We start from the raw sequence: 108,546 nt of genomic DNA, 5'->3' as shown, positions 1-108,546 counted from the left end.
GCCCGGCGCCACCAGCTTCAGCTCGGCGGCGCGCGGCGCCGGGCCGGACGGCGATGCGGCGGGGGCCAGGTCCCTGGCCGGAGCGGACCCCGGCAGCGCGGTGCCGCTCACCCCACCTTGCGGAATTCGGTCAGCGGAACCAGGCCCTGGTCGCCGTCTTCGTAGACGAGGTGGGCCATGTTGCCTTCGACGGTCCAGCAGGCCGTGAACGACTGGCCCGAGATCGTCGCGACGGCGGCCCGCAGCTTTTCGCGAACCGGAGGCGTGGCCTGCTCAAGCACCTTTTCGCTGGTGCACCGGGTGTCGGACAGGCGGACGGAGTCGGGGCCGTTGCTGGCGATGACCTCGTCGGCCAGGACGGGAGCGGCCACCAGGGCCGCGGCGCAAAGAAGAGCAAACCTCATTTGAATCCTCCGGAAGGAGCGGGGGCTGGGTGCACCAACGCGGTAGCACGAAGCCATCGTGCGGCGCCCGCCACCCGTCGCCTGTAGGACGGCCGCGCCAGGGGAAGTCGTCGACCACTGTTGGTGACCGCAGGCGCGACCGCTGCGCGGCGCCGGAGAACAGCCCGGGGGGCGCCCGGCCGCCGCGGTCAGCCCGCCCGGCCGCGGCGGCGGCGCAGCGGATTGAATCCGGTGATCAGCGCCGTGGCCGCCAGCACCAGCAGCGCACCGGGCAACATGCCCAGGGTCACGGGCTCGCGCAGGAACAGGCCGCCCCAGGTGACGCCGAACAACGGAATCATCAACGCCGACGAGGTGGCGGCGGTGGCAGGGATCTCGCGCAGCAGCCGCATGCTGACCCAGTACATCAGGCCCGACGTGACAGTGCCCAGCACGGCCACGGCCAGCACGGCCTCGGCCGTGGGGCGCATGGCCGGGACGCTCAGGCCCAGGGGGACCAGCAGGATGGCGGTGGCGGCCACGTGCGCCGCGGCGGATGCGGCCAGCGGCTGGTGCGTCAGCATGGCGCGCTTCATCAGGATCGCGCCCACGCCGTAGCAGGCCGATGCGGCCGTGCAGGCAAGCGCGGCCAGCACGACGCCGGTTCCGGCGTCGACCGGCCCCAGTCGCACCAGCAGCGCCACGCCGATGAAGCCGAGGAGGCAGCCCGCCAGCCGGCGGGCGGTGAGCCGCTCTTCTGACATCGCCGCGGCCCCCAGCATGCTGAACAGCGGCACCGTCGCATTGAGGATGGCCGAGTAGCCGGCCGGCAGCACCAGGCCGGCGGCGTTGAACAGCACGAAGGGGAGGGCGATGGTCAGCAGGCTCAGCAGGGCCAGGCGCGGCCAGGCCGCGCGCGGCGGCCACTGCTCGCCGACGGTCCGCATGATGGCCGCGAGGACTGCGGCGGCGAGGGCGCAGCGCAGCCCGGCCAGGCCCCAGGGACCGAAGGCCGGGCTGGCGATGCGGATGAAGGGGAACGAGGCGCCCCACAGCGCCGACAGAAGGATCAACTGCCCGAAGTGCCTCGCGTGCATGGCGGCAGGGTAGCAGCCTTGCCGGCCTCGCCGCAGTCCGCGCGCGCCGGGCATCGCCATCGCCGGCCACGACGCGCCGAGCGTGCGGCCGGCCCCGCCCCAGTGCCGCCGTGGCACGCGTCCAACGCGACAATAGCCCGGTGCCGCCCCAAGGCGTGGTGGACGACGGCTTTGCTGCAAACTCGTCGGTTTGCCATCACGCCGCAAGCCATGCCCGCCCACCAGGCCGACCAGCGACAGTTCGAACGCATCCTGCGCCGCAACGTGACGGTGCCGCTGGGCACCGGGGTGCTCAGCGCGATTCTCTTCGTCGTGCTGGTCGTCTATCTCCTGGGCAACCTGCGAGCCGTGGAAGACGTGCAGCGCGCCGTGTCGCAGACCTCGGAACTCGGGCGGCTCACCGCCGAGAGCGAGAACGGGATGCGCGGCTACGTGCTGACCGGCGACCGGCGCTTCCTGGACACCTTCGACGTGGCGATGCCGCGCTTCGGCGCGGAACTGGAAGCGCTGCGCAACCTGCTGGAAGACGAGGCGAGCCGCCAGCGCCTGCAGCGCGTGCAGACGCTGCACGCCCAATGGCAGAAGTTCGCGCAGGAGATGCTGGCCTTGCGCCGTGCCGACAACACCCCGGCCGCCACGCAGCGGCTGGCCGCCGGCGAGGGCAAGCGGCTGACCGACGCGATCCGGGCCGAGTTCGACGGCATCATGCAGGCCGAGCGCCAGTTGCTGCAGGAGCGCAACGCGCGCGCCGCCACGACGAGCGTGGTCCTCACGGTGTTGTACGTGGTGGTCCTGCTGGGACTCAAGGGCCTGCTGGCCTTCTTCGGGCGGCGCGACCTGCTGGCCTTGTCGGACCGCTACGGCGCGGCGTTGCGGCAGCAGGGCGAACACACGGCTTACCTGCAGGCGCAGGCCTGGCTGCGCGACGGCCAGAACCAGCTGGGGCAGGTGCTGGCCGGCCGCAACGACCTGCAGGCCGTCGGCCGCAAGTCGCTCGACTTCCTGGCCGGGTACCTCGGCAGCTCGGTGGGCGCCGTGTACGTGGTCGACGAGGACGGCCGGTCGCGGCGCATCGCGAGCTACGGGCTGGCCACGGACCAGGCGGCGCAGAAGGAGCAGCTCGCGCCCGGCGAGAACCTGGTCGCCGAAGTCGCGGCCAGCGGGCGGCCGATGCGCCTGGAGCCGGTGCCGGCGCAGTTCCTGCGGATCAGCACCGCGATCGCCGACGGGCCGCCGGCGGCGGTCCTGATCACGCCCAGTGTCCACGAGGGCCGCGTCAACGGCGTCATCGAAGTGGGCCTGATGCGGCCGCTCACCGATCGGGACCCCGAGCTGATGGAGCGGCTGGCCAACCTGGTCGGGGGCTCGATCGAGGCGGCGCGCTTCCGGCAGCGGCAACAGGACCTGCTGGAGCAGACGCAAGCCCTCAACGAGGAGCTGCAGACCCAGCAGGAGGAGCTGCGCGTCGCCAACGAGGAGCTCGAGGAGCAGTCGCGCGCGCTGAAGGAGTCGCAGGCCAACCTGGAGAGCCAGCAGGCGGAGCTGGAGCAGACCAACGTGCAGCTGTCGTCCTTCGCCGAGCGGGTGGAGGAGCAGCGCGACGCGCTGCAGCAGGCGCAGGCGCAGCTCGAACAGCGCGCCGCCGAGCTGGAGCGCGCCAGCCGCTACAAGTCCGAGTTCCTGGCCAACATGTCGCACGAGCTGCGCACGCCGCTGAACAGCTCGCTGATCCTGGCGAAGCTGCTGGCCGACAACGCGCAGGGCAACCTGAACCCGGAGCAGGTGAAGTTCGCGCAGTCCATCCAGGCGGCCGGCAACGACCTGCTGGCCCTGATCAACGACATCCTCGACATTGCCAAGGTGGAAGCCGGCAAGCTGGAGGTGCGGCCGGAGGCCACGCCCCTGGCGCCGCTGGCCGAAGGCTTGCGGGCCATGTTCGAACCGCTCGCGGCGGGCAAGGGCTTGCGCCTGGAGGTGCTGGTCGCGGCCGATGCGCCCGTGTCCATCGAGACCGACCCGCAGCGGCTGGAGCAGATCCTGAAGAACCTGCTGTCGAACGCGATCAAGTTCACCGACCGCGGCAGCGTGGCGCTGCACGTCGCGCGCCAGGCGCCGTCCTCGCTGGCGTTCGAGGTGCGCGACAGCGGCATCGGCATCGCTCCCGCGCAGCAGGAGGCGATCTTCGAAGCTTTCCGGCAGGCCGACGGTACCACCAGCCGCCGCCATGGCGGCACCGGCCTGGGCCTGTCCATCTCGCGCGACCTGGCGCGGCTGCTGAGCGGCGAGATCAGTGTCTCGAGCCGCCCCGGGCAGGGGAGCACCTTCAGGCTGGTGCTGCCGCTTCAGTTCGCGCCGGGGGCGCAGCGCCCGGCCGCCGATGCGACGCCGGCACCGCAGCAATCGCCGGCGCCCACGCCACTCCCGCGTCCCGAGCGGCCGGGGCCGGTCAGCCACCACCCGGCGCCGCCGCCGTTCCCGGACCAGCGCGCCGAAGACCCGGTGGGCCGCCGCACGGTGCTGGTGGTGGAGGACGACGTGGCCTTCGCGCAGATCCTGTTCGACCTGGCCCGCGAACGCGGCTACCGCTGCCTGGTCGCGCACCAGGCCGGCGAGGGCTGCGAACTGGCGTCGCGCTTCACGCCCGACGCCGTGCTGCTGGACATGAGGCTGCCCGGTGACAGCGGGCTCACGGTGCTGCAGCGGCTGAAGGACGACCCCCGCACCCGGCACATCCCGGTGCACGTGGTGTCGGTGGAGGACCTGGCCGAGACGGCATTGCAGATGGGCGCGATCGGCTACGCCCGCAAGCCGGCCAGCCTGGAGGAACTGCGCCACGTCTTCGAGCACCTCGAGGAAAAGCTGAGCCAGAAGGTCAAGCGGGTGCTGCTGGTGGAGGACGACCGCCGCCTGCAGGAGAGCGTGGCCGAGCTGATCGGCGACGACGACGTCCAGATCACGGCCGTCAGCGAAGGGGCGCAGGCGCTGGACGCGCTGCGCGGCGGGGTGTTCGACTGCATGATCACCGACCTGGCGCTGCCGGACATGACGGGGCAGGAGCTGCTGCGGCGCATGGCGTCGGGCGAGAGCCGCTCGTTCCCGCCGGTGATCGTCTACACCGGGCGCAACCTGACGCGCGAGGAGGAGGCCGAGCTGCTGCGCTATTCGCGATCGATCATCATCAAGGGCGCTCGCTCGCCGGAGCGGCTGCTCGACGAGGTGACGCTGTTCCTGCACCAGGTGGAAGGCAAGCTCTCGAGCGAGCGGCAGCGCATGCTGCGCACGGCGCGCACGCGCGACAAGGCGTTCGAGGGCCGGCGCATCCTGGTGGTGGACGACGACGTGCGCAACATCTTCGCGCTGACCAGCGCCCTGGAGCAGAAGGGCGCAGAGGTGATCGTGGCGCGAAACGGCCAGGAGGCGCTCGACCGGCTGGGCGGCGACGAGGACGTGGACCTAGTGCTGATGGACCTGATGATGCCGGTGATGGACGGCTTCACCGCCATGCGCGAGATCAGGCGGCAGCCGCGCCGGCAGCGGCTGCCGATCATCGCCGTCACCGCCAAGGCGATGAAGGAGGACCAGCAGAAGTGCCTGGCGGCCGGCGCCAACGACTACCTGGCCAAGCCGATCGAGCTGGAGCGCCTGTTCTCGCTGATGCGGGTCTGGATGCCGAAACTCGAGCGCATCTGACATGGCCGCGGACAGCGTCGAGGCGATCGAGATGCGGCTGCTGGTGGAAGCGGTGTACCAGCGCTTCGGCCACGACTTTCGCGACTATTCGCAGGCCTCGCTCAAGCGCCGGCTGCTGCATGCGCGCCAGCAGATGGGCGCGCGCACGCTCTCGGCGCTGCAGGAGCGGGTGCTGCACGAGCCGGGGGCGCTGGACGAGCTGCTGCAGCACCTCACCGTGCCGGTCAGCGAGATGTTCCGCGACCCGCGCTATTTCCTGGCCTTGCGCCGCCACGTGCTGCCGGTGCTGCAGACCTATCCTTCGGTCAAGGTGTGGATCGCCGGTTGCAGCACTGGCGAGGAGGCCTATTCGATCGCGATCCTCCTGCACGAGCAGGGCCTGCTCGAGCGCGCCATCGTCTACGCCACCGACATCAACCATGCTTCGCTGGAGAAGGCGCGGCAAGGCATCTATCCGCTCGAACAGCTGCGCGGCTTCACCCGCAACTACCAGGAGGGCGGCGGGCAGCGCAGCTTCGCCGACTACTACACGGCCGCCTATGGCGGCGCCCTGCTGGACAAGCGCTTGCGCGACAGCATCACCTTTGCCGACCACAGCCTCGCGACCGACAATGTCTTTGCCGAAACCCACTTCGTTTCGTGCCGCAACGTGCTGATCTACTTCAACCGCCAGCTGCAGGACCGGGCCCTCGGGCTCTTCCACGAGTCGCTGGCCAACCGCGGCTTCCTCGGCCTGGGCACCAAGGAGAGCCTGGATTTTTCCGCCTACGCGCAGCGTTTCGAGCCGGTCGCCAGGCCGGAGCGCGTCTACCGCAAGGTGCAGGAGATCGCATGAACGACCGACTGCCCGCCGACTTCGCCTGGGATGCCGACGCCGTGGTGGTCGGGGCGTCGGCCGGCGGCATCGAGGCGCTGTTCGCGCTGCTCGAGGGTCTGCCGGCGGCGTATCCGCTGCCGATCCTGGTGGTGCTGCACCTGCCCGAGCACCACGAGAGCCGCCTCGCCGAAGTGTTCGCGCCGCGCCTGGCGCTGCCCGTGCAGGAGGCCGCTGCGCACGCGCCGGTCCCGCGCGGGGTGTCGTTCGCGCCCGGCGGCTACCACCTGCTGGTCGAGCCGGACCGCAGCTTCTCGCTCAGCTGCGAGCCGCCGGTGCTCTTCTCGCGGCCGTCGATCGACGTCCTGATGGAGTCCTGCGCCGACGCCTGGGGCGCCCGGCTGTGCGGCATCCTGCTCACGGGCGCCAGCGCCGACGGGGCGCGCGGCCTCGCGCGCATCCGCCAGGCCGGCGGGCTGGCGGCCGTGCAGTCGCCGCAGGAGGCGCGGCATCCGGTGATGCCGGATGCGGCGGTGGCGCAGGCCGACCCGCAACTGGTGCTGCCGCTGGCGCAGCTGCACGCATTGCTGCAGCGGCTGGGAGGGCAACGATGAGCGAGGGCCAGGCCGCGGTCAAGCTGCTGCTGGTGGACGACGTGCCGGAGAACCTGGTCGCCCTGGAGGCGCTGGTGCGGGGCGCCGGACGCGAGGTGTTCTGCGCCCGCTCGGGCGAGGAGGCGCTGTCGCTGATGCTGGACCACGAGTTCGGGCTGGCGATCCTGGACGTGCAGATGCCGGGCATGAGCGGGTTCGAGGTGGCCGAGACCATGCGCAGCACCGAGCGCACGCGCCGCATCCCGATCATCCTGGTCAGCGCGGCCGGCCGCGAGCTGAACTACGCCTTCCGCGGCTATGAAACCGGCGCCGTCGACTTCCTGCACAAGCCGCTGGATCCGCACACGGTGCGCAGCAAGGTCACCGTGTTCGTCGAGCTGTGCCGCCAGCGGGTCGCGCTGCAGGAGGCGCACGCGCAACTCGAGCGCGCGGTGCGCATGCGCGACGACTTCATGTCGATGGTGTCGCACGAGCTGCGCACGCCGCTCAACACGCTGTACCTGCAGGCGCAGCTGCGGCGCAAGGCGCTGGAAGCCGGGCGCTTCGACGCGGCGGCGCTGCGCAAGATCGTCGAGCGCGACGAGCGGCAGATCCGCAGCATGATCCGGCTGATCGACGACATGCTGGACGTGTCGCGCCTGCGCACCGGCCGGCTGGCGGTGGTGCCGGCGCCGTGCGATCTGGCCGCCCTCGTGGCCCGCGTCGTCGACGCCTTCGGCGAACAGGCGAGCGCCAGCGGCGCGCCGCTCACGCTCCAGGCGCCGCCGCAGCTGCCGGTGCAATGCGACGAGTTCCGCATCGAACAGGTGCTCTCCAACCTGCTGACCAATGCGTTCCGTTATGGCGGCGGCAAGCCGGTGCAGGTGCGGCTGGCGCAGGACGGCGACCGCGCCGTGCTGGCGGTGACCGACCACGGCATGGGCATCGCCCAGGAGCACCACGCGCGGATCTTCGAGCAGTTCGAGCGCGCCGAAGGGGCGAAGCAGGCGCCCGGGCTCGGCCTGGGCCTGTTCATCGCGCGCCAGATCGTGCGCGCCCACGGCGGGCGCATCGAGCTGCGCAGCGCGCCGGGCGAGGGCTCGACCTTCACCATCGTCCTGCCGCTGATGGCGGCTACGGAGCCGGCGGAGCCCTAGGCCGGCCGGCGCGGCTCACGACATCCGCGCCGCGAAGCGTTCGATGGCACTCGTCGGCCCGGCGACGATCAGGAAGTCACCCGGCTCGACCATCGTGTGCGCCTGCGCGTAGATGAAATCCTGGTGCCGCCGCTTGATCCCGACCACGGTCACGCCGTGCCTGGAACGGACCGCGGACTCCGACAAGGTCTTGCCCTGCGCCTCGCGCGGGGTCCTGGTCTTGGCGATCGCGAAACCGTCCTCGAACTCGATGAAGTCGATCATCTTCCCGGTCACGAGGTGCGCGACCCGCTCGCCCATCTCGAACTCCGGGTAGACGACGTGGTGCGCCCCCACGCGTTCGGCGATGCGTCCGTGCTGCTGGTTGTTCGCCTTCGCCCAGATGTCCTTGATGCCCATCTGGCTCATGTTCAGGATCGTGAGGACGCTCGCCTCCAGGTTCTGCCCGATGCCGACCACGGCGTGCCTGAAATCCCCGGCCCCGAGTTGCTTCAAGCTGTCGATGTCCGTGGCGTCGGCCTGGACCACGTGGGCAAGCTTCCCGCTCTGCGCCTGCACGACTTCGGCGCTGCTGTCGATCGCCAGCACGTCGTGACCCAGTTCGCTGAGGGACGAGGCAACGCCCGACCCGAAGCGTCCCAGTCCCACGACGACCACGCTGTCTGATTTCCTGTCACCCAACAATTGGCTTCTCCTCTGGAAAGCGGTAGGCCCTGCGCGCCGTATTCAGGGCAATCGCTGCTGCCAGCGTGACGACGCCCACCCGGCCGGCGAACATGAGCACGACCAGCACGAGCTGTCCGGCGGGGGGCAGCTCCGCGGTGATGCCGGTGGAAAGGCCGACCGTGGCAAAGGCGGAAATCACCTCGAAGAGCACTTTCTCGTAGGGCAGCCGCGTCATGGGAACGATCAGCAGGGTGCCGACCACGATGGCTCCGGCACTCAACACGAGGATCGTGAGCGCCTGGCGCTGGGCCGGCGCGGAGATCCGGCGGCTCCTGAACTCCACGTCGGGATAGCCGCGCACCTCGCTCCACACGATGAGCAGCAGCACGAAGAACGTGGTCACCTTCACGCCGCCCGCCGTACCGGCGCTGCCACCCCCGATGAACATCAGCAGATAGTGCAGGTTCAGCGACTCGACGGTGAGCTGGCCGATGTCGACGGCGTTGAAACCCGCCGTGCGGGCCGAGACGGACGTGAAGAGCGCCGCCAGCAGGCGCGCCGGCCAGTCGAGGGCGCGCAGGGTGCCCGGATTCGAGTGCTCCATCAGCAGGAGCAGGCCCGCTCCGCCAAGGATGAGCGCCAGGCTGCCCCACAGGGTCAGCGCGGCATGGATCGACAGCGGCCGGGAGCGGTGGCGCCTTTGCCACAGCTCGTGCAGCACGGGGAACCCGACGCCGCCCACGATGATGGCGACCATCAGCGGCCCCAGCACCACCGCATCGGCGACAAACCGCGAGACGCTGTCGCCCCAGGTGGAAAAGCCGGCGTTGTTGAAGGCCGAGACCGCGTGGAAGAAGCCGTGCCAGAGCGCATCGCTCCATTCGAGGTCGTAGCGCCAGGCCAGCCGCGCGGCGAGCACCGCGGTCACCGACAGTTCCACGCCGACCGTCACGGTCAGAACGAGCCTGGCCACCGATTTCACGTCGCCCAGCCCGATGGAATGGGTTTCCGCCTGCAGCAGCAGCCGCGAGCGCAGCCGCAGCTGACGGTTCACCAGCAGTCCCAGCAAGGTGGCGGACGTCATCATTCCGAATCCGCCGAGCTGGAAGAGCGCGAGGATCACGCCCTGGCCGAAGCCGGACCAGTAGGTGCCGGTATCCACCACCGCGAGGCCGGTGACGCACACGGCGGACGTCGCCGTGAACAGGGCCACCATGAAGGGCGCGCCGGCGCCGTCGGCGCGGGCCGCCGGCAGGCAGAGCAGGAGGGTGCCGGCGAAGATGGCAAGCGAAAACGCCAGCACGAGCGAGGCGGCCGGGTGGCGGAAGCGGGATGCCATGGTCGCTGGTGGACGGTCCGGAAGAGGCTGCGAGTGCCGGGCGTGGAAGCGTAACAGCTTCGGGCAGCAACACCCCGGAATCCGCGCGGTTGCCGGTCAGCGCCCCGGCTTGCGCGGATCGCGGGCGCCCATGGCGGTGGCGAGCGGGTCGATCGCCGCTGCCGGCTGGACATGCTGGAAGGTCTCCACCACCTGCCGCACGATGCGCTTCTGCTCGCCGGTCCAGCGGGCCAGCCGCTCCGATCCCAGCACCGCTTCCAGCGCGGAGACCAGGTGCAGCTGGAGCTGCCGCGGGTCCGGATGCGTCGCCACCAGCGACGTGATCGCGACCAACGACGCGGTGTTCATCGCGATCAGGTGCTGCACCTCCTGCCTCAGCGCTTCGATCTCGTCGTCCATGTGGTCATGCCTTCCTTGGGGAAGACCCCATCCTAGCTCGCCCGGTGCGTCCTGGAATCCGTAGCAGTCTTTACAGCGGCGCGACCATATCCTGCGGCACCGCACTCCATGATGGTTGGCCGGTCCTGTGCACGAAGTCGGTGCGGGCAGCAGGCGGGCCGGGCCTGACGACGCTCGAGAAGGGCAACAAGATGGGCGAGATCCACGGCACGGGCGGCGACGACGTTCTGGTGGGCACGAGTGCGGGCGACCTGTTTCGCGGCGGAACCGGGCGTGACACGGCACAGATCGCGGCGCGGGCCAGCGACGCGACGTTCGGCCTGGACGGGCAGAACCGCTGGGTGATCGCCAGCCCGCAGGGGGCCGACACGCTGGACGGCGTCGAGGCGGTTCAGTTCGGCGACGGGACCATCACGCCGGGAGCGGAGTTCCGCGTCAACACGACCACGGCGGGTGAGCAGCACTGGCCGCGGCCGGTCAAGCTGAGCGACGGCTCCTATGTGGTGGCCTGGACCGCCTACACCGCGACCTCGGCCGGCGGGTACACCACATACGGCGGCCACTCCGTCTGGAGCCAGCGCTACGACGGCGTGACCGGCGCACCGATCGGAACGCAGACCCTGCTCAGCACCGGCGAGCCGTCCGCCGTGTTCAGCGTCGCCGTGACGGCGCTGGCGGGCGGCGGGTACGTGGCGACCTGGAGTACCGGCTTCGAGGGCTCGAGCTGGGAAGAGACCAGGGCCAACCTGTCGGACGTCTACGCTCGCCGGGTCGACCCGACGGGAGCCCCCGTCGGCGAACCGATGGTGGTCAACGGCACCGTGTCCGGCGAGCAGACGCACCCGTCGGTTGTCGCCCTGGGCGATGGCGGCTTCCTCGCGGTGTGGCACTCGGTCGCCTATCCGTCGACCCAGGAGCAACCGGGCACCGGCATCTGGGTCCAGAGCGTTCCGTACGGCAACCTCTACACCCAGCGGTTCGACGCTGCGGGCGCCAAGGTGGGTGGGGAGGTGCTGGCGCAGACACAGTGGGAGCATGCCTTCGAGCAGCCGCGGGCGATCGGCCTGGTTGATGGCGGACATCTCCTCAGCTGGACCACCTACGACGCGGCCTCGACGTACATGGTCGTCTATTGCCAGCGCTACGACGCGGCCGGCACGCCCGTCGGCGCCCTGTCGCAGATCGCCACCGGCGCTCAGCCGGGCGGCTATCCGTCGCCGGAAGTCGACCTCGCGGCACATCCCGATGGTGGCTTCGTCGCCGCCGTCGCCCGGGGCGGCGAGGCCTATGTCCAGCGGTTCGGCGATGCCGGCGCGGCCACGGGCAGCGCGGTGCGGGTGAATGCGGCTGGCGACGCGCTCCCGAACACACCGCACGTCGCGGTGTTCGCCGACGGCGGCTTCGTCGTGACGTGGCAATCGGGCTTGTGGAACGGGCTGCAGGAGACGCATGCGCAGCGGTTCGACGCCGCCGGAATGCCCGCGGGCGGTCCGGTGCTGGTCGACACCTCGGTGCCCGCGTCGAGGGGTTCCACGTCGTTGGTGGCGCTGGACGACGGCGGCTTCGTCGTCTCATGGTCCACCGAAGGGCAGGACGGCGACGGGCACGGCGTGTACGCGATGCGCTTCGACGCCAGCGGAACGCCGGTGAGCAGCGGCACGTCCCTGGCGGGCGACGACCAGGACAACACCATCCGGTTCGCGGGCAGCCGGCCGATCGAGCTCGCCGGCGCCGGCGGCGACGACGTGCTGCATGGCGGCAGCGGCGCGGACGTGATCGACGGCGGCGCCGGCATCGACACGGCGGTCACCGATGCAGCCCTCAACTCGCTGGCCTGGGAGCTGACGCCCGATCGCGTTCTCCATGTGACCGGCGCGGATGGCGTCGCCGACACCTTGCATTCGATCGAACAGGTGCGGGCCGCGGACGGCTCGGTGACCGTGCAGACGGGCGGCCTGGGCGATGCCGTGGTGAACACGACGACGGAGTGGGCGCAGGGCTGGTCGCGCATCGCGCCGCTGGCCGACGGCGGCTTCGTCGTCGTCTGGGAGTCCGCGTCGGTCGCTTACGACTCGTATGTCGACCTGTTCGCACAGCGCTTCGATGCCATGGGCACGGCAGTCGGTGGCGAAACCATGGTCAATACGTACACGACGGCGCGCCAGCAGTGGGCCTCCGTCGCGGCCCTGAGCGACGGCGGCTGGGTCGTGGCCTGGCAGTCCAGCGGGCCGTTCGCCAGCTACAAGGGGCAGGTGTACGACGTCGAGGACACCGGACGGGTCGGACAAGACGGCCACGGGAGCGGCATCTATGTCCAGCGGTTCGACGCCGGCGGCGGGCGCGTCGGCGCCGAAACCCGCATCAACACGACCACGGAGCTGGACCAGCGCACGCCGGAGATCCAGGGCCTGGCCGACGGCGGCTACGTGGTCGTGTGGACCAGCCCGGACGGTGGCGGCACCGGCGTTTTCGCGCAGCGGTACGACGCGGCCGGCTCGCCCGTCGGCGGTGAAACGCGCGTCAACACCGCAGCCCCGGCCGTCGGCGGCGGCACCGGATCGGAGCTCGCGCTGGCAGCGCTGCCGGACGGCGGCTATTGGGTGGCCTGGACCGCTGCGCCCGCCGGCGGCAAGCAGGTGTACCTGCAGCGATTCGACGGCGGCGGCGCCCGCTCCGGCGCCGAGACGCTGGTGAGCCCGAATTCGGCGAAACCGGACCTCGTGACGCTGGCCGACGGCAGCGTGGTCGCGGTTTGGGAGGACGGCGACGGCAATGGCGGCCACATCCACGCGCAGCGCTTCGACACCGCGGGCACGGCGGGCGGGCCGGAGCAGATCGTCGACGGACGGTCGGCGGGCGTTTACGTCCCGGCGCTGGCCGCGCTTGCCGACGGCGGCTACGTCGTGACCTGGCATGGCAGCGGCAGCGACCCGTCCTACCTCACGCGGACCGAGGTATTCGCGCAGCGCTACGACGCGGCCGGCGCGCCGGTCGGCGGCGAGACGAGGGTGAACGCCGGCACTGCCGGGCCGCAGTCCCTGCCGGACGTTGCCGGCCTGGCTGACGGCGGTTACGTGACCACGTGGACCGGCGCGAGCGCTGCGTTCTCCGCGAGCGATGTGTACGTCCAGCGTGTCGGCGCCAGCGGCGAACCCGCGACCTGGCTGCTGCTCACGGGCGGAGCCGAAGACAACGTGCTGCGGGCGTCGGCCGCCGAACCCGTCAAGCTCGACGCAGGCGGCGGCAACGACACGCTCGCCGGCGCGCCGGCCACCTGGGACGTGCTGGCCGGGGGCAGCGGCAACGATGTCTTCGAGTTCGCCGCATCCGGCAACGGCGAGGACTTCATCCTCGACTGGGCGCGCGGCGACCGCATCACGGTCGCGGGCGCGAACTTCGGCGGCGCGGTGACCTCGGGCGACGGCGGGTCGTTGGTGGCGAACCAGGTTCAGGTGAACACCACGGGTCCGCTCACCACCTTGTCCATCGGCACCGACGCTACGGCGGGGGCCGACGTCGTGGTCCGGCTCACCGGCGCCTTCGCGGCAAGCGACTTCAGCGCGAGCGGCAACGAGATCCGCTGGAGCGATGCGCAGCCGCCGCCCGTGATCCGCGCCGGCACCGGCGACGCCGACGCGCTGGACGGCACCAGCGGGAACGACGCGCTCTCGGGCGGCGGCGGCGACGACCGCCTCAACGGCAAGGGCGGCGACGACATGCTCGATGGCGGCGCCGGCACCGACACCGCCATCCTTGAGATCCCGCGCGCCGGCGTGCTGTCGCATTCCATGGCCGGTGGCGTGCTCACCACCACCACCACCATCGGCACGATCACGCTGGTGGGCATCGAACGCGTGCAACTCGCCGATGGCCTTTTCGCGTTCGACACGGGCGAGCCGGACGGGCACTGCTGGCAGGCCGCCGCGTTGCTGCACGCCGGCTTCGGCACGATTCCCGGCATTGCCGACCTCAGCCGCTGGACGGCGCAGGCCGATCGCTCGGTGAACATGGCCGACCTGGCGCAGGCGATGCTCGACCATTACGCGCCTGGCGTGTCGTCGACCGAACTGGTGACCTATCTCTACCTGCAGATCGTCGGGACCCCACCGGCGGCGGAGGTCGTGCGGAGCTTCGTCGACCAGGTAGGCGCCGGCCTGGCGTTCGCGACCCACGGCGACCTCTTCGCCTACGCGGCCACGCGCCCGCTGAACACCCAAGGCCTCGCGGGGTTCACCGGAAGCGTCCAGCCGCTCGAGACGGCTGCCTTCTGAGTTCCATCCGCGGCGGCGGCGCGGTCAGACGCCGGCGCGCCGGTCCAGCGCCCCCAGCAGCAGTGCGCCGAGCGCGAAGCCTACGGCCAGCGAGCCGTAGGTCGCCGCCAGCGAACGCGGCGCCATGCGGTGTTCCCAGCCGGGCGTGAGGCGCCGGGGGACGACGTGGTAGTCGACCGCATACGCCACCGCGCTGGTCGCGATGCCGCCCGCCACGGCCTGCATCGGCGTCTTGGCTTCGCCCCGATGCCCATGCAGCAGCGAATACAGCGACGCCCAGAACACGGCGGCCAGGTGATGCGTCGCGAAACCGGTGAGCGTGTGGCGCAGGTCGGCGCGATCGGCGTGGAGCGACTCGTCGCCCCACAGCCAGTGGCTCACGGCGTTGACCGGCGCCACGGCGCTGCCGCTTTCGCGGCGGCCGATCGCGGCGAGCAGCGCCGTCGACGACAAGGTGGCGACGGTGCCGGCGATGGCGCCCTCGCGCAATGCGATCTTCCAGGTGGGCATGGGTATTCCTTCCGCCCCGATGTCAGCACGCCGCCCCGGCACGGCGTGTCGGACGGCGGCTGATTCGCCGCGCAGGAAGCGGCGGTTCAGTCTTTCTGGAAGCGCACCACGCGCCAGAGGTACAGGGCCACCATGGTGCCGACCACGCCGCGCGTGACCCATTCGATCGCGTCCTTGATCTGCTCGTAGCGCGACTGCAGGAAGTAGCCCAGCGCCAGCAGCACGCCGCTCCACACCAGCGTGCCGACCGCGGACCACAGCAGGAAGCGTGGGAGCGGCATCTGGCCGACGCCGGCCGGCATCGAGATCACGCTGCGCACGCCGGGCACCAGCCGGCCGAAACCCACCGACGAGGCGCCGTGGCGGCGGAAGAAGTCCTGCGCGCGGTCGACGTCCTTCGGACACAGCGTCAGCAGCCGTCCGTGGCGCGAAGCGAAGTCGCGCAGCCCGCCGTGGCCCAGGCGGCGGCCGGCCCAGTACCAGGGCAGCACGCCCAGCAGCGAGCCGCCGGCCGCCGCCAGCCACACGCCGATGGGGCTGAGCTTGCCGGTGGCGGCGACGTAGCCGGCGAAGGGCAGTACCAGTTCGGAGGGGATCGGCGGAAACACGTTCTCGAGCGCCATGAGGATGGCGATGGTCGCGTAACCGCCGCGCTGGATGAGGTCGATGATCCATTCGGACATCCGTGAAGCATCGCCGATCGGCGCGCGCTCGTGTGGCTCGGCGGCAGGAGAGCCAAGCCCCACAGCCGGACGCGTCCGGCTGTCCGCTCCCCCTTCCATATTCCTGTTGCACACGAGCCGCCGCGCCCCGCGTATGCTGCTGCCATGACCGTGGATCTCTCGCGCGTGCGGGCCCTGTGCTTCGACGTCGACGGCACCATCGCCGACACCGACGACCACCTGGTCGCGCAGATCGCCGCCGTGCTCGACCGCGTGCCGCTCGTGAGCGGGCGCCGCGCGGAACGGGTGGCGCGGCAGGTCGTGATGGGCGCCGAGACTCCGGTGCAGGCGGCGTACTCGATGCTCGACCGGCTGGGCCTGGACGTGCCGTTCCACCGGCTGCGCTCGCGCGTGCGCCAGGTGCGGCGACGCGGCACGGACCCGGCGCACACCCGCAACGTCGAGGCCATCGACGAGGTGCCGCACGACATGGTGCCCGGCGTGCAGGAGATGATCGCCGAGCTGGCCGCGGACTTTCCGATGTGCACCATCTCGACCGGCACCGTGCCGCGGATCGAGCGCTTCCTGGAGCACTACCAGGTCAGGCACCATTTCGCGGCCGTGGTCGGGTCGCAGACGACGCCGCGCATGAAGCCCTATCCCGACCCGCTGCTCTATGCGGCGAAGGCCATGGGGGTGGCGCCGCACGAGTGCCTGATGATCGGCGACACCACGATGGACATCCGCACCGGCCGCGCCGCCGGCGCCCAGACCATCGGCGTGCTGTGCGGCTTCGGCACCGAGGACGAACTGCGGGAGGCGGGCGCCCAGCTCATCTTGCGCACGACCTCCGACCTGCTGGGGGTGCTGCGGCCGGCCCAGGATCCCTTGCACAACCAGACGGCCAGCCCCGACCCGGACGCCCCCTGACAGCGCCGGCGTCAGCGCGCGTGCTGCAGCAATGGGTTCCACTCCGGCCCGGGTGGCGCATCGATGCGCAGCGGCGGGCCGTCCTGCGGCAACTCCACCCACGACGCATGCAGCCACAGCCGCTGCACGCCCAGCCACCGTGCCACTGCCCGGTTGTGCGCACCCTTGCCATGCGTGGCATCTCCCACCAGCGGATGCGCGATGTGCTTGAAGTGCCGCCGGATCTGGTGGCGCCGGCCCGTGAGCGGCTCGGCCTCGACCAGCGCATAGCGGCTGGTCGGGTGGCGGCCGTCGCCGAACGGCCACTCGAAGCAAGCCAGCCGGCGGTAGCGGGTCACGGCGGCCAGGTGCGGCTGGCCGCTCGAGGGCAGTTCGGGATCGCGCGCCAGCGGCTGGTCGATCTCGCCGGCGTCCGGCGGCCAGCCGCGCACCAGCGCCAGGTAGCGCTTGCGCACCAGCCCCTGCTCGAACGCGCTGCCCCAGCGCCGGGCGGCTTCCACGTTGCGCCCGAACAGCAGCACTCCGCTGGTCCCCTTGTCCAGGCGGTGCAGCGGCCACAGCCGCTCGCCGAGCTGGTCGCGCAGCAGGTGCAGCGCGTTGCGATCCTCGTGGGCGTCGAGCGCGCTGGGATGCACCAGCAGCCCGGCCGGCTTGTCGATCGCGACGAGGTCCGGATCCAGGTGCAGGAGTGGCAGTTCGCGGGAGTTCATTCTCAAAAATTGGGGTCAGATTCCAATTTCGTCCCGGCGCGATGCGCCGGCGGCGCGGCAGAATAGCGGGCCATGAACGAAGAAACCCATCGCCCGCCGCTACCCGACCGACTCTGCGTCGATCCGCGCAGCCCGCATCACGTCGCCGCCGTGTTCGAGCACGAGATCGGCATCCGGCTCAACGGCAACGAGCGCCACGACGTGGAGGAGTACTGCATCAGCGAGGGGTGGGTGAAGGTGCCGGCCGGCAAGACGCTGGATCGCAAGGGCCAGCCGCTGCTGCTCAAGCTGAAGGGCAAGGTCGAGGCGTTCTACCGCTGAAGCTCACAGCACGCGGGCGCCGTCGCGCTGGCTCGCCAGTTCTGCCTGCAGTGCGCGCAACTGGTCGCGGGCCTGCGTCCGCAGGCGCTGCGCCGCCGTGATCTCCGGCACGCTGGGGGCCTGGCCCCAGCCTTCGCAATAGGCGTCGAGCTGGCGCGACAGGCGGCGTTCGGCGCGCAACGCCGCGAGCTCCGCCTGTTGCCATCGGCCGAAAAGAAGTGGGAAGCCGCTCATCCTGCGTGATCCTGCTGTCCTGAATGCCTCGAAGGTACCGAACCGGCGGTGCCGCACCGTTGCGGGATGTCAAGCGCGGGGGCTGCGGCCACCGCGCCAACCGCAGAACGCGGTCTTGTCCTACACGGCGGCCCGGGCTCCATGAAAAAGCCCCTGCGGCGGGCCGCAGGGGCGAAAACACCGGGCTGAAGAAACTTGCAAAGACGACCCGGTCGATCCCAGATTACTGCGAACGGAGGCCGGGCGGGAAGGGGTGGTTCCCCAATGCCTGGTCGCGCCCGGGGTTTCAGTGCACCCGCACGTCGAAACGGCGCCTGAATTCCTCGAGGTCCGTGATCCGCACGTGGCGCTTGTCGACTTCCAGCAGGCCTTGCTGCTGGAAGGCGGAGAAGGCGCGGCTCACCGTCTCGAGCTTCATGCCCAGGTAGCTGCCGATCTCCGCGCGGCTCATGCGCAGGTGGAACTCGCGGTCCGAATAGCCGCGCGCGGCGTAGCGCTGCGACAGGTTCAGCAGGAACGCGGCCAGCCGCTCCTCGGCGTTCATGCTCCCGAGCAGCATCATCAGGCTGTGCTCGCGCAGGATCTCGCGGCTCATCATGCGGCTGACGATGTGCTGCATGCCGGCGGTGCTGATCGCCAGGTCGGCCAGCGCCGTGTACGAGATGGCGCAGACCTCGGTGTCCTCCAGCGCCATGGTGGCGCTGGCATGGCGGCCCTGCGCCACGCCGTCCAGGCCCACCAGCTCGCCGGCGATGTGGAAGCCGCTGACCTGCTCGCGCCCGTCCGACAGGATCAGGCTCGACCGGAGCGTGCCGAAGCGCACCGCGTACAGGTGCGTGAACCTGTCGCCCTCGCGGTACAGCGTCTCGCCGGCCTTGATCTTGCGGCGCGTGAAGCCCAGGTTGTCCAGCCGGGTGAGGTCGACGTCGTTCATGCCGCAGGGCAGGCACAGCTCGCGCAGGTGGCAGGTGGAGCATTGCGTCTTCCCGGCGGCGACGGGGGCTTGCACGCCCGCGACGGCGGCTCTGGCCGTGAAGCGGATGGTCTGGACGGGGGCGTCGGCGGCGGCGGTGGTCATCGTCGTTCTCGGTGGTTTCGTTTCAATGGGGGCGGTGGGAGGCGTGCTCCACCGCATCGACGAGCTGGTCGAACTCGGCGGTCTTGTCCAGGAAGCGCTCGGCGCCCTCGCCCAGATAGCGCTTGCGGTAGGCCGGGGCGGCGTTGTTGCTGAACACGACGAAGGCGATGCCGGGCTCGGTTCCGCGCACGGTGCGCAGCACTTCCAGGCCGGAGCCTCCCTCCAGCTGGACGTCCAGCACGACGACGTCTGGCTGCACGGCCAGGATGCCGGCGATGGAGTCGCGCGGCGTCTGCGCATGGCCGACGACGTCCATGTCCTCGGCACAGAGGAGGGCCGCGACGCGGTCGCGGATCAGGGCCGAATCCTCGGCGATGAACACTCTCACGGGGTTGGCTGCTGTCATGACGTGACTGTCGCAGCCTCGGGCGGCGCCGAACATCGGCCGCCGCCCAATCCTTCCCTCGGATTCGGCCTGAACGTGAACCCTCCCGCGGGCCGAAGCCCGCTAGGAGGATTCCGAGGCCGCGCGAGGCGAGCGGCCTATCGGCGGCCGCCGAACAGGTCGTCCAGGCGCTGCTCGAACCGGTGATAGCCGATGCGCTCGTACAGCTCTTCGCGGGTCTGCATGAGGTCCAGCACGCTGCGCTGGTGCCCGTCGCGGCGGATCGCCGAGTAGACGGCCTCGGCGGCCTTGTTCATGGCGCGGAACGCCGACAGCGGATACAGCGCCATGGCGACGCCGGCCTCGCGCAGTTCATCCAGCGCGAACAGCGGCGTCTGGCCGAACTCGGTGATGTTGGCGAGCAGGGGAGCGCCCACCGCGTCGGCGAAGCGGCGGTAGGTCGCGAGGTCGTGCGCGGCCTCCGCGAACACCGCGTCGGCGCCCGCTTCGAGGCACGCGCGAGCCCGGTCGATGGCGGCCTCGACGCCGTCCACGGCGATCGCGTCGGTCCGGGCGATGATGAAGAAGTCGCGGTCGGTGCGCGCGTCCACGGCCGCCTTCACGCGGTCGGCCATCTCCTGCACCGACACGATGTCCTTGCCGGGCCGGTGGCCGCAGCGCTTGGCGCCGGCCTGGTCCTCGATGTGGCAGGCGGCGGCGCCCGCCTGGATCAGGCTTTTCACCGTGCGGGCGATGTTGAAGGCGCTCGGGCCGAAGCCGATGTCGACGTCCACCAGCAGCGGCAGGTCGCACACGTGCGTGATGCGGCGCACGTCCACCAGCACGTCTTCCAGGCCGATGATGCCCAGGTCGGGCAGGCCCAGCGATCCCGCCGACACGCCGCCACCGGACAGGTAGATCGCCCGGTAGCCGGCACGCTGCGCCAGCAGCGCGTGGTTGGCGTTGATCGCGCCGACGATCTGCAGCGGCCGCTCGTCGCGCAGCGCCACGCGAAAGCGCGCTCCGGGGGATGTGGGGGCGTTCATGCCTGCCACACCCAGGGACGCTCGGTACGCTGGTGGGCCTGGAAGGCAGCTATGGCGGCGGCGCGTTTGAGCGTCACGCCGATCGGGTCCAGCCCCTCGAGCAGCGCCTCGCGGCGCAGCGGCTCGACCTCGAAGCGCACCGTCTCGCCCCAGGGCGTGGCGATCACCTGCTGGCGCAGGTCCACGGTGAGGGTCGCGCGGTCCGGCGTCTCGGGCGTCGCCTCGGCGAGCTTCGCGTGGAACTGGGCGACCACGGCGGCCGGCAGCCGGATCGGGAGCACGCCGTTCTGGAAGCAGTTGCCGAAGAAGATCTCGCCGAAGGACGGCGCGATGACGCAGCGGATCCCCATGCCGGCGACGGCCCACACGGCCATCTCGCGGGAGCTGCCGCAGCCGAAGTTCTCGTCCGCCACCAGGATGCCGGCGCCGCGGAACGGCGGGCGGTTCAGCACGAAGGTATCGCGCTCGCTGCCGTCCGGGTGGAAGCGTTCCATCTCGAACGCCCACAGCCCCATCTCCTCGCGCGGCGTGCGGGCGCAGCGCTCGATGCGGATGATGCGGTCGGTGTCGACGTTGGCGAAGGGGAAGGGCGCGGCGACCGCGCGCAGGACTTCGAATTTCTGCATGTCACCAGTTCCTGACGTCGACGATGGCACCGGCGATCGCCGCCGCGGCGGCCATCTCCGGGCTGGCGAGATGGGTCCGGGCCCCCGGGCCCTGCCGCCCGACGAAATTGCGGTTGGAAGTGGACACGCAGCGCTGGCCGGAGGCGACCAGTTCGCCGTTGGCGCCGACGCATAGCGAGCAGCCGGGCTCGCGCCACTGCAGGCCGGCGGCCAGGAACACCTCATGCAGCCCTTCGGCCTCGGCCGCCCGCTTCACGCGCTCGGAGCCGGGCACCACCCAGGCCTCGACGTGGCCGGCGACGCGCCGGCCTTGCACGATCTTCGCCGCGCGCCTCAGGTCCGGCAGGCGCGAATTGGTGCACGAGCCGATGAACACGCGGTCGATGCGGGTGCCGGCGATCGGCTGGCCGCCGCGCAAGCCCATGTATTCGAGCGCCTCGGTCCACGCCTTGCGGTGGACCGCATCGGGTGCGCTGGCCGGGTCGGGAATGGCGCCGTCGACGCGCACCACCTGCTCCGGGCTGGTGCCCCAGGTGACGTGCGGGGCCAGCGCGCTGCAGTCGATCGTGACCTGCGCGTCGTAGCTGGCGCCCGGGTCGCTGGCGAGCGTGCGCCAGTGGGCCACGGCCTCGTGCCAGCGGTCGCCCTTCGGGGCATGCGGCCGTCCTTCAAGCCAGGCGAAAGTGGTCTCGTCCGGCGCGATCATGCCGACCTTGGCGCCGCATTCGATCGCCAGGTTCGACATCGTGAGGCGCCCTTCCATGTCGAGCGCGCGCACGGCCTCGCCGGTGTATTCCAGCGCATGGCCGGTGCCGCCGGCAGTGCCGATGCGCCCGATCAGCGCCAGGATCATGTCCTTGGCGCCCACGCCCGCCGGCAGCCGTCCGGTGAACTCGGCGCGCATGGTCTTCGGCCGCCGCTGCGGCAGCGTCTGCGTGGCGAGCACGTGCTGGATTTCGGTCGAACCGATGCCGAACGCGACCGCGCCCAGCGCGCCATGGGTACAGGTGTGGCTGTCGCCGCAGACGATGGTCAGGCCAGGCAGTGAGATCCCCATCTCCGGGCCGATCACGTGGACGATGCCGTTGCCGTCCTGGCCGACGTCGTAGAGGCGGATGCCGGCGCGGCCGGTCTGGTCGCGCAGCTCCTGCACCAGCTTGTCGGCCCAGGGCGCCATGCCGCCGGTGCGGCCGGGCTGGGTCTCGATGACATGGTCGGGCGTCGCGAAGTTCAGTTCCGGGTTGCGAACCTCGAGCCCGCGCCGCCGCACCTGGGCGATCGCGTCGCCGCCGTGCATGTCGTGCAGCAGGTGGCGGTCGATGTGCAGCAGGTCGATGCCGGGGGCAAGCGTGTCTACGACGTGCTCGTCCCAGACCTTGTCGAACAGCGTTCGAGCGCTCATTGGGCCCAGCGCTTCTCGAAGGCCCACACGTCCTCGAAGCCCACCAGCTCGTGCAGCTTCTTCATGTCGTAGGAGGGCACCGGGCTGCCGGCGGTCGTGCCGTTCGCGGCGAGGTAGGCAAGCGCGTTTTCCATCGCGGCGCAGGCCGACTGCATCAGCACGCCGGGCCAGATCGCCAGCGCGAAACCCAGCTCCTTCAGGCGGGCGGCGGAGATCTCCGGCGAGCGGCCGGTGGGCACCATGTTCGCGATCAGCCAGGCGCCGCAACCGGCCAGCTCCTGGCCGATGCGCTGGAATTCGTCCTCGCTCTCAGGCGACTCCACGAAGATGATGTCGGCGCCGGCCTTGGCGAACGCCTTGCCGCGCTTGATGGCTTCATCCAGGCCGAGGCCGGTGCGCGCATCGGTGCGCGCCACGATCAGGAAGTCGCGGCTGCGGCGCGAATCGACCGCGACCTCGATCCGGCGCACGGCATCGGGCAGCGCCACCACGCGGCGGTTGGGTGTGTGGCCGCATTTCTTCGGCGACTCCTGGTCTTCGAGCTGGATCGCCTGCACGCCGGCTTCCTCGTAGCCGCGCACCGTGTGGCGGATGTTGATGAGGCCGCCGAAACCGGTATCGGCATCGGCGATCAGCGGCTTGCTCACGCCATGGGCGATGGTGCGGGCGCGACCCTGCATGTCGGTGAAGCCGGCGATGCCGGCGTCGGGCTGACCCAGGTGCGAGGTCGACACGCCGTAGCCGGTCATGTACAGCGCCGGGAAGTCCATGCGGTCGGCGATCTTCGCGCCGAGCATCTCGAAGACGCCGGGAGCGACGACGAACTCGCCGCGCTCGAGGATCGCGCGCAAGGTGCCGGACGGGGACGGGGAAATCTTGTTGGACATATGCACTCCGATGTTCAGCTGACGACGGCGCCGGAATCCTTGACGGCCTTGCCCCACTTGGGCACGTCGCGCTGCAGGACCTTGGTGAGGTCGGCGGGCGAGGACGCCATCACTTCGAGGCCGCTCTTGGCGAGCCGCTCAGTCACTTCGGGCAGGCGCAGCACGGCCGCGATCTCGGCGTTGAGCTTCGCGGCGATGTCGGCCGGGATGCCGGCCGGGCCGACGATCGCCAGCCAGCTGTCGCCCTCGAACGGAATGCCGTGCTCCGCGAACGTGGGCACGTCGGGCAGCGCCGGCGAGCGCTTGGTCGACGCCAGGCCCAGCGCGCGCACCTTGCCCGACTGGATGTGCGGCAGCGCGGTGTTCACGCTCACCGCCGTGAGCTGCACTTCGCCGGCCAGCACCGCCTGCACGGCCGGGGCGCCGCCCTTGTACGGCACGTGGACCATGTCGAGTCCGCCGGCGGCCGTGCGGAACAGTTCCAGCGTCAGGTGCGAGCCGTTGCCGGTGCCCGCCGACGAGTACGTGAACTTGCCGGGCTGGCTCTTGACGAGGGCGACGAACTCCTTGGGCGTCTTCGCCGGCACCGAAGGATGCATCATGATCACGGTGGGGAAGGTGGCCGCCAGCGTGACCGGCGTGAAGTCCTTGAACACGTCGTACTGCAGGCTCTTGCCGTACAGCGTCGGCGCGATCGCATGGGTGCCGTTGTCGGCGACGAGCAGCGTGTAGCCGTCCGCCGGCGCCTTGGCGACGAAGCCGGAGGCCAGGGTGCCGCCGGCGCCCGGCTTGTTCTCCACCACCACCTGCTGGCCGATGCGCTCGGACATCTTCTGCGCCAGGATGCGGCCGAACGCATCCGAGTTGCCGCCCGCGGCATGCGGCACGATGATCTTGATGGGTTTGGCGGGGAAGGCCTGGGCGCGCGCGGCGAACGGCAGCGTGGCGCCGGCGGCGAGCGCGGACAGGGTCTTGAGCGCCTCGCGGCGGCTGGGTCGGGTCATGTCGTCTCCTGGGGTTGCGGCCGGCCACGCGGCCGGTCGTCATAGAAATAAGATGACATCATCTTAGAAGTATGACGATAATCGTGTCAATCGCGTGAACCCCGACCTGCGCAACCAGATGTTCCAGATCCCGGCCGGCCTGACCCGCTCCGGCACCTCGCTGCACCGCCAGGTGTACCTGGTGCTGCGCGATCGCCTGACCGGCGGCGGGTTCGCACCGCATGAGCAGCTGCCGCCCGAGCCGCAGCTGTGCCAGCAGTTCGGCGTTTCGCGGATCACGCTGCGGCGCGCGGTGGCGGACCTCGTCGCCGACGGCCTGCTCGAGCGCGTGCAGGGCCGCGGCACCTACGTCACCGAGCGGGTGCAGGAGCGGCGCGGCGGCGGCGCCGGCTATGTGGACGACGTGCGCCAGCTCTCCGCCGCCACGACGCTCAAGGTGCTGGAGTTCGCCAACGTCGCGGCGCCGCAATGGGTCGCGGCCCGGCTCGGCATCCCCGCGGGCGAGGTGGTGCAGCGCTCCGTGCGGCTGCGGCTGCGCCAGGCCGTGCCGGTGGTGCTGCTGACGGCGTGGGTGCCGCGCCGCTGGTCGCAGGGAATGACGCGGGCCGACCTGGGCCGGCGCTCGCTGAACGAACTGCTCGCCGACCGCGGCGTGCGCTTCGGCCGGGTGCTGCAGGAGATCGGCGCCGGGCTGGCCGACCCGCTGCAGGCGCAGCGGCTCGACGTTGCCGTCGGCGCCGCGCTGCTGATGGTCGATCGCGTGGTCCACGACCAGCAGGGCGCTCCGGTCGAATACGTGGTGATGGCGATGTCGCCGCAGCGCTCGCGCATGGTGATCGACACGCCCGCCGACTCGGCCGAGCACGTCAGCATCGGCCGCATCGTCCACGTCGGGGACGAGCCGGCGGCGCGCCGGCGGCGCGCCGCCGGACGCTGACGCTTTCCTGTCGGCACCGCCGGGGGCGCTTGCTGAAAGTCAACATGCCGGCGTCCGCGCGCGGCGACACTGGGATCGAACTACGGCGCAAGCCTCCCCCCATGTACTACATCGCTCTCCTTGCCGGCGTCCTCTCCTTCATGGCCGTGATCGCCTTGCTCGACCCCGCGCAGCGCCGGCAGTCGCGCATCGCGCGGCGCCCGCGCGACTGAGTCCCGGCCGGGCCGCCTCGGGAGGCGGGCGGGAGGCTTTACCATGGCGGGCCCGACGCACGATGCGTCCCCTGCCATCCGGGCCGTACCCGCCATTCCTCCATGAAATCCATCCCATTCGCCGCCGTTTCGGGCCTGCTGCTCGCGGCCGCCATGCTCCAGGGCGCCCAGGCCCAGTCCTCCGGCGGCAAGGCCGTTACCCGTGACGAACTGCGCGCCTGCATGAACCGCGAGAGCGAACTCGCCGCCCAGCGCCAGGCGGTGGAGGCGCAGAACCGCCGCAACGGCGAGGAGTTCGCGGCCGTGCGGGCCGAGGCCGATGAGCTGAAGGCGGAGCAGGAGCGCCTGGAGCGCGAGCCCAACCGCACCGACCGCTTCGAGCGGCGCGTGCGCGCGTACAACGCGAAGGTGGCGGAGGCCAAGGCCAAGGACGCGTCGTTCCGCGCCAGCCTCGACGCGCTGAACCAGGCCGTGGTCGCCCACAACACCCGGTGCGGCGGCATCTCCTTCCTGCCCGAAGACAAGGAAGCCATTCTCAAGGAGCGCGAAGCCGCCGGGAAGTGACCCGCGGCCGTGCCGTGCCGCCCCGCAAGGGTGCGGGCTGCGGGTTAGCATGTGCCCTTTCCACCATGGCGGGCCCCGCGAGTTCCCCGGATGACGACGCTGTCACGCGCCCGCCGCCAGGCGGGCGTGACTGGACGCGTCTGGGCCTGTGGCCCTGGGCGGTGCTGGCGGTGGCGCTGGCCGCGACCCTCGCGGCAACGGCGCGCGTCCACCAGCTCATGCAGGCGCGGCACGCGACCGCCACCCAGATCGCGATCGAGGACCAGGCGGCCGAGGTGGAGTCCCGCCTGGGCGCCTACCTGGCCCTGCTGCATGCGACCCGGGCCTTCGTCGGCGCGCAAGGCCAGGCGCTGTCCGCGCGGTCCTTCCGCGACTTCATCGCGGGCATCCAGGTGACGCGGCACTATCCCGGCATCCAGGGGATCGGCTACAGCCCGCGCGTCGCGACCGGCCGCACGGTCGAGTTCGAGGCGGCCGCACGGCGCGACGTCGAGCCCAATTTCCGGCTGTTCCCGCCGGGCGAGCGCGAGTGGACGTTCGGCATCCTGTACCTGGAGCCGCTGGACGCGCGCAACATGGCCGCGCTGGGCTACGACATGTACTCGGAGCCGGTGCGGGCCGACGCCATGGCGCGGGCACGCGACACCGGGACGGCCGCGCTGACCGGCCGCGTGATCCTGAAACAGGAGATCGACGAGGCCAAGGCCGCCGGGTTCCTCCTGTACGTGCCGCACTACGGCCCCGGGGCCCAGCCGCAGACCGTCGAGGAGCGCCGCCGGCGGTTGCATGCCTTCGTGTACGCGCCCTTTCGCGCTCCGGACTTCTTTCGCGGCGGCCGGGGCGGGACCAGCGGCAGGGCCACGCTGCAGCGCGTCTACGCGGGCCCCGCGGCGCAGCCGGACCTGCTCCTCTACGAGGCAACCGGCGGGCGCGGCCACGCCGTGACGGCCGAGCGCACCCTGGCGCTGCATGGCCAGACCTGGACGCTGCAGTTCGCGGTGGCGCCGCCGCGGCAGGGCGACGCCGCCCAGACGCTGGCCACCGCGACCGGCGGGCTGGTCATCAGCGTCCTGCTGTTCCTGCTGGTGCGCTCGCTGCTGGAGGCGCGCCGGGCCACCGAGCAGTCGGCGCGCGCCGAGCGCCGGCAGCGCGAGCTCGCCGAATCGCTGCTGGCGAGCGAGCGTGCGGCGCGCCAGGGCGCGGAGGAGCAGCAGGCGCTGATGGCACGGCAGGTGCAGTTCGGGGAGATGCTGGTCGGCATCGTGTCGCACGACCTGCGCAATCCGGTCAACGTCATCCTGCTCAACACGCAGCTGTTGCAGCGCAGCGGGCTGCCGCCCCCGCTCGCGCGGAGCGTGGAGCGGATCGAGGAAGCCTGCCGCATGTCGCTCGCCCTGATCCGGGACCTGCTCGATTTCACGCAGGCGCGGCTCGGCTCGGGCATCCGCATCCGGCCGGCGCCGGGCGACCTGATGGCGATCGTGACGAAGGCGGTGGAGGAACTGGAGGCGTTGAATCCGGCGCGCCGCGTCCGCGTCCAGGCCAGCGGCGACGGCGCCGGACGCTGGGACGCCGACCGCGTGGCACAGGTGGTGTTCAACCTGGTCAGCAACGCGCTGGTCTACGGCCGGCCGGACACCGAGGTGACGGTGGACATCAGGGCCGGAGCCGCGGGCGCGGTGCTGAGCGTGCACAACTTCGGCGATCCGATCCCGCCCGAGCTGCACGCCTCGATCTTCGAGCCGCTGCGCCAGGGCGGCGGCCAGCAAGGCGGCGGCGCGCGCAACATCGGCCTGGGCCTCTACATCGTGAGCAAGATCGTCGAGGCCCATGGGGGCCGCATCGACGTCGTCTCCTCGGCCGCCGAAGGCACGACGTTCCGCGTCGAGCTGCCCCGCTCCGCCTCCTGACACGCAGGGGCGGCCCCATCCGACAGGCGCCGGCGCGCCGCGGCCGGAAGAATCCGGCGGCGGCGCTACGCCGCGAGCAGGAAAGAGGTGCAGCGATGAAGGAGAACCACGAACGCGATCGACCCGCACCGGGCGCGCCCCAGGACAGCGCGCGCGATGCGCAGCCCTGGCATCCGGCGGACGAGCCCGCCGCGCGCGAGCGCGGCCGCGCCGCGCCGATCGGCACGCACAGCCTCACCGGCGGCGGGGCCAGCGTCGGGATGCCGCAGTCGCCGAAGGCCAGCGACGGCGCCGAGCGCAGCAGCCCGCGCGAGATGCCGCCGGGGGGCGAGGAGCCCGATCCGCTGGCCGAGCCGCGCGCCAGCATCGGGGAGATCCTCGGGCGCAAGCCCTGAGCCGCGCGGTGGGTGCTCCGGTGGCCGGCTTATAGTCGGCAGCTCGAGGAGCACCCATGAAATTTGCAACGTTCGAACACGACGGCCGCGCCGCCGTCGGCTGCGTCGAGGACGACCGGTTGGTCGTCCTGCCGGCGCTCGCGGCACAGGACCTGGCCGCCTGGCTCGTGCAGCCGCGGGACCGCGTGGCGCAGGCTGTGCAGCAAGCCAGGTCCGAGGGCCGCACCGTGGCGCTGGCCCGGGCCAGGCTCTTGCCGGTCGTGCCGGCGCCCGGCAAGGTCGTGTGCCTGGGCCTGAACTATGCCGACCACGCCGCCGAAGGCGGCCATGCGAAGCCCGAGTACCCCAGCTTCTTCATGCGCGGCGCCACGTCGCTGGTGGCGCACGGCGCGCCCATGGTCCGGCCGCGGGTGTCCGACAAGTTCGATTTCGAAGCCGAGCTGGCGGTGATCGTCGGCCGGCGCGCGCGTCACCTCACGCCACAGGACGCGCTGCAGGCCGTGGCCGGCTACAGCTGCTTCAACGACGGCAGCATTCGCGACTACCAGCGGCGCACGGCCCAGTGGACCATCGGCAAGAACTTCGACGGCACCGGCGCGCTGGGGCCGTGGGCGGTGCCGGCCGCCGAACTGCCTTCGGGCGCGGCGGGCCTGAAGATCCAGTCGCGGCTGAACGGGCAGGTGATGCAGAGTTCGGACACCTCGCTGATGCTGTCGCCGGTGGTCGAGGCGCTGTGCCTGCTGACCGAGGCGATGACCCTGGAGCCGGGTGACGTGATCGCGATGGGCACGCCCTCCGGCGTCGGCCACGCCCGCAAGCCGCCGGTGTTCATGAAGGCCGGCGACCGTATCGAGGTCGAGATCGAGGGCATCGGCATCCTGGCGAATCCGGTGGTCGACGAATCCGGGGCGCGGTGATGCGTCGGACCGCGCCACGGCCGGAGTGAACGTGGACGGTCTGCTGCGCTTCGGGCCGGTGGCTGTCCACCTCGGCGACAAGTCGGGCAAGTACCCGGACGGCAACCAGGTGATCGTGCACGGCCGCGACCTGCGCGTCGCGTTCGACACGCCGCTGGTCGCCAACCGGATCGGCCCTGACTTCGACGGCGTCGACCTCGTCCTCCTCGGCCACGTCCACGAGGACCACCTCGCCGGATTGCACCGCGTGCCGCGCGCCCGGGTGCAGGCGCACGACGCGGACCTCGCCGCCGTGCAGTGCTGGGCTGGACTGGCGCGGCACTATGGCTATCCCGACGACGTGCTCGCGGCGGTCCGGCAGATGATCGAGCGCGACTTCCATTACCGGCCGCGGCCGGACGCCACCGGGTACGCCCATGGTGCCGTGTGGGAACTGGGTGGCGGCGGGCGCATCCGCGCCCACCATCTGCCGGGGCACACCGCCGGGCACTGCGCGCTGGTGGTGGAGAGCGAGGGCGTCGCGTTCATCGGCGACATCGACCTGACCGGCTTCGGGCCGTACTACGGCGACGCGACGTCGAGCCTGGCCCTGTTCCGGCAGAGCCTGCGCGAGGTCGCGCACCTCGATGCGAAAGTGTGGATCACCTCGCACCATCGCGCGGTGCTGACCGGCCGGGCGCAATTCGAAGCCGACCTGGCGCGGTTCGCGGCGAAGATCGACGAGCGCAGCGACAAGCTGGTCGCGTACCTGCGCGAGCGGCCGCACACGCTGGACGAACTGGTGCAGCGGCGCCTGCTCTATCCGCCTGGCTACAGCGTGCCTTTCGTGCCCTGCGCCGAGCGCAATTCCATCCGCATGCACCTGGATGAACTGGTAGGGCAGGGCGTGGTGCGGCAGTGCGGAGAAGGGTTCGCTCTCGCCTGAGAAGGCTCAGGCGAGCAGGCGCCTGGCCTCGTCGGCAAGTTCCTGCTGGCGCAGGACGATCTTCGGCAGGTCGGGGTGCAGCGGATTCATCTCGCTCAGGGCCCAGCGATAGAACGCCTGTGCGATCACCACGTGGATCAGCTTCAAGATGTTCATCGACCGCTCCCTGGCGGCCGTGGATTCGGCCGCTTCACGTTCAGCATAGTCCGCAATCGCAGGAGCGTCGTTGCCCGCCGGCCACAGGCGCGCGCGGCGGGCCCTGCAAGGTTCCCGGCTCAGCCGGGCCCGCAGGGCACGCGGGGCCCACGCATGGATGAGGGCCCGGGCGCGGCTGGCACGTCACAGGCGCGTAACACCCGTGATCACGCCGACCAGCTTGCCGTCCACGTACAGCGCGCCTTCGGGCGCGCCCGCATCGCGGTAGATCGGATGGAACTCCACCACCCGTGCTTCCGGCGCCACCGCGCTGCGCGCCGCTTCCAGCCGCAGGGCCAGCCGGTCCACCGCGTCGCTGGCCGCCCGCAGCATGGCTGCCAGCAGGTGCAGCAGCGCGGCGCCGGGCGGACGTCCCGCATGCGCGGCGGCCCAGCTCAAAGACTTCGTCGTTTCCATGAAGCGTTTCTCCTTTCAGGGGCCGGGAAAAGCAAAGCGGCCCGGGGGCAAAGCCACCGGGCCGCTCGCACCGCCTGCGTCGATCAGGCTGGGGGTGCGCCGCCCCGGGGGTGGTGTGCTCGCAGTGCACGGCTGTCGCTGTTCGACGCCGACGGCTTTCCGGCCGCGCGTGCGGTGCGGACGTTCAGCAGGGTCGAGAGGGCGAAGACGGTCATTGAAAGCGGCTGGGGTTGATCGGATGGCGTCGCCGACGCTTCGCGCCGGCTTGCGCAAATGATAAAGATTCGATTATCTCGAAGCAAGCGATTTTTTTCACGCCCGCGTGCGCGTGTCGCGTGATCGCGACGATGCGACGATGCGACGATGCGACGCGTTCTACTTCTTGCGCTTCAGCGGTGCGACGCCCGCCTGCGACTGCTGCCACAAGGTGTGCGGGTCCACCGGTGGGCTCGTGCCCGCGCGCGCGGCCGCCGGTGCGCCGGGCGCAGGTGCCGGCGTAGCGGCGGCGGTGGGCATCAGCACCTCGCCGAGCAGTTCGAGGAGGCGGGTGCGGGCACGCTGGGGATGACGCCGGTAGTAGGTGAGCACCAGGCCGACGATGAAGCGCTCGTCGTCGTCCTGCGGCAGAGGGCTTTCGGCTGCCGCCGGCGCCGCCGCGGACCGCTGCGCTGCGGCGGGCGCAGCGTCGTGCGCGACGTCCATCCATCCCGGCGGCTTGCGGCTCAATTGCTCGAACTGCCGCGCCAGCCGCTCGCCGATCTGGCGCGAGCGGCTCTTGATCTGGCTCCAGTAGCTCGGCTGGATCTGCAGCCGTTCCGCGAAGCGTCGCTCCAGTCCGCGCAGCGTCGCCGCATCGGGGTCCTTGACGGTATGGCGAACGAACTCGTCGAAGAGGGCCAACGCGTTGTCCAGCCGGATTTGCGCGATGTCGCGGGGGCCTGCTTGCATGACCTGATGATAAATCTTCATTGCTCTGCCGGGAACGGCGCCGCCGCGCCGCGCGCGACAATCCGCGTCATGCCGTCCCGCCGCCGCCTGCTCCTGGCCGTCGCCGGCGGGCTGGCGCTCGCGGCCTGCGGGCGCCGGCGAAAGATGGAGGGCCTTCCGGCCGGCGCCGTGGTGCTGGCCCTGGGCGACTCGCTCACCTGGGGCATCGGCGCGACGCCCGAGACCAGTTATCCGGCGGTGCTCGCCGGCCTCACCGGCTGGCAGGTGGTGAACGCCGGCGTGCCGGGCGACACGTCGGCCGCTGCGCTGGCGCGCCTGCCGGCGCTGCTGCAGGAGCATTCGCCGCGACTGGTGATCGTCGGCATCGGCGGCAACGATTTCCTGCGCCGGCTGCCGCCGGCCGAGACGCGTGACAACATCCGCCGCATCTGCCGCGACGCGGCGGCCAGCGGCGCGCAGGTGCTCCTGGTGGCCATTCCGGAGCTGAGCATGTTGGCGGCCGTCGCGCGATCGCTGTCGGACCATCCGATGTACGAGGAGCTGGCCACCGAGCTGGGGGTGCCGCTGCACGAGGGCGGCTGGGCGAAAGTGCTGGGCGATCCGGCGCTGCGCTCGGACGCGATCCACGCCAACGCGCAGGGCTACGAGGCGTTTGCGCGCGGCCTCGCCGCGCGGGCTCGCGAGTTGGGGCTGGCGCCGGCGTAGCGCGGCGTCAGTCGACGGCAGCGTCCGCCGGCGCGCCGGCCCGCTCGAAGGAGCCGCCGAGCCGGCGCGTGACCTCGGCCGCCGCCGCGCGCACGGTGGCGACGTGTTCCTGGCGATAGCGCATGGTCGGCATGGTCAGCGTGATCGCGCCGACCAGGTTGTTGGACGCATCGAACACCGGCGCCGACACCCCGGCCAGTTCCGGCACGCGGTCGCCCGATAGCGAGATCACCTTGTCGCGCCGGATCCTGTCGAACAGGTTTCCCCGCGCGCCCGAGAACGCCATGATCACATGGCCGCCCGTGCCGCGGTCCAGCGGGAAGAGGTCGCCCGCGTTGCTGTGGTCCGACAGCGCCTGCGAGGAATGGACGCGGAACAGCACCAGCCGCTTGTCGCCCTGGCGCACGTGGAAGGAGGCGCTCTCGCGCGTCGTTTCCACCAGGGTGCGCAGCACCGGCGGCACCACCGTTTCCAGGCCGAACGAGGCGGTGTAGACCCGATGCAGCCGCGCGATGCCCGACCCCAGTGCGTAGCGGTTGTCGTCGAGTTTCTGCACCAGCCCGAAATGCTGCAGCGACACCAGCAGGCGCAGCACGGTGCTCTTGACGAGGGCGGTGCGCTCGGCGAGCTCCTGCAGCGACAGCGAACGGTCGCCGTCCTGGAAGGCGGCGAGCAGCATCAGCGCGCGGTCGACGGCCGCCACGCCACCGCCGTCGGCGGAGGAATTGAGGGGCGGGCGGGTGGGGTAGCGGGCCATGCGGTCGGGAGAGTAAGTGATTGGTCTGCCTTCGCGCTGCGCCCTGGATCAAGCGCCAAGGGAAAACGCGGATGACATCTCGATGGCTCGCAAGTATTCTATTTAAAAGAATAACAGTCTATTAGATAAAACACTAATGCCACGACGGTGCAAGCCGGGCGGGGCATCCCAGGAGTTTCGATGCAGGTCTTGGTCAGCGAAGTGGGTCCGCGCGACGGTCTCCAGAGCATCCGGCGCACGATGCCCACCGAAGCGAAGCACCGCTGGATCCGCGCACTGGCCGCGGCCGGACTGCGCGAGATCGAGGTCGGTTCCTTCGTCCATCCGAAGCTGTTGCCGCAGATGGCGGACGCCGAAGCCGTCGTGCGTGAAGCGGTGAACATTCCCGGCCTCACGGTGCTGGCGCTGGTTCCCAATCTGAAAGGCGCGCAACGCGCCGCCGCCGCCGGCGCCCACAAGATCACCGTGCCGGTGGCCGCCTCGCAGCTGCACAACATGGCCAACGTGCGGATGACGTGCGAGGAGTCGATCGCCGCCGTCGCGGACATCTGCCGCTGGCGCGACGGCCTCGATGGCGGGAAGCGGCTGGAAGTGGAGGCCGGGATCTCGTCGGCCTTCGGCTGCACGCGCGAAGGACCGGTCTCGGAGGACTGGGTGATCGAGATGGCCGTGCGGCTGGCTGAGGCAGGCGTGGATTCGGTGGGGTTGTCGGACTCGGTCGGCTTCGCCAATCCGGCGCAGGTCAGGCGAATGTTCAAGCGGCTCGTCGCGGAACTCGGACCCAAGGCCGGCGGCGCGCATCTGCACAACACACGGGGCCAGGGCCTGGCCAACGTCGTGGCTGCGCTCGACGCCGGCGTCACCACCTTCGATGCTTCGCAGGCCGGCATCGGCGGCTGCCCCTATGCGCCGGGCGCGACCGGCAACATCGTGACGGAAGACCTGGTGTACCTGCTCGAAGCCATGGGCGTGGACACCGGCGTCGACCTCGACGCCCTGTTCGCCGCCCGCGCGATCCTGCGCGAAGCGCTGCCCGGCGAGGCGCTGTACGGCCACGTGCCGGACGCCGGCGTGCACAAGGGCTTCGCGTATGCGAATCCGGCGCGGCCGGCTCCCGCCTCGGCCGCAGGCCAGGCCGCCTGTGGCGCGAATCCGGAGACCGCATGACGGTCGCTGCGAACGAACCCGGAAAGACGCTGCCCCTGCAAGGCATTCGCGTCATCGAGGTGACCCACATGGTGATGGGGCCGACCTGCGGCCTCGTGCTGGCCGACCTCGGTGCCGACGTCATCAAGATCGAGCCGCCCGGCAAGGACGAGGCGCATCGCGGCGACCACACCCGCTATCTCACGAGCACCGGCGCGGGCTTCTTCGCGGCGTGCAACCGCAACAAGCGCAGCGTGATCCTGGACCTGGACACGGAGCAGGGCCGCGAAGCCGCGCACGCGCTCGCCGCCAGCGCCGACGTGTTCATCGAGAACTTCCGCCCCGGCGCGCTGGCGGCGAAGGGCCTCGATTACGAAACGCTCAAGGACGCCAATCCGGGGCTGGTGTACTGCTCGCTCAAGGGCTTCCTGGCCGGGCCGTACGAGAGCCGCACGGCGCTCGACGAAGTGGCCCAGATGATGAGCGGCCTGGCCTTCATGACCGGGCCGGTCGGCCGGCCCCTGCGCGCCGGTGCGCCGGTCAACGACATGATGGGCGGCCTGTTCGGCGCGCTCGCGGTGATGGCGGCGCTGCGCGAGCGCGACCTCACCGGGCTCGGCCAGCAGGTGCGCAGCGGCCTGTTCGAGAACGCCGCCTGGCTGGTGTCGACCCACATGCTGCAGTACGCGGTGTCGGGCCAGCGGCCGGTGCCGATGTCGGCCGGCAAGCGCGCCTGGGGCGTCTACGACACCTTCCAGTCGTCCGACGGGGTGGGCATCTTCATCGGCGTCGTGACCGAACGCCAGTGGGAGATCTTCACCACGGCGCTGGGCGAGCCGGAACTGCTGGACCCGGCCTACCGCACCAACAACCTGCGCTCGCAGGCCCGCGACCGCCTGATCCCGCTGGTCGCGCGCCTGATCGCCCGTCACCCGATCGGCGAGCTCGAGGCGTTGTGCGAGAAGGCGGGTTTGCCGTTCGCGCGCATCGTCGAGCCGCCGGACCTGTACGACGACGCGCACCTGAACGCCGGCGAGGGCCTGCTGCCGATCACGCTGCAGGATGGCCGCGCGACGAGCGTGCCGGGGCTGCCGGTGCAGTTCGGCGAGCGGCGCCTGGGCGTGCGCCTGGACCTGCCGCAGCCGGGCGAGCACACCGCGCAGGTCCTGCGCGAACTGGGGCTCGCGCCCGCCGGCGCCCCGGAACCGATCACCACCACACCTTGAACAGGAGACAACGATGGACAAGCTCGAAAAGTGGCGCGGCTACGTGCCGGACGAGGAACTGGAAACCTACCGCAAGGGCGGCTTCGCCCAGCGCATCGGCTTCGGCGAGCGCGTCGCGCTGCTGAACATCGACACGACGCACATGTTCGTGGATCCGAGCTATTCGATGTGCGGGCGCGACATGACCAGCGTCACCGACTCGATCGTCAAGCTGACGAACCTGTTCCGCGAACTGGACCTGCCGATCTACTACAGCCGGCGCGACGACCGCAGCCACCCGACCTATCGCGGGGCGTGGAACTACAAGCTGGCCAGGCCGGACGACTTCCAGTACTGCCGCGACCCCCGCGCCGACGAGTGGCCGGAAGCCTACGCGCCGCGGCCGGTGGACCGCATCATCCTGAAGAACAAGCCCTCGTGCTTCTTCCTCACGCCGCTGGAAGCCTTCCTGCGCTACGACAAGGTCGACACGCTGGTGGTGTGCGGCATCTCGACGTCCGGCTGCGTGCGCGCCGGCGCCACCGACGCGTTCTCGCACAACCTGCGCACCATCCTGGTGGACGAGGCCTGCGGCGACCGCAGCCCGCAGGCCCACAAGGCCAACATGTTCGACCTGGACATGAAGTTCTGCGACGTCGAGACGCTGGACTACGTGCTCGACCAGGTACGCACCCGTTATCCGAAGAAGGCGTGAAGCCTCGCCGCGCCGCCCCCTGCCAACCACCGGAGCACCAGCCTTGAGCGCCAAGCCGAAAGTCGCCCTGATCAGCACGGGCGGCACCATCACCTCGATCAGCCATGTCGGCGAGCTCGACATGTACGAGTACACCACCAGCGGCAACCGCCTGTCCGCCGAGCAGATGCTGGAGAAGTTCCCGCATGCCAGGACGGTGGCCGAGGTGATCCCGGTCAACTTCGACCGGCTGCCTTCCACCGCCCTGGGCTTCGAGCAGTGGCGCAAACTGGTGCTGACCATCGAGGACCTGGTGCGCCAGCACCCGGATCTGGCCGGCGTGGCCATCCTGCACGGGACGGCCACGATCGAGGAGACGGCGTACGCGCTCAACCTCACGCTCAAGACCGACATCCCGGTGGTGGTCACCGGCGCCCAGCGCCCGGCCAGCGCGGTGTCCACCGACGCCGCGCTCAACATGTACAACGCCGTGCGGGTGGCGGCGAGCCCCGACGCGCGCGGCATGGGCGTGCTGGTGTGCCTCAACGACGAGATCAACGCGGCGCGCGACGTGACGAAGACGTCCACCGGCCGGCTGCAGACCTTCCGCACCGCGGACTTCGGGGCGCTGGGCCATGCCGACGGCGACCGGGTGGCGTTCTACCGCCGGCCGCTGCGCCGCTGCGCGCCCGACACGCCGTTCGACATCCGCGAACTCGCCGCGTTTCCGCGCGTCGACATCGCCTACTCCCATGCCGACAGCGACGGCACGGCGGTGCGCGCCTTCGTCGAAGCCGGCGCGAAAGGCATCGTCGGCGCGGCCTACGTGCCCGGGCTGCTGTCGCCGCAGGAATCGGCCGCGATGAAGAAGGCCGTCGACCAGGGCGTGGTGGTGGTGCTGTCGTCGCGGGGTGGCTCCGGCCGCGTCTTCGGCCCGGCCAAGGTCCGCGACCTCGGCTTCCTGCGGGCGGACAACCTCACGCCGCAGAAGGCCCGCATCCTGCTGGGCCTGGCGCTCGCGCAGACGTCCGACCCGGCGCAGATCCAGGCCATGTTCGACATCTATTGACCCAGAGAGCAAGCACGATCCGTCGCGACGGACGATTCATCGCCAGAAGGAGACATTGAAATGGACCGCAGAACCCTGTTGAAGTCCGGCCTCGCCGCCGGCGCGATGTCGGCACTCCCGGCCTTCGCCCAGAACGCAGCCGCCAGCTACCCGAACCGCCCGGTCAAGGTGGTCGTGGCGTTCGGCCCGGGCGGCTCGACCGACCTCACCGCCCGAGCCATCTGCGCGAAGCTGAACCAGAAGTTCGGGCAGTCGTTCATCGTCGACAACAAGCCCGGCGGCGGTTCCAACATCGGCGCCGAACTGGCGGCGCGCGCGCCGGCGGACGGCTACACGCTGTTCCTCGGGACGATCTCCAACGCCGTGAACATGTCCCTCTACAAGGACCTGCGCTACGACTTCGTCAAGGACTTCGCGCCGATCTCGATGCTCTCCACGGCGCCCGCGGTGCTGGTCGTCCACCCTTCAGTGCCGGCCAAGACGGTGAAGGAACTGATCGCGCTGGCCAAGGCCAAGCCGGGCTCCCTGAACTACGCCTCGTCGGGCGTCGGCACCACGCCGCACCTGGCCGGCGAGATGCTCAAGCAACGCGCCGGGATCGACATGGTCCACGTCGCGTACAAGGGGGCCGGCCCAGCGTTGCAGGAACAGATCGCCGGCGTCACCCAGGTCGGCTTCGTCACCGCGCTGTCGGCCATCCCGAGCATCCAGGCCGGCCATCTGCGGGTGCTGGGCGTCGCCGCATCGAAGCGGCTGGCCCTGCTGCCCGAGGTGCCGACGCTGGCCGAAGCCGGCCTGCCGGATTTCGAGATCACCTCATGGAACGGCCTGTTCGCGCCGGCGAAGACCGATCCCGCGATCATCCAGAAGCTCAACGCAGCCATCGTCGAGATCTCGAAGATGCCAGACATCCAGAAGACGTTCTCCGACCAGGCGGCGGTGAGCGTCGCGACCACGCCGGACCAGTTCCGCGCCCACATCGAGCGCGAGATCAAGGTCTGGGGCGACGTGATCCGCAGCGTCGGGGTCCAGCAGATCTGACGAGCGCCGCCGCCCGGTGCCGCGGCGCCGGGCCCATTTCTCCAGCAGCAGGAACACTCCCACCATGCCCCGCCTCGTCGAGATGGCTTCGGTCATCCGCAGCAAGAACGCCGGTCCGCTGACGATCTCCTTCGACCTCATGTTCCCGTCCGAGGCCGCCTATTCGCAGGCCGCACAGTCGGCGGGACTCACGCCGGCGGCGCTGGCCGCGGTGTTCGACCGGCCGGCCGGGGAGATCAAGGTGACGCATTACGCCGCGGCGCTGGCGATCAAGATCGCCATGCCGCGCGCCGTCGTCTCCGGCTCGCCTGGCGACCGCGACGTCTACGGCGCACAACAACATCTGCCTTTGCTGGCGGTGCAGGTATGAACGCCGTCCGCAAACTGCTCGCGCGCCGCCCGTCGGCGTTGCGCATCCTCTCCGCCTCGGGGCAACTCGGCTACGGCATCCCGGAGCAGGCGCTGCAGGCGGGCCTCGCCCGCCGGCCCGACTTCATCGGCTGCGACATGGGCTCGGTCGACCCGGGGCCGGCCTATCTGGGCTCCGGCGCCATGGCGACCAGCCCCGCCGTCACGCGCAAGGACCTGGCCCTGGTGCTGAAGGCGGCGCGCTCGCTGGACGTGCCGCTGATCCTGGGCACGGCGGGCACATCGGGCGCGGCCCCGCACCTGGACGCGACGCTGGAAATGATCCGTGCGATCGCGCGCGAGGAGGGGATGCACTTCCGCATGGCTTCGATCCGCGCCGACATCCCGGCCGCGCGCGTCGCCAAGGCGCTGGAGGCGAGCGAGCTCACGGCGCTGGGCGGCTCGCTGCCGGTGACGCGCGCCGACATCGAGAGCTGCACCCACATCGTTGGCCAGATGGGCATCGCGCCGTTCCAGCGTGCGTTCGAGCTGGACCCCGACGTCATCATCGCCGGCCGCGCCTGCGACACGGCGATCTTCGCGGCCATTCCGCAGGCACTGGGCTTCGACATGGGCAGCGTGATGCACATGGCCAAGATCGTCGAATGCACGTCGATCTGCTGCGAGCCCGGCGGCCGCGACGCGATGCTGGCGACGCTCGATGCCGAAGGCTTCGACCTCGAGAGCATGAACCCCGAGCGCCGCGCCACGCCGCTTTCCGTGGCCGCGCACAGCCTGTACGAGCAGGCCGATCCGCTGACCTTCACCGAGCCGGACGGCACCTTGAACGTCGGTGACGCGAAGTACACCGCGCTCGACGAGCGCCGCACGCGCGTCACCGGCGCCACCTGGCAGGAGGCCGCCCGCTGCACGATCAAGGTCGAGGGCAGCGCACCGGTGGGGCATCGTGCGGTGCTGGTCGCGGCGACCGTCGATCCGAAGGTGATCGCCCGCCTGCGCACGCTGATGGTCGACGTGGAGAAGACCACCCGCGGCCTGGTGTCCGGCAACTACCAGATCCATCCGCGGCTGTATGGGCTCGACGGCGTGGTGGCGCTCGGGCGCGACGAGCCGGCGACGCAGCCGCGCGAGGTCGGCATCGTCGTGGAGGTGATCGCCGACAGCGCGGCGCTGGCGATGGCGGCTGCGAAGACCTTCAAGCAGTTCCTGCTGCATTCGGGCTTCCCGGGCCGGCTGTCCACGGGCGGCAACATCGCCTTCCCGTTCACGCCGCCCGAACTCGCCGCCGGCGCCGCCTACCGCTACGCGCTCTATCACGTCATGCCGGCCGACGACGCGGCCGACCTGTTTCCGGTGTCCGTCGAGGACATCTAGTGCCCTGTCCCACAAATATCTGTACTCTCGTTCGGATGGATGCGGGGATGATCGGTGGTTGGCCAGAGCGGGTCCAGACTGGACGTCTGGACACGCTTTGGACGGCCGCCGAGCGCCCCGCAGGCGCCGAACCCTCCGGGCTGGCTCGTAGCGGGCCGCATGCCGCGTTACGGTCACCGGCCAATACGTCAAGTATTGGCCGGCGCCCGCGCCTTGCCTGCGGCCCGCTACGAACCAGCGAGAGCACAGATATTTGTGGGACAGGACACTAGTCCCACACCGGCGCGGCACGACACGCGCCGCCACCCTCAAGGAGAAAACCATGTTGCATGTTCAACCACTGCGCCGCCGGCGCGTTGCCGCCGCGCTGGCCGGCGCCCTGGCCCTGGCCGCGGCGCTGCCGGTGGCCGCGCAAGCGGACTACCCGAACAAGCCGGTGCGCGTCGTCGTCGGCTTCGCCCCCGGCGGCCCCACCGACATCGTGGCCCGACTGGTGGCGAAACACCTCAGCACCGACCTCGGCCAGACCTTCCTCGTCGACAACAAGGCCGGCGCCGCCGGCAACATCGGCACCGCCGAGGCGGCCAAGGCGGCGCCCGACGGCTACACGGCGCTGGTCACCGGCATCAACCTGACCATCAACCCGTACATGACCGACGACCTCAAGGTCGACAGCCGCAAGGACCTGAAGCCGGTCAAGATGGTCGCGATCACGCCGACGGTGCTGGTCGTGCGCAACACCTTCCCGGCCTCGAATTTCAAGGAGTTCGCCGCCGAGGTGCGCAAGAACCCGGGCAAGTACAGTTCCGCCGCGCCCGGCTCGTCGCCCATGCTGGCCACGGTCCTGTACAACCAGCTGACGAAGAGCGAGATCGTGCCGGTCCCGTACAAGGGCGCCGCGCCGGCCATGACCGACCTGATCGCCGGCCACGTGGACCTGTCGTTCGCCACGCTCGGTTCGGTGCTGCCCCACATCAAGGCCGGCAAGGTCAAGGCGCTGGCCGTGGCGACGCCGCAGCGCGACGCCATGCTGCCCGACGTGCCGACCTTCGCCGAGTCCGGGATGAAGGACTTCCGCTTCGATGCGTGGGTGGGGCTGGTGATGCCGGCCAAGACGCCCGACGACATCGTCGCGAAGCTCTCGAAGTCGCTCGACAAGCTGGTGGCCTCCAAGGCCTACGAAGAGCAGCTCGGCAACGCGGGGCTGACCCCGATCAAGGGCGGCACGCCCGAGAGCTATGCCAGGGTGATCGACGAGGAACTCGGCCTGTACGAGAAACTGGCCGCCAAGGCGCGCGGCACCGCCGCCAGGTGACCATCACGAGCACGATCGCATGAAGACAATCCTCAACCGGCAGGTCCTCGACACGCTGCCGGAACTCGTCGACCCGCGCTGGACGGCACTTCTCGTCATCGACATCCAGAACGACTTCTGCATGCCCAAGGGCCATTTCGCCCGCTACGGCAAGGACGTCGCCCGCATGCAGCCGGCGGTGGACAGGATGGTGTCCTTCGTCGCGCAGGCGCAGGAACTTGGCATGCGCACCGTTTTCCTGCGCCAGGCGTCGCTGCCGGACGGGCGCATGGATTCGCCGGCGTGGCTGCGCTTCAAGACCCGCGACGGCAAGGCGCCCGACTACACCATTCCCGGTACCTGGGGCTGGGAGTTCGTCGACGGACTGAAGGTGCGCGACGGCGACTGGGTGGTCGAGAAGTTCCGTCCCGACGGCTTCATCGGCACCAACCTGGACCACGTGCTGCGCACGCAAGGCATCCAGAGCGTGGTGCTGCTGGGCACCACGACCGAAGGCTGCGTGGAGTCGACCGTGCGCGCCGCGTCGTATCACGATTACTACACCGTCGTCGTGTCCGACTGCGTGGCTTCGCCGAACGCGGAGCTGCACGACGGATCGCTGCGCTTCTTCAAGGCGCGCTATCCGACCCACACCGCCGGCGAGGTGCTCGCGGCCATCAGGACGGCCAAATCGACCGCGGGTGCCGCATGAAGGGCGACGACTTCCCGCTGTCGCTCGGCGCCGGCGGCTCGCGCACCGGCAAGCTGCGCGGTGCGGTGCAGCCCGGCCGCCTGCTGATGGCGCCGGGCGTGTTCGACTGCCTGACGGCGCGGCTCGCGGAGTGCTGCGGCTTTTCCGCCGTGTACATGACCGGCTCGGGCGTGTCCATCAGCCGGCTCGGCGCGCCGGACGTGGCGCTGCTCTCGTTCGCCGAGATCCTGGACCAGGCCAGGCGCATTGCCGACGTCACCACGTTGCCGGTCATCGCCGACGCCGACACCGGCTACGGCGGGCCGCTCAACGTGATCCGCACGGTGCGCGAGATGGAGCGGGCCGGCATCGCCGCGATCCAGATCGAGGACCAGGACTGGCCCAAGCGCTGCGGCCACGAGCTGGGCCGCAAGCTGGTCTCGCGCGAGGAGATGGTGGGCCGGGTCAAGGCGGCCGTCGATGCCCGCGTCGCCTCCGACCTGATGATCATCGCCCGCACCGACGCCCGCACCATGGACGGGCTCGACGCGGCGCTGGATCGCGCCCATGCCTATGCCGAGGCGGGCGCCGACGTCATCTTCGTCGAGTCGCCGGAGTCCGTCGAAGAGATGCGGCGGGTCACCGGCGAGGTCCGCGTGCCGACGCTGGCCAACCAGGTCGAAGGCGGGCGCACCCCGCTGCTGCCGGCCGGCGAGCTGCAGGAGATCGGGTTCGGGCTGGCGATCTACCCGAACTCCATCACCCGCCTGTTCGGCCACATGGGCCAGTTGCTGTTCACCGAGCTGCGCGAGTCCGGGTCGACGCGCGCGTTCGCCGACCGCATGCTGGACCACCGTGCGCTGTGGGAACTGTTCGAGCACCGCAAGTTCATCGAGGTCGAGGAGCGGTATGCGGTGAAGCGCCAGGCGGGCAAGTGAGGCCGGCGCGGCGGGCAAGGACGGTTCAGTCGACCGTCGCCCCGATGTCCCGCGCCACCTTCGTCCACTTGGCGATCTCGCTGCGGATGTAGGTGCCGAACTCGTCCGGACTGCCGCCTACCGGGGTGAGGCCGGCGGCTTGCAGCCGCTGGCGCACCTGCGGGTCGGCCTGCACCCGCCGGAACGCGTCGTTGAGCCGCTTGACGATGGGCGAGGGCAGGCCGGCCGGTCCGACGATGCCTTGCCATGCCGCCGCTTCGTAACCCGGCAGCTTGCCCGCTTCGGCGACGGTGGGCAGGTCCGGGTAGGCGGGCGAGCGGCGGGCGCCGCCCACGGCCAGGACGCGCAGCCTGCCGGCCCTGACCTGCGGCATCATGGTCGCCTGGTCGGCAAACGCCACGTGGACGTGGCCGGCGACGAGGTCGCTCGCCAGCGCGCCGGCGCCCTTGTACGGCACATGCGCCATCGTGATGCCGGTCTGTGCCTGGAACAGTTCCGCGGCCAGGTGCTGCGCGCTGCCGATGCCGGCCGATCCGTAGGACAGGGCGCCGGGTCTCGCCCTCGCGTGCGAGATCAGCTCGCCGACACTGCGCACCGGCACGCCAGGGCTGACCACCAGCACGTAATCGACCATCACCGTCTGGATGACTGGCGTGAAGTCCTCGACCGGGTGATACGGCATGCTCGAGCGCATACCCGGCGTCATCGCGAGCGTCGTCGCGTTGCCGACGAGCAGGGTGTACCCGTCGGCCGGCGCCCTCGCCACCAGCGCCGCGCCCCGGGTGCCGCTGGCGCCGCCCCGGTTCTCGACGAGGACCGGCTGGCCCAGGTCGGCCGCGAGCGCGCGCTGCACGGCGCGGGCGTGGGCGTCCACGGGCCCGCCCGCCGGAAAGGGCACGATGAGGCGAACGGGGCGGCTCGGGTATTCCTGGGCCGATGCCGGGGGGACGGCCCCGGCCGACAGCAGGACGGCCAGCAGCGCATGCAGGCAGCGGGTGGACAAGGCCATCGACATCTCCTTGTTGGGCCCAGTCTATCCGCTGCGCCGTCGCCGGCGCCAACGCAAGACGGCCGCCCGCCCCGAAGGGCGAGCGGCCGCCGCGGGCGCGCGCCTCAGGCGGTCATTCGGCCTTTACGCCGGCGGCGGTGATCACCTGGCGCCACTTCGCGATCTCGTCGTCGAGGAACTTGACGGCCTGCTGCGGCGAGTTGCCCACCGGCTCGATGCCCAGCGACTCGAAGCGCCTGGTGATGTCGGGCGAGGCGACGGCCTTGCCGACCTCGGCCGACATCCGGTTGACGATGTCGGCGGGCACCCCGGCCGGCGCCAGGAACATCACCCAGGTCGACGCCAGCAGCGGCGGCCCGCCGGCCTCGGGCAGGGTCGGCACCTCGGGCACGCCCGGCAGGCGCTTGGCCGAGAACATGCCCAGCGACTTGATCTTGCCGGCCTTGACGTGCGGCATCAGCGAGCTGGGCGTGTCCACCAGGATCTGCAGGTTGCCGCCGATCAGATCCTGCAGGGCGGGCGCCGTGCCCTTGTACGGAACGTGGACCATGTCGACGCCGGCCGTCTGCTTGAACAGCTCGGTCGTGAGGTGCGCGGCGGCGCCGACGCCGGACGAGCCGAACGAGACCTTGCCCGGATTGGCCTTGGCATAGGCGATCAGTTCCTTGACGTCCCTGGCCGGCAGGTTGTTCGTGGCGGTCATGATCAGCGGCGCCACGCCCACCAGCGACACCGGCGAGAAGCTCCTGACCGGATCGAACGGCATGCGGCCCGCGTACAGCGTTGCGTTGGAAGCATGGGCGGCGATGACCGTCAGGAAGGTGGAGCCATCGGGCGCGGACTTGGCGGCCAGATCGGCCCCCAGCAGCGAATTGGCGCCCGGCTTGTTCTCCACGACGATGGTCCAGCCGGTCTGCTCCTGCACCTTCTGCAGCACCATTCGGGTGGCGTTGTCGGTGATGCCGCCCGGCGGGTACGGCACGATCCACTTGATGGGCTTGGCGGGCCAGGCGCCGCCGGCGGTGCCCTGGGCCATGGCCCCGGCGCAGGCAATCGAAAGCGCCAGGCCGGCGAATCGGGCGAAGCGAAGAAGTCTCATGGTGTCGTCCTCTTGTTGGTGGTCCGGCGCCATGCCAATCCTGCGCCGGAGCGTTCGATGACCGCGAGGTCACGAGGCACTATAAGCGGCGCGGCGCGGCCGCGAGAGCATGGTTTTCCAGACCATGCGCGGCCGTGGCGGGGCGCCGCGGATGCCGGTCTATAGTCGCGGCATCCGCGAAACGCGTCCTTGCGCAGGAGTCGGCTTGAAGACCATCGGCCTCATCGGCGGCATGAGCTGGGAATCCACGGTTCCCTACTACCGGCAGATCAACGAGACCGTCAAGCAGCGGCTGGGCGGGCTGCATTCGGCCAGGCTGGTCCTGTACAGCGTTGACTTCCACGAGATCGAGCAGTTGCAGCACGCCGGGGAGTGGGAGGCGGCAGGCGCCCTGCTCGCGCGGGCGGCGCGGGCGCTCGAGACCGCGGGGGCCGACTGCGTGGTCGTGTGCACGAACACCATGCACAAGGTGGCGCCGGCGATCGAGGCCGCGGTCGCCATCCCGCTCCTGCACATCGCCGATCCGACGGCCGCGGCCATTGCCACGGCGCGGCTGGCGACGGTCGGCCTGCTCGGCACGCGGTTCACGATGGAGCAGGACTTCTATACCGGGCGGCTGCGCGAGCGGCACGGGCTGCAGGTGCTGGTGCCGCCGCCGGACGACCGCGAACTGGTGCATCGCGTGATCTACGACGAACTGTGCCGCGGCGAGGTGCTCGATCGTTCGCGCGCGGGGTACCGGCGGGTGATCGCTGACCTCGTGGCTCGCGGCGCGCAAGGCGTGATCCTCGGCTGCACCGAGATCTCCATGCTGGTCACGCAGCAGGATTCGCCGGTGCCGCTGTTCGACACGACGGCGATCCACGCCGTCACCGCGGCGGAATGGGCGCTCGGCGCGCCGTGAGCTACAGCAGTTTGCGCATCAGCAACTGATGCAACGGCAGTCGCTGCAGCCCGCAGCGCTCCAGCGCGCGGCCGCCGAGATCTTCGCGCTGCAACTGCGGAACGAACACCGCGCCATCGCCGGACCGGCCGGCCAGGTGCGCCACCAGGCGCTCGGCCGAAGCCTGCGTCGGCTCGAGGTCGACCAGGCTGTGGACGGTGAGCCGGCCGGCGCCGTCGCTCGCGATCACCTGCGCCCGGCCGTGGCGCCATGCCTGCAGCGCGACCGGCAATGCGCGCAGCGAAGGCGGCGTGACCTGCAGCGGCAGGCCGCCGCACTCGCGGCCGGCGCGTTCGAGCCAGGCGAAGGCGTCCTCCAGCGGCACCGCTTCGATCGCGTCGTCCGCGGCCGCGTTGCCGCCGGCCGTTCCGCGATAGCCGTGGAGTTCGTGCATGGTTTCGAAGCCGCGGCTGCGATAGAGCCGCACGCCGCGCTCGTTCTGCGCGAAGCATTCCAGCTCCGCATGCAACTGGCCGGCGGCGCTGGCCCGCCGGGCGAAGTCGTCCAGCAGCGCCTGCGCCGCGCCCGTCCCGCGTGCCGCCGGCACGGCGCCCATGGTCCCGAGCCGCCAGCAGTGCTGGTCGGGACGCGGCGCTGTCAGCGCGAAGGCCTGGACGATGCTGCCGGCCAGCGCGACGCGGCTGGCCGGCAGGTGCACGCATTGCCGCGCCAGGAACGCCGGCCACTGGGCGAGCGCCACCTCGAACGGTCCCAGCAGGTAATCGGCGAAGGCGGCGACGAAGGCCGCGTGCAGGTCGGCCGGATCGACCGCGTCGGCCGGCGCGAGGATGAAGTCAGGCATGGGCCGAGTATCGCCAAGGCGATGTCCTGCGCGCCAGGGCGGCGCCGCCCGGCGTGTCCGCTATCTCCGGCCCAGCGGCACCGGCATGGTCATCGGGATGCGCGGATACTGCTCGGGGTGCACCGCGCGGGGCGACTCCCGCTCGGGGCGTCCCTGCGCCGTGCGCGGCAGCGGCATCGGCCGTGAATGCGACTCGCGTTCGCGCTGCAGGTACTCCCGCCGCTGCTGTTCCCTCGCCCGCGCCTGCTGGATGTCGCAGCACAGGCCGTGTTGCACGTCGACCAGCGGCGGCGCCTCGGTCGAGAGGATACGGAGTGCGAACTCGGGGACCAGTACCAGGTCCTCGTCGCCTGCTTCGAGTTCGAGAGCGCACGACTCGCCGAATGCGCCACGCAGCATGTCGAGCGCGTCGTCCTTGTCGGTGTCGGGCAGCAGCAGGGTGAACAGTGTCGGGTCGGTTCGCAGCACCATCCCTTGCGTGCCGGCGATGCGCTGGAGCTTCGCCGTCGCCTGGACGATCGCCTGGCGTGCGGCGCCTGCGCCGAACACGCATTCGAGCTCGGGCAGGTCGTGCAGTTCGAAGACCAGCACCGTGACCGGAACACGATCTTCGCGGCAGCGCTGGAGAAACTCGTCGCCCTTGCGGAAGGCGGCGCAGGCGTCGATCGCCGTCAGGCGCTGCGACTCGGCGTGCGGGGCCGCGGCCCTGGACGACAGGCCGAGCCAGGCGCCGATCCGGCGCAGCGACGACCAGCCCGCGCGGCGACCGGCGGCGCGTCCGCCTTCGTGGTGTGCGCCGGCATGGCGGGACAGGACATGACTCATGGTGACCAATCTCCTTGCACGCCGTTCGGTGGTTCGTGCCTTGGCATTGATCAGACCATCGCGGGGCCGCGCCGGGTTAGGACTCCTGCCTTCGGGCCGTTAGGACAATTCTTTAACCCGCGCCGCCGTGACCGCGAACGCACGCCGTCACGCGGTGCCTTCTTTCCCTGTCCCCGGCAAGGTTTCTGCCGCGCGCCCGCGAACCAATTTGTTCAAATTCATCGCCGCCGGCGTGACGAATTGCACGTTTGGTGCTCGTTTGCGCGGTCGCGCGCGTCGAGCGCGGCATAGCCGACGACGCGATGGGTTTTGGCGCGCTACCATCGCCGCCACAAAAAAATGGGAGGCCCAAGGCAGTGACGGGCAATCGGATGCATGACGCGTGTTTCATCCAGATCGGATTCGGCGAGGTGCGCGTCGCATTTCCGTTGCAGGACATCGACCGGGTCCTGCGGGCCGTCGCCGTCGTGCCGGTGGCCGGCGCCCCGCGCTGCGTGCTGGGCATCGTCGACGTCGCGGGCGAGCCGGTGCGCGTCTACGACATGCGCGCCTTGCTCGGGTTGCCGCCCCGCGCCATGGACCCTGCGGACCGCATGGTCCTGACGAAGCCTCCCACCCGCCTTGCTTTCCTGGCCGACGAAGTGTTCGGCGTCGCCGAGGCGGAAGCGGCCGAGGCGGTGCCGTCGTTCTCGCTGCAGGCCGGCGGCATGCGAGGCGTCGCCAGGACCGGGGACGGCATGCTGATCGTCCACGACCTCGGGCGGCTCCTCGCGCTGGAGCGCGCCATCCTCCTGCAGCAACATGCTTGATGCGACCGAGCGCGGCGTGTGGGACGCCGCCAGCCGCTGGATCGAGGGCGAAATCGGCCTGCACTTCCCGGCGGCGCAGTGGCGCGACCTGCAGCGCGGGCTCGGCGCCGCGGCGGCGCGCCTCGGCCTGCCCGACGCGCGCGCGTGCGCGCAGTGGCTGCTGCACGGCAGCCCCGATGCGGACGGCCGCGAGGTCCTGGCGGATTGCCTGGGCATCCGCGAAACCTATTTCTTCCGGGATCCACCGCTCTTCGCGCAACTGGCCGAGAACGTGCTCGTGCCGCTGATCGAGTCGCGGCGCGGCACGACGCGCCAGCTGCGGTTGTGGAGTGCGGGATGCGCGACCGGCGAGGAGCCTTATTCGCTGGCGATGCTGGTCGCGAGCCTCCTGCCGGAGTGGCGCGAGTGGAACGTCTCGATCCTCGGCACGGACCTCAGCGCCGCGGCGCTGGAGCGCGCGCGTGCCGGCAGCTACGGCCCATGGTCCTTGCGCGGCGGCGTGCCCGAGTCGGCCGCCCCGTACCTGCTGCCGCGCCCCGGCGGGCGGCACGAGGTGCACGCGGACATCCGGCGCCTGGTCCGCTTCGAGCCGTTCAACCTCGTCGCGTCCGGTGGCGTTCCGGCTTGTGCCGGATCGATGGACCTGGTCGTCTGCCGCAACGTGCTGATGTACTTTGCGCCGCACCGGCGTCCTGCCGTGCTGCGCCGGCTGTGCGACGCCGTCGCGGGCGGCGGCTGGCTGGTGACCAACCCGGTGGAGATTCCGGCGGGCGGCGTAGCGGGGATGACGGTGACGATCTCGCGCGGCCTGGTCGCGCTGCGGCACGCGGCCGCGCCGGCCCTGCCCTCGTGCGCAGTGCCCCCCGCGGCGGGCAAGGCGCGGCCCAGGGGGGAGCGAGCGACGTCCGAGGTGCCCGCGACGCGGCTCGCGCCTCAGCGCGCAGCGGCGGCGCAGGTGCCGCCAGCCGCGGCGCCCGCGACCGGCGGGCCGGAAGCGGGAGCGGGACCAGAGCGCGAGACGGCGTGCCGCCTGGCGATGCAGCAGGACAAGCTCGACCCGGAACAGCCGTACCTGCTGGCGTGCATCCTGTCCGAGCGGGGCGCCGACGACGAAGCGGCCGCAGCCTTGCAGCGCACCTTGTACCTGGCGCCGGACCATGTGCTCGCCCATTTCGGGCTGGGCAGCATCGCCGCGCGGCAAGGCCGGCCGGCCGCCAGCCGCCGCCACTTCGCGGCGGCGCTCGCCCGGTTGTCGGCCTGGCCGCCCGGCAACGTCGTCCCCGGCAGCGGGGGCATGACGGCGCGCGACCTCGCACGGGTCATCGGCACCTTCACCGGCAGCGCCTGATGGAGTTGCGCCATGCTCCCCGCGACGCGGCGCAGGCCGCCGCCATCCTGCGGCAGCGTGCGGCGGTGCTGGCGCGCCGCGCCCCGGCACCCCGGGACGACCTCGCGCAGGTGCTGGAATTTGCCGTGGCGGAGCAGTCCGTTGCCGTCGAACTGGCGTGCGTGCGCGAGGTGCGCCTGTACCGGCCGTTCGCGCCGCTGCCGCTGCCGCAGCCATTCGTGACCGGGATCGTCGGCCTGCACGGCAGGATGCTGCCGGTGCTCGATCTCGCGCTGGTCCTGGGCCTGCCGGCCACGGCCGCGCCGCCGCGCCACTTCGTCGTTCTCGGCGCCGAGCGGGCCGCGTTCGCGGTGCCCGCCGGCGAGGTCCACGGCGTGCGCGCGATTGCGCTGGCCGACGCCGCGCGCCGGGCGGCGTCCCTGTCCGAAGGCCGCAGCGAACTCGTCGCGGGCATCACGCCGGACGCCCGACTCGTCCTGGACCCGCGGCAGCTGCTGGCCTTGTCGCCGGCGCACTGATCCGGCCGTCACGACCGCAAGAATCCACAACAGAGCCACCCCATGGAACGCTACCTGAATCTCTCGACGCGCAACAAGCTCTTTTCCGCCTTCGGCATCATGCTGGTCCTGGCCGCGGCGACGGTGGCGTTCGCCTACGACGCGCTCCAGGCAATGCGCGATTCGCAGCGCATGCTGCTCTCGGTGGAGATGGCGAACGTCACCGACCTCAAGGACATCCGGGCTGCGAACTACTCGGTCCGCGCCAGCGTCGCGCAACTGATGCTGTCGACCAATCCGGCGGAGGTGGAGCGCGTGCGCGAGCGCATCCGGGCAGACCACCGCGAGATCGAAGTCGACCTGCGACGCGTGGCCGAACGGCGCGGCAGCATCGACGCCAAGCGCGACCTGCTGCGCGAGTTCGAGACGGTGCAGGCCGCCTCGATCCAGGTGCGCGAGATGCAGATCCTGCCGCTTCTGGCGAGGGGCGCCGCCGCCGAGGCGCGCGAGCTCTACCACGGCGTCCAGCTCGAGCGCGACCGACGTCTCGCCGGGCTCGCCGACGAGCTGGTGCAGCACTCGGTGCGCAGCGCCGCGGCATCGGTGTCGGCCTCCGAGCAGGATGCGGTGCAGGCGGTGCGCTGGCTGGTGGGGCTGGCGGCGCTGGCGATGGCGGTGGCGCTGGGCCTGACGCTGCTGCTCGCGCGGGTGCTGGCGGCGCCGCTGCAGGTGCTCTCGGACGCGGCGCAGAAGCTCGCCGCCGGCGACCTGGGGGTGGAGCTGGCGCCCAGCGAGCGCCGCGACGAGGCCGGCGTGCTGAGCCGCACGTTCGCGGAGATGATCGGCCGCCTGCGCGAGATGATGCGGGAGCTCGGCGACGGCGTGTCGGTGCTGGCCTCGTCGGCCAGCGAGATCTCGGCGTCGACGGCGCAGGTTGCGTCCGGCTCGGCGCAAAGCGCGTCGGCGGTGGCCGAGACTTCGGCGACGGCCGAGGAAGTCAAGCAGACCGCGAAAGTCACATCGGACAAGGCGGCCGAGGTGCGAGAGGCGGCCGAGCGCGCCGCGGAGAGTTCCGCCACCGGCCTGCAGTCCATGGACCGGTCGATCGACGCGATGGAGCAGATCCAGCAGCAGATGGACTCCGTGGCCCGGAGCATCCTGCGGCTCGCCGACCAGGGCGTGGCCATCGGCGAGATCATCTCCACGGTGAACGACCTGGCGGACCAGTCGAACGTGCTGTCGGTCAACGCCGCGATCGAGGCGGCCCGCGCCGGCGAGGAGGGCGCCGGCTTCCGGGTCGTCGCGCAGGAGATCCGCAGCCTGTCGGAGCAGTCCAAGCAGGCCACGGTGCAGGTCCGTGCCTTGCTCGGCGAAATCCAGAAGGCCACCAGCAGCGCCGTGATGACGACCGAGCAGGCCGGCAAGGCCGTGCGCGTGGGCAGCGAGCTCTCGGCGGCGGCGGCGCAGTCGATCCGCTCCATGGCGGCCAGCATCACTGAGTCGGCCCACGCCGCCGCGCAGATTGCCGCCTCGGCGCAGCAGCAGGCGGCCGGCATGGACCAGGTGGCGTACGCGATGCACAACATCAGCCAGGCGAGCGCGCAGAACGTGGCGGCGAGCCGCCAGACCGAGGCGGCGGCCCAGGGCCTGCAGGATCTCGGGCTGCGCCTGAAGTCCCTGGTGGCCCGGTACCAGACCTGATGCCGCGATGACCGGTACCGGCGCGTCCTTCGAACGCAAGCTCTCCGAGATCTTCGCGGCGGAGGCGGCCGAACACGTCCAGCGCATGCAGGCCTGCCTGCTGGAGCTGGAGGGCGGGGCGGCCGGCGGCGACGCGGCCCGATCCGTGCAGCTGCTGTTTCGCGCGACGCACAGCCTCAAGGGCGCGACCCGGGCGGTGGGCCGGCGCGACGTGGAGACGATGTGCCACGCGATGGAAACCCTGCTCGTGGCCCTGCAGCGCGGACGGCTGGAATGGTCCCGCGCCCTCGGCGATGTGCTCTACGACGCCGCCGGCGCCATCCAGCGCCACGTCGCGCGCGCACCCGATGCCGCCGCCGCCGGCGAACTGGCGGCGCTGCTGCCGCGGCTGGAACAGTTCGGGGCCGCTGGCCGCACTTCGGGGGCTGAGTCCGGCGTGCGCGCAGCGCCGCCCGCCGCCGCCGCCGCGCCCCTGGCCCGGCCCGAACCCGCCCAGCCGGCGGGCGCCGAGCGCGCCGCGCCGGAGACCGTACGTATCGCCGCGGAGCACCTCGAACGGCTGCTGCACGACGTGGAGGAACTCGTCGCGGTGAAACTGGGCATCGACCGGCGGACGCAGTCGGCTGCGGGCGCGAGAACGTCGCTCGCCACGCTGCAGGCGGCGGCTGGCGCGGCGCCGGGGGCCCAGGCCGCCGCGCTGGCCGACCACGGCCGGCAGCTGCGTGCCGTGGCGGCTGCGGCCGAACGCGACCGGCGCGAACTCGAAGTCGCCGTAGCCGCGCTGCTCGCGAACGTCAAGAAAGCGCTGCTGCTGCCGGCGGCTTCCCTGATGCCGTTCCTGGTCGCCACCGTGCGGGAGCTGGCGCGCAGCCAAGCCAGGGACGTGCAGCTGCGCATGGAGGGCGACCACGTCCAGCTGGACCGCCGCCTGCTGCAGGAGCTGCGCGAGCCGCTGGTGCACCTGCTGCGCAACGCGATCGCCCACGGGATCGAGCCGGCGGATGTGCGCGCCCGCCACGGCAAGCCGCCGAAGGGACAGCTCACCGTCACGCTGGCACCGCGCAGCGGTGGGCGGGTGGTCGTCACCGTCGCCGACGACGGCGGCGGCATCGAGACGGCCCGGCTGGCGCAGGCGGCGCGCGATGCCGGCATGGCGGTGCCGGCGCAGCCGCAGCGCGGCGACCTGCTGGAGCTGGTGTTCGGCAGCGGGGTCTCGACGGCGGAGCAGTTGACGCACGTGGCCGGACGCGGCGAAGGCCTCGCCATCGTGCGCGACACGGTGGAGCGGCTCGGCGGCACGGTGGCCGTGGACTCGGCGGCGGGGCGGGGCACTGCCTTCACCATGGACCTGCCGCTCTCGCTCGCCACCTTGCGCGCCGTCGAAGTGCGCGCGTCGGGCCAGTCGTATCTCGTGCCCACGGTACAGGTCGACCGGTGCGTGCGCTTCCGCCCCGGTGAACTGGGACCGGTGGGCACCAGGTTGACGGCGCCCATCGGCGACCGGCGCGTGCCGGTGGTCAGCCTGTCGGCCCTGCTCGGAAGCACCGGCGCGCCAGTCGTGGGCGCCGGCACGATCAGCTGCCTCGTGCTGCGCTCGGGCGAGCGTTTCACGGCGGTCGCGGTGGACCAGGTGTGCAGCGAACAGGAGGTCCTCAGCAAGCCGGTCGGGCGGGGCCTGACGAAGTCGCCGATCGTGTCCGGCGCGGCGCTGGCGGCGAGCGGCCTCACGCTGCCGATCCTCAACGCGGCGGAGCTCGTGCGGCTGGCGACCGCCGACGGCCAGCCGGGGGCGGCGCCGATGGTGCTGGCGGCGGCGGAGCGGCGCGCGCCCAGGACGATCCTGCTGGCCGAGGACTCGATCACTTCGCGCACGCTGCTCAAGAACGTCCTGGAACTGGCGGGCTACGAAGTGGAACTGGCCGCGGACGGCGTGCAGGCGCTGGCCAGGCTGCGCGCGGGCCGCTTCGACGCGGTCGTCTCGGACATCGAGATGCCGAACCTCGACGGGATCGGCCTCACCCGCGCGATCCGCGCCGACGCGGCACTGGCCGGCTTGCCGGTGATTCTCGTCACCTCGCTCGCGTCGCGCGAGGACCGGGAGCGGGGCGCCGAAGCCGGCGCCAGCGCGTACATCGCCAAGAGCAGCTTCGACCAGGGCAACCTGCTCCAGGCGATCGCGGAGCTGACCTGACATGCCGGCCAGCCTCGTGCGCGTGCTCCTCCTCGACACCACCGCCGCGCGGCGCGCCCGGCTCGAGCGCCTGCTGCATGGCGAGCCCGCGCTCGCCGTGGTGGGAGCCGCCGGCAGCGCGCAGCAGGCGACGGAAATGGCAGCGCGCCTGCGACCCGACGTGATCCTGCTGGGGGTCGCCGGTGCGGCCGCTCAGGCGGTCGGCTGGGTCGGCGAGATCATGAGCGGCTGCCCGCTGCCGATTGTCGTGGTCGCCGCCGACCGCCCCGAAGCCGTGCAACAGCGGGCTTTCGCGCTCCTCGAGGCCGGCGCCATCGCCGTGCTGCGCGAGCCGTCCGCGCCGGAAGGCGAAGCGTGCGCGCAGGAGCTCGCCGCGTTGCGGCAAAGCGTGCGCCTGATGGCCGAAGTGAAGGTCGTGCGCCGCTGGCGGCGGCCACCGGTGCCGCCGCTGCCTGCGCCGCCGGCCCGGCCGCGGTCGCGGCCGCGGACGGCGCCGGCGCCGCTGCAACTGCCCGCGCCGGCCGTCGCCGCGCCGGCGAAACCGGGCAGCGTCCAGCTCGTCGCGATCGGCGCGTCGACCGGCGGACCGGTGGCCCTGAAGCGCGTGCTGGCCACGTTGCCGGCGTCGTTCCCGGTGCCGATCCTGATCGTGCAGCACATCGCCGACGGCTTCGTCGATGGCCTCGCTTCCTGGCTGACGGCCGCGTGCGCGATCCCGACCGAGGTCGCGCGCCCGGGTGCGCAGCTCGCGGGCGGGCGGGCCTACATCGCACCGGACGGCGTGCACATGCGGCTGGCCGCCGGCGGCCGGCTGGAGTTCGATGCCGGCGCGCCCGTCAACGGGCACCGGCCCGCGGTGTCGTGCCTGTTCGCGTCGGTGGCGGTGCATTGCGCGGGCCGCTCCGTGGCCATCCTGCTGACCGGGATGGGCCGCGACGGCGCGGCGGAGTTGAAGCTGTTGAGGGACGGCGGCGCCCTGACGATCGCGCAGGATCGCGCGTCCTCGGTCATCCACGGGATGCCCGGCGAAGCCATCCGCTGCGGAGGGGCGACCTACGTCATGTCGCCGGAGGAAATGGCCGCGGCGTTGCCCGCGCTGGTGGCCAGGTGAAAGGAGTATCGATGAAGACGGATGGACAGCACACGCAGGGACTGCACGTCCTGGTTGCGGAGGACAGTCCCACCCAGGCCGCGATCCTGCGCGAGACGCTCCTGGACGCCGGCTATCGCGTGACGGTGGTCGGCAACGGCCTGGAGGCGCTGGAGGCCGGCCGCCGCGAGAAGCCGGTGCTGGTGATCACCGACGTCGTCATGCCGGACATGGATGGCTACGAGCTGTGCCGCGCCGTGAAGGCCGACGAGCGCCTGAGGGACGTCCCGGTGATGATCGTCACGTCGCTGCGTGAGATCGACGACATCGTCGCCGCGCTCGAGTGCGGCGCCGACAATTTCATCCGCAAGCCGTTCGAGCCCCAGTCGCTGCTGGCGCGGATCGAATACCTGCTGGCCAATCGCATGCTGCGATCGCACAACCGGGTGCAGCTCGGCATCGAGATCAGCCTGAGCGGCAAGCGGCACCTGATCACCGCCGAGCGCGAGCAGATCCTGGACCTGCTGTTCTCGTCCTACGACGAGGCCCTCCACGCCAACGAGGAACTGCGGCGCCGGCAGGAGGAAGTCCACTCGCTGAACCTGCAGCTCGCCGGCCGCGCGGTCGAACTGGAAGACGCCAACACGCAGTTGCGCTCCTTCTGCCATACCGTCTCGCACGACCTGCGTTCGCCCCTCGGCACCATCCGGACCTTCAGCTCGATGCTCGAGGGACAGTTTGCCGACGCGCTCCCCGACAAGGGCCGGCTCTGCGTCGGCGTGATCAAGCAGGAATCGGCGCGGATGATGCGCATCGTCGACGACATCCTGTACCTGGCCAACATCGAGCGCGCGGTGATCGATCGCGGGCGGGTGAACCTCGCCGTCGTGGCACGGGAGGCCATCGAGGCGCTGCGCGACGGCCAGCCGCAGCGGCGGGTGGATTTCAACAGCCCGCAGCAGGCGTGGGCCGAGGGTGACGAGCGGCTGCTGCGGGTGGCCCTGGTCAACCTGCTGGGCAACGCGTGGAAGTTCACCGGCCGGCAGCCGCAGGCCTGCATCACTTTTTCGGCGTCGCGATCCGGTGCCGAGACGGTGTACCGCATCGCCGACAACGGCGCCGGCTTCGACATGGCCCATGCCGGGCGGCTGTTCAAGGCGTTCGAGCGGCTGCACCGCAACGATGAATTCGAGGGCTTCGGCGTCGGACTGGCGACGGTGCACCGCATCGTGACCCTGCACGGCGGGCGCATCTGGGCCGAGGCGGCGCCAGGGCAGGGCGCCGCGTTCCTGTTCACGCTCGGCGGCGCCGGGGCGACGGGCGCGCGGAGCCGCTAGGGTTTCACCAGCCCCTTGCGTACGGCGTAGAGGGTCAGGCTGGCCATGTCGCGCAGTCCGAGCCGCTCCATGATCCGGGTGCGGTGCACGGCCACCGTCTTCGGACTCAGCCCCAGTTCGCCCGCGACTTCGGCGGCCGACCGGCCGCGCACCATGAGCTTGACGATCTCGACCTGGCGCGGGGTGAGCTCCTGGTCCGCGGACGGCTCCGCCGGCTGCAGCAGCAGCGCCGTGATCGACGGGCTGAAGTAGCTGCCGTTGCGCATCATCGTGTGCACGGCGTGTTCCAGCTCGAACGCGGGCGCGTCCTTCATCACGTAACCCGACGCGCCGCAAGCGACGGCCCGGCGGATGACGTCGGCCGTGTTGTGCATGGAAAGCATCAGCACGTGCATGCCGGGATGGCGCGCCTTGATTTCCGTGATCGCGGTGATGCCGTCCATGCCGGGCATGGAGACATCGGTCATCACCAGGTCGGGTGCCAGGCGGTCGACCAGTTCGATCAGCTCGCGACCGTCCTTCGCCTCGCCGACGACCTCGGCGCCGCCGACCGTTTCGACCAGGGCCCGGATCGCCGACCGGACCATCGCCTGGTCCTCGGCCAGCACGATCCTGATGGTCGGGGGCGTGCTCGATCGACTGGTCACTGCGCGGCTCCTGCATCGGCGTCCGACCGTTGCCAGGGGCCCTGGTTTCCATCGGACAATGGAGCGTGCCACGGCTGGGGCAGCCCGGCAGCGGCCGGTTCGCATGTCCATGACGGGGAAGCGCCTATTCCTGAATCCGCGCGACCGCGCGGATCGAAACTCCCGTTTTGGCGGCGGGCCGAGGCACGCATGGCGCGGGTGTGCGCGAGCGGCGCTGCGCTCGAGCAGGAGGGCACGCCGGCAGTGGCGTTGCGATGAACAAACTGCCGCGCAATGCGTGGTTGAATGACGATCCAGTCGGTGAAGGGAACGAGTGAAATGAGTCTGATCGAGGCAACCGCGTTCGAGGGCGGCGCGCCGGGTCCCCGGTTGGTCGTCCTCGGCGCGGTGCATGGCAACGAGACCTGCGGCACCCGCGCCATCGAGCGGTTGCTGGCCGAGCTGGCGGCCGGGCGGCAGCGCATCGTGCGCGGCCGGCTGACCCTGGTGCCCGTCACCAACCGGCTGGCCTACGAGCGCGGCACGCGCGGTGGCGACCGCAACCTCAACCGGCTGCTGGCCCCCACGGCGGCGCCGGCCGACAACGAGGATCGAATCGCCAACGAGCTGTGTCCGCTGCTCGCCCGGCACGACGTGCTGCTCGACCTGCATTCGTTCCGCTCGGGCGGGCCGCCTTTCGTGATGGTCGGTCCGCAGGACAACACCGGCACGCTGCAGCCGTTCACGCAGGCGGCGCTGGAAGAAGCGCTGGCGCTGCGCCTGGGCGTGGCGCGGGCGATGGACGGCTGGCTGGACACCTACGCAGCCGGCGCGCGGCGGCGCGGCGGGCGTGCCGGCTACGGCGTGGGCACCACGGAATTCATGCGCTCGGCGGGCGGTTGCGCGCTCACGCTGGAATGCGGCCAGCATGAGGATCCGCAGGCGCCCGAGGTGGCGTGGCGCGCCGTGCTGAACGTGCTGGCGCACCTGCGGCTGGTCGACGCACCGGCGCCCCCGCCGGCGCAGGCGATTGAAGGGCTGCGGCTGCGCGAGGTGGTGGATCGCGAACATGCCGGCGACGCATTCGCGCGGCCGTGGCAGAGCTTCGATCCGGTACGCGCCGGCCAGCTCGTCGCGACGCGGCACGACGGCCGCGAGGTGCTCGCGCCGTTCGACGGCTACATCGTGTTTCCGGACGAGCGGGCCGAGCCGGGGGCCGAGTGGTTCTATTGCGCGCAGCATCATCCGCGCCTGAGCCGACCGGCTGGGCGTCCCGCTGCCGAAGCTCCCGATTGACGCTGCGCGGCGCTTGCCTGTACCCTCTGCCGCTCGCTGGGCACCGGACACGCGATGGAGCGGTCCGGCGCCGCCAGCGAAGGCTTCGCGTGCTGTCACACACATCGGGAGACCAGCCATGAAGAGACGGGACTTCGCGGGGGCGCTTGCCCTGGCCGGACTCGGTGGCCGCGCGTTCGCGCAAGCCACCCCCTGGCCGGGCGCCAGGCCGATCCGGCTGGTGGTCGGCTTCACGCCGGGCGGCGCGGCCGATTACGTGGCGCGCGCCATCAGCGACACGCTGGGCAAGAACCTGGGACAGACCGTCGTCGTCGAGAACCGGCCGGGCGCGGGCGCGAGCATCGCCACCGACCTGGTGGCGAAGGCGGCGCCCGACGGCTACAGCCTGCTGCTCGCGAGCCCGGGCAGCATCCTCGTCAATCCGGCGCTCAATCCGAAACTGCCGTACACGCTGCGCGACCTGGCCCCGGTGGCGAAGGTGACCAGTTCCCCGCTGGTGATCGCCGCCAACCCGGCCAGCGGCATCAACTCGATCCAGGACCTCGTCGCGAAGCTGAAGCAGGCGCCGGGCGAGGTCAATTGCGCCACGGCGGGCAACGGCAGCGCGCCGCACCTCGGGGCCGCGCTGTTCTCGCAGGTCACCGGTACCCGGATGACGCTGGTGCCGTTCCGCGGCGGCGCGCCGGCGATCCAGTCGGTGGTGGCGGGCGACACCCATGTCACGTTCGGAACGCCGCCTTCGGTGCTGCCGATGATCCAGCAGGGACGGCTGAAGGGATTGGCGGTCAGCGCGCGCGAGAGCTCGTCGATGTTCCCGGGGCTGCCCGGCATGGCGGAGGCTGGCCTGCCCGACTACGCCATCGACTTCTGGTACGGCCTGTTCGTGCCCGCCGCCACGCCGCCAGCCATCGTGAAGAAGGTCTTCGACGCCGCGGCCGCGACGATGGAGCAGCCGGCCATCAAGGCCGCACTGGCGCGGGAGGGAACGGCGGTCGACGTCTCGAGGTCGCCGGAGCAGTTCGTGGCCTTCCTGGAGCAGGACGCGAAGTTCTGGGTCAAGCTGGTCAAGGATGCCGGGGTCAAGCTCGACTGAGCCTGCGGAGGGAACCGACATGGGTCCAGACAGTCACGACACGGCCGGCGCACGCTGGCTGGAGCTGGTCCGGCGCTATTACGACGGCTGCAGCGCCGGCGACGTGGCCCTGACCGCGGCGACGCTGCATCCGGAAGTCGAGCACTTCTTCCTCGCCCCGAACCAGGGATCGGCGCCGGTCCGTGGGGCGCAGCACCTGGCGCGCTACTGGCGCAAGGTGCAAGGCATGATCGAAGCACGCTGGGTGGTGGACCGCATCTGCGCCGGCGAGGCGCAGGCCGTCATCGAGTGGACGATGTTCTGGCGTCCGACCGGCGGCGCGCAGCGGGTGGCGACGCGGGGCGCCGAGTGGTTCGCGTTCGAGGATGGCCTCATCCGCGAGATCCGTTCCTACTACCAGATGCGGCCGGAGACCAGCGAGCTGGAAGGCTTCCCGTATGCCGCGCGCGGCTACTCCGTGCCAGGCGCCGAGCACAGCGCGCTGCATCCGGCGGCGGGAGCCGCGCCTCCCTGAGGGGCGCTGCGCCCGCGCCGCGGCCGGGATAATCGCGCGATCGTTCCTCGCCTCGCGCCACATGCTTCTTGCCAATCCCCACGCCGGCCGCGTGCCGTATCCGCCCGACCTGCTCCAGGTGATGAACGTCGCGCAGGCGCGGGCCAGCCGCCGCAGCCTGGCGTCCTGGGACCTGCTCGCGCCGGGCCCCACGCCCGTGTGGCCGCTGCCGCAACTGGCGCGCGACCTCGGCATCGCCGGGATCGGCATCAAGGACGAATCGGCCCGTTCGCCGCTCGCCAGCTTCAAGGTGCTTGGCGCGCCGGTCGCGCTGCTGCGGCTGATCCAGCGGCGCTCGCCGAAGTGGACCGACGAGGACCTGCTGGCGGGGCGCCATGCGGGCGCGCTGGGCGACCTGGTCGTGGTCAGCGCCACCGACGGGAACCACGGCCGCGCGCTGGCGGCGGCGGCCCGCAGCATCGGTTGCCGTTGCGTGATCGTGCTGCACGCGCAGGTGAGCGCCGAGCGCGAGCAGCCGATCGCGGCGCTGGGCGCGCGGATCGTGCGCATCGCCGGCAACTACGACGATTCGGTGCACGAGGCGGCGCGGCTGGCGGTGGCCAATGGCTGGCAGGTGGTCTCGGACACGTCGTACGAAGGCTACGAGGAGATTCCACGGGACGTCATGCAAGGCTATGCCGTGCTGGCGGACGAAGTGCTGGAGGATCTCGGACCGGCCGCGCCATGCCCGTACACGCATCTCTTGCTGCAAGGCGGGGTCGGCGGCCTGGCGGCGGGCGTGGCCAGCTACGTCTGGGAGCGCTTCGGCGCGGCGCGGCCGGTCTTCGTCGTGGTGGAGCCGCGGCAGGCCGACTGCCTGATGCAAAGCTGCCGCAGCGGCGCGCCGGCGCGGGCCAGCGGGTCCGTCGACTCGGTGATGGCAGGCCTCGCGTGCGGCGAGGCGTCGCCGCTGGCGTGGCGCTTCCTGCAGCCGGCCGTCGACTTCTTCCAGACCGTGGCCGACGACGAGGCGACGCACGCGATGCGCGTGCTGGCGCAAGGCAGCGCCGGTGACGTGCCGGTCGTCGCCGGCGAGTCCGGAGCCGCTGGCCTCGCCGGGCTGCTGGCGCTGGCGCGCGATCCGGCGCAGCGCCAGCAGGCGCGCCTGGACGCAGCGTCGCGCGTGCTGCTGTTCAACACCGAAGGAGCCACCGCGCCCGCGCTGTACGCATCGCTGGCGGGCGTGGGCGCGTCCGAGGTGCTGCGGGCGCAGCGCGAGTGGCTGCGCCGCGGGCGCGCCTGATCAGGCGGCAGGCTGGTAAGGCAGGCCCTGCGCGACCAGCTCCACGAGGTCGATCCGGTCGGCCAGGTACTGCGTGCCGGCTGCCATCAGGCCGAGCCCGGCCTGCGAGTAGGTGCCGTGGTCCAGGAGCGACTTGAAGTGCTGCAGGTCGCCGTCCGGCGGCGGCGAGCCGACCACGTTCTCGTACAGCAGCCGTACCACCGCCTCGTTGCTGGGCGCGCCCAGCCGCACCTGCAGCGCGAGCTGCATGAGGTCCAGCCCGCTCGCGCCCTGGTCGGCGAGTGACAGGCCGATCCCCGCATATTCGCGGTTCCCGACGGCCGCGGGGCCGAACACCGCGCCCAGGATCCGCGCCACCTGGCCGGCCGCGCCGTCGAGGTCCAGCGCCAGATTGCCGTCGCGGAATTCGAGGCGTTCCACCTGGCGCAGCGTGTCGATGTCGGTGGGCGCCGTGGTGCGCTGCACCGTGACGTCGCCGGACGCCGCGCGGCTGATGGTGAAGTCCGAGCGATTGCCGAAGTACACCGCGGTGTCGGTGCCGCCCTGGCCGGCCAGCGTGTCGGCGCCGTCGCCGCCGCGCAGGCGGTCGGCCGCGGCCGAGCCGGTGCGCGCCAGGCCCGAGTCGGGCGTGAGCGGGAAGGCGGTGGCCGGCATGATGCCGGTGACGATCAGGCCGCCGCTGCCGTCGTAGCTCTGCATCGTGACGATGCCAGGCCCTTGTGCCATCTCGGTCCAGTGGTTGCCACCGATGCGCCAGAGTTCGCCCCCCGCCCCGAGATCGCCGGCATTCAAGGTGCTGAAATGGCCCGTGCCGTCGTTGAGCCAGACCAGCGGCGTGGTCGCAGTGATCTGGCCGCCGTTGTATTCGACGGTGAAATCGGTGAACCCGTCGCGGTTGAAATCCAGCGGCTTGATCCACATGCCCCATGGCGCGCCCGCGCTGGTGCCGGGCGTGCCGCCCATCGCGTCGGCGGGGGCCATCAGTTGCGCGGTCGCGTCGGAGAACTGGCGGTTGCCCTGGTTGAGCAGCACCTGCACGTACCAGCCGTCGTAGAACGGCTGCCCTTGCGTGCCCGTCACCAGAAGGTCCTGCAGGCCGTCCCCGTTCAGGTCGGCGGGGCGCGCGTCCAGCACGATCTGGTTCGGCAGCAGCGCGGTCGCCGGCAGCGAGGTCATGGCGGACTCGACGAAGCGGCCGCCCTGGTTTCACAGCACCACGCTCTCGCGCAGCGTGTCGTAGGACGCGCTGGCGTCGGCGGTGACGATCAGGTCGGGCAGGCGGTCGCCGTCCAGGTCCGCGAGCGTCGCGCCGGGGAAATGGTGCGCGGTGTCGAAGTCGAGCACGCTGCCGCTGGTGGCTGGAATGGCGCCGCGGTCGACGGCGAAATGGCCCGTGCCGTCGTTGACCAGCAGGTACGACAGGATGTGGTTCTGGCCGGCGTAGCCGTTCCCGACGAACAGGTCGACGTCGCCGTCGCCGTCGATGTCCCCCGCTGCCGCGGTGTGCGTGAAGTCCTGGAGCACCGGCAGCCGGGCCGTGGCATCGACCCAGGTCTCGCCCTGCGACAGGTACAGCCGGTTCTGCTCTCCCGGGAAGGGGTGGGTGTCCCAGCCGTGCGAGGCGACGAAGACGTCCGGGCGGCCGTCGCCGTTGAAGTCTTCAACCACGATCTTGCGCGGGTGCACCGTGAGCAGCGATGCGGTCGGGAAGGTCGACTCGGGCGCCGCGACGAAGCCGCCGCGACCGTCGCCGAACAGCACCGCGCCGGCCTGCGGGGTGGGTTGCGTGTAGGCGCCCCACGGATAAGAGGCGCCGAAGACCAGCAGGTCCTGGTGGCCGTCGCGGTTCAGGTCCGCCGTGACCGGCGAGAAGACCGCCTGCGGCCGGTAGCCGGGCAGCGCGACGTAATGGTTCAGAAGCGAAAAATACTGGCTGTTCGCCATGCGCGGCTCCCCTGCTGTTGTGTGCCGACGCGTACCGGCCTTGTCGGCGCGGCGCAGGATAGCATCGCGATGCGCCGCAAGCCCGGCCGCGTGCGAAGCCATGCGTGCGCAATGCAGGGTCTCGTTGGCGATTCGCCACAGGGCGCGCGCAACGAGCGCGCGCCGTTATGCTCCGTGGCTGGCCGGCCGATCCGCGCCGCGCCACTCCACCACGCACCGATGACATCCAAAGCCGCCACCGTGCTCCTGAACATCGCCCACGCGGTGGACCACATGTTCCTGCTGATCTTCGCGGCCGCCGTCGCCGCGATCGCGGCGGATTTCGGCCTCGCCCGCTGGGAGGACCTGATGCCGTACGGCACCGGCGCGTTCGTCCTGTACGGACTCGGAGCGCTGCCGGCGGGGCGGCTTGGCGACGTGTGGGGCCGGCGCTCGATGATGGTGCTGTTCTTCTTCGGGATGGGCGGCGCGGCCCTGCTGTGCGCCGTCACGCGCACGCCGTGGGAGCTCGCCGGCGCGCTGACTCTGGTGGGCGCCTTCTCGGCGATCTACCACCCGGTGGGCATTCCCATGCTGCTGCAGCGGGCGCAGCGTCCCGGCGCCACCATCGGCCTGAACGGGCTGGTCGGCAACCTCGGCATCGCGGTCGCAGCCCTGCTCACCGGGCTGCTGACCGACCGGCTGGGCTGGCGTGCCGCGTTCGCCGTGCCCGGGCTCGCCTGCATCGTCCTGGGCTTCGTCTTCATGCGGATGGTGCCGCGCGAGGCCGAGCCGCCGGCACGGCGCAAGAGCGGCACGGCGCCGGTGCGCCTGACGCCGGCGCTGCTGGCACGGGTGCTGGCCGTGATGACGGCGGCGTCGATCACCGGCAGCATGTTGTTCAACTTCACCACGAACGGCAATCCGCAGCTGCTGGGCGAGCGCCTGCGCGGCATCGTGGAGGAGCCGGCCCTGGTCGGCGCGCTGCTGGCCGCCGTGTATGCCCTGGCCTCCGTCGCGCAGGTGGTGGTGGGCTGGCTGATCGACCGGTTCGCGCTCAAGCCGCTGTACCTGGGCGTCACGCTGGCCCAGGTGCCGATCCTGTTCCTGGCTGCCTCGGCGCAAGGCTGGGTGTTCTATCTGCTGCTGCTCATGGCGATGGTCTTCATCTTCGGCGCGATCCCGTTCTCGGACTCGATGATCGCCCGATACGTCGACGACCGCATCCGCTCGAGCGTCGCCGGCATGCGCTTCACCATCTCGCTCGGGGTGAGCTCGCTGGCGGTGTGGCTGCTGGGGCCGGTCGTCAAGGCGAGCGGATTCGGCACGCTGCTCACCGCGATGGCCGTCATCGCGCTGTGCACGTCGTGCGCGGTGCTGCTGCTGCCTTCGGAGCGGCGGCTGCCGGCGTCCGCGGTCTCCTGATCCGGCGTCAGGCCCTCGTCGCCCGCAGCATGCAGCGCGCGAGGCGGTCGAAGTGGCGCAGGGCGCCGGGCGTCAGCTCGATCTGCTTGCGCCGCGCGTCCTCGGTGTCGGCCAGCGCGATCCAGCCCTTGGTGCGCATCGACTTCAGCCGCGAGTGGATCGTCGCCGGCGCGCCCAGCTCGTGCCTGGCCATCATGTCGCGCACGCACAGGCGCTCTCCCTCCCGGGCCGCGCGGGCGACCCAGGCCAGGATGCGCTCCTCCAGCGGATCGAGCGGCGGCAGGGACGGCAAGCCCCGGATCGCCTCCGACAGCTGCAGGAAGCGCAGGTACACGTCCGCCGATCGCGAGCTCTTTTTCAACAGTTATCCTTCATGAATTCTCTTGTGGTAGAAAGCATGACTTTCGCCGTGCTCCAACAAACAGAACGATCCTAACGCGGGCCGCATGACCTGGGCGATCCTCCGACATCAGCTGCTGCAGGTGCTGGCCACGATTGTGCTCTTCGCCGGCATGCTGGCGCTCAATGAGCTGCTGTTCAGGTCGCTGGAGTTCGCCCCCGGCATCAACTGGGTGTACCTGCCGGCCGGCATGCGCCTGCTGTGCACGCTCCTGTTCGCCGAGGCGGGCGCCGTCGGGCTCCTCGCCGTCTCCTGGGGCGTCAGCTTCCTGGTCTTCTTCCCGGGCAACTTCGACCGCGCCTTCATGGGGGGCATTCTCGCCACCCTCGCGCCGTACCTGGTCTATCGCGCCGCCCGCCACCTGTACGGCCTGCAAGCCTCGCTGGCCAACCTCACGCCCGGCCGCCTGCTGGTGCTGAGCCTGGCGTATTCGGTGGCCAGTCCCTTGTTCCACCACCTGTGGTTCGCCTGGCGCGGCGAGCCCGACCTGATGCGCGGTTTCGCCGCCATGTTCATCGGCGACCTCGCCGGCACGCTGGTCGTGCTGTACGGGCTGAAGGGTCTGCTGGCGCTCGTGGCGCGCCGCGCCGGGTAGGCCGCGAGCGCCGGCGGTTTCTCCCGTTGACAGCGGCAGGCGGCAGCGGGTACGCTGCTGTCCGCTATGAATTCTGGAACGATGGCGCCGTCGCGGCGGCAACGATGGGCGGCTGTCGCATCTGCGGCGGGCTGACCCGTCGGGCGAGCGGGCGGTGCGCCGCCTGCGACGCTGTCCTCGACGACTACGAAACCCTGGACTCGCGCACGGCGGACCTGCCGATCCCGGTGCGGCGGTACGGCTGCGCGACGGCTCCCGCGGCGCAGCAGGCGGTGCCCCGGCCGACCGGCCGCCGGCGGCGCCTGCTGGCGCTGGCCGGGTCGGGTGCGGCCCTGGGCGGGGCCTTCGCGCTGGCCTTCCTGCTGGCCGGATGACGCCGCGCCGATGAGCCGCCCCCCCATCCAAATCGCCGTCGTGGACGACGACGACGCCTGGCGCGAACTGCTGGCGCTTGCCGCGCGCGCCTGCCACGACGGGCCGGTGCGCCAGTTCGCCGACGGCGAAGCCGCGCTCGCCACGCTCGCCGCCGGCGCGCCGGCGGCCACGCTGTGGCTGGTCGACCTGCACATGCCGCGCATGCCGGGCCTGGAAGTGGTCACGCGGCTGCGGGCGCTGCAGCCGCAGGCGCTGGTTGCGGTCGTTTCGGCCGCCGCCACGGAGCAGGAGCGGATGGCGTGCCTCGCCGCCGGGGCGATGGCCGTCGTGCGAAAGCCGGCGGCGTTCGGCGACGTCGTCGAGCGCCTGCGCGAGCTGCTGCTTCTTGCCGGGCGTGACGGGGCGGCGCCGCCCTGAACCGCCGCCGGCGGCCCGGTCAGGAGAAGTGCAGGTTGGCGATCCGCAGCCAGGGCAGCAGCAGGGCGCCGTGGTCCTGGCGTTCGCGGCTGGCGCCTGTGATGTCGCGCAGCATCCGCGCCATGTTGCCGGAGATCATCGTCTCCGCCAGCGCCGGCCCGCGCGCGCCGCCGGCAATCGCGAAGCTGTTCTTGATCACGCCGGAGAAGTCGCCGTTGGCCGCCGGCATGCCCATCGAGAGCCGGCCGACGATGGCGCCGCGCTCGACGCCTGCCACCAGCGACGCGAGGGAGGTTTCCCCGGCGGCCAGTTCCCAGCCTTGCCCCAAGGGCACGTGCGCCAGGCCGGTCTTGCGGCTGCCGTACAGGCTGGGCGTGAGCGAGCGCAGCACGCCGCCGCACACCAGTTCCACGGGCGCGGCCAGGTGCGCATCGGCCGACAGCGGGGCGCAGCCGGCCGCTTCGAAGCGGCTGCGCAGGCCGAGCAGCGGCGAGCCGACCGGCTGGCCGACGCTGTCGCGATAGAGCGAACTGCCGGCAATCAGCTGTGTGTCGGCCAGTTGGCCCAGCAGCCACTCCAGGAGCGACTCCACGGCGTTGGGGGCCAGCACGACGTCGCCCACGAAGCGCGCGCCCACCGGCTCGGTCTCGATCTGCTGCTCGGTGTCGCGCAGCATCTGCCCGATGCCGAACCAGTCGGCAGCGTGCGCGCCGTCCAGCTCGTCCGCACTGCCGAAGGTGTAGTTGAAGGAGCTCGACCGGCTGCCCTCGCGCGCCGTGCCGAACACGCCCATGCCGTAGCTCCCCACGCTCGCGGCCAGGTCGCTGCCGCGCGTGGTGAGCGTGTGCGAGCGCACCAGGGTGTGCTTGGCGTCCGCCTCGTCGACCATCATGCGCGGGGTCTCCCGCGCGCGGAATTCGAGCAGTTCCCGCATCTTGCCGGCCAGCACGTCCAGGTCCGGCTGCTGCGGCCCCTTGACGATGCGGGCGTGCTGCGCGCTCGACACCGCGTTGGCGTCGTCCTGCGGCGCCGCCTGCGCATCGTCGAACAGGCCGGCGATGCGCTCGCGCAGCGCTTCGGGACTCAGGTCGGCGACCTCCGTGCTCGCCATGCGGCCGTCGACGATGCCCAGCAGCACGAGCTTGCGGGTGTCGCCGCTGCGCAGCAGGCTGGGCTCGTTGTGGTTGACGTTCAGTTCGTGCAGCCCGGTGTGGCTCGCGGTCACCTGCGCGTCGTCGAAGCCGGCGCCCCGCATCAGCGCGAGCGCCTGGTGCGCCAGCTCGTTCAGGTCGGTGGCCGTATGCATCATTCGCCCCCCAGGTGCGCCCGCACGCGCAGGGCCGGCCCGCCCATGGACACCACCATCGGCTGCTTCTTGCCGCAGTAGCCCGAGCAGCTCCAGTACATGTCGTCGGACACGGCGTCCGCCGTCTGCAGGACCTTGATCGCCGAGCCGGAGAGGGTGGTGTTGCGGATCGCCCGGCCCAGCCGGCCGCCCCGGATCTCGTAGGCCAGGTTGATGCCGAACATGAATTCGGTCGTCGAGTCGGCCTGGCCGTTGGAGGTCTTCATCAGGAAGTAGCCGTCCTCCACGCCCGCGATCATGTCGTCCAGCTTCGCGTCGCCGGGCAGGATGGCCGTGTTGCGCATGCGCACCAGCGGTTCGTCGCCGGGGCCGTAGGCGCGGGCGTTGCCGGTGGCCTCGATCCCCAGGCGCGCCGCCGTCTCGCGGCTGCTCATGAACCCGGCGAGGACGCCCTTGTCGATCAGCACCGCGTCGCGCGCCGGCGTGCCTTCGTCGTCGGCATAGACGGGGATCATCGTTTCCCGGCCCTGGAAGGTGTGCGCGACGTCGACCATGGTGACCAGGTCGCTCGCCACGCGCTGGCCGACCAGGCTGCGGGTGACGGCGCCGCCCAGCACCAGGTCGGCTTCGCAGGGGTGCCCCATCGCCTCGTGCGCCAGCATCCCGGCCAGCCGCGGCGCCAGCACCACGGTGTGCAGGCCGCCCCGCGCCGCGACGGCGCTGCACTTGGCGCGCACGTGGCGGTACAGGTCGTCGAGCACGGGCGCCAGCGCCTGCGGCGTGAGCTGCAGGTCGGCGAGGCTGCCCTTGCCGGAGATGTGCTCGCTCAGTTCCACCGGCGCGCCGTCGTCGCCCTGGGCCGTGAACGTCACGTAGAGCAGGGCGCGCTGAATGCTGTTCAGGACGTCGCTGCCGTTGCTGGTGGCGAGTCGCTTGGTGTGGTGCTCGTCGGACAGCAGGAACCTGGTCGACGTCAGGTCCGGGTAGTGCTCGCGGCACCACGCGTGCAGCGCCGCCAGGCGGTCCACGCACTCGCGCTGGCCGAGGGCCGGCCGGCCCGCGAAGACGTGTTCGCCCCGGTACGAGCCGCCGGGCAGCGGCCGCGCGGCGCGTGGACCGAACCGGCCCATGGCCGCGGCATGGCGAGCGGCCTCCCCGGTGAGCCGGTCGATGTCGGCGGCGCCGGTTCCGTTGCTGGCGGCGAAGCCCCAGTAGCCGCCTTCGTAGACACGGGCGCTCGCGCCGGCCTCGGTCGTCTGGGCGTTCTGCGTCAGGTTGCCGTCGACCATGAGGATGCGGCGGTTGCGCAGCTCGTGGCGGCGCGTTTCGAGGTGCTCCATCGGGCGGCCTCCGGGGATTCGAAGGACCGTATTACAGCAGGAGCCGGGCGGCCGCGCCCGCCGGCCTCAGCCGCGCCGCCGGGCGGCCGCTTCGGCGACGTCCGGCGGCAGTCGCCGCAGCAGCCAGCGGATCGCCAGCGGCACCAGCACCAGGTCGTCGAGGACGCCGATCACCGGCAGCCAGTCCGGCACGATGTCCACCGGCGACAGCAGGTACAGCGCGATCAGGGCCGTGCCGACCTTGAGCCAGCCTGGCGCCGCCGGATGCCGCAGCGCGAACCAGAGCTGCCGTGCATCGCCGCGAACCACCGACCACAGCAGTGTCAGACGTTTGAACATGGGGCCTCCTTGCGGCCGCCGCGGCCGGGACCATCACACATGGGTTCCCCGGGCGGCGGTGCAAGGGCGCGGCAACGATGGTTACATCCGGTTCCGCGCCGGCGCTCCCCCGCGTGGCCGCGCTCAGGAACGGCCGAGGCGGTCGGTGCGCAGCTCGCCTTCGCGCACCCAGACGCCCGGGGTCTCGCAGCGCAGCAGCTCGCTGCCGCTCAGCACGTAGTCGCCGAGGCGGAAGACCACGCCGTTGAACTGGCAGGAGCCACCCGGGCCCGCCGGCTCGATGTCTTCCATCTCGTCCTCGTCGAGGATCGGCGAAGTCTCGCGTTCGGGATCTGGCGCTCCGACCTGCAGCGGACCTTCTGGCATGGTGTGGCTCCTCGCGGCTATGCAGGAACCATAGGCGCGCGGACCGCGCCGGCCTTGACCGGACGCAACATGTCCTGCCAGGCGTAGCTCGGCCGTCGTGCCGCTCCCTCGTCAGTACAGCCTGACCCAGCCGTCCTCGCTGGCGAAGACGGCGAACTCCCCGCCGTCGTGGCGCCGCACCGTCAGCGCCGTCAGCAGCGCGTTGCGGCACGCGCCGATGGCGGCCACCGCGCGCACGAACGCCTCGCCGCGGGACCGCGCGAGCGGCTCGGCCGCTTCCTTCAGCTGCAGGTCGCGGCCGGACGGATCGAAGGTGCCGACCCGCTGCAGCGCTGCCTCGGCCGCAGCCAGGTCGGCGGCCTGGCAGTTCGCCGCGAGCTGCTCGGCGCCCGTCGCGCCGCGCAGTTCGGCCAGTCCTGGCTGCGCGCCGCCGTCCTGCGCGGCGGGGGCGAGGGCGACCGACCAGGCCGTGGCGCGCATGTCCCCGGCCGGTGCGTAGACGAACTGGCGCGTCTGTCCCGGCTGGATGCCGCCCGTGATGACGATGGGCGCCTGCGTCGAGCCGACCAGGGCGCCGTTCAGGTAACGGCGCGTCTCCAGCGTGAGGTACGGCAGCGTCACGGCGGACCCGTTGGTCACTTCGATGGTGGCCGCGCCGGTGCCGCGGGGCGAAGCAGTGATCGTGACCCGGTATTTCAGCCGCTCCGCACGGATGCGCGCTTCGCCCAGCGCAGCGCGCGCCGCGGCCGCCGCGTCGGCGTCGGCCATCACGGCGCCCCAGCGCACGATGTCGTCCACCGCCGCGCGAAGTTCCTGCCTTTCGACGTACGCCCGGGCGAGCCAGGCGGCCCCCGCCGCCGCCACGACGGCCACGGCAGCCAGTTCCAGCAACGCCACTTTCCTGCGGCCGGCCCGTCGGGCGGCCGCCTGCGCCGCCGCCTGCGCTTCGTCGGTCTTGGCGTACAGGGCCCCGCAGCGCGGACAGGTCGCCAGGCCGTATAGCACCACGCTGGCCGTGTGGCCGCACTTGAGGCAAGTCTTCCTCACGGTCATCGCACCTCCGCCGGGCCTGGGCCGCACGGCCGTCTGGCGAGCCGCTGGCGACTGCTCCTGTGGTCCGATGATGCCGCAGAACCGGCGCGGGCGCACCCTGGACGGCGGGGGCGGCCAGCGCTCGCCGACAATCGGCGCATGACGGATCCGCTGCAGCGCCTGGTGCAAGTCGAGATGCCATACGGCAAGTACAAGGGGACGCTGATCGCCGACCTGCCCGGCAACTACCTGAACTGGTTCGCGCGCGAAGGATTTCCGCCGGGCGAAGTGGGCCGGCTGCTGGCGCTGATGCACGAGATCGACCACAACGGGTTGAAGCACCTGCTGGCGCCGCTGCGGGGGATCGCGAGGAACCCCAACACCCGAACGCAGAAGCCGCAAAGATGACGCAGAAGCCGCAGAAGAAAAGCAGATTGGCGATCCTGCTTTCCTGAATCTTTTGCGGCTTCTGCGAGACTTTTGCGGCTTCTGCGTCCGGGTGCCCGTCTTCGGAGCCGTCAGCGCGGCTGCCGCTCGATCAGCGCCTGCCGCTGCACGATCGAGTCGGCCAGCTTCTGGTGAGCCATGTCGATCAGCACGCCCTTGGCGCCGACGGCGCCCTGGCCGTCGCGCGTGGTCTGCGCGAGCAGTTCGGTCGTGCGGGCCGCCCACTCGAGTTCCTCGGCCGAAGGCGAAAAGACCTCGTTGGCCAGTTCGATCTGCGACGGATGGATCGCCCACTTGCCTTCGAAGCCCAGGGCCTTGGCGCGCTGGGCGCAGGCGCGGTAGCCGTCGGCGTCGCCGAAATCGGTGAACGGCCCGTCGATCGGACGCAGCCCCCACGCGCGGCAGGCGGTGGCGATGCGCGCCATCGCGAAATGCCATTGGTCGTTCCAGTGGCGCTGGCGCACGCCTTGCGCGTCGGCATCGGTCAGGACCGCATAGCGCTCGCTGGGCCGGCCGAACACCCGGTCGTGGGTGCGCATGTCCACCGTGTAGTCGCCCACGCCGAAGATCATCGCTTCCAGCCGGTCCGAAGCCTGCGCGATCTCCTCGACGTTGGCGACGCCTTTCGCGCTTTCGATCAGCACTTCGATGCCGATGCGCTTGCCGCGGCCGGTCTCGCGCTCCACCAGCGTCAGCAGCTGGTCGACGAAGTGCACGTCGGCCCCGCAGCCGGTCTTGGGCAGCAGGATCAGGTCCAGGCGCGGGCACTGGCGGGCGATGTCGACGATGTCCTTCAGCGCCCACGGCGTGTCGAGCCCGTTGACGCGGACGGCGACCGTCTTGGCGCCCCAGTCAACGGCTTGGAGCGCCTCGATGGCCTGCGCGCGCGCCTGGTCCTTGTGGCTGGGGGCCACGGCATCCTCGAGGTCGAGAAACAGCGAGTCGGCGGCGCCGGCGGCGGCCTTGGCGAAGAAGCGCGGGCTGGTGGCCGGCACCGCGAGTTCGCAGCGCTGCAGGCGGGAAGGGCGTTGGTGATGCGTCATGGACTTCGGGGTCAGGTTGGATAGGAGGAGGCACCGTCGCGCTCACGCACGAGCGCCGCGCGCCGCAGCAGCCGCTCGGCCGGAATCACGAGGTCGATCGCGACGAAGACCCCGTCGGCCAAGGCCGTGCCGTGGCCCTCGGCCAGCGCCTGGCGGTAGCCGGCGACGAGGCGCTGGGCCCGCTCCACTTCGGCGGCGGTGGGCGAGAACACTTCGTTGGCGACGGCCACCTGCGCCGGGTGGAATACCACCTTGCCGGCGAAGCCGAGTTCGCGCGCGTCCTGCGCATCGGCCCGCGTCGCGGGCGCGTCGCGCACGTCGGCGAAGTACGCCGCGTCGATCGCCTGGATGCCGACGGCGCCGGCGGCCGCGGCGACCGTCGAGCGCGGAAAGAGCAAGGTGGTCGGGCTGATCGCCGCGCCGGTGGCCGCGGTGTAGTCGCCGGAGCCGAAGAACAGCGCCGTCGTGCGGCCGCACGCCTGCGCGATCGCCAGCGCCTGCAGGATGCCGCGCGGCGTCTCCAGCATCACCACGAGTTCGAGCGGCCGTACGCGGCCGCGGTCGCAGTCCAATGCCTCCAGCACGCTCTGCACCTGCAGCAGGCCCTCGGCCGACTCCACCTTTGGCACCATGATGGAGTCGACGAGGTCCAGCGGCAGCCCGGCGAGGTCGTCGGCACCGAACCCCGACGCCAGCGAATTGATCCGGACGCACAGCTCCGCGCGGCGGCCTCGCAGTTCGCGCACGGCCTGCGCGACCGTGTCGCGCGCGGCCGGCTTGGCGGGCGGCGGCACGCTGTCCTCGAGGTCGAACACCAGGCAATCGGCGCCGTAGCCCGCGGCCTTGCGCAGGCGGTCCGGGCGATTGCCCGGGGTCATCAGCATCGAGCGGCGCAGCCTCGGTTCAGCCATGGCCGGCTCCGGCGCCGTCGGCGCTCTGGGCGCGGAAGCGCGAGCGCTGGGTGTAGCGGCCGCTCGGGTAGTAGCCGACGCCGACCTCGATCACGGCGCCGTCGCGGTCGAGGTAATAGCGGGTGATGCGCATCGCCGCGAGGCCCTCCTTCGCCTTCAGCGCGCGCGCCATGCCGGCTTCGAGGTTGGCGGCCGTGATTTCCTGACGCACCTCGACGATGCGCACGCCGCAGCGCTCCTCGACCATCGAGTAGATGGGGCGCGTGAAGATCTTCTCCGGGCCGACGGCGTCCACGAACTCGGGACGCAGGTAGACCTGCAGGTAGCTGAGCGGCACTTTTTCCTGCGGCAGCTTGCGCAGGATCGTGATCTCGTACCAGGCCTGGCCGGCGGGGCAGTGCAGCAGCTCCGCGAGCGCCGCATCGGCCACCACTTCGCGGCGCTTCACCACGTGCATCTCGGTCGCCTCGACGAACTGCAGCAGGTCCCACACGGTCTTGATGCCGCTGAAGAAGCGCGGCGCCTCCGGCCGCGCCCGCACGATGGTGCCGATGCCGGCGCGGGCCCAGATGACCCCTTCGTCCTTGAGTTCGCGCAGCGCCTGGCGCACCGTGTGCCGGCTCACGCCGTGATGGCGTGCCAGCACGTCTTCGGGGGGCAGCGCGCTGCCGACGGCGTAGCGGCCCTTGTCGATGTCCTGCATCAGCGTCCGCGCCAGCGCCAGGTACAGCGGCAGCCGCGCCGTGTCGAGGCGGCCCGCCGCCGGCGACGGCGGCGCGAACCGCGATTCGGCGGCAGCGCTGCTGCCGGGCTGGGGTGCGGCGCGACCTGTGGGACTCATCGGCAGGGCCCTCGCTGCCGCGCTCGCTCGGGGTAATCCCGGGTTATCGATCCGCGCGGTCGCTCATATTGTACGTACATACGCACATTTTAAAAAAGCGCCGGCGCGAGGCGAATGCGGACAAGCCCCAACGGGCGGTCCGTCCCGCACCAGGTGCCCACATGGAGACAAGCGTGGCAGCTTCCCCCCCGGGCGAGCGCGAAGGCATGGGCAGCGCGATGGCGCTGGCCGGCACGACCGTCGTCGACATCTCGAACTTCCTCGCCGCGCCGCTGGCGTCGATGTTCCTGGCCGACTTCGGCGCCGACGTCATCAAGGTCGAGCGCCCCGGCGCGGGCGACGAGGTACGGCGCTGGGGCGAGGTCAGGAACGGCGTCGGGCTGTACTACAAGGCCGTCAACCGCGGCAAGAAGTCGGTCACGGCGGACCTGCGCACGCCGTTCGGCGTCGACGTCGTCAAGCGCCTCGTTGCCAAGGCCGACATCCTGGTGGAGAACTACCGCACCGGCACGCTGGAAAAGTGGGGCCTCGCGCCCGAGGTGCTGATGGAAATCAACCCCGGCTTGATCGTGCTGCGCGTGACGGGCTTCGGCCAGACCGGCCCCAACAGCCGGCGCCCCGGCTTCGGCACGATCGCCGAGGCATATGCCGGCTATGTGTACATCTCGGGCGAGCCGCAGGGCCCGCCGCTGCTGCCCGGATTCGGTCTCGCCGATTCCACCACCGGCCTGATGGCCGCCTACCTCGCCTCGATCGCGCTGCACGAGAAGCGCCGCAGCGGCCGGGGCCAGGTGATCGACCTGGCCCTGTACGAAACGCTGCTCACGCTGCTGGGCCCGCAGGTGGTGAACTACGACCAGCTGGGCATCATCCAGGAGCGCGCCGGCTCGCGCCTGCCGTTCACGGCGCCGCGCAACATCTACCGCACCCGCGACGGCAAGTTCATCTCGGTGGGCGGCAGCGCGCAGTCGATCTTCGAGCGCATCTGCCAGGCGCTGGAAATCCCCGACCTGCCGAAGGACCCGCGCTTCGCCGACAACCGCGCGCGCCTGAAGAACGTCGACGCGCTCGACGCGGCGCTGCAGGAGGCCATCGGCCGCTTCGACCGCGACCAGCTGATGCACCGCTTCGTCGAACTGGAGGCGGCGATCTCGCCCGTCAACAACGTCGAGGACGTGATCAACGACGAGCACGTGCGCGCCCGCGAAAACATCGTGGCGCTGCACGACGAGGAGCTGGGCGGGCCGCTGCGCATGCAGAACGTCGTGGGCAAGCTCTCGCGCACGCCCGGCGCCATCCGGCATACCGGTCCGCGCTTGGGCGAGCACAACCGCGAAGTGCTGGTGGACCTGCTGGGCTTCACGCCGGCCGAAGTCGAATCACAAGGCATAGCCCTGGGCGCCAGCCGCGCCACGGCCAACCGATAGGAGTTCCATGCCGGTCTTTCGCAGCTTCCTGTTCGCCCCGGGCAACCATGCACGCCGGGTCGAGAAATGCCTCACGCTGGGCGCCGACGCCGTGATCCTCGATCTCGAGGACGCCGTCGCGAACGCCGAGAAGACCGCCACCCGCGGCATGGTGGTGGCGGCGCTGCGCCGCGACCGGCGTTGCCTGGGCTACGTGCGCGTCAACTCGCTGGGCACCCAGTGGAGCCACGGCGACTTCGTGGCCGTCGTGACGGCGGGCGTCGACGGCATCATCGTGCCCAAGATCGAGAGCGCCGGCGACCTGCAGACCGCCGAATGGCTGCTCGCGGCGCTGGAGCGCGAGCGCGGCCTGCCCGAAGGCGGCATCGACCTGATCCCGATCATCGAGACGGCCGCCGGGTTCTCCAACCTCGCGGCCATCGCCCGCGCGGCGCGCCGCACCAAACGTCTGTCGTTCGGCGCCGGCGACTTCACGCTGGACGTGGGCATCACCTGGTCGCGCGACGAGACCGAACTGTTGCCGTATCGCACCGCCTTCGTCGTCGAGTCGCGCGCCGCCGGCCTGGAGCCGCCGCTGGACACCGTGTGGGTGTCGCTGAAGGATCCCGAAGGCTTCCAGCATTCGGTGCAGCGGGCCAAGGACCTGGGCTTCCAGGGCAAGCTGTGCATCCATCCGGACCAGGTGCCGGTGGTGAACGACTGCTTTCGCCCCACCGACGCCGAACTGGCGCACGCCAGGAAAGTCCTCGACGCCTTCGCGCAGGCCGAGCGCGACGGCCTGGCGGCCATCCAGGTCGACGGCCAGTTCGTCGACTACCCCATCGTGTACCGCGCGCAGCGCCTCATCGCGCGGGCGGACGCCATCGCCGCGGCGCAGCGCTGAGCGCGCGGCCCCCAGATCCCTCCAACCGGAACCTTCATGCTGCAAGACCTTGCCCTCCAGCCGCTCGACGACATCAAGATCATCGACGTGTCGAGCTTCCTTGCCGGCCCGTTCTGCTCCACCCAGCTCGCCGAGTTCGGCGCCGAGGTGTGGAAGGTGGAACTGCCGGAAATCGGCGACGCGCTGCGCCGCTTCGGCACCATCACGAAGAACGGCGATTCGCTGCCGTGGCTGTCGGAGTGCCGCAACAAGAAGTCCATCACCCTGGACATGCGCACCGCCGAGGGCGCGCGGCTGATGAAGCAGCTGGTCGCCAAGGCCGACGTCTTCGTGGAGAACTTCCAGCCCGGCACGCTGGAGAAGTGGGGCCTCGGCTGGGACACGCTCAAGGAGATCAACCCGCGCCTGATCATGGTGCGCATCTCCGGCTATGGACAGACCGGCCCCTACCGCGACCGCCCGGGGTTCGGGCGCATCGCCAATGCCTTCGGCGGCCTGTCGTTCCTGGCCGGCTTTCCGGACCGCCCGCCGGTCACGCCCGGCTCGGCGACGATCCCCGATTACATGGCGGGCCTCTACGGCGCGCTGGGCACGCTGCTGGCGCTGCAGGCGCGGCATCGCACCGGGCGCGGCCAGATGATCGACATCGGCCTGTACGAGCCGATCTTCCGCATCCTCGACGAGATCGCGCCGGCCTACGCGTACAAGGGGCTGGTGCGCCAGCGCATGGGCCCGGGTACCGTCAACGTGGTGCCGCACAGCCACTATCCGACCAGGGACGGACGCTGGATCGCGATCGCCTGCACCAACGACAAGATCTACGCGCGGCTGGCCGTGGCGATGGGCCAGCCGGAACTGGCGCAGCCCGAAAGCTGGGGCACGCTCGCCAACCGCGAGCGCGACCGCGAACAGGTGGACCGGCACGTGGGCGAATGGACGTCGAAGCACGACCGGGCCGAGCTGCTGCGCATCTGCGAGGAGAACCAGGTGCCGTGCGGGCCGATCTACTCGATCGACGAGATCTTCGAGGACCTGCAGTACCAGGCGCGCGGCAACATCCTGAAGATGCAGGACGAGCGGGTCGGTGAGCTGCCGATTCCCAACCTCGTGCCGCGGCTGTCGGACACCCCCGGCAGCGTGAAGTGGCTCGGCCCGAAGCTGGGCGAGCACAACGACGAGGTGTTCAAGGGCCTGCTGGGACTCACCGACGACGACCTGCGCCGGCTCGCCGCCGAAGGCGTGATCTGATCCACCAGGGAAGGAACGACTGATGCCCATCACGGAGCTCCTGGTCGGGGGCCTGCTCCTCGGCGGCCTGTACGCGCTCATGGCGTGCGGCCTGAACCTCATCTTCGGCGTCATGCGCGTCATCAACTTCGCGCATGGCGAACTGATGGCGATCGGGGCGCTGAGCACCGTCTCGCTGGTCGCCGGCTACGCCTTCCCGTTCTGGGCGGCGGTGATCCTGGTGCCGATGCTCACCGCCGGCGTCGGCCTGCTGATGCACCGGCTGGTGCTGCAGCGGCTGGCCAACGCGCCGATGATCATGACGCTGCTGGCGACGTATGCGTTGTCCACGATCCTCGTGAACGCCGCCATCCTCACCTGGGGCGGCGGCTACCGCGGCCTGCCGGGCGTGCTGGGCGGCTCGGTGAACCTGCTGGGCGTGAACATCTCGGTGTCTCGCCTGGTGGCTTTCGCCGTCGCGCTGGGCGTGAGCCTGGCGGTCTGGTGGGTGCTGGAGAAGACCCGCTTCGGGCGCGCCGTGCGCTCGGTGTCGCAGGCGCCCGAGCTGGCCGAGATCTCCGGCATCTCGATCGAGCAGGTGCGCAACGCCACCTTCGCGCTCGGCGCCGCGATGGCCGGACTGGCCGGCGTGCTGATGGCCCCGACGTTCGCGTCCGACCCGCAGCTGGGCGTTCGCTTCCTGATCAAGGCCTTCGCCGTGATCATCGTCGGCGGCATGGGCAGTTATCCCGGCGCCATTGCCGCGGCGCTGCTGCTGGGCATCATCGAGGTGATGGGCGGCTACCTGACCGGTGCCGTGATCGGCTCGGCGCTGCTGTTCCTGTTGATGCTCGTGGTGCTGCTGGTGCGCCCGCGCGGCCTGCTGGGCGTGGGGGCGCGCACATGAAACCCGTCGCCGTCTTCCTTCTCCTGGGTGCCGCGGCGCTGGCGGTGCCCTACCTGGGCAGCGAATACGCGCTGTCCTTCACCATCCAGCTGCTGGTGTTCACGATCCTGGGCTACTCCTGGAACCTGATCGGCGGCTACGCCGGCTACACCCACTTCGGCCAGGTCTGCTTCTTCGGCCTGGGCGGCTATACCGGCGCCTTGCTGATCAAGGGCGGCATGGCGTGGTACTTCGCCGTGCCGCTGGCGGCGCTGGCCGGCATCGCGCTGGCGATTCCGCTGGGCGCGGCCATGCTGCGGCTCAAGGGCCCGTACTTCGCGATCGGCATGTTCGGGCTCACCCGGGTCCTGGAATCGTTCGTGCTCGGATTCGATTCCGTGACGCAAGGCGGCACCGGCCTGTACCTGGTGCCGCTCAGCGACCTCAAGCCGGTGTACTTCGCCCTGGTCGGCGTGGCGATGCTGGTCATGCTGGGCACCTGGCGCCTGGACAACTCGCGGCTGGGGCTCAAGCTGCTGGCGATCCGCGAGGACGAACAGGCGGCCGACGCGCTGGGCGTGCGCACGACGCGGCTGAAGATCGGCACCTTCGTGGTGTCCGCCATCGCGCCGGCGGCCGTGGGCGCGCTGTACGCGGTGTACCTGGGCTTCATCGACCCGCCGACGGCGTTCTCGCCCGTGATGGAGCTGACGACGATCGCCATCGTGCTGCTGGGCGGCATGGGCACTGTGCTGGGGCCGCTGGTCGGCGCCGTCGTGCTGTCGGTGGTCAACGAACTGCTGTGGGCCCGCTTTCCCGAGTACTACCTGGCGATCGTCGGCGTGCTGATCCTGCTGGCGGTGCTGTACATGCCGCGCGGCATCGTCAACCTGGCAATGAAGAAGGGCTGGCTGCCGGCCGGCCGCAGCATGTTCCGCCAACTGGCACGCGAGGACGGCGCGCAAGCGGCGCCGGCGCCGGCCGTGCGCGAGGAAGTGAAGAGGGCGCAAGCATGAACGCCGACGACATCCTGGTGACCGAGAAGGTCTCCAAGCGCTTCGACGGAAGGATCGCGCTGAACGAGGCGAGCCTGGCCGTGAAGCGCGGCTCGATCACCGGCGTGATCGGCCCCAACGGTTCCGGCAAGTCCACGCTGTTCAACATCATCGCCGGCACGCTGACGCCCAACAGCGGCCGCGTGTACATCGAGGGCCAGGAAGTCACCGGCTCCTCGGCGGCCGACATCTGCCGGCGCGGCGTGGGCCGCACCTTCCAGATCAGCCGGCTGTTCGCCGAGATGACGGTGATGGAGAACCTGGTGGCGGTGGCGCACGGCATGGACGACCGGGCGGCGGTGAAGCGGGCGCGCGAACTGCTGGAGTTCCTCGAGATCACCGCGATCGCCGACAAGTGGGGCTCCGAGCTGTCATACGGCCAGCGCAAGCTGGTGGAGATGGCGCGCGCGCTGATGCTCAAGCCATCGATCATGCTCCTGGACGAGCCGTTCGCCGGCATCAACCCGCGGCTGCAGAACCGCATCGTCGAGCACCTGAAGGCGCTGTGCGCCAGGGGCCTCACGGTGTTCTTCATCGACCATGAGATGCGGATCGTGCTGCAGGAATGCGACCTGGTCTACGTGCTGGCCGAGGGCAACGTGATCGCCAGCGGCGCGCCGGAGTCGGTGCGCAACGACCCCAAGGTCCTCGACGCCTATTTCTGAACTGGAGAGCCCGTGCTGAACCTGCCAGACCAGATCACGATCAGCGAAGTGGGGCCGCGCGACGGCCTGCAGAGCCTGGACAAGTGGGTGGACACCGACACCAAGATCGCGATGATCGACCGCCTGTCGCGCGCCGGCTTTCCGGTCATCGAGGTCACCGGCTTCGCGCGCAACACGGTGATCCCCAACCTCAAGGACGCCGAGGAGGTCTGCGCGCGGATCGAGCGCCGCCCGGGCACCGTCTACCGCGCCCTGGTGCCGAACGTGCGCGGCACCGAGCGGGCGCTGGGCTCGAAGCTCGACGAACTGCTGGGGCTGATCACCGTCAGCGAAACCTATCTGCGCAAGAACCAGAACATGTCGCTGCCGCAGGCCATCGAGCAGGGCATCGAGTGCTTCCGCACCGCCGACAGGGCGGGCATCGGCTTCGTGATGGCGATCGGCGTCGCCATGTGGTGCGCCTACGAGGGGCCCATCCCCCAGGACAAGACGATGGCCGTGCTGCGCCAGCTGCGCGAAGGCGGCATCCGGCGCTTCTATCTCGCCGGCTCGATGGGCATGGAAGACCCGGCGCAGGTCGGCGCGCTGTTCCGGCGAGCGGCGCAGGAGCTGCCCGACTGCGAATTCGGCTACCACGTGCACAACCTCTCGGGCTGGGGCACGGCCAACGTGCTGGCAGCCGTCGACGCGGGCGCAAGCTTCATCGAGGGCTCGATCTGCGGCATCGGCGGCGGCATCGCGATGCCGACCAGCGTCGCGTCCGTGGGCAACCTGCCGACCGAGGACCTGGTCGGCATGTTCGAGGCGATGGGCGTGCGCACCGGCGTCGACCCGGGCGAGGCCGTGGCGGCGTCGCGCGAGATCGCGGCCATGCTCGGCATCGAGGCGCGCAGCCACGCGGCCCACGTCGGCACCCGGACCGAACTGCTCGAACAGGGCCGTGCCCACCCGCGCAACCCGCATCCGGCCTGAGGACGCCGCAAGTTTTTTCGAGAGCAACCGGGCCGCGAGGCCCATCCATCAAGGAGACAACCATGAAATTCGTGCTCGCTTCCATCGCAGTGGCCGCCGCCGCCGTGGCCGCCCCGGCCCAGGCCCAGAACACGATCCGCATCGGCATCGCGCTGTCCGAGACCGGCAACCTCGCCGACTCGGCCAAGCACTACTGGCGCGGCGTCGAGCTGTGGCGCGACCAGACCAATGCCGCCGGCGGGCTGCTGGGCAAGAAGGTCGAGTTCGTGGTCTACGACGACCGGTCGGACGCCGCCACCTCGGCGCGACTGTACGAGCGCCTGATCACCAGCGACAAGGTCGACCTGCTGGTGTCCACGATCGGCTCGGCCCAGGCGGCCACCGCCACCGCGGTCGCCGAGAAGCACAAGCGGATCATGATCAACGGCGGCGGCGCCTCCGAGTCGATCCAGCAGCGCGGCTTCAAGTACATCTTCCAGACCGCGGCCCGCATCTCGGCCTACGTGGACGGGATCGAGCCGCTGATGAAGAAGTACAACGTCAAGTCGATGGCGTTCGTGTCGCGCGACTATGCCGCGGCGCGCGACATGGAGAAGGTCGTCAAGGGCCAGGCGCAGAGGAACGGCGTGAACATGGTGATGGACGAGTACTTCCCGTCCGGCAACGTCGACTTCTCGTCGCAGATCGCGCGCGCGCGCCAGAGCAAGCCGGAGCTGTGGGTCTCGGTCGGCTATCCGAACGAGGCGATCGAGATGATGCGGCAGTTCCGCGCCTCCAACTACACGCCCAAGATCTTCGTGCACAACGGCGTGGCCCAGGAGGACTTCGTCAAGGCCACCGGCAAGGACGGTGAGGGCGCGATCGGCATGTCGCTGTACGAGCCCTCGCTCAAGACCTCCGGCAACGCCGAGTTCGTGAAGAACTTCAAGGCCAGATACAACTACGAGCCCGGCTACTACTCGTCGTTCGGCTACAACGCCGTCTACGTGCTGGGCGAAGCGGTGATGAAGGCCGGCTCGATCGACCAGGAGAAGCTGCGCGAGACGCTGACCACGATGAAGCTGGACACCGTGATGGGCAAGCACGAGGTCGAGCCGAAGACCGGCATGCAGATCGGCATCCGCGGCCTGCTGGTGCAGGTGCAGAACGGCAAGCGCGAGATCATCTGGCCGGAGGAGCTGAAGTCCGCCGAAGCCAAGGTCCCGATGCCGGGATCGGACGCCAAGTGACACGCGCTGCAGCAGGACCTTGCGCATGACCGAAGAAGTTTTTCCGCTGGAGGTGCGCGACCTGACGACGGGCTACGGCGACGTGGCCGTCGTCAGGAACGCGTCGATGCGCTTTCCGGCGCGGCTGATCACCACGATCATCGGCTCCAACGGCGCCGGCAAGTCGACGGTGATCAAGGCCGCCGCCGGCCTGCTGCCGTGCTGGAAGGGGTCGGTGCTGGCCAACGGCGTCGACATCACCCGCGAGCACGCCTGGCAGCGCGTCTACCGCGGCATCGGCTACGTGCCGCAGGGCCGCGTGGTGGTGCCCGAGATGACCGTGCGCGACAACCTCGAGATCGGCGCGCACATCCTCAAGGGCGACCGGGGCCGGATCGACACCGCGCTGCAGCGCGTGACGCAGGTCTTTCCGATCCTGGCCCAGCGCATGTCGCAACTGGCGGGAACCATGAGCGGCGGCGAGCAGCAGATGCTGGCCATCGCCCGCGCCCTGATGGCGAGCCCGCGCACCATCATCCTGGACGAGCCGTCGCTGGGTCTTTCGCCCAAGTTCGTCGACATCGTGTTCGAGAAACTGAAGGCGCTGCGCGACGACGGCCTCACGGTGATCATGGTGGAGCAGAAGGCGTCGCGAGCGCTCTCGGTGTCCGACCGCGGCTACGTGATGCACCTGGGGCAGGTGGTGTACTCGGGCGAGGCCGCCGAACTGGCCCGCAACGAGAACGTCAAGCGGCTGTTCCTGGGACAGGTTCCCGAGGACGTGCAGCTGCTGGTCGAGGAAGCCGATGCCTGAAACCGCGACGGCGGCCGGGCTGCTCGAGGAGCTGCCCGAGTCCCGCGCCACCGGGGAACTGCGCCGCATCTATGCGGAGATCCGGCGCTGGTCCGGCGTGCCGATGGTCGCGTTGATCTACCGCCACCTGGCCACCATGCCCGGTGTGCTGGAGTGGAGCTGGCGGCTGCTGGAACCGGCCCTGCGCGCCGGCGAGCTGCAGCGCAAGGCATGGGCGCTGGCGCAGGACGCCGTGATCCCGCACCAGCCAGCGATTCCCGCAGCCGCCCTGCGCGCGGCGGGCCTCACGCTGGCCGACGAGCGGCAGATCGCCGTCGTGCTGGACGCATACAACCGCGCCAATCCGGTCAACATCATGGCGGTGCGCTGCCTGTCGCTGCACCTCGCGGGCCGGGCCGGCGCGGCGGCGGATGAAGCCATGTGGCTCGACTGGGAGCCGCCGCCGGCACAGCCCGCATTGCCGCCGATGATCGATCCGGCGGCCATGTCGCCGACGGTGCGAGAGCTGGCGCTGCTGCTCACCGATCGCGGGCGCAGCGCGGCGCCGTCGCCGCTGTGGCCGAGCCTGTACCGGCACCTGGCGCACTGGCCGGCCTTCCTGGGTTATGCCGCCGTCGTCGTCCCGCCGGCCTTCGATGCGATCGACGCCGCCGCCGCGCGCCTGCAGCGGCAGGTGGACGCCGCCGCCGCCGCGGTGGCGCGCGGGCTGGTGCCGCCGCCCGATGTCGATGCCCCGGCCGGCGAGCAGGCGCGCCAGTTGCAGTCGGCCATCGAGCGGTTCAGCCGCCGCATTCCCGAGATGGTGGTGATCGGCGGCGTGCTGCGCCGGGCCCTGCCCGACGAGAGTCAAAGGAGAGACCAGACGTGAACAGCGTCATGCGAAGCGGCGCGGACCGCACCGAGGTGCGCCTGACCGCCGACGAAGCCCTGCGCACCCGCCGCTCGGTGCGCGCCTTCCTGCCCACGCCGGTGGCGCGCCGCGAGGTGGAGCAACTGCTGCAACTGGCCAGCCGCAGTCCGAGCGGCAGCAACATCCAGCCGTGGAAGGTCCACGTCTTCTCCGGCGCGAAGCGCCGGCAGATCACCCGCACCATCCTGGAGGCGATCGACCGCGGTCCGCGCGAGCAGTACCAGCGGGAATGGAACTACTACCCGCAGCAATGGCGCGAGCCGTACCTCGGCCGGCGGCGCAAGATCGGCTGGGACATGTACGGCCTGCTCGGCATCCCGAAGGGCGACTTCGAGGCCACCGAGCGCCAGCGCCGGCAGAACTACGAATTCTTCGGCGCGCCGATCGGCATGATGTTCACGCTGGAGGAGGACCTGGAGATCGGCAGCTGGCTCGACCTGGGCATCTTCATCGGCGCGCTGGCGACCGCGGCGCGCGGGCGCGGCCTGGACACCTGCGCGCAGGCCGCCTTCGCCGACTTCCACACGCTGATCCGGCCGCTGCTGGGCATTCCGGACAACCAGGTCGTCATCTGCGGCATGGCGCTGGGCCATGCCGACGAGGAGGCGGTGGTCAACCGGCTGGTGACCGAGCGCGCGCCGCTGTCGCAGTACGCCAGCTTCGAGGGCTTCGAGGAATGAACGCCGCCCGGGTCGAGGGCGTCGCCACCGTGCTGGGCGACGACGTGGATACGGACACGATCTTTCCGGGGCGGTGGCTCGCGGTGCTGCGGCCCGAAGACCAGGCGAAGCACCTGTTCGAGACGCTCGGCGAGGGCGTGCGCCAGCAGGTGATGGCCGGCGGCCTGGTCGTCGGCGGCTGGAACTTCGGCTGCGGCTCGTCGCGCGAGCACGCCGTCACGGCCATGATCGGCGCCGGCGTGAGGCTGGTGGTCGCGAAGTCGTTCTCGCGCATCTTCTTCCGCAACGCCGTCAACAACGGCCTGGCGGTGGTGATGAACGAGGCGCTGGCCGCCACCATCCGCGACGGCGACCGGGTGCAGGCCGACCTGCGCAGCGGCGAGGCGGTGGTGGCCGGCGCGCCGCATCGCTTCACGCCGCTGCCCCCGGAGGTGCTGGAGATCCTCACGGCGGGCGGATTGTGGGCGGCGAAGACGGGCCGGCGCGGGGTCGAAGCATGAAAGCGACCCTGGCGGAGAAGGTGATGGGCCGCCTCGCCGGCCACCCGGTGCGCGCCGGCGAGATGGTGGAGATCGGTCCGGACTGGACGTTCGCGCTCGACGACGGGATCGGCCTGATCGACCAGAACTTCCGCCGCTACGGCGTCGACAAGCTGGCGCGGCCGGAGCGCATCGCGCTCTTCTACGACCACTACGCGCCGGCCGACACCCCCTTGCATGCGCACGTGCAGCGGGTGGGGCGCCAGCTGTTCGAGCGCTTCGGGCTGCCGCGCGAGCGGCTGTTCGACGTCGGCGCAGGCATCTCGCACCAGATCGCCGTCGAGAGCGGGATGGTGCTGCCCGGCCAGCTGCTGGCCAACATGGACTCGCACACGATCACCATCGGGGCCGTCGGCGCGCTGGGTTGCGGCATCGGCGGCGCGGAGATGGCCTACCTGTGGGCGCACGGCAATCTGTGGTTCCGGGTGCCGGAGAGCATCCGCATCGACCTCGACGGCGCGCTGCCGCCCGGCACCAGCGCCAAGGATCTCGTGCTGACGATCCTGGGCCGGCTCACCGCGCGCGGTGCGATCTACCAGTCCATCGAATACCACGGCGCCGGCGTCGCGCGGCTCGCGATTCCCGAGCGCATGACCTTGTGCAACATGGGCATCGAGATGGGCGCGAAGTTCGCCGTCGTGCCGGGCGACGCCGTCACGCGCGAGCACTTCGTGAAGCTGGGCATCGAGGCCGGCGAGATGCCGCAGCCGGACGCGGACGCGAGCTACGCAGCGCGGCATCGCTTCGACCTCGCCGCGGTGGTGCCGCTGGTGTCGGCGCCGAGCAAGGTCGACAACGTGCATCCGGCAACGGAGTTCGCCGGCGTGCGCATCAACCAGGCTTTCCTGGGTACCTGCACCAACGGCCGGCTGGAGGACCTCGCCGCCGCGGCCGCCATCCTCAAAGGCAGGCGCATCGCCGGCGGCGTGCGCATGGTCGTCACGCCGGCGTCGCGCAACGTCTATTCGCAGGCGCTGCAGTCGGGCGTGCTGCAGGTGCTGATCGACGCCGGGGCGACCGTGACGACCCCCGGCTGCGGCGCATGCGCGGGCATGCACCAGGGCGTGCTGGCCGAAGAGGAGGTGTGCATCTCGTCCTCGAGCCGCAATTTCCTGGGGCGCATGGGGCATCGCGACGCGCTGGTGTACCTGGGCTCGCCGGCGACGGTGGCGGCGAGCGCGCTGACCGGGACGATCACCGATCCGCGGACGGTGATCTGAACGATCCGCCTTACAGCCCCGCCGTGGAAGCCAGGTAGCGCTCCAGCACCGCCAGTTCCGCGGCGCTCGGTGCGCCCTTGCCGGTGATGCAGGAATAGATGTTCCCGCCGAAGCCCTGGCGCGGATAGCTGCTGGTGAAGCCCCAGCCGAGCAGCAGCTGGTCGTTGCCGAACTCCGAATGGGCGAAGCTCGCCGCGCCGGTGCCTTGCACCGCGCCGTTGACGCGCAGCTGCTGCGCTCCCGGTGCGGAGGTGATCGTGACCACGGCCGGCACGTTCGGCGCCAGCGCCGCGCCGCCGGTCAGCGTCACCGGATTGCCCATCGAATCGAGCCACTTGCCTTGCGGCCGGCTGGCGTCGAACGCGATCTCGGTGGAGAACGCCCCGTCCGCGCTGGAGGCCTGGAACACGATGCCGGTGTTGCCCGCGCCGGGCACGCTCACGGCCGCGATCACGAAGTGCGGATCGTCGATGTGGTACGGGATGCGGTTGCGCGGGTTCGGCTGCAGGCCGGGCACGGCCCACGGCTTGCGGCACCAGAAGCCGTGGCAGTCCCAGTGGCTGTGGTCCGAGTTCTTGCGGCCGTTGGTGACGCGCATCACCGGCGGCGTCATGGTGCCCATCGCGGCGCCGCCCTCGGTGTTGGTCCAGTTGATCATCTCCATCGCGTTGCCGACGGAAGAACCGTAGCCCGAATCCGAGATCGCCCGCACCGCCTGGCCCGCGCTCGCCGGCACGCCCTGCAGGTAGTCGGTGTGGCCGTCGGCCAGCTCCCACTTGCACGCCGCGTACTTCGCCAGGATCGCCAGCGCCGCGTCGGGCAGGCTGGTGGCGGCGTAGGCCGCCGGATCGGCCAGCGAGAACACCTTGCGCGGCGGCGGCAGGTTGGGCGCCGATGCGCTGGAGTAGGTGAGCGTCGCGACCCTGTTGGGCGCCGGCGTGAACGTGTACGAGTCCTCGCTGTTGGCACCGGCGGCCAGCGTGAGCGTCGCCTTGGACAGCGAGCCGCCGTTGCTGGAAGCCACGTTGATCGTCACCGGGCTGGCGAGGTAGCCGCGCGCGTGGACGGTGATCGTGACCGAACCGCCACCGGGCGCCCAGCCGGCCCCATCGTCGAAGATGGTCGCCTTGGCCACGCCGGCCGCGGCCTTCATCGGCCCGGACATCGGCGGCTCCAGCGTCTTGTTCTGGTGCCAGCCGGGAACGTGGTTGATGCCCCGGTTGCGGTAGTACCAGTGGCTGCCGCCGGCCCAGCTGTACACCTCGGTGCCGGTCTGGCGCGCGTAGTTCATCAGGCGCTGGTACGCCTCCTGCCAGCGCGGGTCGTCGAGCGGCATGCCGGTTTCGGTCAGGGCCAGCCTGGCGCCGTGCTTCTGCACGAAGTCCACCGCGAACTTGAGGCGGTCGACGCCGGTGTTGTAGTTCACCGGCACGGCGCCTATGCCCGACGTGAAGTTGCGTGCGGCTTCCAGGTCCCAGTCCAGCCCGTTGCCGTTGCTGAACGCGTCCAGGTAGCCGTGCACGTCGTAGATGATGTTGGGCGCCGCGATGGGGAAGCCGGGGTTGTCGGTGCCCAGCGTCCAGGCGCCGCCCCAGTTGTTGCCGGTGACATAGATCGGCGTCGCCTGGTCGATGCCGCGGATCGCCTCCACGGCGGCCTTGGCGAAGGCGGGCCAGATGGTGAGGTCCTGGTCCCAGCCCTCGAAGGCCTCGACGGTCTCGCCCGGCTTGGGCATGTAGAAGGGCTCGTTCATGAGGCCGTAGCCGCCCAGGCCCGGATGGCCGGCCCAGCGGCGCGCGATCCGCGCCCAGATGTCCATGAAGTGCCCGATGCGCAGGGTGGCCCCCGGCGCAAGCGCCATGATCCGGGTCTGGACCTGCGTGGCGTCGGTGGTGAACGAGTGGATCAGCGGGTTCGGCGGCTTGACCAGGCCGCGCACCGACCCGTCCGGCTGGTACACGAAGTCCAGGTAGCGGCAGTAGTTGTGCAGGTCGATCATGCACTTGATGCCGGCCGCGGCGTGCGCGTCGAGCACGCCGGTGATGTAGCTCTCGTAGCCAGGATGGAACGCGCCCGGCTCGCCGAGCGCGGCCCGCGTGGCGGCGTTGGCGTTGGTGTCGTACAGCATGGGCTGCAGCATCTCCCACCGGATCGGCAGGCGCGTCTTGGTGTAGCCGTTGGCGGCCAGCCAGGCGATGTCCTCGCGCCGCGGCACCGTGAAGTTGATGTTGGGCACCGTGCTGCCGCCGAAGCGCAGGCCGGGGCCGGCCACTTCCATGCTGGCGATGTTGGTGCCGATGACGAACGCGCCGACCGGGGCGCCCTGTGACGTGGGAGGCGCGGCCACGGGTTGCGTGGCCGGGGGCGAGGCCGGACCGCTGTCCGGCGCCGCCGGCGCTGCCGCGTCCGTGGGGCCGCCGCCGCCGCCGCCACCGCAACCGGTGAGGACCACGGCCGCCGCGGCGGCCGTCTTGTTGAAATCTCGTCGCTGCATCTGTGCGTTTCCTCGTCGGTGGCCACCGCGAACACCTGTGGCGCGGAAGCTCGTCCGGCAGTATCGGAGGCTCGGCCTTTGCCGTGATGGCCCGAAAGAGCTATCGCCGGTGAAATGGCTCCGCTCCTACAGTCGGCACGGACCCTTCCTACAGGGCTCGCGGCTGAGCCGCATCGATCATCGCGGCTCAGGCACGCGGCGCCGGCCGGACGCGTCGGCGCCTCCATCCAGGACAGGCAAGGGAGAACATGGCAACGATTGACAACAGCCCATGGGTCGGCTCCGGCGACAGCCGCGTCACCGGCGAGGGACAGCAGACGGCCCCGGCCGTCGCCGCGCTGGCGGGGGGCGGCTACGTGATCGCGTGGCTCGTCGAGGGCAGCGTGAACGGCATCGACTTCTCCGGCGTGCGCGCGCAGCGCTTCGACGCCGGCGGCGCCAAGGTCGGCGGCGAACTGGTGCTGAGCAGCGGCCCGGCGGCCGGCGTTCCCGACCTGGCGGCGCTGGCCGACGGCGGCTTCGTCGCCACCTGGGACGCGCGGCCCGATCCGGCCGGTCCCACCAGCTATGTCGCGCGCCGCTTCGACGGCGCCGGCAACGCGGTGGGCGGCGAGTTCCAGCCCAACGCCGCGGCCAACCTGCACCACGCGGCGTCGGCGGAAGCCACGGCACTGGCCGGCGGCGGCTACCTGGTCGAATGGTGGGCGGACATCGGCGCGGGCTGGGGCCCCGCGGTGCAGGTGTACACCGCAGGCGGTGCGCCCGTGGGCGGCAACAAGGCCCTCGGCTACGAGGCGCCCGGCAATCCGTACGGGGAAGGCACGCACATCCACGCGGGCGGCACCGCCGCCGCGAGCGACGGCGGTTTCGTCGCGGTCTGGTCGGCGTCCACCGCGTACGTGCCGGGCAGCGGCTCGATCGCCCACGTCTACGCACAGCGGTTCGACGCCGCGGGAAGCGCGGTTTCCGGGCCGGTCGAAGTCGCCACCTCGTCCAGCGCGTCGTTCCTGGTGCAAGGCGTCGAGGCGGCGGTGCTCGCCGGCAGCGGCGAGCTCGTGGTGTCGCTGCGCGGCATGCTGCCGGACGGGCGCACCCAGCTCACGGCGCAGCGCTTCGACGGCGCCGGCCATGCCACCGGTCCGGTGCAGACCATGGTGTTCGCGGACGTCGTGATCGACTCCAAGGTGACGGCGCTGGGCGACGGCGGCTTCGTGGTGTCGTGGCTGCACGGCGCGACCGAGCAGCAGACGCTCTTTGCCCAGCGCTTCGACGCCGGCGGCGCGAAGCTGGGCGACGCGGTGCTGATTGGCAGCGGCAAGGCTCTGTATGCGCATTACAGCGTGACGGCCACGGCCAACGGCGGCGCGGTGTTTGCCTGGGACGACGGCCGCCTGGACCTCGGCGACGTGTATGCGGAGCGCTTCGCGCCGAGCGCGTCGTCGGGCGGCGACACGGCCCCGCCCGGCGTGGTCGGGTTCGCGCCGGCCGACGAGGCGGTGTCGGTGCCGATCACCACCAATATCCAGCTGACCTTCGGCGAGACCGTGCAGAAGGGCGCCGGCAGCATCCTGCTGAAGAACTCGGCCGGCGCCGTCGTCGAGGCCTACGACGTGGCGAGCAGCGGCAACGTCACGATCAGCGGCAACATCCTCACCATCGACCCCACCGAAAAGCTCGCCTACAGCACCGGCTATTCGGTCGAGATCGCCGCCGGCGCGGTGCGCGACCTCGCCGGCAACGCGTACGCCGGCACGACCACGTACAACTTCACCACCGGCGGCCCGCCCGACGGCCCCGCGCCGTCGCCTGAGGTTGTCGGGACCGGCGGCCCCGACAACCTGGTCGGCTCGACCGGCGACGACCGCGTCTCGGGCGGCGGCGGCAACGACACGCTCAACGGGCGGGGCGGCAACGACGCCATCGATGGCGGCGACGGCACCGATACCGCGATCATCGAGACGACGATGGCCGGGGTGCAGGCGTATTCGTTCGCCAACGGGGTCATCACCGTGACCACGGCGCTGGGCACGCAGACCCTGGTGAACGTCGAGCGCGTGCGCCTGAACGACGGCCTGTTCGCCTTCGACACGCAGGGCCCCGCCGGTGAAACCTGGCAGGCCGCGGCGATCTTCCATGCGGGTTTCGGCCACGTGCCCGGGGCCGGCGAGCTGAGCCGCTGGACCGCGGCGGCCGACGCAGCGCCGACGATGGGCGCGCTCGCGCAGCAGATGATCGATGCCTACGCGCCTGGCGTTTCATCGCACACGCTGGTCGCCCATGTCTACACCCAACTGGTCCACCAGGCGCCGAGCGGGGAGGTGGTGCAGAGCTATGTCGACCAGATCGGCCCCGGCCGCCAGTTCGCGACGCAGGGCGACCTGCTGGCGTACGCGGCGTCGCTGTCGCTCAACACGGACGGCATGGCCGGCTTCGTCGGCAGCATCCAGCAGCTGGAACCGGACTGGTTCTGAGGTGGCTCTCGGGTTTTCCTTTGCGGGATCGCCCGGCGCCCACTTGGTGCATGATCGCGGCATGCAAGAAGGAGTCACCATGGAACGTCCCGAGCACGACGAAACCCCGGCCGCCGCCACGGCCGAGCCGCGCAATGCCTTTCTCGAGGAAAAGGCATTCAAGTCCCGCACCGTCCTGATCTTCGGCGAGATCACCGACCGCTCGGCCGGCGACATCGCGCGCCGCCTGATCGCGCTCGACGCCGACAGCTCGGCGCCGATCGACATGCTGGTGAGCTCGCCCGGCGGCCACCTCGAGTCGGGCGATGCGATCCACGACATCATCCGCTTCATCTCGGCGCCGGTGAACATGATCGGCACCGGCTGGGTCGGCAGCGCCGCGACGCACCTGTACCTGTCGGTGCCCAGGGAGCGCCGCTTCGCGCTGCCCAACACGCGCTTCCTGATCCACCAGCCATCCGGCGGCGCCGGCGGGCCGGCCAGCGACATCGCCATCCACGCCCAGGAGATCATCAAGGCCCGCGAGCGCGTGGCGCGCATCATCTCGCGCGAGACCGGCCGCCCCCTGGACAGCGTCCTGGTCGACATCGAGCGCGACCGCTGGATGTCCGCCGAGGAGGCGATCGAGTACGGCCTGGTCGGCCGCATCATCGAGCGCAAGACCGACCTGAAGCGCTGAACCGCGGCGCGGCTCGCGCCCCGGGTTACCACCAGGGTTTCTGACCGGGCTGCGGCACGCTGTGGCAGCGCTCGCACGTGTACATCGCGGAGAAGGCGACGGTGGCGTGGCAGACGCCGCACGCCTGTCCGCGCAGGATCTGCGCCATGTTCATCGCGTTGGCGCCCGCCTTCGGCACGAACAGGCCGTCGTGGCAATTGCCGCAGGTGAGCCACGGCGCGTGCGCCGCGTGCGGGAAGCGCACGTACGGCATCTGCGCGGTGTTCTTCATCACGATGTCCAGGTCCAGCGCCTGCACTGGCTCGCCCCCGCCGGCCACCGCCGCACGCGGCTCGATGGCGCCCAGCCTCAGCGCTTGCGACCAATCGGGCTTGCCGCGCTTGTCGGGAGGCAATGCGGAAAAGGCTTCCTGCGGCTGCTGCAGCCGCCGCGCATCCGGGTTGGCGGGATCGTGGACCGGTGCCGGCGCGTCGTCGGTCGGCGGCTCGGGCGCGGCGCCGAACAGGTCGGCCGCCCGGGGTTCGGCATCGGCAGCGCCGCCTGGCTGGGCCACGGCGCTCCCGAGCACGCAGGCGATGCCGATGGCCAGCGCCGCGATGGCTGCTCGTGCCGGCTGCTGCATTCGGTCGCGTGCTCGGGGTTCCATCGGTGCTCTGCCTGCGCGATCGTAGCGGACCGCGCCCCGGGTCCGGGCCGAAGTCGCGCGGACTTTCGCGCCGCCTTGACGAATGCCGCAGCGTGCGGCCGGCAGCGGCGCCGTGGACGCAATCATTGACGTGGCGCAAAACCGCGCCGCGGGCAGGTGCCTACCTTGCGGGGCATGGCCCTCCATGCCCAGGCATCACTCTCGCGGCGCGGGCTGCTGTCCGCCGCCGCGGCGGCCTGCCTGCCGCTGCCGGCATTGGCGACGGCGATCTATACGCCGCATGAATTGAGGCAGGCGTACCGGCGCGAGGTGCGCCAGCGGCTGGACGTGCCGCCCGAGGAAGTGCGGGTGTACGGCGGCGTCTCCGAACTTCAGTTGTTCAGCGGCCGGCAGGAACTGCTCGCGCCTCAGTACCTGCTGGTGGTCGACCGCAATCCCCATGTGCAGGCGGCATTCCTCTTCTGGCGGCTGGTGCCGGGCTCGTACGAACTGGTCGGCGCCTCGCCGGTGTCGACCGGCCGCGACCCCGCCAGCGCGGTGGACGCCGTGCGCGGCCTGCTGGAGGAAGTCGTGGCCGCCGACGGCGCCTGCCCTACGGCCGTCCCGCGCCCGTGCCGCAGCAGCGACCTGCGGGTCTACGACTTCGGCTGGCCGCGTGGCCACGCCCGCTCCGCGCGCCGGGACCTGCGGGTGCGGGTGCGCGGCGCGGACGGCGCTGCCGCGCGGCAGCTGGGCCGCCCCTGCGCCGAAGACTGCATCCTCCTGCCGGCCAGCCTCGTCATGTTCCTCGACGAATACGGCGTGCTCGACGAAGGCAGTGCACGGCCGCAGCGCCATGTCCTGCCGTTCCGGGGGCGGCACCTGCTGGTGGTCGACAGCGAGCGCGACGAGCGCCCCGGGTGGAGCCCGCCGCCCCTGGCCTGACGGCTGTCGCGGCCACCGGCATGCGATGCGCCGGTAACCTCTGCAACAGACCATGACCGATGCAGGCTGGCGAGCGTGCAATTTTCCCTTGGAAGTGGCTCGTCCGCGGGGGCCGCCCCGGCAACGCCTCGTCACAAATGCAGGACACGCGTCCCTGGCCGCCGCGGGTCGATCCATGCGTAATGGCTTCGACAAGAAGGTTCTGTGCAGGGATGCGAGGCCGACATGACGAACGCCGAAGACAAACTCAGGGAGTGGCAGGTCCTGTACCGGGAATGGTCGGAGCTGGAGCACCGCCTCCAGTCGCGCGCCGTGGAGGAAGGCGGCCCACCCGCCGCCGAGCTGAAGATCCGGGCACGCTCGCTGCAGCAGCAGTGCGCATCGGCGCTGGCGGCGCTCGACTCCGCGGTGGATGCCATGCGCCAGAGCCGCGAACGGCGGGAAAACATCTCCTGAGCCTGCCGGCGGCGCTATCCCTGGAACCCGCCCTGCGCCAGGAACCGCAGTTCCTCCCCGGTGCTGGCGCGGCCGAGCAGCCCGTTGCGGTGCGGAAAGCGCCCGAAGCGGCCGATGATGTCCCGGTGGTGCAGGGCGAAGCGATACGGCTCTCCGCCCAGCGCCGCCGTCTTCGCCACCGAGAGCTCCTGGTCGGCTGCATTCTCGGCGTGCATCAGCGGCAGGTACATGAAATTGCGCAGTTCCAGCGGGACCTGCTCGTCGAGCCCTCTCGCGAGCGCCGCCCGGGCGATGCCCTGGGCCCGTGCGTCGGTCGCGTACATGCGGGCGCCGCCGCGAAAGGCGTTGCGCGGGAACTGATCCAGCAGGATCAGGAGCGCCAGCGCGCCGTCCGCGCCGGCAGCCCAGCCGTCGAGTTCGCCGGCGGCGGCGCGTTCGTGCAACGCCAGGAAGCGCTCGCGGAACTGCGCGTCGAAGGCGTCGTCCTTGCGGAACCAGCGCGCCGGCCCGGCGTCGCGCCAGAAGCGCACGACGGCCGCCGCTTCGTCGGGTGTGTCTTCCATGCGCCCGATTGTGCGGCGCCTCAGGCGCCGGCGCTGGCCCCGCGGCCCGCCGCCGCCTCGGCCAGCGGGAAATGGCGAGCCAGTTCCTCCAGCGTGTCGGCCACGTTGCGGTGGTGCACGAAGATGCCGCCGGCGGCCTCCCACAGGTGCCGGTGCTTGAGCGTGTCGTCCACCAGCACGTCGCCGGGATGGCAGTGGTCGCGCTTGTCGACGGCCATGCACGTGATGATCCGCGTGCCGGGGAAATGCTGCGCGGCCCAGCGTACCTTCTGGCCGGCCGCCCAGGTGCCGCGCGGCAGGCCGGTGAGGATGATCGGGTCGAGATGCCGCACGGCCTCGAACAAATCCATCGCGCCGGGCAGCGGCGGCAGCCGCGCGTAGAAGTCGGGCGCAGTGGCCAGCCGCTGCCAGAACTTGCCCGGGCCGTAGCGCTTCATGAAGCTCTCGGCGGACATGCCCAGGACCGCGCGCGCGCCGTGCTCGAAGTCGGCAAGGACGCCGTCGCAGTCGAGATAGAGCTGGCGGGCCTTCACGGGAACACCGCCGGTTCGAGTCGCACCGGGATCGGCGGCTCGATCGCCTGCCAGCCGTGCCGCGCGATCGCATCGTTGCTCTCCCTGGCCTTGCGGCCGGGCGAGAGCGACCACGTGATGTGGTACGTGCCGCCGCCGGGGCGGTCAGTGCTGCCGTCGACACGCACGACCAGGGCCTCCACGCCGCGCCGGTCGTCGCTGCGGCCCACGATCTCGGCGCGGCACGGCGGCGGCAGCGGCGCGTCGGCGGCGACGCGCGGCTTGAGGGTCACGTGGTCGGCGATCGCGCGCGAGTACTTCGGCGGCAGGCGCTGCAGCAGCGTGCGCCGCTGGTCGGGGTCGACCTTCCAGCCGATGACGTGGTCGCCCGAATTCGCCTGTTCATGGGCCTCGATGGCGGTAAGCATGAAGCGATGATCGCCACGCCGCGCCGGCGCCGGTATCGGCGCGGTGGCGATGACGATGTAGGAGAGCGGACGACGCGCGCCGCCGGGTCAGCCGTCGGCCAGGCTCATCACGGCGCGCCGGGTTCCGCCTTCGCCGACCGGCACGCCCAGCGCGACCAACGCCGCCTCCACGCCCGCGATCGCGCCAAGGATCACGGCCTCGTTGCAGTCGCCCAGGTGGCCGATGCGGAACGCGCGTCCAGCCAGCGGCCCCAGCCCGCCGGCCAGGCCGACCTGGAAGCGCTCGCGCGCGACGCGGCGCAGCTGCTCGACGTCGATGCCCGGCGCGACGGTGATGGTGGTGACCGAGGTCGACCGCGCGGCCGGCTCGCGCGCGAAGAAGTCCACGGCGCCGCCGGCGCGCCAGCCGTCGACGGCCGCCTGCACGGCACGGGCCAGCCGCGCATGACGCTGCCACACGGCCTCGACGCCTTCGCTGAAGACCAGGCCGAGCGCCGCTTCCAGCCCCAGCAACAGGTTCTGCGGCGGCGTGCCGCAGAACTTGCGATACGACTGGTCGTGCCGGCGGCGCACCCAGTCCCAGTAGAAGCGCGGCGCCGGGTTGCGCTGCGCGGCGGCGAAGGCGGCGGCGTTCACGGCCATGAAGCCGACGCCCGCCGGGCACATCAGTCCCTTCTGCGAGGCGCCGACGGCCACGTCGACGCGCAGGTCGTCCATGGCGAACGGCGCGGCCGCCAGCGTGGACACCACGTCGGCCACCAGCAGCGCCGGATGGCCGGCGGCGTCGATGGCGCGGCGGATCGCCGCCAGGTCGTTGGTGATGCCGGTCGCCGTGTCGGCGTGCACCGCGAAGACCGCCTTGACGGCATGGCCCTGGTCCTCGCGCAGGGCGGCTTCCACGGCCGCCGGATCGATTGGCCAGCCCTCGCGCCACGGCGTGCGCACCACCCGGCGGCCCAGTCCTTCGGCCTGTTGCGCCCACGATTCGCTGAAGTGGCCGGTCGCCGGCACCAGCACGCTGTCGCCGGGCGCGAGCAGGTTCTCGATGACGGCCTCCCACACCCCGTGGCCGTTGGCCGCGTACATGAAGATGTCCGATTCGCGCGTGCGGAACAGGCGCCTCAGGCCGTCCTCGCAGGCGGCGATGTTGGCGTCGACGCGGGCGTCGCCGAGGTCCATCGGCTGCACGCTCATCGCGTGCAGCACCTCGTCGGGGACAGGAGTGGGTCCGGGGGAGTGCAGCAGGCGGCGGCCCGGAATGCGGGTGGTGGTCATGGCAGGCGGGATCGTACCTTTCCTTTCTTATGGCGCCAGCTCGATCCACACCGGCGCGTGATCGCTCGGTTTCTCGCGGCCGCGATGAGCGGCGTCCACGCCATCAGCGACCAGCCGTGCGGCGAGCCCCGGATCCAGCAGCAGGAAATCCATGCGAAAGCCCGCGTTGCGCCGGAAGGCGTCGGCGTTGACCCAGAAGGTGTAGATCCGCTCGCCGGGGCGCCGGTGGCGCGTGGCGTCGACCCAGCCTTGCGCCAGCAGGCGGGCGTACGCCTCGCGCGTCGCCGGCTGCAGCACCGCGTCGAAGCGCCACAGCCACGCGTTGTAGATGTCGGCGTTGGTCGGCACCACGTTGAAGTCGCCGGCCAGCAGCACCGGGCGCCCGCGTTCCAGCAGCGCCTGCGCGTGGCCGACCAGGCGCTCGAACCAGGCCAGCTTGTAGTCGAACTTCGGGCCCGGCTGCGGATTGCCGTTGGGCAGGTAGACGGAGGCGACCCGCAGGCCGTGCACGTCGGCCTCGAGGTAGCGGGCCTGGCCGTCGGCGTCGTCGCCCGGCAGGCCGCGCCGCACTTCCACCGGGCGCTCCCCGCGCGCGAGGACCGCCACGCCGTGGTGCGAAGGCTGGCCGTGCCAGACCGCGTGGTAGCCGGCGGCCTCGATGGCCGCGGCCGGAAAGGTCGCGTCGCCGGTCTTGATCTCCTGCAGGCAGGCGATGTCGGGGCGCGTTTCCTCCAGCCATTCCAGCAGGCGCGGCAGCCGGCCCTTGACCCCGTTGACGTTGAACGTGGCAATCTTCATGATCCGCTCCCATTCCAGCACGAACGAGCATCACCTCGCGTCAGACGCATGCACATCCGCCCCGACGATCTCTCCGGCCCGCGCGTGCGGGCGCTGCTCGACGAGCACCTCGCGAACATGCGGCAGTTGTCGCCGCCCGAGAGCGTCCACGCGCTGCCGATCGAGGCGCTGCGCCGGCCCGACGTCACCTTCTGGACCGCCTGGTCGGGTGTGGAACTGCTCGGCTGCGGCGCGCTGAAGGAACTCGATCCGGCGCATGGCGAGATCAAGTCGATGCGCACGGCGTCGGGCCATCGCCGCCAGGGCGTGGCGCGCGCCATGCTGGCGCACATCGTGGCCGAAGCGCGCCGGCGCGGCTACTCGCGGCTGAGCCTGGAGACGGGGTCCGACGCGCCGTTCGAGCCCGCGCAGCGGCTCTATGCCGGCTTCGGCTTCACCGCCTGCGCCCCGTTTGCCGACTACGAGGAAGACCCCAACAGCGTGTTCATGACGCTGGCGCTCTGACGCCCGGGCGGCGGCAAGCTGAGCAATACCGCGCCCGTACAATCCGCGGACTTTGCCAGCAGCAGCATCCTCCCCCGACGTGGGCTCGGCCGTCGCCGATCGCACCGGTCCACGCGCGGGGCGTCTGCTGGCGCCCGAGCTGGGCTCCATCGGCATTCCCGACACCGAAATCGGGCGCCTGTTCCGCGCGACGGACTGGGCCGCCACCGCGCTCGGCCCGATCGACCAATGGCCGCAGAGCCTGCGCATCGCCGTCGGCATCTGCCTGAATTCGCGCTTCCCGATGTTCGTGTGGTGGGGACCGACGCTGGTCAACATCTACAACGACGCCTACATCCCGATCCTCGGGCGGCGCCACCCGCGCGCGTTCGCCCAGCCGGCGCGGGCGTTCTGGAGCGAGATCTGGGACGTGCTCGGGCCGCAGGTCGACATGGTGATGGGGGAAGGGCGCCCGACCTGGAACGATCGCGTGCTGCTGCGGATGGAACGCAACGGGTTCCCGGAGGACACGTATTTCACCTGGTCGTACAGCGCCATCCACGACGACGACGGCGCCATCGCCGGACTGTTCTGCGCCTGTTCCGAGGAGACCGCGCGCGTGAATGCCGAGCGCGAACGCGACCGCCTGATCCGGGACGCGCAGGGTGCGGCCCAGACGCTGCGCACCTGGTTCGACAACGCGCCCGGCTTCATCGCCTTGCTGCGGGGGCCCGAGTTCGTGTTCGAGATGGTGAACCACGCCTACTACCAGCTGGTCGGGCATCGCAAGGTCGAGGGCTTGCCGGTCTTCGAGGCGATGCCCGAGGCACGCAACCAGGGCTACGAGGAACTGCTGCAAGGCGTCTGGCGCACCGGCCAGCCCTTCGTCGGCCGTGGCATGCGGCTGCGGGTGCAGAAGGAAGCCGGAGGACCGGTCACCGACTCGTTCATCGATCTCGTGTACCAGCCGGTGCGCGACGCCGCCGGCACGGTGATCGGCATCTTCGCGCAGGGGCACGACGTCTCGGAGCAGGTGCGCGCCGTGCAGGCGCTGAAGGACGCCGACCAGCGCAAGGACGAATTCCTGGCCACGCTCGCCCATGAACTGCGCAACCCGCTCGCGCCGATCCGGCAGGCCGTGGCGCTGGCGCAATCGCCGCGCGTGGAAGCCGACCGCCGCGCCTGGGCCCTGGACGTGATCGAGCGCCAGTCGAGCCACATGGCGCTGCTGCTGGAGGACCTGCTGGACGTGTCGCGCATCTCGCGCGGCCATCTGCAGCTGCGCCTGCAGCAGGTGAAGCTGCAGGACGTCGTCGCGTCGGCCGTCGAGACCGTCAAGCCGCTGGTCGACCGCAAGCACCATCGCCTGGACGTCGCGCTGCCGCCGCAGCCGGTGGAGCTGTCGGCCGATCCGCTGCGGCTGGCGCAGGTGCTCACCAACCTGCTGTCCAACGCCGCCAAGTACACCAACGACGGCGGAAGCATCGAACTGGCCGCCACTCGCGAGGGCGCGCAGGTGGTGATCACCGTGCGCGACGACGGCATCGGCCTGGCGCCCGAGGCGCAGGCGCAGGTCTTCGAGATGTTCTCGCAGGTGGCGCCGGCCATCGAGCGCAGCGAAGGCGGGCTGGGGATCGGCCTGGCGCTCAGCCGGGGGCTGGTCGAACTGCATGGCGGCAGCATCGCCGTGCGCAGCGCGGGCGCCGGCCGCGGTTCGGAGTTCATCGTGTCGCTGCCCTGCCTGGCCGCGCAGGATGCGCCCGCGGAAGCGCCCGTGGCGGCACGGACGGCGGGCGCCGCGTCGCGCCGCGTGCTCATCGCCGACGACAACCCCGACGGGCTGGAGAGCCTGGCGGCGCTGCTGTCCATGCACGGACACGAGGTGCACGTGGCCGCCGACGGCGGCGAAGCGCTGGCCCAGGCCGGGCGCGTGCGGCCCGACGTGGCGCTGCTCGACATCGGCATGCCGGGCCTGACCGGCTACGAAGTCGCAAGGCGCATCCGCGCGAGCGACTGGGGACAGCGGATGCTGCTGATCGCCCTGACCGGCTGGGGACAGGCGCAGGACCAGGCCCGCGCGCGTGCCGCCGGCTTCGACCACCACATCACCAAGCCGCTCGACCTGGAGCGGCTGCTGGCCCTGCTGGCGCCGGCCGAAGCCTGAGCGTGGCGCGCGCCTGAGGCCGCAACATTCTGCGGCCGAGCTTCACAGTTCTTCACGCACCGCTTACCCCGCAGCGGTCCTCGCGCGCGACGATGCAGGCGTTGGAAGGAACACCGGCTGTCGTGCACCACGCAGCCGGCAAACTCAGGAGAAACTCGATGAACCGGAAACTACAAGCCGTGCTGGCCGCCTGCGGCGTCGCGCTGGCCACGCAGGCAGCGGCCCAGATCACCCTGTATGGACGCGAGGACTTCCAGGGCCGCTCGTTCCAGACCGAAGAACGGGTCCGGAACCTGGAGCGCTACGGATTCAACAACCGCGCCTCGTCCGCCGTCGTCGAGCGCGGCCGCTGGGAAGTCTGCGAAGGCCCGCGCTTCGAGGGCCGCTGCGTCGTGCTGCGCCGGGGCAGCTACCCGTCGCTGCGCGAGATGGGCCTGAACAACGCCGTGTCATCGGTGCGCCGCATCGAGCGCGACCGCCGCGCCGACGACGACCGCTACCAGGAGCAGCCGCGCTACGTGCAGCCGGCGCGCCCGGCTTTCTACGACGTGCCGGTCACGTCGGCGCGGGCCGTCGTCGGCCCGCCCAGCCAGCGCTGCTGGATCGAGCGCGAGCAGGTCGCGCAGCCGGCCTACGGCCAGCCGAACATCGGCGGCGCGGTGATCGGCGGGGTGGTCGGTGGCCTGCTGGGCCACCAGGTGGGCGGCGGCAGCGGCAAGGATGCGGCGACCATCGGCGGCGCGATCGCCGGCGCCGCCATCGGCTCGCAGGTGGGCGGCGGCAATGCCGTGGCCGGACAGCGCGACGTGCAGAAGTGCCAGCAGGTCGTCAACACCCAGCCGGCGTACTGGGACGTGACCTATGTCCACGCCGGCGTGCAGCACCGGGTGCAGCTGGCCTCTGCGCCGGGCGCGACCATCCGGGTGGATGCCGCCACCGGCGCGCCGGTCGTCGCCGGCCGCTGAGAAGGCGCGCTCAGGTAGCCGCGGCGAAGGCGCCGCGGAACGCGTCGCAGAAAGCCGGCGTGCCGGTCAGCGTCAGGCTCAGCGTGATGCGCGGGGCGCCCGGCGTGCCCGGCTTCAGCTCGAGGCGGCCGGCGCCTTCGTCCCAGCGGACGTCCAGCGGCGCCGGCACCTCCTGCACCCCCTGCAGCTCGAAGTCCCAGTCGCCACCCTCGTCGAGCGGCGCGCGCACGCCGGCGAATTCACGGTGTGCCCAGTCGAGCACGCGCGCGAGCTCCTGCTGCAGCGCGGGCAACTGGGCCGCGTTGACCGAGGCCATCGCGTCGAAACTGCCGTGGCCCTGCGAGTCTTCGCTGTAGTCGAAATCCAGCCAGTCGAGCGTGAAGGTCGCCATGGGCACAGTGTCGCCGATGCGCCCTGATTACACTCGGGGCCACACGAATCAGGCAGCAATGGAACTCTTCTTCGCGGCCGCGCTGGCCGCGACGGCCTTCTGGACGATGCGATCGCAGGAGCAGGGCCGTCGCATCGCGCTCCTCGGGCGCCACCTGGCCCGCCACCAGATCGAAAAGCACATGGAAACGCTGACGCAGGGCTACCTGCGCGCGCTGGGCGAGGACGACGCGCAGCGGCGCGACCAGATCTGGCTCCTGCTGCGCGCAAGCGAGCGTGCGCTGCGCAGCCAGTTCGCCAGGATGGCGGCCGACTTCGCGGGCACCGACGCGGCCCAGGCACGCGTGAGCAAGCTGCCTTTCTACGTGCCGTTCGCGACCCGTTTCGCGCCGGCGGCCACCTTCGACATGCGGCAGGCGCTGGCGCTGCACGCGCGCGGCATCGAGCGCGCGATGGAAGGCACCGAGGTGTCGCCGCGCGACCGCGCCTTCACCATCTCCGCCGAACTGCTGCTGATGCAGCACACCTGCCACTGGTTCTGCCGCTCGCGCATGGTGGCGTCGGCGCGCACCCTGGCCCGCCACAAGACCTCGTACGACCAGCTGGTCGCCTCGGTGTCGCCGCAGACGCGCGCGGAGTACCTCGCGCTGACGGCCCTGGGCCGCGCGGCCGAGGCCTGAAGTCGGCAGCGGCCTACGGCACCAGTGGGCGAGGGCGGGCGCGAAGCGCCGGCGCGCCAGCCGAGAATCGATCCGATGAAGAACCTGCCCCGCATGGTGCTGCACGCCGGCGAGCACCAGATCGACGCCTACGTCGCGCGCGGCGCGCAGGAGCGCGCGCTCGGCCTGATGCACCGGCAGTCGCTGGCCGAGAACGAAGGCATGTTGTTCGTGAACGGCGAGCCGCAACCCCAGAGCTTCTGGATGAAGGACACGCCGCTGGCGCTGTCGATCGCCTTCGTGCGCGACGACGGCACCATCGTCGAGCTGGCCGAAATGGACCCGCAAAGCACCGAGCCGTGCAGCTGCGAGACCCCGGTGCGGTTCGTGCTGGAGATGAAGCGGGGGTGGTTCGGCGAGCGGGGGATCGAGCCCGGCGACCGGTTGAGCGGACCGGTCTTTGTCGGCTGACACCTGTCCGCGCCAACCCCGCCAGCGTGCTGCGCATGACCAAGCGGCTGCAGCGCGAAAGCAAGCATGCGACGCTGGAAACGCTGCTGGAGCTCTCCGCTTCCGGTCAGGCCAGCGCGCACATGGAACCGGACCACCACGAGGCGGTGCGGGCGTTCGTGGAGAAGCGGACGCCGCGTTTTTCCCGAGCCCGGTACGCGCGGCGCCGGTCAGAACTCCTTCCAGCCCTGGTCGTCCTGCGGCGGGCTGGACGCCAGCGGCAACTGGGCAACGGTCGGTTTCCTGCCTGGCCCCTTCGTGCCGCCGGTCGGGAGCGACGGCGCGCCTGCCGCGACACTCCGGCTCGTGGCCTGGGCTTGCGCGATGACCTCGCGGGCCCTGGAGTCCGTCCCCAGCTTGAAGGCGCTGACGGCGTCGACGAGGGCGTTCGACTGTTCCTTGAGCGACTGCGCTGCCGCGGACGCCTCCTCCACCAGGGCGGCGTTCTGCTGGGTGACCTGCTCCATCTGCGCGACGGCCTGGTTCACCTGCCCTATGCCGGAGGCCTGCTCCTGGCTGGCCGCGCTGATCTCTCCGATGAGGTCGCTGACCCGCTTGATGCTCGCGACCACCTCCTGCATGGTCTCGCCAGCGCGGGCGACCAGCGCGGTGCCCGAGTCGACCTTGCCGACCGAATCGTCGATCAGCCCCTTGATTTCCTTGGCTGCGGCCGCCGAGCGCTGGGCGAGGCTGCGCACCTCCGCGGCCACGACCGCGAAGCCGCGCCCCTGATCGCCGGCGCGAGCGGCCTCGACGGCGGCGTTGAGCGCCAGGATGTTGGTCTGGAATGCGATCCCGTCGATCACCGTGATGATGTCGGCGACCTTCCGGGACGCCGCATTGATCCCGGCCATGGTTTCCACGACTTCGCCGACCACGGCGCCGCCGCGGCTGGCCACTTCGGACGCGCTCTGGGCAAGCTGGTTGGCCTGGTGCGCGTTGTCGGCACTCTGCCTGACGGCGCCGGTGACTTCCTCGATCGAGGCGGCAGTCTCTTCAAGGCTCGACGCCTGTTCCTCGGTGCGTTGCGAGAGATCCTGGTTGCCGGAGGCGATCTGTGCCGAGGCCGTGGCGATCGCGTCCGTACCCAGCCGCACGTGGCCCACGACGCCCGACAGGGCCGCTGTCATTTCCTTCAGGGCGCCGAGCAACTCGCCGGTCTCGTCCCGGCTCGTCGCCCGCACCTGCACGGTGAGGTCGCCTGCCGCGACGGTCTTGGCGATCCGAACGGCCTCGGCGAGGGGGCGCGTGATGGCGCGCGTGATGAGCAATGCGAAGCCGATGGAAACGAGCAGGATGACGGCACTGGTCCACAGCACCACAGCCCGCGCGGTGGCCAGGGCGTGCGTGACGTGGCTTTCGGCCTCGGCGACCAGCTTGTGGTTGGCTTCCTTCAGCGCCGCGATCGCATCCGCCAAGGGCTTGTCGCCGCCACTCACGGTCTTGTCCATCTCGGCCGGGCCAAAGCCGTTCGCCCGCAGGTCGACGAGCTTGGTCATCGCGGCGCGATACGCCGTCACCGCCTCGCCGATCTTCTTCAGTTGCCCCGTTTCGAGCGGCGTGTTGAAGCCGAGGGCCGTGTAGGCGGCGGCAGCCTTCTCGATGGCGGCCATGTCCGCCTCGAACCTCTTGTTGTAGTCCCCACCGCGCAGGATGTAGTTCTTGAAGTGCTGGACACCCCGGGCGAGGGCGCCCGACGCATCGTCGGCAAGATCCTGTTTCTTCAGGACGATGTTGATCAGTTCTTCGGACTCGTCGCGCGCGACCCCGATCCTGTCGAGGGTGACGGCGGCGAGAACCGCGATGAGGACGAGTACGACGCCGAACGCCAGAAAGAGTTTGGTGCCGATCTTCAGGTGACGGAACATGGGTCAGTGCTTTGCATATGGTTGCTCCCCGGATCTCGAGTTGTGCGTACGACGTCAATGGAAGCGGGCATAGCGCATCCATTGGTGGCAGTCTGAGTGACTGCCTAATCCTTTTTCTTGACTGGAATCAGGTAACGGGTTGCGTCTGCGTCCGGGCGCACAGTCGTTTTCGTACTCGCACTAAGGAATCCACGCAACGCACACTGCGGACGCCGTGTTCAGCCCAGCGCGTCCAGCGGGCTCATCGTCCCGCCCGCAGAGATCTTCACCACGTGCGTGTAGATCATCGTCGTGCTCACGTCGCTGTGACCGAGCAACTCCTGCACCGTGCGAATGTCGGTCCCCGCCTGCAGCAGGTGCGTGGCAAAGCTGTGACGCAGGGTGTGCGCCGTCACGTGCTTGTCGATCCCGGCGAGCGCAGCGGAACGCCGCAGCGCCCGCGACAGGCGCTCCTCGAACAAGTGGTGGCGCCGCCGCACGCCGGTCCGCGGATCGACGGCAAGCGTCGGCGACGGAAACACCCAGTGCCACGACCACGACTCGCCGGCGCGCGGGTACTTCGCCGCCAGTGCATCGGGCAGGAACACGCCGGGCAGCTGCGCGATGCGATCGGCTTCCCACAGCCTGCGCGAGCGGGCCAACTGCTCGCGCAAGGGCCGGTCGAGCGCACGCGGCAGCATCACCGCACGATCCTTCGCGCCTTTGCCTTCACGCACCACGATCACCCGGCGGTCGAAGTCGACGTCCTTGACGCGCAGTGACAGGCCCTCGGCGAGGCGCATGCCGGTGCCGTACAACAGGCGCGCGAGCAGTCCCGCTTCGCCTTCCATCACCGACAGCAGCCGCTGGCATTCCAGCGCGCTCAGCACGGCGGGAATGCGGCGCTTGCGCACTGGCCGGCCGATCTCCTGCAGCCACGGCAGTTCGCTCGCGAGCACCTCCTTGTACAGGAACAGCAGTGCACTCAGCGCCTGCCGGTGCGTGGACACGGACACCTTGCGCTCGGTGGCCAGCATGGTGAGGAACGCCTCGACGTCGCGCTTGCCTAGATCGCGCGGATGCTTGAGGCCGTGGAAGTGGACGAAGAACTTCGCCCAGTACACGTAGCTCTGTTCGGTGCGCAGGCTGTAGTGCAGATAGCGCAGGCGCTCCCGCAGTTGCCCGAGCAGACGCATCGACTGGAACGGCGGACGGGCCGCCCCATTGCGGCTTCGTGCGCCAGTTTCGAAGCTGTATATGCGTACAGTATGCTCCCCAGGCCGGCACGTTTCAAGGGTCGGCGAGGCTGCCGAGCCCAGGCGCCGACGCACGCGCATCGACGCAATCCCGCGCCGCCGCGGGGTTCCTCGCCATTTTCGTGAGCACCGGGACTGGGCGGGAATTCGACAATGCCTTATAAGTCAAGCACTTGCTGCACCCGAAGGAGCTTCCCAGGTGAATGCGTTCCCATGCTATCCCGCGCTGATGCGGGCTATATCAAGTTAGCCAGCATAAGGAGACCCCTGTGGCACTCGAACAGCAACTCACGGATGCCCTGGTGCAGGGCTACTACGACGCTGGGAAGAGGGCAGGCTATTGGGGCCGCCGCTTTCTTCAAGCTGTTAAGCGCAATGGAGGGCTACCCACGGTCAAACGGATGCTGTTGCCACGCAACGAGCAGCAGCGCAAAGGCCTGGACGCTTTGCTGGAGGCTGGGCATCCGGAGCTCACTGTCGAGGCCATCATCCTGCAGGACCGCTTCAAACCGCTCTTCTCCGCGACAGAGCTGCACACCGCGGCCGAGCGCTTAGGCGCGTACTCGAAGAAGCTGAACCTCATAAAGACGAAGGGGCCGAGTCCATTTCCCGATGAACTACCGCCCGGGCAGCAGTACGCTGAAGGCGCGAAGAAGTACGTCCGAGTCAACGCGTACGAGCGAGACTCTAAGGCGCGGAAGGCGTGTATCGCCCACTACGGGGCTGTCTGCGTCGTTTGCAGCTTCTCCTTCGAGAAAACATACGGCCAGCTCGGAAAGGGCTTCATTCACGTGCACCATCTGAAGCCGCTTGCACTCACGGATGGTGAGTACGAGGTCGACCCCATCGCAGACCTACGGCCGGTTTGTCCGAACTGCCACGCCATGTTGCATCAGGAGAATCCGCCGATGTCGATCGAGGAACTCAAGGCCGCGCTCAATGCTGGCTAACAGGTCGTTCGACACGGACACGCACCGGCATTGCGCCCCAGGCCGTGCGCGGGAGCATACGTCCTGCGGCTCAATGCCGGTGCGTGCCGGTCAACTCCGACGTTAAGACTCATGGCAACCACGTTCAAACTCGACAGCGGTGCAGTGGACTACCTCAATTGGATTGGTCGCTCGATCCACGAGTGCGACCTGCCCGCAAACTCTCGCGTCCGAGCAGCAGCAAGTTGTCTGGCGATTGCGCAGGACCACCATCACGCGATCGTCGTATTGCTCGATCACTCGCTGTTCGCGTCTAGCCTCTCGTTGGTAAGGTGCGAATTTGAAGCGTATGTCCGAGGCGAATGGCTGGCACTCTGCGCGACGGACGATGAAGTCGAAGCTTTCACCCAGGGCGCCGAACCGCCTCCAATGCGAACGCTTCTTGAGCAATTGGAGCAAACGCCCGCCTTCTCCGCGAAGGTGCTCTCGAAGATAAAGGCGAATGCTTGGAAGGCGATGTGCGCATACACGCATACCGGCGGCCTGCATATTCAGCGCTGGGTAACAGAGGAAGCCATTGAACCAAACTACTCCGCTGACGAAATCCAGGAGGTTCTGTCGTTTGCGGAAACGGTAGGCTCTCTTGCAGTAGTCGGTGTCGCCTATTTGGCCAACGATGACAAAGTGGCTGAGAGCGTTTTGGCCAAGTTCACGGAACGCACCGAGAGACGAGTCTTAACATGTCAATCGACACGGACACACAACTACCACGCCTGCGGCGTGCCGTCGTGTGCCGGTCATTTTTACGTTATGCCGCATGAATCCGACTCCCGCCATGCTCGAAGCCGCCGCTGAAGCTGCCGCGGCGTTCTTGGAGCGAGAGGGCGCGCGCCGTGATCTTCCGTTTCTGCGGGCTTTCCCCCAGAACTCCTGCGAGGCGGCAAGCGCTATCTTTGCTCTGGCTATTGCCGCGAAGTATCGCGCCGCGAACGTTCACGTCGCTCATGGCTATGACCGCGAGCACAACTCGTCGCACTTCTGGGTGGAGGTCGCAGATTACTTCGCCGATCTCACGGCGCACCAGTTCCGGACCCACTCGGGGCCGATCACAGGCCGATGTCCCAATCCGTTTGAAGTGCAATTTCCTGACGTGGAACGGGCCAGTCCGGAGGCGGCATTGCAGCGGTTCTCGCCCGCCAGCCGAGCGGCGTATGCCCTTGCCGCAAGCGATCTGGAGAAGGCCCTTGCGGCATAACAGGTCGGTCGACTCGGACACGTTGCGGCAAGGGGCCGCACGGCGCCGTTGGAAGCCGTGCACCGTGCGGCCCCTTGCCGCAATGTGCCGGTCACCTTCACGTTGAGGCTGTGCAAAAACTCCCGCGGAGGTTCGCCGGCCGGTCAGCGTTTCTGACTAGTTAAACGTTGACCAGGCATCGCCGCCCCTGCCGATGCCATGCCCCGCTACAAACCTGTAGACCGCAG

113 protein-coding genes (1 of these 113 only partly in view) are annotated in these 108,546 nt (G+C 70.8%); 66 read left to right on the top strand and 47 right to left on the bottom strand.

What is annotated here, in order from left to right; translation table 11 throughout:
- The 3 genes from RAMLITH_RS06580 to RAMLITH_RS06570 form a co-directional block, all read right to left on the bottom strand.
- Positions 1–111 carry the 5' end (the start) of a TetR/AcrR family transcriptional regulator gene (locus RAMLITH_RS06580; protein ID WP_168106594.1) on the bottom strand. It extends 609 nt beyond the left edge of the window, so the window shows 111 of its 720 coding nt (coding positions 1–111); the start codon lies at positions 109–111; its stop codon lies beyond the left edge, outside the window.
- Positions 108–404, bottom strand: a complete 297-nt coding sequence (locus tag RAMLITH_RS06575; protein WP_168106593.1) for a hypothetical protein — start codon at positions 402–404, stop codon at positions 108–110. Before RAMLITH_RS06575 ends, RAMLITH_RS06580 begins: the two co-directional genes overlap by 4 nt.
- Before the next feature lie 188 nt (positions 405–592).
- A complete protein-coding gene (locus RAMLITH_RS06570) occupies positions 593–1,480 on the bottom strand; it encodes a DMT family transporter (RefSeq protein WP_168106592.1) in 888 nt (295 codons plus the stop codon).
- 210 nt (positions 1,481–1,690) lie between these two features.
- Here RAMLITH_RS06570 and RAMLITH_RS06565 point away from each other — a divergent pair, with 210 nt between their 5' ends.
- Genes RAMLITH_RS06565 through RAMLITH_RS06550 form a run of 4 tightly spaced genes read left to right on the top strand, consistent with a single transcriptional unit; the run spans position 1,691 to position 7,734 of the window.
- Entirely contained in the window at positions 1,691–5,170 is a 3,480-nt protein-coding gene (locus RAMLITH_RS06565) for a response regulator (RefSeq protein ID WP_168106591.1), read from the top strand.
- A 1-nt stretch (position 5,171) separates the two neighbouring features.
- Positions 5,172–6,005, top strand: coding sequence for a CheR family methyltransferase (locus tag RAMLITH_RS06560; RefSeq protein WP_168106590.1), 834 nt, complete (start codon positions 5,172–5,174; stop codon positions 6,003–6,005).
- Complete coding sequence (locus tag RAMLITH_RS06555) at positions 6,002–6,598, top strand: chemotaxis protein CheB (RefSeq protein WP_168106589.1); 597 nt, start codon at positions 6,002–6,004, stop codon at positions 6,596–6,598. The genes RAMLITH_RS06560 and RAMLITH_RS06555 overlap by 4 nt, the downstream gene beginning before the upstream one ends.
- A complete protein-coding gene (locus RAMLITH_RS06550; protein ID WP_168106588.1) occupies positions 6,595–7,734 on the top strand; it encodes a hybrid sensor histidine kinase/response regulator in 1,140 nt (379 codons plus the stop codon). Before RAMLITH_RS06555 ends, RAMLITH_RS06550 begins: the two co-directional genes overlap by 4 nt.
- A 15-nt stretch (positions 7,735–7,749) precedes the next feature.
- Here RAMLITH_RS06550 and RAMLITH_RS06545 read toward each other — a convergent pair whose 3' ends face one another.
- The 3 genes from RAMLITH_RS06545 to RAMLITH_RS06535 all read right to left on the bottom strand — a co-directional run bounded on the left by RAMLITH_RS06545 (position 7,750) and on the right by RAMLITH_RS06535 (position 10,138).
- On the bottom strand, positions 7,750–8,415 hold the full coding sequence (locus RAMLITH_RS06545) for a potassium channel family protein (RefSeq protein ID WP_238344070.1): 666 nt from the start codon (positions 8,413–8,415) through the stop codon (positions 7,750–7,752).
- On the bottom strand, positions 8,408–9,739 hold the full coding sequence (locus tag RAMLITH_RS06540; RefSeq protein WP_168106586.1) for a TrkH family potassium uptake protein: 1,332 nt from the start codon (positions 9,737–9,739) through the stop codon (positions 8,408–8,410). Before RAMLITH_RS06540 ends, RAMLITH_RS06545 begins: the two co-directional genes overlap by 8 nt.
- Before the next feature lie 96 nt (positions 9,740–9,835).
- On the bottom strand, positions 9,836–10,138 hold the full coding sequence (locus RAMLITH_RS06535; protein WP_168106585.1) for a hypothetical protein: 303 nt from the start codon (positions 10,136–10,138) through the stop codon (positions 9,836–9,838).
- Positions 10,139–10,278: 140 nt separating this feature from the next.
- Here RAMLITH_RS06535 and RAMLITH_RS26180 point away from each other — a divergent pair, with 140 nt between their 5' ends.
- Complete coding sequence (locus RAMLITH_RS26180) at positions 10,279–14,409, top strand: hypothetical protein (protein ID WP_168106584.1); 4,131 nt, start codon at positions 10,279–10,281, stop codon at positions 14,407–14,409.
- Positions 14,410–14,433: 24 nt separating this feature from the next.
- Here the strand turns inward: RAMLITH_RS26180 and RAMLITH_RS06525 are convergent, their stop codons facing one another.
- Positions 14,434–14,919 carry a hypothetical protein gene (locus tag RAMLITH_RS06525; RefSeq protein WP_168106583.1) on the bottom strand — a complete coding sequence of 162 codons (486 nt, stop codon included), beginning with the start codon at positions 14,917–14,919 and terminating at the stop codon, positions 14,434–14,436.
- A gap of 86 nt (positions 14,920–15,005) precedes the next feature.
- Positions 15,006–15,602, bottom strand: coding sequence for a DedA family protein (locus RAMLITH_RS06520; protein ID WP_168106582.1), 597 nt, complete (start codon positions 15,600–15,602; stop codon positions 15,006–15,008).
- A 144-nt stretch (positions 15,603–15,746) separates the two neighbouring features.
- Between RAMLITH_RS06520 and RAMLITH_RS06515 the strand changes: the two genes are divergently transcribed.
- Positions 15,747–16,511 (top strand): HAD family hydrolase, encoded by a 765-nt coding sequence (locus RAMLITH_RS06515; protein ID WP_168106581.1) that lies wholly within the window; start codon positions 15,747–15,749, stop codon positions 16,509–16,511.
- An 11-nt stretch (positions 16,512–16,522) separates the two neighbouring features.
- Here RAMLITH_RS06515 and RAMLITH_RS06510 read toward each other — a convergent pair whose 3' ends face one another.
- Entirely contained in the window at positions 16,523–17,221 is a 699-nt protein-coding gene (locus RAMLITH_RS06510) for a pseudouridine synthase (protein WP_168106580.1), read from the bottom strand.
- 72 nt (positions 17,222–17,293) lie between these two features.
- Here RAMLITH_RS06510 and RAMLITH_RS06505 point away from each other — a divergent pair, with 72 nt between their 5' ends.
- A complete protein-coding gene (locus RAMLITH_RS06505) occupies positions 17,294–17,542 on the top strand; it encodes a DUF3297 family protein (RefSeq protein WP_168106579.1) in 249 nt (82 codons plus the stop codon).
- Positions 17,543–17,545: 3 nt separating this feature from the next.
- Here RAMLITH_RS06505 and RAMLITH_RS06500 read toward each other — a convergent pair whose 3' ends face one another.
- The 8 genes from RAMLITH_RS06500 to RAMLITH_RS06465 all read right to left on the bottom strand — a co-directional run bounded on the left by RAMLITH_RS06500 (position 17,546) and on the right by RAMLITH_RS06465 (position 24,204).
- Positions 17,546–17,776: a hypothetical protein gene (locus RAMLITH_RS06500; RefSeq protein ID WP_168106578.1), complete on the bottom strand. Its 231-nt coding sequence runs from the start codon at positions 17,774–17,776 to the stop codon at positions 17,546–17,548.
- 286 nt (positions 17,777–18,062) lie between these two features.
- Positions 18,063–18,854, bottom strand: a complete 792-nt coding sequence (fnr, locus tag RAMLITH_RS06495) for a fumarate/nitrate reduction transcriptional regulator Fnr (RefSeq protein WP_168106577.1) — start codon at positions 18,852–18,854, stop codon at positions 18,063–18,065.
- 22 nt (positions 18,855–18,876) lie between these two features.
- Positions 18,877–19,260, bottom strand: a complete 384-nt coding sequence (locus RAMLITH_RS06490) for a response regulator (RefSeq protein WP_168106576.1) — start codon at positions 19,258–19,260, stop codon at positions 18,877–18,879.
- 137 nt (positions 19,261–19,397) lie between these two features.
- Positions 19,398–20,285 (bottom strand): methylisocitrate lyase, encoded by an 888-nt coding sequence (gene prpB / locus RAMLITH_RS06485; protein ID WP_168106575.1) that lies wholly within the window; start codon positions 20,283–20,285, stop codon positions 19,398–19,400.
- Complete coding sequence (gene leuD / locus RAMLITH_RS06480; RefSeq protein WP_168106574.1) at positions 20,282–20,911, bottom strand: 3-isopropylmalate dehydratase small subunit; 630 nt, start codon at positions 20,909–20,911, stop codon at positions 20,282–20,284. The genes prpB and leuD overlap by 4 nt, the downstream gene beginning before the upstream one ends.
- Position 20,912: 1 nt before the next feature.
- Positions 20,913–22,313 (bottom strand): 3-isopropylmalate dehydratase large subunit, encoded by a 1,401-nt coding sequence (leuC, locus tag RAMLITH_RS06475; protein ID WP_168106573.1) that lies wholly within the window; start codon positions 22,311–22,313, stop codon positions 20,913–20,915.
- Positions 22,310–23,200 carry an isocitrate lyase/PEP mutase family protein gene (locus RAMLITH_RS06470; RefSeq protein WP_168106572.1) on the bottom strand — a complete coding sequence of 297 codons (891 nt, stop codon included), beginning with the start codon at positions 23,198–23,200 and terminating at the stop codon, positions 22,310–22,312. Before RAMLITH_RS06470 ends, leuC begins: the two co-directional genes overlap by 4 nt.
- Positions 23,201–23,214: 14 nt before the next feature.
- On the bottom strand, positions 23,215–24,204 hold the full coding sequence (locus RAMLITH_RS06465; RefSeq protein WP_168106571.1) for a Bug family tripartite tricarboxylate transporter substrate binding protein: 990 nt from the start codon (positions 24,202–24,204) through the stop codon (positions 23,215–23,217).
- 94 nt (positions 24,205–24,298) lie between these two features.
- Between RAMLITH_RS06465 and RAMLITH_RS06460 the strand changes: the two genes are divergently transcribed.
- The 6 genes from RAMLITH_RS06460 to RAMLITH_RS06435 all read left to right on the top strand — a co-directional run bounded on the left by RAMLITH_RS06460 (position 24,299) and on the right by RAMLITH_RS06435 (position 30,064).
- Positions 24,299–25,141 (top strand): UTRA domain-containing protein, encoded by an 843-nt coding sequence (locus RAMLITH_RS06460; RefSeq protein WP_168106570.1) that lies wholly within the window; start codon positions 24,299–24,301, stop codon positions 25,139–25,141.
- Between the two features lie 314 nt (positions 25,142–25,455).
- Entirely contained in the window at positions 25,456–25,917 is a 462-nt protein-coding gene (locus RAMLITH_RS06455; RefSeq protein ID WP_168106569.1) for a hypothetical protein, read from the top strand.
- A 65-nt stretch (positions 25,918–25,982) separates the two neighbouring features.
- Positions 25,983–27,827, top strand: a complete 1,845-nt coding sequence (locus tag RAMLITH_RS06450) for a CHASE domain-containing protein (RefSeq protein ID WP_168106568.1) — start codon at positions 25,983–25,985, stop codon at positions 27,825–27,827.
- Between the two features lie 95 nt (positions 27,828–27,922).
- Positions 27,923–28,222 (top strand): hypothetical protein, encoded by a 300-nt coding sequence (locus RAMLITH_RS06445; protein ID WP_168106567.1) that lies wholly within the window; start codon positions 27,923–27,925, stop codon positions 28,220–28,222.
- 56 nt (positions 28,223–28,278) lie between these two features.
- Positions 28,279–29,139 carry a fumarylacetoacetate hydrolase family protein gene (locus RAMLITH_RS06440; RefSeq protein WP_168106566.1) on the top strand — a complete coding sequence of 287 codons (861 nt, stop codon included), beginning with the start codon at positions 28,279–28,281 and terminating at the stop codon, positions 29,137–29,139.
- 31 nt (positions 29,140–29,170) lie between these two features.
- Complete coding sequence (locus tag RAMLITH_RS06435; protein WP_168106565.1) at positions 29,171–30,064, top strand: MBL fold metallo-hydrolase; 894 nt, start codon at positions 29,171–29,173, stop codon at positions 30,062–30,064.
- A 6-nt stretch (positions 30,065–30,070) separates the two neighbouring features.
- Here RAMLITH_RS06435 and RAMLITH_RS06430 read toward each other — a convergent pair whose 3' ends face one another.
- The 3 genes from RAMLITH_RS06430 to RAMLITH_RS06420 all read right to left on the bottom strand — a co-directional run bounded on the left by RAMLITH_RS06430 (position 30,071) and on the right by RAMLITH_RS06420 (position 31,624).
- Positions 30,071–30,220 (bottom strand): hypothetical protein, encoded by a 150-nt coding sequence (locus RAMLITH_RS06430; RefSeq protein WP_168106564.1) that lies wholly within the window; start codon positions 30,218–30,220, stop codon positions 30,071–30,073.
- A 183-nt stretch (positions 30,221–30,403) separates the two neighbouring features.
- Complete coding sequence (locus RAMLITH_RS06425) at positions 30,404–30,676, bottom strand: hypothetical protein (RefSeq protein WP_168106487.1); 273 nt, start codon at positions 30,674–30,676, stop codon at positions 30,404–30,406.
- 375 nt (positions 30,677–31,051) lie between these two features.
- Positions 31,052–31,624: a hypothetical protein gene (locus tag RAMLITH_RS06420; RefSeq protein WP_168106563.1), complete on the bottom strand. Its 573-nt coding sequence runs from the start codon at positions 31,622–31,624 to the stop codon at positions 31,052–31,054.
- 69 nt (positions 31,625–31,693) lie between these two features.
- Here RAMLITH_RS06420 and RAMLITH_RS06415 point away from each other — a divergent pair, with 69 nt between their 5' ends.
- Positions 31,694–32,329, top strand: a complete 636-nt coding sequence (locus RAMLITH_RS06415; protein WP_168106562.1) for a GDSL-type esterase/lipase family protein — start codon at positions 31,694–31,696, stop codon at positions 32,327–32,329.
- Positions 32,330–32,336: 7 nt separating this feature from the next.
- Here RAMLITH_RS06415 and RAMLITH_RS06410 read toward each other — a convergent pair whose 3' ends face one another.
- Positions 32,337–33,086, bottom strand: coding sequence for an IclR family transcriptional regulator (locus tag RAMLITH_RS06410; RefSeq protein WP_168106561.1), 750 nt, complete (start codon positions 33,084–33,086; stop codon positions 32,337–32,339).
- A 180-nt stretch (positions 33,087–33,266) separates the two neighbouring features.
- Here RAMLITH_RS06410 and RAMLITH_RS06405 point away from each other — a divergent pair, with 180 nt between their 5' ends.
- The 10 genes from RAMLITH_RS06405 (at position 33,267) to RAMLITH_RS06360 (ending at position 42,907) form a co-directional block, all read left to right on the top strand.
- Positions 33,267–34,253 (top strand): hydroxymethylglutaryl-CoA lyase, encoded by a 987-nt coding sequence (locus tag RAMLITH_RS06405; protein ID WP_168106560.1) that lies wholly within the window; start codon positions 33,267–33,269, stop codon positions 34,251–34,253.
- Positions 34,250–35,458: a CaiB/BaiF CoA transferase family protein gene (locus RAMLITH_RS06400; protein ID WP_168106559.1), complete on the top strand. Its 1,209-nt coding sequence runs from the start codon at positions 34,250–34,252 to the stop codon at positions 35,456–35,458. Before RAMLITH_RS06405 ends, RAMLITH_RS06400 begins: the two co-directional genes overlap by 4 nt.
- Positions 35,459–35,471: 13 nt before the next feature.
- Positions 35,472–36,152: an isochorismatase family protein gene (locus RAMLITH_RS06395; RefSeq protein ID WP_168106558.1), complete on the top strand. Its 681-nt coding sequence runs from the start codon at positions 35,472–35,474 to the stop codon at positions 36,150–36,152.
- Between the two features lie 43 nt (positions 36,153–36,195).
- Positions 36,196–37,200 carry an asparaginase gene (locus RAMLITH_RS06390; protein ID WP_168106557.1) on the top strand — a complete coding sequence of 335 codons (1,005 nt, stop codon included), beginning with the start codon at positions 36,196–36,198 and terminating at the stop codon, positions 37,198–37,200.
- Between the two features lie 60 nt (positions 37,201–37,260).
- Positions 37,261–38,241 (top strand): Bug family tripartite tricarboxylate transporter substrate binding protein, encoded by a 981-nt coding sequence (locus tag RAMLITH_RS06385; protein WP_168106556.1) that lies wholly within the window; start codon positions 37,261–37,263, stop codon positions 38,239–38,241.
- Positions 38,242–38,305: 64 nt separating this feature from the next.
- On the top strand, positions 38,306–38,611 hold the full coding sequence (locus RAMLITH_RS06380) for a DUF4387 family protein (RefSeq protein WP_168106555.1): 306 nt from the start codon (positions 38,306–38,308) through the stop codon (positions 38,609–38,611).
- Complete coding sequence (locus RAMLITH_RS06375) at positions 38,608–39,984, top strand: acyclic terpene utilization AtuA family protein (protein ID WP_168106554.1); 1,377 nt, start codon at positions 38,608–38,610, stop codon at positions 39,982–39,984. Before RAMLITH_RS06380 ends, RAMLITH_RS06375 begins: the two co-directional genes overlap by 4 nt.
- Positions 39,985–40,306: 322 nt before the next feature.
- Positions 40,307–41,299, top strand: coding sequence for a Bug family tripartite tricarboxylate transporter substrate binding protein (locus RAMLITH_RS06370; RefSeq protein ID WP_168106553.1), 993 nt, complete (start codon positions 40,307–40,309; stop codon positions 41,297–41,299).
- A 19-nt stretch (positions 41,300–41,318) separates the two neighbouring features.
- Complete coding sequence (locus tag RAMLITH_RS06365; RefSeq protein WP_168106552.1) at positions 41,319–41,990, top strand: cysteine hydrolase family protein; 672 nt, start codon at positions 41,319–41,321, stop codon at positions 41,988–41,990.
- On the top strand, positions 41,987–42,907 hold the full coding sequence (locus RAMLITH_RS06360) for an isocitrate lyase/PEP mutase family protein (RefSeq protein ID WP_168106551.1): 921 nt from the start codon (positions 41,987–41,989) through the stop codon (positions 42,905–42,907). The genes RAMLITH_RS06365 and RAMLITH_RS06360 overlap by 4 nt, the downstream gene beginning before the upstream one ends.
- 25 nt (positions 42,908–42,932) lie before the next feature.
- Here RAMLITH_RS06360 and RAMLITH_RS06355 read toward each other — a convergent pair whose 3' ends face one another.
- Complete coding sequence (locus RAMLITH_RS06355) at positions 42,933–43,916, bottom strand: Bug family tripartite tricarboxylate transporter substrate binding protein (protein ID WP_168106550.1); 984 nt, start codon at positions 43,914–43,916, stop codon at positions 42,933–42,935.
- Between the two features lie 112 nt (positions 43,917–44,028).
- Positions 44,029–45,015: a Bug family tripartite tricarboxylate transporter substrate binding protein gene (locus tag RAMLITH_RS06350; RefSeq protein ID WP_168106549.1), complete on the bottom strand. Its 987-nt coding sequence runs from the start codon at positions 45,013–45,015 to the stop codon at positions 44,029–44,031.
- A gap of 205 nt (positions 45,016–45,220) precedes the next feature.
- Between RAMLITH_RS06350 and RAMLITH_RS06345 the strand changes: the two genes are divergently transcribed.
- The gene (locus tag RAMLITH_RS06345) at positions 45,221–45,919 is read left to right on the top strand and encodes an aspartate/glutamate racemase family protein (protein ID WP_168106548.1); all 699 of its coding nucleotides are present in this window, start codon (positions 45,221–45,223) and stop codon (positions 45,917–45,919) included.
- Position 45,920: 1 nt separating this feature from the next.
- Here the strand turns inward: RAMLITH_RS06345 and RAMLITH_RS06340 are convergent, their stop codons facing one another.
- A complete protein-coding gene (locus tag RAMLITH_RS06340) occupies positions 45,921–46,760 on the bottom strand; it encodes a GNAT family N-acetyltransferase (RefSeq protein ID WP_168106547.1) in 840 nt (279 codons plus the stop codon).
- A 60-nt stretch (positions 46,761–46,820) separates the two neighbouring features.
- Positions 46,821–47,585: a hypothetical protein gene (locus RAMLITH_RS06335; RefSeq protein WP_168106546.1), complete on the bottom strand. Its 765-nt coding sequence runs from the start codon at positions 47,583–47,585 to the stop codon at positions 46,821–46,823.
- Positions 47,586–47,836: 251 nt separating this feature from the next.
- Between RAMLITH_RS06335 and RAMLITH_RS06330 the strand changes: the two genes are divergently transcribed.
- The 7 genes from RAMLITH_RS06330 to RAMLITH_RS06300 are packed head-to-tail and all read left to right on the top strand — an operon-like array spanning position 47,837 to position 56,558.
- Complete coding sequence (locus tag RAMLITH_RS06330; RefSeq protein WP_337786133.1) at positions 47,837–48,394, top strand: chemotaxis protein CheW; 558 nt, start codon at positions 47,837–47,839, stop codon at positions 48,392–48,394.
- Entirely contained in the window at positions 48,387–49,742 is a 1,356-nt protein-coding gene (locus tag RAMLITH_RS06325) for a CheR family methyltransferase (protein ID WP_168106544.1), read from the top strand. Before RAMLITH_RS06330 ends, RAMLITH_RS06325 begins: the two co-directional genes overlap by 8 nt.
- Positions 49,742–50,260, top strand: a complete 519-nt coding sequence (locus RAMLITH_RS06320) for a chemotaxis protein CheW (protein ID WP_168106543.1) — start codon at positions 49,742–49,744, stop codon at positions 50,258–50,260. Before RAMLITH_RS06325 ends, RAMLITH_RS06320 begins: the two co-directional genes overlap by 1 nt.
- A 42-nt stretch (positions 50,261–50,302) precedes the next feature.
- Positions 50,303–51,940 (top strand): methyl-accepting chemotaxis protein, encoded by a 1,638-nt coding sequence (locus RAMLITH_RS06315; protein ID WP_168106542.1) that lies wholly within the window; start codon positions 50,303–50,305, stop codon positions 51,938–51,940.
- 7 nt (positions 51,941–51,947) lie between these two features.
- Entirely contained in the window at positions 51,948–54,131 is a 2,184-nt protein-coding gene (locus tag RAMLITH_RS06310) for a hybrid sensor histidine kinase/response regulator (protein ID WP_168106541.1), read from the top strand.
- 1 nt (position 54,132) lies between these two features.
- Positions 54,133–55,242 (top strand): chemotaxis protein CheB, encoded by a 1,110-nt coding sequence (locus tag RAMLITH_RS06305; protein WP_168106540.1) that lies wholly within the window; start codon positions 54,133–54,135, stop codon positions 55,240–55,242.
- 11 nt (positions 55,243–55,253) lie between these two features.
- On the top strand, positions 55,254–56,558 hold the full coding sequence (locus tag RAMLITH_RS06300; protein ID WP_168106539.1) for a sensor histidine kinase: 1,305 nt from the start codon (positions 55,254–55,256) through the stop codon (positions 56,556–56,558).
- Here RAMLITH_RS06300 and RAMLITH_RS06295 read toward each other — a convergent pair.
- Complete coding sequence (locus RAMLITH_RS06295; RefSeq protein ID WP_168106538.1) at positions 56,555–57,205, bottom strand: response regulator; 651 nt, start codon at positions 57,203–57,205, stop codon at positions 56,555–56,557. The genes RAMLITH_RS06300 and RAMLITH_RS06295 overlap by 4 nt on opposite strands.
- Positions 57,206–57,523: 318 nt before the next feature.
- On the opposite strand from RAMLITH_RS06295, the gene RAMLITH_RS06290 reads away from it, so the two are divergent.
- The 4 genes from RAMLITH_RS06290 to RAMLITH_RS06275 all read left to right on the top strand — a co-directional run bounded on the left by RAMLITH_RS06290 (position 57,524) and on the right by RAMLITH_RS06275 (position 61,369).
- On the top strand, positions 57,524–58,480 hold the full coding sequence (locus RAMLITH_RS06290) for a M14 family metallopeptidase (protein ID WP_168106537.1): 957 nt from the start codon (positions 57,524–57,526) through the stop codon (positions 58,478–58,480).
- Positions 58,481–58,598: 118 nt separating this feature from the next.
- Positions 58,599–59,573 carry a Bug family tripartite tricarboxylate transporter substrate binding protein gene (locus tag RAMLITH_RS06285; protein ID WP_168106536.1) on the top strand — a complete coding sequence of 325 codons (975 nt, stop codon included), beginning with the start codon at positions 58,599–58,601 and terminating at the stop codon, positions 59,571–59,573.
- A 19-nt stretch (positions 59,574–59,592) separates the two neighbouring features.
- Positions 59,593–60,087, top strand: a complete 495-nt coding sequence (locus RAMLITH_RS06280; protein WP_168106535.1) for a nuclear transport factor 2 family protein — start codon at positions 59,593–59,595, stop codon at positions 60,085–60,087.
- A 61-nt stretch (positions 60,088–60,148) separates the two neighbouring features.
- Positions 60,149–61,369, top strand: a complete 1,221-nt coding sequence (locus RAMLITH_RS06275) for a diaminopropionate ammonia-lyase (RefSeq protein WP_168106534.1) — start codon at positions 60,149–60,151, stop codon at positions 61,367–61,369.
- Here RAMLITH_RS06275 and RAMLITH_RS06270 read toward each other — a convergent pair whose 3' ends face one another.
- Positions 61,370–62,545, bottom strand: coding sequence for an FG-GAP repeat domain-containing protein (locus tag RAMLITH_RS06270; RefSeq protein ID WP_168106533.1), 1,176 nt, complete (start codon positions 62,543–62,545; stop codon positions 61,370–61,372).
- A gap of 30 nt (positions 62,546–62,575) precedes the next feature.
- Positions 62,576–63,313 (bottom strand): FG-GAP repeat domain-containing protein, encoded by a 738-nt coding sequence (locus RAMLITH_RS06265; RefSeq protein ID WP_168106532.1) that lies wholly within the window; start codon positions 63,311–63,313, stop codon positions 62,576–62,578.
- Between the two features lie 219 nt (positions 63,314–63,532).
- Here RAMLITH_RS06265 and RAMLITH_RS06260 point away from each other — a divergent pair, with 219 nt between their 5' ends.
- Positions 63,533–64,717, top strand: a complete 1,185-nt coding sequence (locus RAMLITH_RS06260; protein ID WP_238344069.1) for an MFS transporter — start codon at positions 63,533–63,535, stop codon at positions 64,715–64,717.
- A 7-nt stretch (positions 64,718–64,724) separates the two neighbouring features.
- On the opposite strand, the gene RAMLITH_RS06255 is transcribed toward RAMLITH_RS06260, so the two are convergent.
- Complete coding sequence (locus tag RAMLITH_RS06255) at positions 64,725–65,078, bottom strand: winged helix-turn-helix domain-containing protein (RefSeq protein ID WP_168106530.1); 354 nt, start codon at positions 65,076–65,078, stop codon at positions 64,725–64,727.
- Positions 65,079–65,163: 85 nt separating this feature from the next.
- Between RAMLITH_RS06255 and RAMLITH_RS06250 the strand changes: the two genes are divergently transcribed.
- The 3 genes from RAMLITH_RS06250 to RAMLITH_RS06240 all read left to right on the top strand — a co-directional run bounded on the left by RAMLITH_RS06250 (position 65,164) and on the right by RAMLITH_RS06240 (position 66,504).
- Positions 65,164–65,712, top strand: a complete 549-nt coding sequence (locus tag RAMLITH_RS06250; RefSeq protein WP_168106529.1) for a hypothetical protein — start codon at positions 65,164–65,166, stop codon at positions 65,710–65,712.
- A 104-nt stretch (positions 65,713–65,816) separates the two neighbouring features.
- Positions 65,817–66,086, top strand: coding sequence for a hypothetical protein (locus tag RAMLITH_RS06245; RefSeq protein WP_168106528.1), 270 nt, complete (start codon positions 65,817–65,819; stop codon positions 66,084–66,086).
- Positions 66,087–66,096: 10 nt separating this feature from the next.
- Positions 66,097–66,504 carry a response regulator gene (locus RAMLITH_RS06240; RefSeq protein WP_168106527.1) on the top strand — a complete coding sequence of 136 codons (408 nt, stop codon included), beginning with the start codon at positions 66,097–66,099 and terminating at the stop codon, positions 66,502–66,504.
- Between the two features lie 19 nt (positions 66,505–66,523).
- On the opposite strand, the gene RAMLITH_RS06235 is transcribed toward RAMLITH_RS06240, so the two are convergent.
- The 5 genes from RAMLITH_RS06235 to RAMLITH_RS06215 all read right to left on the bottom strand — a co-directional run bounded on the left by RAMLITH_RS06235 (position 66,524) and on the right by RAMLITH_RS06215 (position 70,908).
- Positions 66,524–67,813 carry a metallopeptidase TldD-related protein gene (locus RAMLITH_RS06235; RefSeq protein WP_168106526.1) on the bottom strand — a complete coding sequence of 430 codons (1,290 nt, stop codon included), beginning with the start codon at positions 67,811–67,813 and terminating at the stop codon, positions 66,524–66,526.
- Positions 67,810–69,150: a TldD/PmbA family protein gene (locus RAMLITH_RS06230; protein ID WP_168106525.1), complete on the bottom strand. Its 1,341-nt coding sequence runs from the start codon at positions 69,148–69,150 to the stop codon at positions 67,810–67,812. The genes RAMLITH_RS06235 and RAMLITH_RS06230 overlap by 4 nt, the downstream gene beginning before the upstream one ends.
- A gap of 66 nt (positions 69,151–69,216) precedes the next feature.
- Positions 69,217–69,489, bottom strand: a complete 273-nt coding sequence (locus RAMLITH_RS06225; RefSeq protein WP_168106524.1) for a YkvA family protein — start codon at positions 69,487–69,489, stop codon at positions 69,217–69,219.
- A 123-nt stretch (positions 69,490–69,612) separates the two neighbouring features.
- On the bottom strand, positions 69,613–69,855 hold the full coding sequence (locus tag RAMLITH_RS06220) for a hypothetical protein (protein WP_168106523.1): 243 nt from the start codon (positions 69,853–69,855) through the stop codon (positions 69,613–69,615).
- 111 nt (positions 69,856–69,966) lie between these two features.
- Positions 69,967–70,908, bottom strand: coding sequence for a hypothetical protein (locus tag RAMLITH_RS06215; RefSeq protein ID WP_168106522.1), 942 nt, complete (start codon positions 70,906–70,908; stop codon positions 69,967–69,969).
- 138 nt (positions 70,909–71,046) lie between these two features.
- On the opposite strand from RAMLITH_RS06215, the gene RAMLITH_RS06210 reads away from it, so the two are divergent.
- Entirely contained in the window at positions 71,047–71,295 is a 249-nt protein-coding gene (locus RAMLITH_RS06210) for a DUF3820 family protein (protein WP_168106521.1), read from the top strand.
- A gap of 110 nt (positions 71,296–71,405) precedes the next feature.
- Here the strand turns inward: RAMLITH_RS06210 and RAMLITH_RS06205 are convergent, their stop codons facing one another.
- Genes RAMLITH_RS06205 through RAMLITH_RS06195 form a run of 3 tightly spaced genes read right to left on the bottom strand, consistent with a single transcriptional unit; the run spans position 71,406 to position 74,129 of the window.
- Positions 71,406–72,377 carry an HpcH/HpaI aldolase/citrate lyase family protein gene (locus tag RAMLITH_RS06205; RefSeq protein ID WP_168106520.1) on the bottom strand — a complete coding sequence of 324 codons (972 nt, stop codon included), beginning with the start codon at positions 72,375–72,377 and terminating at the stop codon, positions 71,406–71,408.
- 11 nt (positions 72,378–72,388) lie between these two features.
- Complete coding sequence (locus RAMLITH_RS06200; RefSeq protein WP_168106519.1) at positions 72,389–73,288, bottom strand: HpcH/HpaI aldolase/citrate lyase family protein; 900 nt, start codon at positions 73,286–73,288, stop codon at positions 72,389–72,391.
- The gene (locus tag RAMLITH_RS06195) at positions 73,281–74,129 is read right to left on the bottom strand and encodes a GntR family transcriptional regulator (protein ID WP_168106518.1); all 849 of its coding nucleotides are present in this window, start codon (positions 74,127–74,129) and stop codon (positions 73,281–73,283) included. Before RAMLITH_RS06195 ends, RAMLITH_RS06200 begins: the two co-directional genes overlap by 8 nt.
- A gap of 173 nt (positions 74,130–74,302) precedes the next feature.
- Between RAMLITH_RS06195 and RAMLITH_RS06190 the strand changes: the two genes are divergently transcribed.
- From RAMLITH_RS06190 to RAMLITH_RS06130, 13 genes are all read left to right on the top strand, one after another.
- Complete coding sequence (locus RAMLITH_RS06190; protein ID WP_168106517.1) at positions 74,303–75,556, top strand: CoA transferase; 1,254 nt, start codon at positions 74,303–74,305, stop codon at positions 75,554–75,556.
- A 7-nt stretch (positions 75,557–75,563) separates the two neighbouring features.
- On the top strand, positions 75,564–76,439 hold the full coding sequence (locus RAMLITH_RS06185) for an HpcH/HpaI aldolase/citrate lyase family protein (RefSeq protein WP_168106516.1): 876 nt from the start codon (positions 75,564–75,566) through the stop codon (positions 76,437–76,439).
- A gap of 36 nt (positions 76,440–76,475) precedes the next feature.
- On the top strand, positions 76,476–77,687 hold the full coding sequence (locus RAMLITH_RS06180; protein ID WP_168106515.1) for a CaiB/BaiF CoA transferase family protein: 1,212 nt from the start codon (positions 76,476–76,478) through the stop codon (positions 77,685–77,687).
- Between the two features lie 22 nt (positions 77,688–77,709).
- Complete coding sequence (locus tag RAMLITH_RS06175) at positions 77,710–78,573, top strand: branched-chain amino acid ABC transporter permease (protein ID WP_168106514.1); 864 nt, start codon at positions 77,710–77,712, stop codon at positions 78,571–78,573.
- Positions 78,570–79,568, top strand: coding sequence for a branched-chain amino acid ABC transporter permease (locus RAMLITH_RS06170; protein ID WP_168106513.1), 999 nt, complete (start codon positions 78,570–78,572; stop codon positions 79,566–79,568). Before RAMLITH_RS06175 ends, RAMLITH_RS06170 begins: the two co-directional genes overlap by 4 nt.
- Complete coding sequence (locus tag RAMLITH_RS06165; RefSeq protein ID WP_168107178.1) at positions 79,565–80,272, top strand: ABC transporter ATP-binding protein; 708 nt, start codon at positions 79,565–79,567, stop codon at positions 80,270–80,272. Before RAMLITH_RS06170 ends, RAMLITH_RS06165 begins: the two co-directional genes overlap by 4 nt.
- A 12-nt stretch (positions 80,273–80,284) precedes the next feature.
- Complete coding sequence (locus RAMLITH_RS06160; RefSeq protein ID WP_168106512.1) at positions 80,285–81,244, top strand: beta/alpha barrel domain-containing protein; 960 nt, start codon at positions 80,285–80,287, stop codon at positions 81,242–81,244.
- A gap of 62 nt (positions 81,245–81,306) precedes the next feature.
- Positions 81,307–82,473, top strand: a complete 1,167-nt coding sequence (locus RAMLITH_RS06155) for an amino acid ABC transporter substrate-binding protein (protein WP_168106511.1) — start codon at positions 81,307–81,309, stop codon at positions 82,471–82,473.
- 25 nt (positions 82,474–82,498) lie between these two features.
- Positions 82,499–83,266, top strand: coding sequence for an ABC transporter ATP-binding protein (locus RAMLITH_RS06150; RefSeq protein ID WP_168106510.1), 768 nt, complete (start codon positions 82,499–82,501; stop codon positions 83,264–83,266).
- Positions 83,259–84,134 (top strand): hypothetical protein, encoded by an 876-nt coding sequence (locus RAMLITH_RS06145; protein ID WP_168106509.1) that lies wholly within the window; start codon positions 83,259–83,261, stop codon positions 84,132–84,134. The genes RAMLITH_RS06150 and RAMLITH_RS06145 overlap by 8 nt, the downstream gene beginning before the upstream one ends.
- 8 nt (positions 84,135–84,142) lie before the next feature.
- Positions 84,143–84,856: a nitroreductase gene (locus RAMLITH_RS06140; RefSeq protein ID WP_168107177.1), complete on the top strand. Its 714-nt coding sequence runs from the start codon at positions 84,143–84,145 to the stop codon at positions 84,854–84,856.
- Positions 84,853–85,356 (top strand): LeuD/DmdB family oxidoreductase small subunit, encoded by a 504-nt coding sequence (locus RAMLITH_RS06135; protein WP_168106508.1) that lies wholly within the window; start codon positions 84,853–84,855, stop codon positions 85,354–85,356. Before RAMLITH_RS06140 ends, RAMLITH_RS06135 begins: the two co-directional genes overlap by 4 nt.
- A complete protein-coding gene (locus RAMLITH_RS06130; RefSeq protein WP_168106507.1) occupies positions 85,353–86,615 on the top strand; it encodes a 3-isopropylmalate dehydratase large subunit in 1,263 nt (420 codons plus the stop codon). The genes RAMLITH_RS06135 and RAMLITH_RS06130 overlap by 4 nt, the downstream gene beginning before the upstream one ends.
- A 10-nt stretch (positions 86,616–86,625) precedes the next feature.
- Here RAMLITH_RS06130 and RAMLITH_RS06125 read toward each other — a convergent pair whose 3' ends face one another.
- A complete protein-coding gene (locus RAMLITH_RS06125) occupies positions 86,626–89,109 on the bottom strand; it encodes a glycoside hydrolase family 5 protein (RefSeq protein WP_168106506.1) in 2,484 nt (827 codons plus the stop codon).
- 248 nt (positions 89,110–89,357) lie between these two features.
- Between RAMLITH_RS06125 and RAMLITH_RS06120 the strand changes: the two genes are divergently transcribed.
- Together RAMLITH_RS06120 and RAMLITH_RS06115 are read left to right on the top strand one after the other, a co-directional pair.
- A complete protein-coding gene (locus RAMLITH_RS06120; RefSeq protein ID WP_168106505.1) occupies positions 89,358–91,580 on the top strand; it encodes an Ig-like domain-containing protein in 2,223 nt (740 codons plus the stop codon).
- A gap of 79 nt (positions 91,581–91,659) precedes the next feature.
- A complete protein-coding gene (locus RAMLITH_RS06115) occupies positions 91,660–92,259 on the top strand; it encodes an ATP-dependent Clp protease proteolytic subunit (RefSeq protein ID WP_168106504.1) in 600 nt (199 codons plus the stop codon).
- A 25-nt stretch (positions 92,260–92,284) separates the two neighbouring features.
- Here RAMLITH_RS06115 and RAMLITH_RS06110 read toward each other — a convergent pair whose 3' ends face one another.
- Positions 92,285–92,905, bottom strand: a complete 621-nt coding sequence (locus tag RAMLITH_RS06110; protein WP_168106503.1) for a c(7)-type cytochrome triheme domain-containing protein — start codon at positions 92,903–92,905, stop codon at positions 92,285–92,287.
- A gap of 174 nt (positions 92,906–93,079) precedes the next feature.
- Between RAMLITH_RS06110 and RAMLITH_RS06105 the strand changes: the two genes are divergently transcribed.
- On the top strand, positions 93,080–93,829 hold the full coding sequence (locus RAMLITH_RS06105; RefSeq protein ID WP_168106502.1) for a hypothetical protein: 750 nt from the start codon (positions 93,080–93,082) through the stop codon (positions 93,827–93,829).
- Positions 93,830–94,054: 225 nt separating this feature from the next.
- Positions 94,055–94,285 (top strand): hypothetical protein, encoded by a 231-nt coding sequence (locus RAMLITH_RS06100; protein WP_168106501.1) that lies wholly within the window; start codon positions 94,055–94,057, stop codon positions 94,283–94,285.
- Between the two features lie 14 nt (positions 94,286–94,299).
- Here RAMLITH_RS06100 and RAMLITH_RS06095 read toward each other — a convergent pair whose 3' ends face one another.
- The 5 genes from RAMLITH_RS06095 to xth form a co-directional block, all read right to left on the bottom strand.
- A complete protein-coding gene (locus RAMLITH_RS06095) occupies positions 94,300–94,848 on the bottom strand; it encodes a DUF924 family protein (RefSeq protein WP_168106500.1) in 549 nt (182 codons plus the stop codon).
- A 20-nt stretch (positions 94,849–94,868) separates the two neighbouring features.
- On the bottom strand, positions 94,869–95,381 hold the full coding sequence (locus RAMLITH_RS06090) for a 5' nucleotidase, NT5C type (protein ID WP_202883244.1): 513 nt from the start codon (positions 95,379–95,381) through the stop codon (positions 94,869–94,871).
- Positions 95,378–95,788 carry a hypothetical protein gene (locus tag RAMLITH_RS06085; RefSeq protein ID WP_168106499.1) on the bottom strand — a complete coding sequence of 137 codons (411 nt, stop codon included), beginning with the start codon at positions 95,786–95,788 and terminating at the stop codon, positions 95,378–95,380. The genes RAMLITH_RS06090 and RAMLITH_RS06085 overlap by 4 nt, the downstream gene beginning before the upstream one ends.
- Before the next feature lie 87 nt (positions 95,789–95,875).
- Positions 95,876–97,063 (bottom strand): pyridoxal-phosphate-dependent aminotransferase family protein, encoded by a 1,188-nt coding sequence (locus RAMLITH_RS06080; protein ID WP_168106498.1) that lies wholly within the window; start codon positions 97,061–97,063, stop codon positions 95,876–95,878.
- Between the two features lie 27 nt (positions 97,064–97,090).
- Positions 97,091–97,861, bottom strand: coding sequence for an exodeoxyribonuclease III (gene xth, locus RAMLITH_RS06075; RefSeq protein ID WP_168106497.1), 771 nt, complete (start codon positions 97,859–97,861; stop codon positions 97,091–97,093).
- Positions 97,862–97,909: 48 nt separating this feature from the next.
- Here xth and RAMLITH_RS06070 point away from each other — a divergent pair, with 48 nt between their 5' ends.
- The 3 genes from RAMLITH_RS06070 (at position 97,910) to RAMLITH_RS06060 (ending at position 101,473) form a co-directional block, all read left to right on the top strand.
- Positions 97,910–98,365 (top strand): GNAT family N-acetyltransferase, encoded by a 456-nt coding sequence (locus RAMLITH_RS06070; RefSeq protein WP_168106496.1) that lies wholly within the window; start codon positions 97,910–97,912, stop codon positions 98,363–98,365.
- 52 nt (positions 98,366–98,417) lie between these two features.
- A complete protein-coding gene (locus RAMLITH_RS06065) occupies positions 98,418–100,508 on the top strand; it encodes a hybrid sensor histidine kinase/response regulator (protein WP_168106495.1) in 2,091 nt (696 codons plus the stop codon).
- Between the two features lie 158 nt (positions 100,509–100,666).
- Positions 100,667–101,473 (top strand): beta/gamma crystallin-related protein, encoded by an 807-nt coding sequence (locus RAMLITH_RS06060; protein WP_168106494.1) that lies wholly within the window; start codon positions 100,667–100,669, stop codon positions 101,471–101,473.
- Between the two features lie 10 nt (positions 101,474–101,483).
- Here the strand turns inward: RAMLITH_RS06060 and RAMLITH_RS06055 are convergent, their stop codons facing one another.
- The gene (locus RAMLITH_RS06055; RefSeq protein ID WP_168106493.1) at positions 101,484–101,864 is read right to left on the bottom strand and encodes a hypothetical protein; all 381 of its coding nucleotides are present in this window, start codon (positions 101,862–101,864) and stop codon (positions 101,484–101,486) included.
- A gap of 58 nt (positions 101,865–101,922) precedes the next feature.
- On the opposite strand from RAMLITH_RS06055, the gene RAMLITH_RS06050 reads away from it, so the two are divergent.
- Together RAMLITH_RS06050 and RAMLITH_RS06045 are read left to right on the top strand one after the other, a co-directional pair.
- On the top strand, positions 101,923–102,543 hold the full coding sequence (locus RAMLITH_RS06050; protein ID WP_168106492.1) for a hypothetical protein: 621 nt from the start codon (positions 101,923–101,925) through the stop codon (positions 102,541–102,543).
- A 75-nt stretch (positions 102,544–102,618) separates the two neighbouring features.
- Positions 102,619–102,993 (top strand): DUF192 domain-containing protein, encoded by a 375-nt coding sequence (locus tag RAMLITH_RS06045; RefSeq protein WP_168106491.1) that lies wholly within the window; start codon positions 102,619–102,621, stop codon positions 102,991–102,993.
- 209 nt (positions 102,994–103,202) lie between these two features.
- Here RAMLITH_RS06045 and RAMLITH_RS06040 read toward each other — a convergent pair whose 3' ends face one another.
- Positions 103,203–104,900, bottom strand: coding sequence for a methyl-accepting chemotaxis protein (locus tag RAMLITH_RS06040; protein ID WP_181017759.1), 1,698 nt, complete (start codon positions 104,898–104,900; stop codon positions 103,203–103,205).
- A gap of 218 nt (positions 104,901–105,118) precedes the next feature.
- Entirely contained in the window at positions 105,119–106,138 is a 1,020-nt protein-coding gene (locus RAMLITH_RS06035; RefSeq protein ID WP_337786132.1) for an integron integrase, read from the bottom strand.
- Positions 106,139–106,404: 266 nt separating this feature from the next.
- On the opposite strand from RAMLITH_RS06035, the gene RAMLITH_RS06030 reads away from it, so the two are divergent.
- The 3 genes from RAMLITH_RS06030 (at position 106,405) to RAMLITH_RS06020 (ending at position 108,319) form a co-directional block, all read left to right on the top strand.
- Complete coding sequence (locus RAMLITH_RS06030) at positions 106,405–107,085, top strand: HNH endonuclease (RefSeq protein WP_337786111.1); 681 nt, start codon at positions 106,405–106,407, stop codon at positions 107,083–107,085.
- A 111-nt stretch (positions 107,086–107,196) separates the two neighbouring features.
- Positions 107,197–107,919, top strand: a complete 723-nt coding sequence (locus tag RAMLITH_RS06025) for a DUF6988 family protein (protein ID WP_168106489.1) — start codon at positions 107,197–107,199, stop codon at positions 107,917–107,919.
- On the top strand, positions 107,900–108,319 hold the full coding sequence (locus RAMLITH_RS06020) for a hypothetical protein (protein ID WP_168106488.1): 420 nt from the start codon (positions 107,900–107,902) through the stop codon (positions 108,317–108,319). The genes RAMLITH_RS06025 and RAMLITH_RS06020 overlap by 20 nt, the downstream gene beginning before the upstream one ends.
- Positions 108,320–108,546: the final 227 nt, after the last annotated feature.

Origin of the sequence: Ramlibacter lithotrophicus (assembly GCF_012184415.1) — a bacterium.
In the GTDB taxonomy this organism is placed as follows: Bacteria; Pseudomonadota; Gammaproteobacteria; order Burkholderiales; family Burkholderiaceae_C; genus Ramlibacter; species Ramlibacter lithotrophicus.
The sequence above is the reverse complement of the archived record's forward strand: the minus strand, read 5'-3'. Positions and strand labels throughout refer to the sequence as shown.

What these genes read in the sequence shown, in the direction of transcription:
- RAMLITH_RS06455 (WP_168106569.1), top strand. Translation starts at nt 25,456, where the DNA reads ATGAAATCCATCCCATTCGCCGCCGTTTCGGGCCTGCTGCTCGCGGCC.
- RAMLITH_RS06230 (WP_168106525.1), bottom strand. Translation starts at nt 69,150, where the DNA reads ATGGAGCACCTCGAAACGCGCCGCCACGAGCTGCGCAACCGCCGCATC.
- RAMLITH_RS06205 (WP_168106520.1), bottom strand. Translation starts at nt 72,377, where the DNA reads ATGACGCATCACCAACGCCCTTCCCGCCTGCAGCGCTGCGAACTCGCG.
- RAMLITH_RS06105 (WP_168106502.1), top strand. Translation starts at nt 93,080, where the DNA reads ATGGCCCTCCATGCCCAGGCATCACTCTCGCGGCGCGGGCTGCTGTCC.
- RAMLITH_RS06410 (WP_168106561.1), bottom strand. Translation starts at nt 33,086, where the DNA reads ATGGCCCGCTACCCCACCCGCCCGCCCCTCAATTCCTCCGCCGACGGC.
- RAMLITH_RS06240 (WP_168106527.1), top strand. Translation starts at nt 66,097, where the DNA reads ATGAGCCGCCCCCCCATCCAAATCGCCGTCGTGGACGACGACGACGCC.
- RAMLITH_RS06430 (WP_168106564.1), bottom strand. Translation starts at nt 30,220, where the DNA reads ATGAACATCTTGAAGCTGATCCACGTGGTGATCGCACAGGCGTTCTAT.
- RAMLITH_RS06020 (WP_168106488.1), top strand. Translation starts at nt 107,900, where the DNA reads ATGCTCGAAGCCGCCGCTGAAGCTGCCGCGGCGTTCTTGGAGCGAGAG.
- prpB (WP_168106575.1), bottom strand. Translation starts at nt 20,285, where the DNA reads ATGAACGCCCCCACATCCCCCGGAGCGCGCTTTCGCGTGGCGCTGCGC.
- RAMLITH_RS06320 (WP_168106543.1), top strand. Translation starts at nt 49,742, where the DNA reads ATGGAGTTGCGCCATGCTCCCCGCGACGCGGCGCAGGCCGCCGCCATC.
- RAMLITH_RS06050 (WP_168106492.1), top strand. Translation starts at nt 101,923, where the DNA reads ATGGAACTCTTCTTCGCGGCCGCGCTGGCCGCGACGGCCTTCTGGACG.
- RAMLITH_RS06335 (WP_168106546.1), bottom strand. Translation starts at nt 47,585, where the DNA reads ATGAGTCATGTCCTGTCCCGCCATGCCGGCGCACACCACGAAGGCGGA.
- RAMLITH_RS06490 (WP_168106576.1), bottom strand. Translation starts at nt 19,260, where the DNA reads ATGACAGCAGCCAACCCCGTGAGAGTGTTCATCGCCGAGGATTCGGCC.
- RAMLITH_RS06275 (WP_168106534.1), top strand. Translation starts at nt 60,149, where the DNA reads ATGCTTCTTGCCAATCCCCACGCCGGCCGCGTGCCGTATCCGCCCGAC.
- RAMLITH_RS06155 (WP_168106511.1), top strand. Translation starts at nt 81,307, where the DNA reads ATGAAATTCGTGCTCGCTTCCATCGCAGTGGCCGCCGCCGCCGTGGCC.
- RAMLITH_RS06085 (WP_168106499.1), bottom strand. Translation starts at nt 95,788, where the DNA reads ATGCTTACCGCCATCGAGGCCCATGAACAGGCGAATTCGGGCGACCAC.
- RAMLITH_RS06165 (WP_168107178.1), top strand. Translation starts at nt 79,565, where the DNA reads ATGAACGCCGACGACATCCTGGTGACCGAGAAGGTCTCCAAGCGCTTC.
- RAMLITH_RS06110 (WP_168106503.1), bottom strand. Translation starts at nt 92,905, where the DNA reads ATGGAACCCCGAGCACGCGACCGAATGCAGCAGCCGGCACGAGCAGCC.
- RAMLITH_RS06180 (WP_168106515.1), top strand. Translation starts at nt 76,476, where the DNA reads ATGCTGCAAGACCTTGCCCTCCAGCCGCTCGACGACATCAAGATCATC.
- RAMLITH_RS06400 (WP_168106559.1), top strand. Translation starts at nt 34,250, where the DNA reads ATGACGGTCGCTGCGAACGAACCCGGAAAGACGCTGCCCCTGCAAGGC.
- RAMLITH_RS06465 (WP_168106571.1), bottom strand. Translation starts at nt 24,204, where the DNA reads ATGACCCGACCCAGCCGCCGCGAGGCGCTCAAGACCCTGTCCGCGCTC.
- RAMLITH_RS06185 (WP_168106516.1), top strand. Translation starts at nt 75,564, where the DNA reads ATGCCGGTCTTTCGCAGCTTCCTGTTCGCCCCGGGCAACCATGCACGC.
- RAMLITH_RS06125 (WP_168106506.1), bottom strand. Translation starts at nt 89,109, where the DNA reads ATGCAGCGACGAGATTTCAACAAGACGGCCGCCGCGGCGGCCGTGGTC.
- RAMLITH_RS06535 (WP_168106585.1), bottom strand. Translation starts at nt 10,138, where the DNA reads ATGGACGACGAGATCGAAGCGCTGAGGCAGGAGGTGCAGCACCTGATC.
- RAMLITH_RS06130 (WP_168106507.1), top strand. Translation starts at nt 85,353, where the DNA reads ATGAAAGCGACCCTGGCGGAGAAGGTGATGGGCCGCCTCGCCGGCCAC.
- RAMLITH_RS06225 (WP_168106524.1), bottom strand. Translation starts at nt 69,489, where the DNA reads ATGTTCAAACGTCTGACACTGCTGTGGTCGGTGGTTCGCGGCGATGCA.
- RAMLITH_RS06365 (WP_168106552.1), top strand. Translation starts at nt 41,319, where the DNA reads ATGAAGACAATCCTCAACCGGCAGGTCCTCGACACGCTGCCGGAACTC.
- leuC (WP_168106573.1), bottom strand. Translation starts at nt 22,313, where the DNA reads ATGAGCGCTCGAACGCTGTTCGACAAGGTCTGGGACGAGCACGTCGTA.
- xth (WP_168106497.1), bottom strand. Translation starts at nt 97,861, where the DNA reads ATGAAGATTGCCACGTTCAACGTCAACGGGGTCAAGGGCCGGCTGCCG.
- RAMLITH_RS06380 (WP_168106555.1), top strand. Translation starts at nt 38,306, where the DNA reads ATGCCCCGCCTCGTCGAGATGGCTTCGGTCATCCGCAGCAAGAACGCC.
- RAMLITH_RS06500 (WP_168106578.1), bottom strand. Translation starts at nt 17,776, where the DNA reads ATGAGCGGCTTCCCACTTCTTTTCGGCCGATGGCAACAGGCGGAGCTC.
- RAMLITH_RS06555 (WP_168106589.1), top strand. Translation starts at nt 6,002, where the DNA reads ATGAACGACCGACTGCCCGCCGACTTCGCCTGGGATGCCGACGCCGTG.
- RAMLITH_RS06560 (WP_168106590.1), top strand. Translation starts at nt 5,172, where the DNA reads ATGGCCGCGGACAGCGTCGAGGCGATCGAGATGCGGCTGCTGGTGGAA.
- RAMLITH_RS06145 (WP_168106509.1), top strand. Translation starts at nt 83,259, where the DNA reads ATGCCTGAAACCGCGACGGCGGCCGGGCTGCTCGAGGAGCTGCCCGAG.
- RAMLITH_RS06170 (WP_168106513.1), top strand. Translation starts at nt 78,570, where the DNA reads ATGAAACCCGTCGCCGTCTTCCTTCTCCTGGGTGCCGCGGCGCTGGCG.
- RAMLITH_RS06055 (WP_168106493.1), bottom strand. Translation starts at nt 101,864, where the DNA reads ATGGCGACCTTCACGCTCGACTGGCTGGATTTCGACTACAGCGAAGAC.
- RAMLITH_RS06450 (WP_168106568.1), top strand. Translation starts at nt 25,983, where the DNA reads ATGGCGGGCCCCGCGAGTTCCCCGGATGACGACGCTGTCACGCGCCCG.
- RAMLITH_RS06305 (WP_168106540.1), top strand. Translation starts at nt 54,133, where the DNA reads ATGCCGGCCAGCCTCGTGCGCGTGCTCCTCCTCGACACCACCGCCGCG.
- leuD (WP_168106574.1), bottom strand. Translation starts at nt 20,911, where the DNA reads ATGCAGAAATTCGAAGTCCTGCGCGCGGTCGCCGCGCCCTTCCCCTTC.
- RAMLITH_RS06040 (WP_181017759.1), bottom strand. Translation starts at nt 104,900, where the DNA reads ATGTTCCGTCACCTGAAGATCGGCACCAAACTCTTTCTGGCGTTCGGC.
- RAMLITH_RS06520 (WP_168106582.1), bottom strand. Translation starts at nt 15,602, where the DNA reads ATGTCCGAATGGATCATCGACCTCATCCAGCGCGGCGGTTACGCGACC.
- RAMLITH_RS06375 (WP_168106554.1), top strand. Translation starts at nt 38,608, where the DNA reads ATGAACGCCGTCCGCAAACTGCTCGCGCGCCGCCCGTCGGCGTTGCGC.
- RAMLITH_RS06150 (WP_168106510.1), top strand. Translation starts at nt 82,499, where the DNA reads ATGACCGAAGAAGTTTTTCCGCTGGAGGTGCGCGACCTGACGACGGGC.
- RAMLITH_RS06195 (WP_168106518.1), bottom strand. Translation starts at nt 74,129, where the DNA reads ATGAGTCCCACAGGTCGCGCCGCACCCCAGCCCGGCAGCAGCGCTGCC.
- RAMLITH_RS06420 (WP_168106563.1), bottom strand. Translation starts at nt 31,624, where the DNA reads ATGCAAGCAGGCCCCCGCGACATCGCGCAAATCCGGCTGGACAACGCG.
- RAMLITH_RS06135 (WP_168106508.1), top strand. Translation starts at nt 84,853, where the DNA reads ATGAACGCCGCCCGGGTCGAGGGCGTCGCCACCGTGCTGGGCGACGAC.
- RAMLITH_RS06570 (WP_168106592.1), bottom strand. Translation starts at nt 1,480, where the DNA reads ATGCACGCGAGGCACTTCGGGCAGTTGATCCTTCTGTCGGCGCTGTGG.
- RAMLITH_RS06550 (WP_168106588.1), top strand. Translation starts at nt 6,595, where the DNA reads ATGAGCGAGGGCCAGGCCGCGGTCAAGCTGCTGCTGGTGGACGACGTG.
- RAMLITH_RS06510 (WP_168106580.1), bottom strand. Translation starts at nt 17,221, where the DNA reads ATGAACTCCCGCGAACTGCCACTCCTGCACCTGGATCCGGACCTCGTC.
- RAMLITH_RS06385 (WP_168106556.1), top strand. Translation starts at nt 37,261, where the DNA reads ATGGACCGCAGAACCCTGTTGAAGTCCGGCCTCGCCGCCGGCGCGATG.
- RAMLITH_RS06405 (WP_168106560.1), top strand. Translation starts at nt 33,267, where the DNA reads ATGCAGGTCTTGGTCAGCGAAGTGGGTCCGCGCGACGGTCTCCAGAGC.
- RAMLITH_RS06220 (WP_168106523.1), bottom strand. Translation starts at nt 69,855, where the DNA reads ATGCCAGAAGGTCCGCTGCAGGTCGGAGCGCCAGATCCCGAACGCGAG.
- RAMLITH_RS06515 (WP_168106581.1), top strand. Translation starts at nt 15,747, where the DNA reads ATGACCGTGGATCTCTCGCGCGTGCGGGCCCTGTGCTTCGACGTCGAC.
- RAMLITH_RS06215 (WP_168106522.1), bottom strand. Translation starts at nt 70,908, where the DNA reads ATGACCGTGAGGAAGACTTGCCTCAAGTGCGGCCACACGGCCAGCGTG.
- RAMLITH_RS06285 (WP_168106536.1), top strand. Translation starts at nt 58,599, where the DNA reads ATGAAGAGACGGGACTTCGCGGGGGCGCTTGCCCTGGCCGGACTCGGT.
- RAMLITH_RS06440 (WP_168106566.1), top strand. Translation starts at nt 28,279, where the DNA reads ATGAAATTTGCAACGTTCGAACACGACGGCCGCGCCGCCGTCGGCTGC.
- RAMLITH_RS06060 (WP_168106494.1), top strand. Translation starts at nt 100,667, where the DNA reads ATGAACCGGAAACTACAAGCCGTGCTGGCCGCCTGCGGCGTCGCGCTG.
- RAMLITH_RS06300 (WP_168106539.1), top strand. Translation starts at nt 55,254, where the DNA reads ATGAAGACGGATGGACAGCACACGCAGGGACTGCACGTCCTGGTTGCG.
- RAMLITH_RS06525 (WP_168106583.1), bottom strand. Translation starts at nt 14,919, where the DNA reads ATGCCCACCTGGAAGATCGCATTGCGCGAGGGCGCCATCGCCGGCACC.
- RAMLITH_RS06470 (WP_168106572.1), bottom strand. Translation starts at nt 23,200, where the DNA reads ATGTCCAACAAGATTTCCCCGTCCCCGTCCGGCACCTTGCGCGCGATC.
- RAMLITH_RS06245 (WP_168106528.1), top strand. Translation starts at nt 65,817, where the DNA reads ATGGGCGGCTGTCGCATCTGCGGCGGGCTGACCCGTCGGGCGAGCGGG.
- RAMLITH_RS06210 (WP_168106521.1), top strand. Translation starts at nt 71,047, where the DNA reads ATGACGGATCCGCTGCAGCGCCTGGTGCAAGTCGAGATGCCATACGGC.
- RAMLITH_RS06045 (WP_168106491.1), top strand. Translation starts at nt 102,619, where the DNA reads ATGAAGAACCTGCCCCGCATGGTGCTGCACGCCGGCGAGCACCAGATC.
- RAMLITH_RS06395 (WP_168106558.1), top strand. Translation starts at nt 35,472, where the DNA reads ATGGACAAGCTCGAAAAGTGGCGCGGCTACGTGCCGGACGAGGAACTG.
- RAMLITH_RS06100 (WP_168106501.1), top strand. Translation starts at nt 94,055, where the DNA reads ATGACGAACGCCGAAGACAAACTCAGGGAGTGGCAGGTCCTGTACCGG.
- RAMLITH_RS06265 (WP_168106532.1), bottom strand. Translation starts at nt 63,313, where the DNA reads ATGGCGAACAGCCAGTATTTTTCGCTTCTGAACCATTACGTCGCGCTG.
- RAMLITH_RS06175 (WP_168106514.1), top strand. Translation starts at nt 77,710, where the DNA reads ATGCCCATCACGGAGCTCCTGGTCGGGGGCCTGCTCCTCGGCGGCCTG.
- RAMLITH_RS06115 (WP_168106504.1), top strand. Translation starts at nt 91,660, where the DNA reads ATGGAACGTCCCGAGCACGACGAAACCCCGGCCGCCGCCACGGCCGAG.
- RAMLITH_RS06290 (WP_168106537.1), top strand. Translation starts at nt 57,524, where the DNA reads ATGAGTCTGATCGAGGCAACCGCGTTCGAGGGCGGCGCGCCGGGTCCC.
- RAMLITH_RS06260 (WP_238344069.1), top strand. Translation starts at nt 63,533, where the DNA reads ATGACATCCAAAGCCGCCACCGTGCTCCTGAACATCGCCCACGCGGTG.
- RAMLITH_RS06350 (WP_168106549.1), bottom strand. Translation starts at nt 45,015, where the DNA reads ATGAGACTTCTTCGCTTCGCCCGATTCGCCGGCCTGGCGCTTTCGATT.
- RAMLITH_RS06120 (WP_168106505.1), top strand. Translation starts at nt 89,358, where the DNA reads ATGGCAACGATTGACAACAGCCCATGGGTCGGCTCCGGCGACAGCCGC.
- RAMLITH_RS06540 (WP_168106586.1), bottom strand. Translation starts at nt 9,739, where the DNA reads ATGGCATCCCGCTTCCGCCACCCGGCCGCCTCGCTCGTGCTGGCGTTT.
- RAMLITH_RS06565 (WP_168106591.1), top strand. Translation starts at nt 1,691, where the DNA reads ATGCCCGCCCACCAGGCCGACCAGCGACAGTTCGAACGCATCCTGCGC.
- RAMLITH_RS06360 (WP_168106551.1), top strand. Translation starts at nt 41,987, where the DNA reads ATGAAGGGCGACGACTTCCCGCTGTCGCTCGGCGCCGGCGGCTCGCGC.
- RAMLITH_RS06575 (WP_168106593.1), bottom strand. Translation starts at nt 404, where the DNA reads ATGAGGTTTGCTCTTCTTTGCGCCGCGGCCCTGGTGGCCGCTCCCGTC.
- RAMLITH_RS06235 (WP_168106526.1), bottom strand. Translation starts at nt 67,813, where the DNA reads ATGATGCATACGGCCACCGACCTGAACGAGCTGGCGCACCAGGCGCTC.
- RAMLITH_RS06370 (WP_168106553.1), top strand. Translation starts at nt 40,307, where the DNA reads ATGTTGCATGTTCAACCACTGCGCCGCCGGCGCGTTGCCGCCGCGCTG.
- RAMLITH_RS06505 (WP_168106579.1), top strand. Translation starts at nt 17,294, where the DNA reads ATGAACGAAGAAACCCATCGCCCGCCGCTACCCGACCGACTCTGCGTC.
- fnr (WP_168106577.1), bottom strand. Translation starts at nt 18,854, where the DNA reads ATGACCACCGCCGCCGCCGACGCCCCCGTCCAGACCATCCGCTTCACG.
- RAMLITH_RS06250 (WP_168106529.1), top strand. Translation starts at nt 65,164, where the DNA reads ATGACCTGGGCGATCCTCCGACATCAGCTGCTGCAGGTGCTGGCCACG.
- RAMLITH_RS06025 (WP_168106489.1), top strand. Translation starts at nt 107,197, where the DNA reads ATGGCAACCACGTTCAAACTCGACAGCGGTGCAGTGGACTACCTCAAT.
- RAMLITH_RS06095 (WP_168106500.1), bottom strand. Translation starts at nt 94,848, where the DNA reads ATGGAAGACACACCCGACGAAGCGGCGGCCGTCGTGCGCTTCTGGCGC.
- RAMLITH_RS06315 (WP_168106542.1), top strand. Translation starts at nt 50,303, where the DNA reads ATGGAACGCTACCTGAATCTCTCGACGCGCAACAAGCTCTTTTCCGCC.
- RAMLITH_RS06310 (WP_168106541.1), top strand. Translation starts at nt 51,948, where the DNA reads ATGACCGGTACCGGCGCGTCCTTCGAACGCAAGCTCTCCGAGATCTTC.
- RAMLITH_RS06080 (WP_168106498.1), bottom strand. Translation starts at nt 97,063, where the DNA reads ATGACCACCACCCGCATTCCGGGCCGCCGCCTGCTGCACTCCCCCGGA.
- RAMLITH_RS06445 (WP_168106567.1), top strand. Translation starts at nt 27,923, where the DNA reads ATGAAGGAGAACCACGAACGCGATCGACCCGCACCGGGCGCGCCCCAG.
- RAMLITH_RS06200 (WP_168106519.1), bottom strand. Translation starts at nt 73,288, where the DNA reads ATGGCTGAACCGAGGCTGCGCCGCTCGATGCTGATGACCCCGGGCAAT.
- RAMLITH_RS06325 (WP_168106544.1), top strand. Translation starts at nt 48,387, where the DNA reads ATGCTTGATGCGACCGAGCGCGGCGTGTGGGACGCCGCCAGCCGCTGG.
- RAMLITH_RS06070 (WP_168106496.1), top strand. Translation starts at nt 97,910, where the DNA reads ATGCACATCCGCCCCGACGATCTCTCCGGCCCGCGCGTGCGGGCGCTG.
- RAMLITH_RS06355 (WP_168106550.1), bottom strand. Translation starts at nt 43,916, where the DNA reads ATGGCCTTGTCCACCCGCTGCCTGCATGCGCTGCTGGCCGTCCTGCTG.
- RAMLITH_RS06280 (WP_168106535.1), top strand. Translation starts at nt 59,593, where the DNA reads ATGGGTCCAGACAGTCACGACACGGCCGGCGCACGCTGGCTGGAGCTG.
- RAMLITH_RS06340 (WP_168106547.1), bottom strand. Translation starts at nt 46,760, where the DNA reads ATGCCTGACTTCATCCTCGCGCCGGCCGACGCGGTCGATCCGGCCGAC.
- RAMLITH_RS06140 (WP_168107177.1), top strand. Translation starts at nt 84,143, where the DNA reads ATGCGAAGCGGCGCGGACCGCACCGAGGTGCGCCTGACCGCCGACGAA.
- RAMLITH_RS06270 (WP_168106533.1), bottom strand. Translation starts at nt 62,545, where the DNA reads ATGACCTCGCTGCCGGCGACCGCGCTGCTGCCGAACCAGATCGTGCTG.
- RAMLITH_RS06425 (WP_168106487.1), bottom strand. Translation starts at nt 30,676, where the DNA reads ATGGAAACGACGAAGTCTTTGAGCTGGGCCGCCGCGCATGCGGGACGT.
- RAMLITH_RS06415 (WP_168106562.1), top strand. Translation starts at nt 31,694, where the DNA reads ATGCCGTCCCGCCGCCGCCTGCTCCTGGCCGTCGCCGGCGGGCTGGCG.